Origin of the sequence: Streptomyces roseus, assembly GCF_001044425.1 — a bacterium.
Taxonomy (GTDB): Bacteria; Actinomycetota; Actinomycetes; order Streptomycetales; family Streptomycetaceae; genus Streptomyces; species Streptomyces roseus.
Map to the genome: position 1 here is coordinate 105015 of NZ_LFML01000006.1, position 113273 is coordinate 218287.

Below are 113273 nucleotides of genomic sequence, written 5' to 3' on the forward strand. Positions count from 1 at the left end.
GTCTCCGATGCCGGCCAGCCGGAGCTCAGGCTCCGGTGACGCCGCCGAGGAAAGCGGCCCAGGCCGTGGGCGCGACCGCCAGCTCCGGACCGGCCGTCACCTTCGAGTCCCGGATGTGGACGGCTTCGGGGCATGCGGCGACCTCGACGCAGTCGTCACCCTCGCTGCCGCTGTACGTCGACTTGTGCCAGGAGAGGGCGACCTCGACGCAGTTGTCGCCGTCGCCGCTGCTGTAACTGCTCTTGAACCAACGCAACTGGGATCTGTTCACAGGTCGCCTCGCATTCGCATCAACAAGCCCACGCTGTCTGCAGGGTTGAGGGCCTGAATGCGAAGTTTGGCATACCGCTGGTGGAGAACGCTGACGTCTTTCGGGTCATAGATGACCCGACCCGACTGCTGCCCTTCGCTGTACCCCACCCACTCGTGGTCGTTCGTTTCGAGAAGACAGAAGGGCCCACCGAGACCAACGTGTTGCTGGCTCACTCTTGGCATCATCTGTAGGTCGACATTGGGCAGCGCCGTGCACTCCAGCAGGTGGTCGATCAGCTGTCGGGTTACGACCGGTCCGCCGGTCTGCCTCTCAATGACACCCTCTTCGAGGATGAAGCTGAAGACTGTGTACGGGGTGCGGGACAGTAGCTTCTGCCGGTCCAGGCGGGCCACGATCCGAGCCTCCGCCTCTTCCGTCGTGGGTGGCGGCAGTACGGCCCTGACCAGTGCACGTGCATAGGGCTCGGTCTGTAACAGTCCGGGGACCGAACGGGACTCGTACGTATTGAGCGTGACCGCTTCCTCCTCGTGCTCCGCCCAGGCTCTGAACCAGGACGCCAGCCCCCGCCTTCGCGTCAGCTCCCTCGCGGCGATGCGGAGGACGCCGAAGGCGTCCAATGCCTCCTCCGCTCGGTCTACGAACGTCACCGACGGATGGCGCCGCCCCTGTTCCACCGAGCCGACGTACTGGACCGAGTACCTGACGCGTTCCGCCAGTTGCTCCTGAGTGAGCGCGGCGCGTTTACGGAAGGCCCTCACCGTCGCGCCGAAGTTCCGCAATCCCCCGTCCGGTCCTGTCCCGCCGTCACCACTCTCATCCTGGCTCGCCATCGCGGTCACCTCCCGCATTCAGCTTCACGGGCGGTAACCGCGCCTGTCCAGAACGTGAACTCGTACAGATGAAAAGTAGCGGTCGACTTTCTGGCAACCGCCCCGCTCGCACGAGACGTTGCTCCCATGACCGGAGCCCCTGTCCCCGCCCAGCCCCCCGTACTCACGTTCACGCAGCGTTTCAGCAGCACCCGGCGCGGGGCCCGCCTCGCACGGTGTCTCGCCATGGTCGAGCTGCACGACTGGGGGATCCCGCACCGCAGCCCGCTCTCCGAGGACGCGGAGCGGATCGTCGCCGAGTTCACCGCCAACGCCGTCACCCACGGGAATGCCGCCGGACGCGACTTCGAGCTCAGGCTGACGCTCCTCGGCAGCGTGCTCCGCATCGAGGTGTCCGACGCCCGCCGGGAGCGGCGGCCCGCCGTCCGGCCGCACGCCCACCAGGCCGAGGGCGGCTACGGCCTGCGGATCGTCGACGCCGTCGCCGCTGACTGGGGTGTCACGGACCGCCTGATCGGCAAAACGGTCTGGGCCGAGCTCGGCCGACGGTGATATCTTTTTTGAGAATCGTATATACGCCCAGCCTGGAGGCCGCGATGACCCGAACGGTGATCGACCTGGACGACGAGGCCTTGGCGGAAGCCGCCCGGCACCTCGGCACCACGACCAAGCGGGACACCGTGAACGCCGCCCTGCGGGAGATCGCCGACCGCCGACGCAGAGCGGCAGCGGTGGAGCGGATGCGGCAGATGGTCGTCGATGGCGAGATCGACTTCTCCGGCATCGAGGGCGGCGATGGCGCGGACGATGCGGACGGCGCGGACGAGCCGGGAAGGCGATCGGCTGCGTGAGCGAGAGCTTCCTCATCGACACCAGCGCGCTCATCCGCTTCTACCGTCGGCAGGCGGCTCCCGCATGGGACGAGGTGGTCACCTCGGGAGTCGTGGGGCTGTGCGAACCGGTCCGTCAGGAGTTCCTGCGTGCCGTCGGAGGTCGCCCGACCTACTACGAGGCCGATGGCCTGCTCCGGGAGACCTTCCCGTACTTCGTGGCCCGCGACTCCGTATGGGAGGAGACCGCGGCGCTCCAGCAGAAGATGGCCGACGCGGGCTGCCACCGGTGCGCGAGCCCCGTCGACCTGTTGGTCGCCGTCACCGCGCAGCACCACAAGCTGACCGTCCTCCACCAAGACGCGGACTTCGAGACCATCGCCCGCATCACGGGGCAGCCCGTACGGCGCATCGCGAACTGAGAGCGCGGCCGCTCGCGCGCGTGCCGCCGACCAGGTCCTGGGCCCCCTGAGGCCGAGGTTCGCGGACGCCGGCCGGGATGCTCTCCCACCGGAGACTCACGCGGAACCCTCCGGGACGAAGACGCTCACCCGGTAGCTCGTCGGGTGGGTGAGGCGGCCGCAGAACTGGTCGATCCGCACGCACTCCGGTGAGATTCCGCGCTCGGCGGCGAGGCGGCGGACGTACTCCTTCAGCTCCGTCTGCTCCTGCGTCGAGAACAGCGGTTCCCAGTGGCCCGGTACGGCCGCGGCCCGGCGGTGGGCACGTTCCCGGCTTCGTTTGCGCTTCTGTTGGCCCGGCATGTGATCAGCCCCCTTTCGGGGGCCATCGTCGGGCCGGCCGTGTGTCCGCGTCGAACGGATTACAGGTACTGCGCGAAGTCGTCCAGGATGCGCAGGATTTCGGGTTCCCGCTCCGGCGGGAGCTGGAGGACGACCTCCTCGATGCCGAGGTCCGCGTAGTGGGCGAGCTTGCCCGGGTTCGGGTGGACCGCGTACGGGACCACCTGGAGGTTCTTCGGGTCGCGACCCGCGGTCTCCCAGACCTGGCGCAGCGCCGGCAGGGATTCGGTGAGGCCGCCCCCGCCGATGGGGAGCCAGCCGTCGGCGTGGTCGGCGATGGCCGCGAAGAGCTTCGGGCCGGCCGCGCCGCCGATCAGGATGCGGGGGCCGTGGAGGGGGTGGCCGGGGCCGAGTTCGCGCGGGGCCTGGAGCGGCTTGGGGTGGGCCTGGCTGGCCTGTACGGAGCAGTACTCGCCGACGTACGCGGTGGGTTCCGGCGCCCACAGGGCGCGCATCAGCGCCATCCGGTCCCTGACCAGTTCGCGGCGGGTGGGCCACTCGACGCCGTGGTCGGCGGCTTCCTCGACGTTCCAGCCGTAGCCGATCCCGAGGGTGAAGCGGCCGCCGGAGAGGTGGTCGAGGGTGGCGATCTGCTTCGCGAGGGCGATCGGGTCGTGCTGGGTGACGAGGGTGATGCCGGTGCCGAGCCCGAGGCGTTCGGTGACGGCGGCGGCCTGGCCGAGGGCGACGAAGGGGTCGAGGGTGCGCCCGTACATCTCGGGCAGGTCCCCGCCCATGGGGGCGGCGGTGTCGCGGGCGACCGGGATGTGGGTGTGCTCGGGGAGGTAGAGCCCGGCGAACCCGCGCTCCTCCAGGGCTCGGGCGAGGCGGACGGGGGAGACGGTGTGGTCCGTCAGGAAGATGGTCGTGGCGATCCGCATGGCAGGGGCACCTCCGTGGCTCTTCGGTGGAGGGCCACGCTACGGCCTGTCCGCACGATTGTTGAGGGGGTGTCAGGCCTTGACCGCGTTGACCACGGGGTAGCGGACCTGCCAGCCGGTGGAGGAGACCTTCGGGCCGTGCAGGGAGGGGCCCTGGGTCATTTCGAGGGCGAAGTCGTCGGCGAGTTCCAGGAGGGTGGCTCGGCCTTCGAGGTCGGCGAGCCAGGCGCCCGGGAGGGCGGTCTCGCCGTGCAGGGCGCCGAGGAGGGCCCCGCAGAGGGAGCCGGCGGCGCCGGAGTCGCCGTCGTGGTTGACGGCGAGGCGCAGGCCGTGCGGGACGTCCTCGGCGACGAGCGCGCAGTAGACGGCGACGGCGAGGGCGTCCTCGGCGGCGCCGGGGCCCTGGCCGCTGTCGCCCAGGGCCGACACCGTGCCGGCGGAGGGCGTCCCCTGGGGGGCGGCCGCCAGTGCCCGCTGGAGGGCGTCGGTGACGGCCTGGTGGCCGGGGCGGGCGCCGAGCAGTCCGAGGGAGCGCTGGACGGCCGCGTCGAGGGAGTCGCCGCGGGTCAGGCCGTGCACGATGACGGCGAAGGCGCCGGCGGTGAGGTAGGCGGCGGGGTGGCCGTGGCTCTGCGCCGCGCACTCGGTGGAGAGTTGCAGGACGAGCCCGGGCTCCCAGCCGACGAGCAGGCCGAAGGGGGCGGAGCGGGCGGCCGCGGCGGCGTCGCGGGCGGTGGGGTTCTTCGGCTGGTCGAGGGTGCCGAGGACGGTGTCGGCGAAGCCGGTCAGGCAGGCGCGGTCGGGGCCGCGGCGGGCGTAGAGCCACTCCTGCCGGGCGAGCCAGCCGTTGTCCGGGCGGCGCTCGTCGGGGCCCCAGTCGTGCTGGGTGGCGGCCCAGCGGAGGTAGGCGCGGTGGATGTCGGTCGGCGGGTGCCAGGCGCCGGTGTCCCGGCGTACGTGGGCGCGGATCAGCCCGTCCACGGTGAACAGGGTGAGCTGGGTGGCGGCGGTGACCGTGCCGCGGGGGCCCTGCGGTCCCGGGGCGGGGTCGGTCAGCCCTTGCGGGCCGTGGGCTTCGCGGATGGCGTCGAGGGAGAGCGCGGCCACGGGGGCGCCGAGGGCGTCGCCGACGGCGGAGCCGAGGAGCGCCCCGCGGACGCGGCTGCGGAAGTCCTGCTGCTCGGCCCGGCCCCAGAGCCCGGCGACGACGCGGGTCCGCCCGCCGAGCGTCGCTCCGGGCTGCGCCGCGGGGCGGGCTCCGCCGACCCGGGCGGCGATCCCGGCCGCTGCCGCGGCGCCGCCCACCGGCCGGGTGCCGGTGACGGGGCCGGCACCCGAGACGGGGCCGGTGCCCGCGCCAGGGCTGCCCCCCGCGACGGGGCCGGTGCCGCTGTCGACACCGGTGTCGGGGTCGGGGCGGGGGCCGGTGCCGGGGCCGCTCACCGGCGGTATGGAGTGCTTCTCGGTCGTCGTGTCGTCCATTGCGATCCCCCTGCCCCGCCCGGCATGCTCTGGCGCGCACTGTAATGGACACGTCTGATCGAATCCGGAACGGGGGCGTCCAGCAGGCCTCATGCGCTGGCGGAACGGCTGGAATCCGTAGGCCGTTCCCTCGGCATGACGTGCCCGTCCGGTCCGAAGAGGCTGGTAGACGCCCTGGTGACAGCGCTTGATCAACAGGTGGCACGTTTTGCCACTCGCCTTGGAGCCGGTCGGTTTCGGCCATGTCTCGTTCATGCAGAGTTATCCGACGGCCAACAGCCTCAAGGGCATGAAGAAGGCACTCCTCGCCGCGACCGTCGTCGCCTCCGCGCTCACCGCTTCCCTGGTCGCAGCCCCCGTCGCCACCGCCGCCTCGGCCTCCACCGGCTGGGACCTCCCCTGGAGCAACCACCACAGCCGCACCACCTCCATCCCCTTCACCGAGGCCACCGTCACCGCCGACGCGGGTGGCACGTTCACGCTGAAGTGGAAGGCCCAGGGCGTCAGGCGGGTCGAGATCAAGGCCAACGGCAAGGTCGTCGCCAAGGGCGGCGTCCAGGGCACCGCCGTGGTCTCCGGCCTGCCCGCCGCCGACCGCCAGTGGTTCGACTTCAAGGGCGACCGCGGGGAGGGCCTGCGCCTCGCCGACCGCCACATCGCGCTCGACGGCGCGGTCAACTTCCGCGACGCCGGCGGCTACCGCACCACCACCGGCCGGTGGGTCAAGATGGGCGAGGTCTACCGCTCCGACGCCCTCGACAAGCTGACCGCCGCCGACCTGGCCAAGCTCCAGCGCCTGCGCGTCAAGAACGTCTTCGACCTCCGCATGACGAGCGAGCGCACCAGCGCCCCCGACAAGGTCCCGGCCGGCGCCACGTACACCGTCGCCGACGTCTTCGCGGGCTCCGGCTCCTTCCAGACCCTGCCCAAGTCCCCCGACGAGGCCGTCAAGGCCATGGTCGACGCCGAAAAGGCGATGGTCGGCGGCGAGGGCGGCAAGAAGGCGTACCGGCAGGTCTTCGAGGGCCTTGAGCGCGACCGCGACCGCGCCGTCCTCTTCCACTGCACCGCCGGCAAGGACCGCACGGGCTGGGCGAACGCCGCCCTGCTGACTGCCCTCGGCGTACCGGCTGACACGGTCATGGCCGACTACCTGGCCAGCAACGACTACCGCAAGGCCGCCAACGACGCGATCCTGTCCCACCTTCCGGCCCCGCAGGCCGCCGTCTACAAGCCGATGCTCGACGTCCGCGCCGAGTACCTGAACTCCGGCTACGACGAGGTGAAGGCGGAGTACGGCACCTTCGACCACTACCTCGAGGACGGGCTCGGCATCGACGCCCGCGAGCTGAAGCAGCTCAAGAAGGACCTCCTCGTCGGCTGATCCACCGGCCGCACCGGACGCCGGAAGGGCCCGGCCGGGGAAACGATCCCGGCCGGGCCCCTCGCGCGGGCCTCAGTCCAGCACCGGCAGCAGCTCCGGCAGGTGCCCGTCCGAGGCGCGCGCCGCCTGCTGCCGCTCCTGCGGCACCTCCCCGTACAGCGTCGTACGGGCCCTCGCCGGCCGGCCCGCGGCCTCCGCGACCGCGATGAGGTCCCGTACGGACTTGTACGAGCCGTAACTCGACCCCGCCATCCGGGAGATGGTCTCCTCCATCAGCGTCCCGCCGAGGTCGTTGGCCCCCGAGCGCAGCATCTCGGCCGCGCCCTGCGCACCCAGTTTCACCCAGCTCGTCTGGATGTTGGTGATGTGCGGATGCAGCAGGATCCTGGCCATCGCCGTCACCGCGCGGTTGTCGCGGACCGTCGGACCGGGCCGGGCGATGCCCGCCAGGTACACCGGCGCGTTGGTGTGGATGAACGGCAGCGTCACGAACTCCGTGAAGCCGCCGGTCCGCTGCTGGATCCGGGCGAGCGTGCGGAAGTGCCCCAGCCAGTGCCGCGGCTGGTCCACGTGCCCGTACATCATGGTCGACGAGGAGCGGATCCCCAGCTCGTGCGCCGTCGTGATGACGTCGATCCAGTCCGCCGTCGGCAGCTTCCCCTTGGTGAGCACCCAGCGGACCTCGTCGTCCAGGATCTCGGCCGCCGTGCCCGGGATGGAGTCCAGTCCGGCCTCCTTGGCGGCCGTCAGCCACTCCCGTACGGACATCCCCGTCCGCGTGGCGCCGTTGACGACCTCCATGGGCGAGAACGCGTGCACGTGCATCCCCGGCACCCGCTTCTTCACCGCGCGCGCGATGTCGAAGTACGCCGTCCCCGGCAGGTCCGGGTGGATGCCGCCCTGCATGCACACCTCGACCGCGCCCACGTCCCAGGCCTGGGCGGCCCGGTCGGCGACCTGGTCGAGGGACAGCGTGTACGCGTCGGCGTCCGTGCGGCGCTGTGCGAAGGCGCAGAAGCGGCAGCCGGTGTAGCAGACGTTCGTGAAGTTGATGTTCCGCGTGACGATGTACGTGACCTCGTCGCCCACCACCGACTTGCGCAGGTCGTCCGCGATCCGGCACAGCGCGTCCAGCGCCGGGCCGTCCGCGTGCAGCAGGGCGAGGGCCTGGTCGTCGGTCAGCTTCGTCGGGTCGTCGGCGGCCTGCGCGAGCGCCGCCCGTACGTCGGTGTCGATGCGCTCCGGGACCATGCCGGGGGCGGCCGCCTCGCGCAGCGCCTCCCAGTCCCCGTAGACGTCGTCGAAGTCCTCGCGCCGGTCGCCGGTGCGGCCCTCGGTGTCGATGGTGGCGTGCAGGTCGGTGCGCCCGTACGACCCGAACCCCTCGTCGGGCTCCTGCCAGGGGCGGCCGACGACCTCGGCCTCCGGGTTCGCGAGGCCGGTCTGCGGATCGGCCAGCGCCCGTACGTGCGGCAGCAGCCGCGGGTCCAGCCACGGCTCGCCGCGCTGCACGAACTCCGGGTACACGCACAGCCGCTCGCGCAGCTCGAAGCCGGCCGCGGCGGACTGCTCGGCCAGTACGTCGATCTGCGGCCAGGGCCGCTCGGGGTTCACGTGGTCGGGGGTCAGCGGCGAGACGCCGCCCCAGTCGTCGATGCCGGCCCGGATCAGCCGCGCGTACTCCCCGTCGACCAGGTTGGGCGGCGCCTGGAGGCAGCCGGAGGGACCCATGATGTGCCGGGCGACGGCGACCGTGGCGACGAGGTCGTCCAGCTCCGCGTCGGGCATGCCGCGCATCGCCGTGTCCGGCTTGGCGCGGAAGTTCTGGATGATCAGCTCCTGCACGCCGTGGTACGAGCGTGAGACGCGGCGCAGCGCGAACAGCGACTCGGCCCGCTCCTCGTAGGTCTCCCCGATCCCGATGAGCAGCCCGGAGGTGAAGGGAACGGAGGAGCGCCCGGCGTCCTCCAGGACGCGCAGGCGTACGGCCGGCTCCTTGTCGGGGGAGCCGTGGTGCGGGCCGCCGGGCTCGGACCACAGCCGGGTGGCCGTGGTCTCCAGCATCATGCCCATCGAGGGCGCGACGGGCTTGAGCCGCTGGAAGTCGGCCCAGGACATCACGCCGGGGTTCAGGTGCGGGAGGAGCCCGGTCTCCTCCAGGATCAGGATCGAGATGGCCCGCACGTAGGAGATGGTGTCGCTGTAGCCCGCCGCCTCCAGCCACTCGCGGGCCTCGGGCCAGCGGTCCTCGGGCTTGTCGCCGAGCGTGATGAGGGCTTCCTTGCAGCCCAGCGCGGCGCCCCGGCGGGCGATGTCGAGCACTTCGTCGGGGGACATGAACATCCCGTGGCCGGCCCGGCGGAGCTTGCCGGGGACGGTCGCGAAGGTGCAGTAGTGGCACTTGTCGCGGCACAGCCGGGTCAGCGGGATGAACACGCTCTTCGAGTACGTGATGACGCCCGGCCGCCCGGCGGCCGCGAGGCCGGCGTCGCGGACCCGGGCGGCGGAGGCGGCGAGGTCTTCGAGGTCTTCGCCGCGGGCCTGGAGGAGTACGGCCGCCTCGGTCGCGTCGAGCGCGACGCCGTCGCGGGCTCGCCTGAGCGCGCGGCGCATCGCGTTTTCGGTCGGAGTCGTCATGCGGTGAGCATACGATCCGACGTCCCCGCGGGGAGGGGGCGCCGGGGGCTCATCGCATCAGCTCACCGGCGTTGACCAGCAAGGACTGGCCGGTTATCGCCCGTGCCCGGTCGGAGGCGAGGAAGACGGCGGCGTCGGCGACGTCCCCGTCGGTGGCCAGATCGGGCAGCGCCATGCGCTCCGTGAGCCGCTTGTGCACCTCGGCTTCGGGGACACCCTCGGTATGCGCGGTGAAGGTGACGAAGGCCTGTACGGGCGGCCCCCACATCCAGCCGGGCAGCACGGTGTTGACCCGGATCCGGTGCGGGCCGAGCTCGCGGGCCATCGAGTACATGGCGGAGGTGAGCGCCCCCTTGGAGGCGGCGTACGCGGCCTGCCGCACCTCGTTGGGCGCGGCGACGGCGGACTGCGTCCCGATGATGACGACGGAGCCGCCGCGCTCTTTGAGCGCGGGCAGGCAGGCGCGGGTCATGCGCAGCGTGCCGAGGAGGTTGACGTCGAGGATCTGCTGCCAGGTCCCGAAGTCGGCGTCTTCGAGGCCGCCGAAGTAGGAGTCCCAGGCGGCGACGTGCACCACGGCGTCGATCCCGCCGAACCGCTCGCGCCCCAGCCCGGCCAGGGCGGCACACTGGGCCTCGTCGGAGATGTCGGTGGGCAGGTACGCCGTGTGCCGGCCGTCGGGGTCGATCTCGGCGGCGGACTTGGCCAGATTGGCCTCGGTCCGCGCCCCGAGCACGGCGTTCCCTCCGTCGCGCACGACGGCGGCGGCGACCTGGTGGCCGAGTCCGGCCCCGACCCCGGAGACGATGACGGTCTTCCCTTGCAGCAGCATGCGGGTGCCTCCCAGCGCCGGGCCTGTAGGTGACGGTGCGTCAGATTACGGGTGGGGCGCCGAGGAGGGAAGGGGTGGGACCGGGTTCGGGGAAGGCGTGTGGCGGTGGCGGGAGTGCCGGTTCCTCTCGTGGTCAAAGACCAAAGAACCGGGGAAAGAACCAGACCGAACCCCTCCAGCCTCCCGTTCGACCGCAATCGCTCGGTCGGGTGAATCTGTCCAACTGGACTGGATTTGCGTGGGGTTGGCTGGCACATGCTCGCCGCGACAACTCCAGACATGAGACGACCCCCGGCGGGACGGCAATCCCGGCCGAGGGTCTGATCCACGAGGAAGAAGAGACCTTCCCGATGGCCTTTCAGAAGCTTAGCCGGGCCATGCCCGCATCGCTCCGCGCCCCGCGCGGAACCGCCCGATCCGGTGGCGTTTCCGGCGTCAGGCACGTCAATGTCCCCCTCGCGGCCAATTTCACCGTCGTGAGCAACCTGCTCGCCCAGAGCCGGGAGCTGTCGCTGCTCGCGATGGGCGTCGGCCTGCACATCCAGTCGCTGCCCGAGGGCGCCCAGGTCAGCATCCGGGCCCTGGCCGAGCGCTTCCCCGAGACCGAGTACCGCATCGGCCGGGCCCTCGGTGAGCTGGAGGCCGCCGGATTCCTGCGCCGCACGCGGCTGAGGATGCCCAGCGGCAGCATCGTCACCCGCACCGTGTCCTACAACCTCCCGCTGTCCGAGACCCCGCCGGACCCGGGGCCGTCCCCGGAGCCGCCGAGGCCGGGGCTCGGCCCAGACCCGGACCCGGAGCCGGACCCGGACCCGGAGCCGGAGCCGGAGCCGGACCCGGAGCCGCCGAGCCCCGCCCCCGAACCGCCCGCGCCCGAACCGCCCGCGCCCCAGCCCGCGTCCGCGCCCGCGCCGGGGCCGGTGTCCGGCGCCGAGTCGGCGGGCGGCCCCGTACGGAACCCTCGGCCCGCCCGGGACGTGCTGCGGGTGGCCGGGGAGCTGCTGGCCGGGCTGCGGGTCCGCGAGCCGCGCCTGCTGCTCGCCGAGCGGGACGTCGAGCGCCTCGCGCCCGGGGTCGTGGAGTGGCTGGACCGCGGGGCCGCGCCCGAGGCCGTACGGCGCGCCCTCACCGCGGACGTACCGCCCGACCTGCGCAATCCGGCCGGGCTGGTCGCGTACCGGCTGCGCGCCGCCCTCCCGCCCCCGCTGCCCCGAAGCGACCGGGGGCCCGCCGGCACGCCGCCCCCCGACCGGGCCGTCCACCCCTTCCGGACCTGCGACGGCTGCGAACGCGCCTTCCGCTCCCCGACGCCCGCCACCCACTGCGGCGACTGCGCGGCCCACGCCCGAAAGGCTGCCCAGCATGAAGGTGATGACTCGGCCCCCTGGGCACAGACGAGGAGGTCCGGGACTACCCGCTCCTCGGCATCCCCGTCTACGCCGTCTTCGACCCCCGCACCGCCACGGGCGCCGTCATGTCCGACATCCACCCGACGCCCGAGGGCCCCCGCTACGCGACCCGCAAGGACTTCGTCTACGGCGAGGACGTCACCATCGCCGACTGGACCATCTCCACCGACGGCCTGCCCCGCTACGCGGAACCGGGGGAGTAGTCCGCGACCGCGCCCGCCAGGCGGCTCAGGCCCTCCGCGATCTCGGCCGGGGTGTGCGTCGTGAAGGACAGGCGCAGGGTGCGGGGGTCGGGGGTCCCCGTGTGGAAGGGGGCGCCCGGGACGAAGGCCACGGCGCGGGAGAGCGCCGCCGGCAGCAGCGCGCCCGCGTCGTGGCCCTCGGGCAGGCGGGCCCACACGAACATGCCGCCCTCGGGGCGGTTCCACCGCGAGCCCTCCGGCAGGGCCGCGCCCAGACCCGCCAGCAGCGCGTCGCGCCGCTCCCGGTAGGCCGCGCGGACCGTGGCGATGTGCGCGTCGAGGTCGGCGGTGCGCAGGTAGTGGGCCGCCGCGAGCTGGTCCACGGTCGAGGTGTGCAGGTCCGCCGCCTGCTTGGCCACCGCCGCCGCCCGCCGCAGCGCCTGCGGCGCGCGCAGCCAGCCCAGCCGCAGTCCCGGGGCCATGACCTTCGAGAAGCTCCCGAGCAGCGCCGTACGGTCCTCCGCCCCCGGGTGCGCCGCGAGCCACGGGACCTCCGCCCCCTCGAACCGGAGCTCCCCGTACGGGTCGTCCTCCACCAGCCACAGCCCCCGCCGCGCCGCGATCTCCGCCACCGCCGCCCGCCGCGCGCCCGGCAGGGTGCGCCCGGTCGGGTTCTGGAACGTGGGCACCGAGTACAGGAGCTTGGGCCGCTCCCGGGCCGCGATCTCCTCCAGCTCGTCCGGCCGCATGCCCTCCCCGTCGCAGGGCACGGGTATGACCCGCGCCCCGGCCAGCGCGAAGCACTGGAGGGCCGCCAGGTACGTGGGGTTCTCGACGAGGACGGTGTCGCCCGGCTCCACCAGCGTCGAGGTGATCAGGGTGAGGGCCTGCTGGGAGCCCGTGGTGACCACCAGGTCGTCCGCGCCGGTCCGCAGCCCCCGGGCCGTCACCCGCGCGGCCACCGCCTCGCGCAGCTCCGGCGCGCCCTCGGTGGTCGAGTACTGGAGCGCCCGGCCGGCGGACTGCGTGAAGGCGGCGTCGTACGCGGCCCGCAGGCCCTCCGTGTCGAAGAGTTCGGGCGCGGGCAGGCCGCCGGCGAAGGAGATCACCCCCGGGCGGGCGGTGAGGGCGAGGATCTCGCGGACGGGCGACCCGGCGACGGCCGTGGTGCGGGCGGCGAACGCGGGCGGGGGGACGGTGGCGGTCGCGTACATGGTGCTCCTTCGGGGAGGCGGGTGCGCGCATCCTAGACGCGGAAGCGTGTAGACAGCACCTATGTGTCAGGGAGTGGAACGCGGCACGGGGTCCCGTCGCCGGTCTCGTCATCTGACGCCACATCAGCTAGACCCTTGGGCATGACGACACACGAGCACCGCGAGGACACCCGGCCCGAGGACTACGCCGGTCTGGCGGCCGTCGGCCCGTACGGGGTCCGCCCCGGCCACGCGCTGATCACGATGGTGGAGCCGCACCCGGGCCACGAGTACGCGTACAACCGCTGGTACGAGGACGACCACTACTACGCCGGTGCCATGGCCATGCCCTGGATGTACGCGGGCCGCCGCTGGGTCGCCACCCGCGAACTCCAGGAGCTGCGCTACCCGGAGAAGTCGGCCGTCGCCCAGCCCGTCACCGCCGGGTGCTACCTCTCCACGTACTGGGTCACCGAGGGCCGCTACGACGAGCACATGAAGTGGACGGTCGGCATCAACAAGCGGCTGAACCGGGACGGCCGCGTCTACCAGGACCGCACCCACGTGTTCACGTCCTTCCAGGACCACGAGGCGACGGTCTACCGCGACGGGGCGGCGGGCCCCCGGGACTTCCACGCCCTCGACCACCCGTACGCCGGCCTGGTCCTCCAGGTCGTCGACGCCGACGGCCCCGAGCGGCGGGCGGAGCTGCTGGAGTGGCTGCGCTCGCGCGCCCTGCCGGAGCGGCTGCACGGATCGCCGGCCGCGATGGTGACGGTCTTCCGGCCGACTCCGCTGCCCGGAGACCGGATGACGTACGTCAAGCAGGTCGAGGGGGTCGACACCCGGCTGACGCTGCTGTGGTTCCTGGAGGCCGATCCGCGCACCTGCTGGGACCGGTTCCGGGGCCTGGACGCCGAGGTGGCGGAGGCCGGGGCGGGGCGGGTGGAGCTGGTGGCGCCGTTCATCCCGACGGTGCCGGGGACGGACCGGTACGTGGGGGAGCTCCGCTAGGAGGTGGAACTGGGGCCGGGACATGGCCGAGCCCCCTCGGCCGGGACGGCGGGCCAGTCGAGAGGGCTTCAGTCAGTGGTGCGGGTGATGCGGTTGTGGCGCGTGATGCAGAGGAAGGATCGGTGGGGCCGTACGCCGTGACGTTCAGGCGAGGCGCCCCAGCCGGCCCTCGGTGACGTCGGCGACGAAGGAGGTCCAGGAACCCGGCGCGAAGGTGAGGGACGGGCCGTCCTGCACCTTCGAGTCGCGCACCGCGATGGCCTCCACGACCGGGGACTTGACCTCGACGCAAGCGCCGTTTCCGCCGGAGTAGGAGGACTTGATCCAGTTGTCCGTGGCGCCCTGACGAATAGCCATGTTTCTCTCCGGTTCAGCGAGTTGTGCCAGTGAGGTGTCGGCCATTTCGCTTCCCTGACCGACGTGATCGACGCTACCGGCACCTCCGGACAGGTGAAGGGGTCATTCACCCGACCGAGTGGCATATTCCATTCAGGACTTCTGTGGCTGGGGAGTGACGGTGTACCGTACCGGCCCCCCTCGCCACCTGCCCGGTTTCCTCCCTTTTTACCTCGTTCTCGATTCCTCCGGCTCCTTGGCGGACACCCTCTAGCGTCCTTTGCTCGCGTACTCGTCGATGATCTCGGCGATGAACTGCCGCGTCTGTTCCACGTTGAGGGCCTGGGCGCGCAGGTGCTCGTACATCACGCTGTACTTCTGGACGTCGTTGGCCTTCTCCAGGTAAAGGTCGCTCGTCACGCCCTCGATGTAGACCACCGTCGAGTCCGAGGCGTCCGGGAACTCCAGGATCGCGTACTGGCCGTTCACGCCCGGGTGGGCGCCCATCGAGAACGGCATCACCTGCACGGTGATGTAGGGCTGCTCGGACTGCTCTATCAGGTACTCCAGCTGCTTGATCATCAGCTGGGGGTCGCCCACGTGACGGCGCAGCGCGGCTTCGTCGATGACCGCCCACAGACGCAACGGCCCGACTTCCGGATTGTTGTTGTCCGTCTCGGAGAGCCGTTTCTGCCGGTGCATGCGCACTTGTACGCGCTTCTCGACGTCGACGGGTGCGGTCTCGGGCAGCGCGCCGCGGATGAGGGCCTGGGCGTACTCCGGGGTCTGGAGCAGGCCGGGCACCATCTGGGGTTCGTAGGTGCGCAGGCTGGCGGCATCGGTCTCCAGACCGATGTACACGCTGTACGGGATGTCGCCGAAGGCGTGCCACCACCCCTGCTGGCGGGAGTCCTTGGCCATCTGCATGAGGGAGTCGACGAGCCGCCGGTCCTCGACCTCGTACACGTCGCGGACGTCGCGCTGGCTGATGGAACGGCGCCCGTTCTCCAGCCTGCTGATCTTCGACTGGGAGACGAGCAGGCGTTCGGCGACCTGCTCGGCCGTCATGCCCTTGTCTTCGCGGAGCTTGCGCAACTCCATGCCCAGTCGGCGGCGTCGGACGGTGGGATTGACATTGGACGCCACGTGAACGGCACCTCCGCCTTCTTCTGGTTCTGTCTCTCTGCGTGTCTGATGGTGAGCAGACTGCCACCGAAGGGCGGGGCGGCGCCGGAGAACGGCCCGGAAATGCAGACGCGCGGGACGGCGGGGCCGGCGGACCGGCCCCGCCGTCCCGCGCGCTGGCGGCTCCCGAACCGGGTCATCGGGGACGCCGGTTGCGGCGATGGCGGTTCGGTGGAGCGGTGAATCGTTACAGCGGCGGAGCCGAAGTTCATTCGGTCCGGTGGTGCCGGTGGTGCCCTGGTTCAGGTCGTTCAGGTCGTTCAGGTCGTTCAGGTGGATCAATGGATCAGTGCGCGGCCACACCGGCGCGTGCCATCGCGCCCGTCCGGCGCGCCTGCATCGGTACGCCGTTCGCCGTGGCCCGGGCGGCCGGCGGGGCCGCCGGTGCGCGGTCGCGGCGCGGCTGCGCCGCCACGCCGTTCTGGACGTCCATGACGGCGTGCGCCACGAGACCGCCCATCGGGTCGTGCCGGATCAGATCCCGCAGCCGGGATCTGGACGACCGCCCCTCGTTGCCGGGGTACAGGTGCTTGCCGAGTCCGACCGCGTGGGCCAGTGCGGCGAGCGCCGCGGTCCGCGGGTCCGGCGGTACGCCGGTGCGGATCGCACTGTCGAGCCGGGCACGGATCTCCCGGCTGATCGCCGTGTCGGTCGCCTGGTAGCGAGTCGTCGGCAGCACTCCGCACATCTGGCCCGCGACGGCATGCACCATGCCGCAGCGCTCCAGGTGAGCGAGGTAAATCTGGCGGAGCCCCAGCCGGGGTCCACCGATCCAGTGGACGGCCCGTACCGGGCTGCCGCGCCTGCGCAGCAGTTCCAGTGCGGAGTCCAGAGTCGGATCTCCTGTCGGCCGTGGCATCACCACGGCGATACGATCCCCGTCAGGGGCTATCCGTCCTGCCAGAGCCAGCTCTACTAGCTGTGCCCCGGCCAGGCCGAGGTCGAGCGACTGCGGCTGCGCCGTGGTACCCGTGGTCGGGTCCAAAGCGAGCAGCAGAAGCTCCTCCGGAATTGTTCTGCGGCTCCTGCCCATCCATGCCTCCCCGCGTGGATGAGTGACAGGGTGACGCCTCTCACATTCATCTGTCGAGAGCGCCTGGTCGTTTTGTGGGGTAACGGCAACTATGTCGTTCTCGTCTGGCGCGGGGGCGATGCTCCCTAGACGGGACACTGTTAGACATTCGGACAGCCGGACGTAGTGGCGATCGAGGAGGAACTGGTGGCGGGCGAGTCCCCCGACAAGTCGGTTGATGAAGGAGCGCCGGGGGCGGCGATGTCCTCCGCGGAGCGTGACCCGAGGCTGTCGGTCTTCCGGCCGCGGGAACCGGAGTCGGGTACCGCGGGCGAGAAGGGTGACCCGCTGCGCGACGCGGTGGCGGCGTGGGTGGCCACGACGGAGGACGAGACGGAGTCCTCCGGTCGGGTGGACTCCGAGGCCGATTCCGAGGCTGACGCGGATGCGGATGCGGATGCGGATGCGGACGCCGACGGCTACAGCGGTGCGGACGCCGACGCTGCCGCGGAAGCGGCCCCGGATCCGGTCGACAGCGATCGCACGACGGCCCTGCGCACCCCGTCGCCCGCACCGGCCGAGCCCGAGTCCGCTCCGGCCCCGACCTCCGACGAGACCGACGTGCCCGAGGCGGCGCCCGCCGCTGCCGAGCCGGGTGAGGCGGCCCGGGAGCAGCCGCACGACAGCGAGCGCACCGCGGTCTTCCGGGCCGTGCGGCCCGGCGGCGGTACGGACGCCCCGGCGCCCGCCGCCGGGAAGCCCGTCGACGGTGAGCGGAGCCCGGCGACTTCCGGTTCCGGGACCGCGCGTACGGATTCCGCTTCGGCCGATTCCGCATCCGGTACGGACAAGTCCTCCGTTGTCGACGCGGCGGCCGGGCCCTCTGCGGACGAGAGCGAGCGCACGGCCGTCTTCCGCGCCGTGAAGCCGGGTTCGGCCCCCGCGCAGGGCGGTTCGCCCGCTCCTTCGGCGGGTTCCGCTTCGGCCCCTGCCGACGGCGAAGCCAAGCCCTCGGCCGCCAAGTCGGGTTCCGCTTCGGCGGACGAGAGCGAGCGCACCGCCGTGTTCCGGGCCGTGAAGCCGGGGAGCGCCGGGCGCGGCCCCGTCGAGGGCGGCAAGGACTCCGGGGACAGCGAGCGCACTGCCGTGTTCCGGGCTCCGAAGGTGGATTCCGCATCCGGCCCCGCCGGCAAGGATTCCGACGGGGCGGCCGACAGCGAGCGCACCGCCGTGTTCCGCGCCGTCAAGCCGGACACCAAGGACTCCGCCTCCGCGCCGACCTCCGCGCCGACCTCCGCCCCCGATGCGCAGAAGCCCGCCGCCTCCCGGCCCGTGCCGCCGAAGGCGGTCGGCGGGGAGCGGGCCAGCACGTTCGTCCCGCTGCGCAAGGACGACGTCCCGGCTCCGCCCAAGCCCGCCCCCACGGCCTCCCCGGCAGCGGCTCCCGCTCCGGCCAAGGCCCCGGCCAAGGCCCCGGCCCCGGCTCCGGCCAAGGCCGCCCCGGCGGCCCGCGTACCCGTATCCGAGGGGTCCGAGCGGACCACGCAGCAGCCGCTGCCTCCCAAGCCGCCGCTCGACATGCTCGCGGACCTCACCAACAACCCGCCCCCGCCGCCGAGCCCGATGCGCACGGCGATCCGGCGGTTCAAGATCTACGCCCCGCTCGTCGTCCTCCTGGCGATCGTCCTGGCCGTCGTCCAGCTCGTGCGCCCCATGCCCGAGCCGAAGCTCACGATGACCGCGAAGTCCTCGTACACCTTCGACGGCGGCAATCCGGTCCTGCCCTGGCCGAAGGAGGGCCAGGGCTACATGGCCGCCGCCGGCCTCGGCACGGTCGGCAGCTTCGGCGAGCAGAAGCCGGTGGCCATCGGCAGCGTCGCGAAGACGATGACGGCGTACGTGATCCTGAAGGACCACCCCCTCAAGAAGGGGGAGAAGGGTCCCGCGATCGACGTCGACCAGACGGCGGTCGACGACGGCGCCAAGAGCTCCGAGGGCGAGTCCACGGTCGGCACGCTCAAGGCGGGCGACAAGATCACGGAGTACGACGCCCTCGCCGCGATCATGATTCCGTCGGCCAACAACGTCGCGCGGCTGCTCGCGCGCTGGGACTCCGGCGGCGACCAGGACGCGTTCGTCAAGAAGATGAACGAGGCCGCCAAGGAACTCGGCATGACCAACACCACGTACACGGACCCCTCGGGTCTGGACGCGACGACGGTCAGCACCGCGGAGGACCAGGTCAAGCTCGGTCTCAAGGTCGTGGAGATGCCGGAGCTGGTCGCGATCACCAAGCTGCCGGAATGGACCGACGCGTACGGCAAGAAGTGGCGCAACTACAACACCCTCATCCCGGGCAACGGCGCGCTCGGCATCAAGACCGGCTCCACCACCAAGGCCGGCGGCAACCTGCTCTTCGCCGCCGAGAAGCAGGTCGGCAAGACCAGGCAGCTGATCGTCGGCGCGGTGCTCGGCCAGTACGGCGTCCCGATCCTCGACACGGCGATCGCGGCGAGCAAGCAGGTCATGCTGGCCACGCAGAAGATGCTGGTGAACGCGCCCGTCGTGAAGAAGGGCGACGTCGTCGGGTACGTGGACGACGGCCTGGGCGGCCACACGCCGGTCGTCGCCACCGCCGACGTGGAGGCGGTCGGCTGGCCGTCGCTCACCGTCAACGTCAAGCTCTCCCCCGGGGACGGCAAGCTGCCCCAGACCGCCAAGGCGGGCACCGAGATCGGCGTCCTGACCGTCGGCGAAGGGGCCAGCCAGGTGAAGGTGCCGGTGGCGCTGCAGAGCGACCTCGCCGCGCCGGGCATCGGCAGCAAACTGACCCGTGTCGGCTGATCGCCCCCGCGGTACCGAGTGATTCCGGCGCCCCGGGCAACCCCGGGGCGCCGCCGCGCGTCTAGCGAGCCGGGAACGGCACGCAGAAGTTCGATCGATGCTCCGGTGAACCCGGGGAGTCCGGGAAGTCCGGGGAATCCGGGGAGTAGGGCAGTGACCACCGCTGAGCAGCAGGGCCAGGGTGACCGGGGTGCGTCCGGAGCCGCCGGTGGCGGCGATGTGCCCGGGGCCGCGCCCGGCGGCACAAGGGCCGTCCCGCCCGCGGCGGTCGCGACGCCCGCCGCACCCGGCCCGGCACCCGGCGCCTCCGCCTCCGCCTCCGCTTCCACCTCCGCCAACGGCGCCGTCTCCGCCTCCGCGGGTTCCCGCTTCCTCGGCCTGCTCCGCCGCCACCCCGTGCTCGTCGCCACCGCCGTGGCCGCCCTCCTGCACGTCATCTGGTTCTTCAGCTTCGCCAACAGCGGCGGCGACCTGGCCGCGCAGGACGCCTGGGCCGAGTTCGTCGGCCGCCACCCGGACTCGGCGTACAACCTGGCCTGGTACGGCGGCATGCACCCCGTCTCGTACAGCGTGGTCTCCCCGTACGTGATGCACATGATCGGCGTGCGGACCACGATGATGGCCGCCGGTACGGTCTCGGCCGGGCTGCTCGCGCTGATCCTGACCCGCAGCCGCGGCACCGTCCGCGAGCCGCTGTGGCCGGCCCTCGCCGGGGTGTACGGGCTGCTGTGCAACGCCCTGTCCGGCCGGGTCACCTTCGGGCTCGGCGCGATGTTCGCGCTCGCCGCGGTCGCCGCCGTCTTCTGCTGGCCCCGCAAATGGGCGGAGCGGCGCTGGGCCAAGGCGGCCGTCGCGGCCCCGCTGGCCGCTCTCGCGACGGCCTCCAGCCCGGTCGCCGGGCTCTTCCTCGGGGTGATCGCGGCCGCGCTGTTCCTGAGCCGGCGGCGCCCGGGGGCGTACGCGCTGGGTCTCGCCCCGGCGGCGGTCGTCGGGCTGTCGGCCTGGCTGTTCCCGTTCTCCGGGACGCAGCCGATGAAGCTGGGCTCGGCCGCGCCGCCGTTCGTGTTCGGGCTGGCGATCCTCTTCCTCGTACCGAAGCGGTGGAAGACGGTCCGGATCGCCTCCGCCGTGTACGCCTTCGGAGTGCTGCTGACCTGGGCGATCGACTCGCAGGTCGGCTCGAACGTCACCCGGCTGGTCATGCTGTTCGGCGGGGCCGTGCTGCTCGCGGCCCTCCCGTACGCGGTCCCGCGCAGCCGGCACTGGTACGCGGTGCTGTTCGCGTTCATCGGGCTCAACGTGTGGATCACCGCCAACAGCATCACGGACATCGTCCGCACCACCCCGGTGGCCGCCTGGAACCGGGAGCTGGCCCCGCTGGTCGACCAGCTGCAGAAGGCGGACGCGGCGCGCGGCCGGGTCGAGGTGGTACCCGCCAGCAGCCACCGCGAGTCCTCCGCCTTCCCCTCGCACGTGAACCTCGCGCGCGGCTGGAACCGGCAGGCCGATCTGGAGCGCAACCCGCTCTTCTACGACGACACCCTCACGGCCGCGAGCTACCGGGAGTGGCTGGACCGCTGGGCCGTGCACTACGTGGTGCTGCCGGCCGACAAACCCGATTCGGGCGGCGAGGACGAGGCGAAGCTGGTGCGCGAGGGGCTCCCGTACCTGGAGCAGGTGTGGGGCGACCGGAACTGGCGGCTGTTCAAGGTCGACGCACCGACGGACCTGGTGTCCGGGCCGGCCACGGTGGTGCGGGCGGGTGCGGACCAGCTGGTCGTGGACGTGAAGGCGGCCGGGCGGGTGTTCGTACGGATCCCGCACTCGCCGTGGCTGGGGCTGGTGGACGGGGAGGGCAAGCCGGTGCCGCCGCCGCAGGAGACCTTCGCGTCGAAGGCCCGGGGCGGGGGCGCGGGCTCGGGCGCGCTGGGCAGGGAGTACGCGAACACGGCGGGCTGCCTCTTCAAGGCCGCCCCCGACGCGGCGGGCGACGTCTGGACGGAGCTGCTGGCCCCGGGGCCGGGGGTGTACCGGGTGGCGGCGAAGTACCAGCTGCCGCGGGGGACGCCCTGCCCGGAGGAGCTGACCCGGTGGCTGGCGGGCCAGCCGCAGCGCCCGGCCGCGCCGCGGCCCTGACCGGCTTGATCGCGAGTTTTTACGCTCGGTCCGGGTGCGTTGCTCCGCATATCTGCATAAGATCCCAATAGTCCGATTGGGTGCTTCCCGAGGGAGTTGACGACGGGATGAGCAAAGCGCAGCAGAGGCAGGATTTCCGAGAGGCCTTCCAGGCCCAGGAGCCGGATCGGCCGCCACGCCCGGCAGGCCACGTCTTCGACGGGCTGGTGCGGAGCAAGGTCAAGGGCGGAGCGCACACCAAGGCGGCCCTGAAGCGGGCCGGTACTCCGCAGGGTGACCGCATCGGTGAACGCAGCAGAGGCCTGAGCTGATCCCGAGACCCAGAACGCGCGTCTGACGCCCCAGCCCTCCCGGCCCCGGCCGGGAGGGCTCTCGCACGGCTCCGGCCGGCGGCCACCCCACCGACGACGTCATCATGCGGAAGGGCACCCACCGACTCCGGCAGGTGCCCTTCTCCACTGTGCCCTCGGCAGGATTCGAACCTGCGACACCGGCTTTAGGAGAGCCGTGCTCTATCCCCTGAGCTACGAAGGCGGGGGCTTGACGAAAACGTTGCGGGAAACCCCAGAGGGATCGCCGGAGCCGCTTCGGCAAGCGTGCTGGCCAGATGACGTGCGCCCGCCCGGCTGGAACTGCCCTCGCGGACACTTTCCCCGGCACACGCCTGGTAGTCGCCTGACCGCTGACAGCCTAGCGGATCGTGCTGGGAGTGGTCGCATGGATTGCCGCAGGCACGGATCGGAGCCGAAGGCACGGTCGTGACCTGGGGGTTCTGAAGCCAGGGCACCCGAGCGTGGAGGCCGGGTACGCGGTGAAGGACGCGGGGGACGGCCGCGCGTCCGTGCTGTCTTCTCCAGAGGCCGGGGTCGAACTGGCCGTGCACGGACCTGGATGCTCTCGAGGACGCGGGCCTTGGCCGCACCGCAGCGCGTGGCGGAGGCGACGGACCCGTGCAGTTCGTTCCTCCTGAGACATGCGGAAGTGCCTTACCGCGATGGCGGCTTCGTCCGGCAGATCCGGTCGGCCCTGCGGGCCCGGCTTCCCGCGGTCTCCGACGAAGGGCGGCCTCTGGCCGCGACGCCTCCGCGCCGGGGAAATGCGGACGGGTCGGTTTGAGGTCGAACGTGACGGTCCATGGGACTCCCATGGAATTCCTTCGTCCCGCCGGCTGGGAGGAGGCGCTCGCCGCCAAGGCCGCGCACCCCACCGCCGTGCCCATCGCCGGCGGTACCGACGTCATGGTCGAGATCAACTTCGATCACCGCCGGCCCGAGTACCTCATGGACCTGAGCCGCATCGGGGCGCTGCGGGAATGGGAGGCCGGCGAGGACGTCGTACGGCTCGGGGCCTCCGTCCCGTACACGCAGATCATGGAGCACCTGCGGACGCCGCTCCCGGGCCTGGCCCTCGCCTCGCACACCGTCGCCTCGCCGCAGATCCGCAACCGCGGCAGCGTCGGCGGCAACCTCGGTACGGCCTCCCCGGCCGGTGACGCGCACCCTGCGCTGCTCGCCGCCGGTGCGCAGGTCGAGGTCGAGTCCGTACGGGGCTCCCGGCTGGTCCCCATCGACGAGTTCTACACCGGAGTCAAGCGCAACGCCCTCGCCCCCGACGAGCTTATCCGGGCCGTGCACGTCTCCGTGGCCGACGGGCCCCAGCAGTTCTCCAAGGTCGGCACCCGCAACGCCATGGTCATCGCCGTCTGCGCCTTCGGCCTGGCCCTGCACCCGCGGACCCGGAGCGTCCGCACGGGCATCGGCTCGGCGGCGCCCACGCCGGTCCGGGCGAGGACGGCCGAGGAGTTCCTGGCCGCGGCCCTGGACGAGGGCGGGTTCTGGGAGTCCCGTACGGCCATCAGCCCGGCGATCGTCAAGCAGTTCGGGGACCTCGCCGCCGCGGCCTGCAACCCGATCGACGACGTGCGCGGCACCGCCTCGTACCGCCGGCACGCCGTGGGCGTCCTGGCCCGCCGCCAGCTCCTGTGGACCTGGGAGGAGTACCGCGGCCGCGGAGCCGCCTGAGCCCGCGCACCAAGGCGCCCCGCCGCGCCCTGTCCCGCCCCAGCGCGCCCCCCGCCCCGCCCCGCAGGATCCTCACACGGCCATCGGGGTGTGCAGCTCCACGACGACCTCCACCTCCACCGGCGCGTCCAGCGGCAGCGCCGCCACCCCCACCGCGCTGCGCACGTGGATGCCCGCGTCGCCGAAGGCGGTGCCGAACAGCTCGCTGGCCCCGTTGACCACGCCCGGCTGGCCGGTGAACCGCGGATCGCTGGCCACGAACCCGACCACCTTGACCACCCGCTTGACGGCCGACAGGTCGCCGGCCACCGAGGCGATCGCGGAGAGCGCGTTCAGCGCGCACTGCCGGGCCAGCCACTTGGCCTGCTCCTCGGTCACCTCGGCGCCGACCTTCCCGGTCAGCGGCAGTGCGCCGTCCACCAGCGGGAGCTGGCCGGAGGTGTACACGTGATGTCCGTTGACCAGGGCGGGCACGTACGCGCCCAGCGGGGCGGGGGACTTCGGGAGGGTGAATCCGGCCGCGGCCAGCCGCTCCTCGGGGGTACCGGTCGTCATCCTGCTCTCTCCTCGGTTCGGTCGCGCGCTCTCAGGGGCGGGTGATGCGGACCTGGAAGCTGCCGTTGCGCAGCTCGCCGACCACCGAGACGCTGATGCCGTTCTGCTCGTCGGTGAAGGTCTCACCCGGCCGGAACGGCGCGTCCGACAGCTCGCCGTGCACGTTGGGCCGCCGGGTGCAGCCGCCGCTGCCGACCGCGCTGTCCGAGACGGCGACGGGCCCGCGCCCGGTGTCCACCTGCGAGTCCACCTTGTAGATCAGGACGCCGGGCTTGCAGACCGCCTCGTCGTTCCCGGCCTGGGTGCGCACCTCGACCGCGTACCCGGCGGTATCCGACAGCGGTACGAAGGCCAGCTTGGTGCCGCCCTCCACCGCCAGCGGGGTCAGGGTGTGGTCGCTGACGCCGGATTTCGAGGCGCAGCTGATCTGGGAGCTGTCCAGCCAGCCCAGCTTCCACTTGTGCCAGCCCAGCAGGTCGTTGTTGGCTCCCCAGTCCTCGCTCATGATGTCCCAGTGCCCGACCGAGCCCCCGCCGTCGGAGGTGTAGAGGTCGGGCAGCCCGAAGACGTGCCCGTTCTCGTGCGGGAGCACGCGGAAGCCGGTCTCCCGGTACGTGCCGGAGCCGTCGTCCTGGCGGCTGTAGACGAAGGACGTGTTGGCGAGCGGTACGCCGTCGGCCATCGGGGCCTCGGCGTTCCCGGAGAAGGTCACGGAGAGCACGGTGTCCAGGGCGGACGGTCCGGCGTTGGGCGTGACCAGGACGTTGATCAGGTCGTAGCGGCTGAAGTCCACCTCCGCGTCGGCGGCCTTCACGATGTGCTCGACGAGCTGGCGGTAGCCGGGCTCGTACGCGGACCCGCGCCCGATCCCGTACGCGGCGAACGGCATCGGCATCCGCAGCCAGGTCCTTATGGGGGCCTCGGCCCGGTACGTGAGCCGCCCGTACGAGCTGGTGCGGAACCAGTCGGAGGTCTGGGGGAAGAACTCCGCCATCCGGTCGAGCGCGGTGCCCTCGCCCTTGGCGTCCGGGAAGTCGATCATCAGGTTCAGTGCGCGGACCTCCCCGGTCGAGCGGGAGTACCCGGGCGGGGTCGGCAGTCCCTCGGACATCTGGACGCCCATCGCGCCGGTGATCCGGCAGGGCGCCAGCGCCGACTCGGCGCTCGTGGCCACCGGTCCGGCGGCGGAGTGGCTCCGGCTGGATATCCCGGTGCTCGCGGTCGCGGTGATCCCGAGGGCCAGCACGGTGAGGCCGATGTACGCGCCGGCGCGGCGTGGTGTGCGTATCCGGTGGCGGGTCTGCGGCATGGAGATCGCCTTCGGGTCCGCGGCAGCCGGCCGGGCCCGGACTGCGCTCTGTGCGATCACCCTCCGTCGGCTGCGGCGCGCCCGCGCGTCGGGTGCGTCCGAACGGGAGGTGGCATGTGACCCAGGTCACACAAGAGAGTGAAATAACCGGGGACGCAATCCCCGTTTGTACGGGAGTCCCGCAAAGCGGGGACCGACTCCCCGTTTGGGGGGCGGGTACGAGACCCAAGGTCCAGGGAGGCCTCGCATGAAGCGCCCCACCACCTCGGCGGCGGCCCTGTCCGCCCCGGAGGCGGCCGTGGACCTGTCGGCGGCGGAGCTGTGCCCCCACCCGGCGGACGCGGCCGGCGCCCCGGCGTGCTCCCCGGCCGCGGAGGCCGGCCCGGTCCCACGTCCGCGCGCGGACGCCGTGCGCAACCGCGAGCGGATCCTGGTGGCGGCGCGCGAGGTACTGGTGGAGCAGGGCTCGGCGGCGCCCTTCGACGAGATCGCCCGCCGGGCGGGCGTCGGCAACGCGACCCTCTACCGGCACTTCCCCGACCGTGCGGCCCTGGTCCACCACGTCGTGCTCTTCGTCATGGAGCGCGTCACGGTCCAGGGCGAGGACGCCCTCGCGCAGGAGGCCGACGCCTTCGCCGCGCTGTGCCGCTTCACGCACGCCGCGGCGGACGAGCGGATCGGCGCCCTGTGCCCCATGCTCGCCGGGGACTTCGACGGCGAGCACCCCGAACTCATCGCGGCCCGCGAGGCCTTGACGGAAACCGTCGAGACCCTCGTGACCGCCGGTCAGCAGGCCGGGCTGGTCCGGACGGACATCGGTGTCGGCGACCTGATGGTCGCCCTCTCCCAGCTCAGCCGGCCCCTGCCGGGCATCTCGTGCATGGCGGTCGAGGGGTTCGTGCACCGTCATCTCCAGCTGTTCCTGGACGGGTTGCGCGCACCGGCCCGCTCCGAACTGCCGGGCGAGGCGGCCACCCTCGAAGACCTGAGGCAGAAAACCATGTGACGCGCGGGGTCGCGCCCGCTAGCGTCGTAAACCCGTCTAAAACAGCGTCAAGCAGTCCAAAAGACTTCGTTTCAGTCATTCCGCACAGTAAGTGGGTATCCCCATGTCAAAAACAGCCGCGCCCGCGCCGCTGGCTGCCGAGCCCAGTCGCTGGAAGGCACTCGTCTTCATAGCCCTGGCCCAGCTGATGGTCGTCCTCGACGCGACGATCGTGAACATCGCCCTCCCGTCCCCCCAGACCGCCCTCGGCATCTCCGACGGCAACCGCCAGTGGGTCATCACCGCGTACGCGCTGGCCTTCGGAGGACTCCTGCTCTTCGGCGGCCGCATCGCCGACAAGTGGGGCCGCAAGAACGCCTTCATCGTCGGCCTCATCGGCTTCGCCCTCGCCTCCGCGCTCGGCGGCGCCGCCAACGGCGAGGCGATGATGCTGGGCGCCCGCGCCCTCCAGGGCGCCTTCGGCGCACTGCTGGCCCCGGCCGCGCTCTCGCTGCTGGCCGTCATGTTCACCGACGCCAAGGAGCGGGCCAAGGCCTTCGGCATCTACGGTGCGATCGCCGGTGGCGGTGGCGCCGTCGGCCTGATCCTCGGCGGCTTCCTCACCGAGTACCTGAACTGGCGCTGGACCTTCTTCGTCAACATCCCGTTCGCGATCATCGCGGCCGTGGGCGCGTGGATGATCATCCGGGAGCCCGCGGGCGGACGCAACCGCGCACCGCTCGACATCCCCGGCGTGATCCTGTCGACCACGGGTCTGGTCGCCCTGGTCTACGGCTTCACCCGCGCCGAGTCGGCCGGCTGGTCGGACGCGCTGACCGTGACCATGTTCGTCGCCTCGGCCCTGCTGCTCGCGGCCTTCGTGCTCGTCGAGTCCCGCGTGAAGTCCCCGCTGCTCCCGCTGCGCGTCCTGCTGGAGCGCAACCGCGGCGGCGTCTACCTCTCGCTCGGCCTGGCCGTCATCGCGATGTTCGGCCTGTTCCTCTTCCTCACGTACTACCTCCAGGTCGTGAAGGGCTTCTCGCCGGTCAAGACCGGCTTCGCCTTCCTGCCGATGATCGCCGGCATGATCACGGGTTCCACCCAGATCGGTGCCCGTCTGATGACCCGGGTCCCGCCGCGGCTGCTGATGGGCCCGGGCTTCCTGCTCGCCGCCACCGGCATGCTGCTGCTGACCCAGCTGGAGGTCGGCTCCTCCTACCCGGCGCTGATCCTGCCCGCGCAGCTGCTGCTGGGCCTCGGCATGGGTACGGCGTTCATGCCGGCCATGTCGCTGGCCACCCACGGGGTGAACCCGGCCGACGCCGGTGTCGCCTCCGCCATGGTCAACACCTCGCAGCAGGTGGGTGGCGCCATCGGCACCGCGCTGCTGAACACGATCGCCGCCTCGGCGACGACCGCGTACCTGACCGACCACGCGGCCGAGGCTGCGGCGGGCGGCCCTGCGGCGAAGCTGATCCAGGCCCAGGCGATGGTGGAGGGCTACTCCTCCGCCATCTGGTGGGCGGTAGGCATCCTCGTCGCCAGCGCGACCATCGCCCTGACGCTCATCACCACGGGCCGGCCGGGCGCCGGCGGTCCGGTGGCCTCCGGTGACGGCGCAGGCGCGGACGCCGAGGTGAAGATCCCGGTGATCGCCCACTGACGCCGCCGCGCGGCTCGGGGAGCCCCCGGGAATGACTGACGACCCCCTGTCGTCCACCTCGTGTGGACGACAGGGGGTCGGTCCGTTCCAGGCCCCGCGCGGACGGCCGGGGAGCACCCCGCGACGGGCTTTCGGAGCGTTCGGTGCAGTTCGGAGGGGAATGGGTTGGTTGTACAGGCAACCAGAAGGGGCCCGGTGGTCGTCTTCGGGGGTGGAGTGAGCGGCCACGGCAGGCACCGCACGGTGTGACGGCGGTCACCTGGGCGCGGCGGCGGGGCAGGATACTGCAAGATCTCCAAAAAGAGGGACCGGCGTGGGAATTCTGTCCCGATTCCAGTCGTTGTTTCCTTCGGAAGCGGGCACTCGGGAGAGTGTCCAGGGAACGCACCGCGAAGACACCCCGCGTTCCGGCAGCCGCACCGCGACCTAACTCATTGCAAGGGAGCACGCATGGCAACCCGCGCCGTCGCCCGTAGTCAGTCCAGGGGCAGCGCCCGCGCTGTGGGCGGGGAGATCGCCGACCGCGACCTGGTGGGCATGTACCTCGACGAGATCGCGCGCACCCCGCTGCTCGACGCGGCCAAGGAAGTGGAGCTCTCCCAGATCATCGAGGCGGGCGTGTACGCCCGGCAGATCCTCGACGGGGAGATAGACCGTGAGGGCGAGAGCCCGGCCCGCGAGGAGCTGGAGGCCATCGCCGCGGAGGGGGAGCGGGCCAAGGAGATCTTCATCCGCTCCAACCTGCGCCTCGTCGTGGCCGTCGCCCGCCGCTATCCGCGCAGCGGCCTGCCCCTGCTCGACCTGATCCAGGAGGGCAACGCCGGCCTGGTGCGCGCCGTCGAGAAGTTCGACTACGCCAAGGGCTTCAAGTTCTCCACGTACGCGACGTGGTGGATCCGCCAGGCCATCACCCGCTCCATCGCCGACCAGTCCCGCACCATCCGCCTCCCCGTCCACCTGGTCGAGGAGCTCGGCCGGATCCGCCGCGTGCAGCGCGAGTTCAACCGCGAGAACGGCCGGGACCCGGAGCACGCCGAGATCGCCGCCGAGCTGGACACGACGGAGAAGCGCGTCGGCGACGTCCTGGACTGGGCGCGCGACCCGGTCAGCCTGAACATGGCGGTGGACGACGAGGGCGAGACGCAGTTCGGCGACCTCCTGGAGGACACCTCCGCGATCTCCCCCGAGCAGTCCGTCCTGTCCCTCCTGCGCAGCGAGGAGCTGGAGGACCTGCTGGGCAAGCTGGACCAGCGCACCGCGTCGATCATCAAGATGCGGTACGGCATCGAGGACGGCCGCGAGCGAACCTTGACGGAGGTCGGCAAGCAGCACGGGCTGACCCGCGAGCGGATCCGGCAGATCGAGAAGCACGCCCTGCTGGAGCTGAAGCGGATGGCCCACGACACGGGCTTCGACGCGGTCGCCTGACCCGGGCCGACCGCCCCCCGAACGAGCCCCCGGCGCCCACCCCCCCGGCGCCGGGGGCTCCCCCCTGCCCCTGCTCGCCCCCCTACCCACCGCCCGTACTCACCCCTCCGGCGCCGGGGCCGGGCCCACCGCCGCCATGAGCCGGGACGCCAGCGCGCGCGCCGCCGCGGCCAGGATCTCGGGGGTGTGCACCGTGAAGGGGACCGCGGTCAGCGCCAGCCGGGCCGCCACCCACTCCGGGGAGTCCCCGCTGGAGAACCGCACCCGGCAGCCCCCGCCCACCGGCTCCGCGTGCTGGCGCAGCCACCCCGGCAGCACCTCCGCCGGGGCCCCGAACGAGACGTCCACCGCGTAGGTCTCCCCGCTCCGCAACCCGCGCCGTACGAACTCCGCCGCGTCCACCGGAAGCTCCCGCGGCGCGAACCGGGCGCCCGTCGCGAACGGCTCCGCCACCCGGTCCACCCGGAACGTCCGCCAGTCCCCCCGGTCCAGGTCGTACGCCACCAGGTACCACCGGCTCCCGGTGCTGACCAGCCGGTACGGCTCCACCAGCCGCTTCGAGTCCGCCCCGTCCCGCGCCCGGTACGCGAACCGCAACCGCTCGGGCCCCGCCACCGCCGCCGCGATCGTGGTGAGCGTCCGCGGGTCGATGCTCGGCCCGTCCCCCCGGGTCACCGCGATCGTCGCCGACTGCAGCGCCCCCACCCGGCGCCGCAGCCGCCCCGGCAGGACCTGCTCCAGCTTCGCGAGGGCCCGTACGGACGCCTCCTCCACCCCTTCGATCGCGTGCCCGGCCCCCGCCCGCAGCCCGACCGCGATCGCCACGGCCTCCTCGTCGTCCAGCAGCAGCGGCGGCATCGCGGCCCCGGCCACGAGCCGGTACCCGCCCTCCGCGCCCAGCGTGGCCTCCACCGGATAGCCCAGCTCCCGCAGCCGCTCGATGTCGCGGCGGATCGTGCGCGGGCTCACCCGCAACCGCTCCGCCAGCTCGCTCCCGGGCCATTCGCGCGGGGTCTGGAGGAGGGAGAGCAGGGTCAGCAGCCGTGCCGGGGTGTCGGTCATACGATCCACATTGCCATGGGAAATAGGACACCATCTGGCCTAGATGGCGTCTAGGTTTCCTTCCATGACCTCCGAGACCACCTCGCCCGCCGATCGCCGCCGCTGGCTGGCGCTAGCCATCGTGATGACCGCGTCCTTCATGGACCTGGTCGACGTCACGATCGTCAACATCGCGATACCCAGCATGCGCCAGGACTTCGGCGCCTCCACCAGTGCGATCCAGTGGATCACCGCCGGCTACGCGCTCGCCTTCGCCGCAGGCCTGATCACGGGCGGCCGTCTCGGGGACATCTACGGGCGCAGGCGCCTCTTCCTCGTCGGCGTCGCCGGCTTCACGGCCGCCTCGCTCCTGTGCGGCATCGCGGCCGACCCCGCCATGCTCGTCGCCTCCCGCCTCCTCCAGGGCGGCATGGCGGCCATGATGGTGCCGCAGGTCCTCGCGATCATCCACGTCACCTTCCCGCCGCACGAGCGCGGCAAGGTGTTCGGCATGTTCGGCGCGATCGTCGGCCTCGGCGCGGTCTCGGGGCCGATGCTCGGCGCCCTGCTCACCGAGTGGAACCTCTTCGGCCTCGAATGGCGCACGATCTTCCTGATCAACCTTCCCGTCGGCATCGCGGCCGTGATCCTGGGCCGCAAGTTCATCTCGGAGTCCAAGGCCCCCAAGGCCCTGCGCCTGGACCTGGTCGGCATGGTCCTCGCGACCCTCGCCCTGGTCATGCTGATCTTCCCGCTCACCCAGGGCCGCGAGAACGACTGGCCGCTGTGGGGCTTCGTCTGCATGATCGCCTCGCCGCTGGTCTTCGCCGCCTTCATCGCATACGAGAAGTACAAGATCAAGAAGGACGGTTCCCCGCTCGTCGAGCTCTCCCTCTTCCGGATCAAGAGCTTCGCCGGCGGCATCACGGTCCAGCTGGCCTTCGGCCTGGCGACCGGCATCTTCTTCCTCGTGTGGACGCTCTACATGCAGATGGGCCTCGGCTGGAGCCCGCTGCGCGCCGGCACCACCGGCATCCCCTTCTCCATCGCCGTCTCCGTCGCCGCCGGCCTCTCGGTCGAGAAGCTCGTCCCGCGGTTCGGCCGCAAGGTGCTCCAGGCCGGCGCGCTGACCATGGCCGCCGGCCTGCTCCTTTACATCTGGGAGTCGCAGCACTACGGCATGGGGATCGCCTCCTGGCAGATGGCCGCGCCGCTGGTCGTCATGGGCGCCGGCATGGGCCTGATCGTCGCACCGCTGAACGACACCATCCTGTCCCAGGTGCCGCGCGAGCACGCCGGCTCGGCCTCGGGCCTGATCAACACCACCGGCCAGATGGGCAACGCGCTCGGCCTCGCGCTGACCTCCGTCGTCTTCTTCGGCTCGATCGCGGACGACCGGGTCCTCGGCGCACCGTACGTCGAGGCCTTCCGCGGCGCGCTGTGGTGGGTCGTGGCGGTGCTCGTCGTGATCTTCGCGGTGATGTTCGTACTGCCGCGCAGGCAGATCCCGATGGAGGAGCGTGAGGGCGGTACGCAGGCCCCCGCCACCGAGGCCGTCCCGGCCTAGAGCCTCCCGAACCCCTCCGGGCATGTCCGCTTCTGTTGGCGGGCATGCCCGTTTGGCTTTGTATGTTCCGATATCGGCGTAGGGTGGGGTGTAACCCGCCGAAACGGACGTGAACCCACATGTACGCACCGGAGCGCCGGCAGGAGATCCTCCGGCTCGCCCACGCGGCGGGCCGGATCGACGTCCTCTCCCTCGCCGACCGCTTCCAGGTCACCGCCGAGACCGTACGCCGCGACCTCAAGGCCCTGGACCGGGCCGGCCTGGTCCGCCGCGTGCACGGCGGGGCCATCCCGGCCGGCCGCCTCGACTTCGAACCGGACCTCACCGAACGCGAGGCCACCCGCGCCGGCGAGAAGGACCGCATCGCGACCGCCGCCCTCGCCGAGATCCCCGAGGGCGGGAGCATCGTCCTCGACGCGGGCAGCACCGTCGCCCGACTCGCCGCCGCTCTCCCCGTCGACACCGCGCTCACCGTGGTCACCCACGCGCTGCCCGCCGCCGCCCGTCTCGCCTTTCATGCCGGCGTCGACCTCCACCTCGTCGGCGGCCGCGTCCGCCACCGCACCCGGGCCGCCGTCGACGCCTGGGCGCTGCGCGCCTACGCCGAGATCCGCGCCGACGTCGCCTTCCTCGCCGCGGGCGGCTTCTCGGTGCACGGCCTGTTCACCCCCGACCTCGCGGAAGCCGCCGTCAAGCGGGCCGCGATGGCAGCCGCCCGCCGGGTGGTGCTGCTCGCCGACTCCTCGAAGGCGGGCCGGGAGCACTTCGCGTGCTTCGGCTCCTTCGCGGACGTGGACCTCCTGATCACCGACCAGGGGCTCGCCCCTGCCCAGCAGGCGGCCATCGAGGCCGCCGGTACGGACATCGTGCTCGTATGATCCTGACCGTCACCCCGAACCCCTCCCTCGATCGGACCTACGAGGTCCCCTCGCTCCACCGGGGCTCGGTGCTGCGCGCCACCGGCGACCGCGTCGACCCCGGGGGCAAGGGGGTCAACGTCTCCCGCGCGGTGGCCGCAGCCGGAGTCCTCACGACGGCGGTCCTCCCGCTGGGCGGCGTCGCCGGCGCGCTGATCGCCGAACTGCTGGGCGTACAGGGCGTGGACGTCACGGCGGTGACGGTCGCCGGGCAGACCCGCTCCCACATCGCGCTGGTCGAACCGGACGGCACCCTCACCAAGATCAACGCCCCGGGCCCCGCGCTCACCGCGGAGGAATCCGCCCTCCTGCTGGAGACCGTCCGCACCGCCGCCGGCCGGCCCGACTGGATCGCGGCCTGCGGCAGCCTCCCGCGCGGCCTGCCCTGCGACTGGTACGCCGCCCTGGTCACCCGCGGCCACGAGGCAGGCGCCCGGGTCGCCCTCGACACCTCGGGCCCAGCGCTGACTGCCGCCCTCCCGGCCCGCCCGGACCTGGTCAAGCCGAACGCCCCGGAGCTCGCCCAGGCGGTCGGCCGCCCGCTGACCACCCTCGGCGAGGCCATCCGGGCGGCCCAGGAGCTCCGGTCCCGGGGTGCGGGCGCCGTGCTGGCCTCGCTCGGCGCGGACGGGCAGCTCCTGGTGAGCGCCGAGGGCACCTTCCACGGCACCGCCCCCGTCACCGCCGTCCGCAGCGACGTCGGGGCGGGCGACGCCTCCCTGGCCGGGTTCCTGACCGCCGGCGGGACCGGCCCCAAGGCCCTCGCCTCGGCCCTGGCCCACGGGGCGGCGGCGGTCCGGCTCCCGGGCAGCGCCATGCCGACCCCGCAGGACCTGTGCCCGCAGGAGGTCCGCGTCACGGAGAACCCGCACCCGGAGCTCCGCCTCTCCGCCCCAGCACGTCCCTGAGGGGCGGTCACCGCACCCGTGCGCATGCGCTCACCGCCCCGTGCGTCCGCGGTCACCGCACCCGTGCGCGCAGCTCCATCGCGCCGCGCGCGGCCGCCTCGCTCTCGTACACCTCGCACATGTGCCGCCCGTCCGGCGTCGCCGTGTGCTCGACCTCCCACAGGCTGAGCTCGCTGCCGTCCAGCAGCACGAACGAGTGCTCGTACAGGTTGAATCCCGTGCCCCGGCCGTCCGTCGTGAAGGGCCGGGTCCCGAACGCCTGGGTGATCTGGTGCGCGTACGCCGAGCGCAGCAGCAGCGCCGTCTCCTCGCCGGGCCGGTCCGCGTTCTCCGCGCGCCGCAGCACCCGGCGGGCGTGGTCGGCGGACTCCTCCACCGCGTACTTCCGGTGGCGCCGCGCCGGAGCCGTCGCCGCGAACAGGGCGCTCAGCCCCGCCACATCGGCGTCCGACTCCTCTTCGGCCGCCGACGCCGGATCCAGATCCGGGTCGAACGCCGCCTCCGCCGGGGCCTCGCCGAACAGCCGGGCCACCGCCAGGCAGGCCTGCGCCTTGCCGACGAAGACCTCGTGCCGGATCGTCCGGTCGCCCGCCAGCCGGTACACCAGCTCCCACAGGGAGGCCGAACCGCCGTCGGACAGCAGGTACGTGTGCCGGTGGGTCTCCCGCCACAGGCCCGCCGCCGGACTGTGGTGGGTGGCGTACAGCGAGGAGCTGTGGGCGAGCGCCGTACCGAGGCGCTCGACCAACCGGTCCGGCAGGTCGAAGGAGTTGAGGGCGCGGCCCAGGAGTCGCTCGAGGTGCGCCTCGGTTGTCTCGTACGGATCGCTCAAGGTGGGTCTCCAGGCCGTCGCAGCTTGTGACTTAGCGGAAGCTCAACGTAGCCCCTGGGTCTGACATCACGTCCGGGGTTCGTTAAAACGTCCGGGAAGCATCAGGGGTTCCCACCACCCCTTCAGGTCAACTTGACCCGGGATGTGCATGGTTCGCCCGGGTCTGTGCCGGAGCGCGGGAACATGGGCCGTATGGCAACGAAAACAGTGGGCCTTCCCCGCCAACAGGGAGCGCCCTCCCGTCGGGACGAGGACGAACCGGAGTCCGGCCGGCGGCCGCCCGCCTGGCTGCTGGTGCTCACCGGGGCCGCCGGGGTGCTGGCGTCCTGGGTGATCACCCTCGACAAGTTCCTCCTGCTGGAGGACCCGGACTTCAAACCCGCCTGCAGTCTGAACCCGGTGGTCTCCTGCGGCAGCGTCATGAAGAGCGACCAGGCGGCGGCCTTCGGGTTCCCCAACCCCCTGCTGGGGCTCGTGGCGTTCGGGGCCGTCGTGTGCGTCGGCGCGGGACTCCTGGCCGGCGCCCGCTACCGCGGCTGGTTCTGGCTGGGACTGCACGCCGGGATGCTCTTCGGGGTCGGCTTCTGCACCTGGCTGATGGTCCAGTCCCTGTACGAGATCAACGCGCTCTGCCTGTGGTGCTGCCTGACCTGGACGGCCACCCTGCTGATGTTCTGGGCCGTCACCGCGCACAACGTCCGCACGGGCGCACTGCCCGCCCCCGGCCCCGTACGGACCTTCTTCGCCGAGTTCGGCTGGGCCCCGCCCGCCCTGCACATCGGCGTGATCGGCATGTTGATCCTCACCCGGTGGTGGGAGTTCTGGACCGGCTGACGGCCCTGCACGCCCGAGGGCCCCGGCAGCTGGACGCTGCCGGGGCCCTCGTCACATCGCTCCACGCAGCGGAGGTCAGCTGCCGCTGGAGAGGTTGCCCGACAGCACCGGGATGTTGTCCAGGATGTGGGAGAGCGGCTCGTCGCCCTTGGCCTGGGTGGAGTTCTCGGTGCACTGCTGGTTCATCGGGTTGGACAGGACGTTGATGTCCTGGACGCCGACGTTGACCAGGGCGAGGATCGACTGCGCGTTGACCTTGACCGGCAGACCGATGCAGGGCTTGTTGAGGGTGCCCTGGACCAGGCCGAGCTGCGGGCTCATCGCGCCTTCGGTCTTCTGGTTGCCGTAGATCTGCTGAGCACCGTTTCCGTTGACGGTGTTGATCCCGTTGTCGTTGCCGATGGCCATGGCCGGGGCCGCAACAGCAGCGCCCGCGCCGACGGCGGCGGCGGTGACCGCGGCAGCAGTCATGATCTTCTTGAGCATCATTGGTCCTTTTGTCGCACGAGTGCCCGCTAGTGGAGCGCCCTGGTCAACTGCCCTCCCCGGGGGTTGGTTCCGCTGCTTCACTCAAACGGCCCGTCGCGGCCGAAGATTTCCCCGTCCCGGGTGAGCCTTCTGCGGACGCGTGCGCGAAGCCCGTACGCAGCGCCCAGAGGCGGGCGGGCGGCCCGCGGTCCGGTTGCGCTCCGTTGAAGGTGTTCGCACGGTGGGTGAGGAAGCGGATCGCTCGGGTCCGCCTCTGTGCGACCACCAAAGGAACAGCCATGCACCGCACGAAGCCGTCCCGCGTCCGCGTCCTCGTCCCGTCGGCCCTCGCCGCCGTCATACTCTCCGGCGCGGCCGCCCCCGCGGGCGCCGCGGACGGTGACACGGCCGCCGCCGTCCGGCACAGGATCGCGGCCGTCCAGCAGCAGGTCGACCGCCGCGCGGCGGCCGCCGGGCCGCTCGACGACCTCCTCGCGCAGATCACGGCCATCCTCGACGGGCTCACGAAGTCCCTGGAGGGGCTCCTGCCCGGGGTGAAGATCCCGCCGATCTCGCTGCCGACCCTGCCGAGCCTTCCGGCGATCCCGGCCATCCCGGCGCTGCCGATCCCGTCCCTGCCGGAGGTCCCGGCGATTCCCGAGATCCCGGCGATCCCGGAGGTCCCCGTCTCCCCGCCGGCGGCTCCGGTCTCCAATCCGGCCGCGCCCGCCGCCAAGCCGGCGACTCCGGCGTTGCCCGCCGTCCCGGCGAAGCCCGTCAGTCCGGTCAAGCCGGTCAGTCCGGTCAAGCCCGTCAGTCCGGCGAAGCCGGCCAAGCCCGACCTCACGCCGGTGGAGATCACGCCGGAGCTCCCCGCCCTCCCGTAGCGGGGAGGCATGATCGCAGATGAACGGCCGAAAACCGCGCGCGATTACGACTATTGAGCTGAACAGGTTCGATCGCGCGCGGGGCCGTGTCGTTCGGGACGCTGGACCGTTTCGCTCGGTGTGAGCCCCACGTCGGGGCAGAACATCGAACAGAAGGTGCACTTCCCATGAACTCTGCCAAGAAGGCCGCCCTGGTCCTGGCCACCGCCGGTCTCGCTGCGGCCGGTGCCGCCGGCTCCGCCATGGCCGACTCGTCGGCCGAGGGCGCGGCCGTGGGTTCGCCCGGTGTGGCTTCGGGCAACCTGGTCCAGGTCCCGGTCCACGTCCCGATCAACGTCTGCGGCAACTCCGTCAGCGTGATCGGCCTGCTGAACCCCGCGTTCGGCAACGTCTGCGTCAACGACTGACGTCAGTCGGCACACCTGACTGTGGGCGCCACCGGCCTCGCCGGTGGCGCCCACAGTTCTTTCTCTCCCGCGGATCCCGCCGGGGGCGGGGGACCGGACCGGCTCAGTGGGCCCCGCCGTTGAGGTGGACTCCGCCGAGCAGCGGGGAGGCCTCCGTGGCCCCGTTCGCCACCTTGAGCACCTCGCCCGGAGCATCGTTGCGGACCTTGTTGACGCGCTGGGCGGTGTCCACGACCTTGGTGACGGTCTCGCCCTGCTCGGCCAGCCCGTTGCCCAGCGTCTGTGGGAGCGACTCGGTGACCGGGGCCAGCGAGTTGACGGCCTCGGTGGCACCGCTCGTCAGACTCATGGGGGGCATCGCGACCGGCGCCGCTGCCGCGAAGGCGGGAGCGGAGGCGCCGAGGGCGGCAACGGAGCCGGCGATGACCGCGGCGACCTTCGTGAGCTTCATTATCGAAATCCTCTTCTTTCGTGGACAGAGGTGTCAGCGGAGACCGTCGCGCCGCTTTCGCCCTGGGTAACGATTACCCGCCGCTGCGGAAACGCGTACGGCAACGGCCGGAGATCCCGACGAGGGATTCTCCGGCCGATATTTCTTCCGATTACCGGTATTGCCGGTCAGGCGTTTCGGGACCTCCGGTACAGAATGGCGCCGCCCAGGATGAGAGCCGAGGCGAGGGCGGCCGCGGCGCCGGGCTGACCCGCACCCGTCGCGGCGAGCTCCGGCGCGGACGCCTGCGCCGGAGCGGGCGCCGGAGCCGGTACGGGCGCGGGGGCGGCCGGGGTCACCGGGGCGGGAGCCGGCGCGGGCGCCAGGTGGATCGGGGTGTCACCGGCGGGGGCGGCCGGCGGCTGGTCGGCGGGACGGACGACCTCGGGCGCCGGGGCGGGCGCCGGGTGCTCCTCGAAGTGGCTGCCGTGCGGCGGCGCCGGTACGGGGCCCTCCTCGCCGACCGGCGCGGGGGCCGGGAGCGGGCGGGGCGCCTCCGCGACCGGAGCGGGGAGCGGTACGGGTGCCTCGTGGACCGGGGCCGGCAGCGGCATCGGAGCCGGGACCGGGGCCGGCGCGGGCACCTCGTGCACCGGGGGCTTCGGCTCCGGGTGGGGGAGGGGCTTCGGCGCGGGGTGGGGCTTCGGCGCCGGGTGCTCCGCCTCCGGCCTGGGCTGCGGCTTCGGGTGGGGACGCGTCTGCGGCCGCTCGGGAGCCGGGGGAGCGTGGTGGGCGGCCGGCGCCGGGGCGGGGAGGGCGTGCGGTTGGTCGTCGCACTCCTCCTCGTCCGAGCTCCCGTAGCCGTCCTCGTGGCGCGGCTCCTCGTACCGGGGGGCGGCGTGCCGCGGCGCGTGGTGGCGGGCCTCCTCGGGGCGCGGCTCCTTGTGGCGCGGCTCCTCGTGGCGCTGCTCGGGCAGCGCGTGCCGGCCGCCCTGGTGCTCTTCGAGGTAGCGCTCGAACGCCTCGGCGTGTTCCGGGCTGAGGTAGCGCTCGTATGCGTGGTCGTAGTCGCGGTCGGCGGCCGAGCCGGTCGTGGTGGCGCACGTGTTCCCCATCGCGGGGTTGAGCGCCGCCCCGCCGTCCACGCTGTTGCCGCACACGTTCGGCGCGAGGGTGATCGGTACCGAGACGCTGTTGCCGGACACCACGCCCGGCGACTGCGAGGCCTCGGCCATCGCCCCCGGGTGCGCGTAGGCCGCGCCGGTCGCGATCGACAGCAGGCTCGAGGCCGCCGCCGCCGTGAGCACCCCCTTGCCCAGTACCTGTCGGCTCAGTACCTGTCGCATGGGTCCTTCCCTGTCTACCGGCACTCCCGCCGGTGCTTAATCGAAGGTGGCCTCGGAGTGCACCGCCGTGCACTCCGAGGCCACCCCGAGGAGGTTTGCCCTTGCGGGCAGGCGCTTCGTCAGGCGTTGACGCAGGTGTTGCCGAACGCGGGGTTCAGCAGGGCGATCACGTTGACGGTGTTGCCGCAGACGTTGACCGGGACGTGCACCGGAACCTGGACGAGGTTCCCGGAGAGCACGCCGGGGGAGCCGATGGCCTGGCCGTCGGCAGCCGCGTCGGCCATGGCGGGCGAGGCGGCACCGGCGGCCATGAGAACGCCGGCGGCCAGCACCACTGCCTTCTTGTACGTCATGAGATTTCGATCCTTCCCGCAGGGGCGTGTCCACTGCAGAAACAACAACGAGTGGGTCCGGAAAAAGAAACAGGCGACTTTCGCGAGTGGCTCCGCGAATTCACCCAGGGCGTACGCCGGCCGGAATTCCCGACGGATTGACGCGCTATTCGCGGCGGGGGCGGGAGGGGCGGGTGCGCGGCCCGGACAAGCGGCGAGGCCGCCGCGACCCGGAGGGTGCGGCGGCCTCGCGTGCGCGGGCTGCGGTCAGCTGCCGGCGGAGGCGTTGCCCGACAGGACCGGGATGTTGTCCAGGATGTGCGAGAGCGGCTCGTCGCCCTTGGCCTGGGTGGAGTTCTCGGTGCACTGCTGGTTCATCGGGTTGGACAGGATCGGGATGTCCTGGACGCCGACGTTGACGAGGGCGAGGATCGACTGCGCGTTGACCTTGGCCGGCAGCGCGATGCAGGGCTTGTTGAACGAGCCCTGGATGAGCGCCATCTGGGGGCTCATGTTGCCGTAGGTGGCCTGGTTGCCGTAGATCTGCGAGGCGCCGTTGCCGTTGACGGTGTTGATGCCGTTGTCGTTGCCGATGGCCATCGCCTGAGGGGCCATCGCGGCACCGATGCCCACGACCGAGGCTGCGGCAGCCGCGGTGGCCATCATCTTCTTGATCATTGTCGTCCCTTTTTTGCTGGATTGCCCGGTGGTGCAGCACCCGGGTCAACGCCCCGGTCCCGGCTCGGGTTGCGTGGCTTCACCCGGATGCCTGGGTTTCGAGCGGCCTGATTGACGGTTCGGCTGACAGTCGGACCGCCGGACCCCCGGTCAGGCGTTGACGCAGGTGTTGCCGAACGCCGGGTTCAGCACGCCCACGAGGTTCGCCGTGAGGCCGCAGACGTTCACGGGGACGTGGACCGGGACCTGGACCAGGTTGCCGCTCAGTACGCCGGGGGACCCTGCCGCGAGGCCCTCGGCCCCGGCGTCCGCGGAGGCGAGGCCCGCGCCGCCCATCAGCACCGCAGTGCCGGCGACCGCCAGGGTGGTGCCGCGCATCAGCCTCTTCTTCATCTCCGTTTTTCCTTTCGGTTCGAACAATGGTGCTCCGCATAACGACCCGCCGCCTGCGAGGGTGCGTGTTATCGCCCAAAAGGCCGTACGAGCGAGTCCGGCGTGATTTCCCGCCTGCTTTCTGACAAAGTTCACTTCTGTTTTGTCCCCTTGATCGAAAATGGAGACAGGGTCATGGGTTCGTCCCGCGGAATCCTCGGCATGCTCGGCCTGCTGTCCTGCCTCGCACTTTCGGTGAACGTCCCGGTCGCGGCCGCCTCCGCCGCCTCCGCCGCGGCCCCGCCGGGCCCCGCCGCCCCGGCCGCGCGGGAAATGGCCAAGGTCCCCTTCGCCCAGCGTTACCAGGCCGTCCAGCGCGGCGGACTGGTCCGCGCCTCCAACTCCTCCATCGCCTGCCGCAGTGCGCAGGCCCCGGACGCCGAGCCGTGTGCCGAGGTCAGCCGGGGTGCGGCGGGGGTCAACGGCGATTTCGACATGTTCTACAGCGAGGTCGACAAGGACCCCGACACCTACAACTCCACCCGGGCCGAGCTCAAGGTCCCGCAGGGCGCGAAGGTCTCGTACGCCCGCCTGTACTGGGGCGGGAACCTGCGGGTTGGCGAGCAGAAGCCGCCGGAGGACAACGGCCGGGTGCTGGTCGCCGAGCCGGGCGGGGCCTACAAGGAGGTCCTCGCCGACACGGTGATCGGCCACCGTTCGGACGCGGGCAGCGATGCCTACCAGGCTTCGGCGGACGTGACCCCGATGGTCCGCAAGGGCGGCGCCGGAATGTGGACGGTGGCCCAGCTGAACATCGCGATGGGCCACTCCGAGGTGGGTGCCTGGGGCGGCTGGACGCTGGTCGTGGCGTACGAGCACCCCCAGGAGCCGGTGCGCCGGATCTCGGTGTGGGACGGCTTCGAGCAGATCGCCGCGGGCGCCGGCCCGGCGGCGGCCGACACGGTAGAGATCGCGGGCCTGGACGCGGCCGCCGGTTCCGCGGGGAAGGTCGGGGTGGTCGCGTACGACGGGGACCGCGGGACGCTCGGGGACTCACTCACGGTGACCTCCGACAGTGGCCGCCGGGTGGCCATCAGCGATGCCGAAAATCCTTTTAATGATGTTATGAATTCCACGATCACGGAATTCGGCGATGCCTCGTTCGTGCGACAGCCCGAACATGTGAACAATCTCGGATATGACGCGGACGTGTTCGACCTGAGTCCCGCCCTGTCCGGTGGCGCCCGCAACCTGAGCTTCAGGTTCACGGGCGAAAGCCAGGGTCAATTCCTCGGCGTGCTCTTCGTTCAGACAGACGCGCGCCGCTGAACGTAGGAGACCACTCCGCGTGCCGACACAGCCTCCCCCAGCGCAGCCCTCCCGTGCGCAGGTTCCGATTCCCCGCCCCCTGTCCGTCCTGCACCTCGTCCAGCCCGTCGACGGCGGCGTCGCCCGCGTCGTGGCCGACCTCGTCCGCGCCCAGACGGCCGCCGGCCTGCGGACCGCCGTCGGCTGCCCGCGCGGCGGACAGCTCGCCGACGCCGCTCGTGACGCCGGGGCCGAGGTGCTCACCTGGCGCGCCGGCCGGGCCCCCGGCCCCGACCTGCCCGCCGAAGTGCTCGGCGCCCGCAGGGTCATCGGCCTGGCCGGGCCGGACGTCCTGCACGCCCACAGCGCCAAGGCGGGACTGGCCGGGCGGCTCGCCGTGCGCGGGGCCGTGCCCACCGTCTTCCAGCCGCACGCGTGGTCCTTCGACGCCGTCGGCGGGGCCACCGCCGCGCTCGCCCTGCGCTGGGAGCGGTTCGGGGCCCGTTGGGCCGACCGGGTGCTCTGCGTCAGCGAGGCCGAGCGCCGGGCCGGGGAGGCCGAGGGGATCTCCGCCCACTGGTCGGTGATCCGCAACGGAGTGGACCTCGACCACTTCCGCCCCGGCGGCCCCGACCGGGAGGCCGACCGGGCTCGCGCGCGTACCGAACTCCCTTTGCCCGCAGCCTTCGTGGGCGACGGTCCGCTCGCCGTATGCGTGGGCCGGCTCTGCCAGCAGAAGGGCCAGGACATCCTGCTCCGGGCCTGGCGGGAGGTGCTCGGCAACGTCCCGGAGGCCCGTCTCGCGCTCGTCGGCGACGGCCCCGACACCGAGAAGCTGCGCCGCAGCGCCCCGCCCGGAGTGCTCTTCGCCGGCGCCGCTCCCGACATCCGACCGTGGCTTCGGGCCGCCGATCTCGTTGTACTGCCGTCGCGGTGGGAGGGCATGGCGCTCGCCCCGCTCGAAGCCATGGCCTGCGGCCGACCGGTCCTGGTCTCCGACGTCAGCGGTGCCCGGGAGAGCCTGCCGCCCGGTCAGGGACGGCTCTGCCTGGTACCGCCGGAGGACCCGACGGCCCTGGCCAAGGCCCTGGGGCGGCTGCTCGCCGAACCGCGGCTGCTCGCCGAACTCGGGGAGCAGGCCCAGCAGCACGCCCGGACCGACTTCGACGTGCGGCGGACCACGGACGCGGTCACCGGTCTGTACCACGAACTGCTGGGCAGGCCCCGGCCCTTGAACCAGGAGCGCATCAGCCGATGACGATGGACAGCGCACCCGCCCGGCACACCGGGCAGGGCGGCACGGGGCCCGGCGGCGCCGCCGCCGGCACCGCAGCCGTCCGACGGTCCGTGACCGCCATCCACCCCCCACGCCGGCCGAGGGCCGACCAGGCCCGGCCCCTGGCGCGGCCGCAGCGGGTCCGGCGCCGCGACGGGGTCCTCCCGCTGCTGACCGCCGACGCGCTGGCCGCCGTACTCACCACGACGCTCACCACGGCGGTCCTGTCGGCGCCCGGGACGGCGGTGCCCGCCGAGGCGGCCGCCCCGATGGCCGTCCTGCTCGCCGTCCTGCACGCCCAGGCCGGGCTGTACCGGCCGCGGCTCGCGCCCTCCGCGCTGCTGGAACTGCCCGCGCTGGCCGGGCGGGCCGCCATCCTGTGGTGCGCCTTCGCCGCGGTCGTGGCCGCCACGGCACCGGGCGGGGCCATGGCCTGGCCGGCCCTGCTGGGCGCCGTCTGCGCGCAGACCGTGCTGACGTGCGCCGGGCGCGGGCTGGCCAACGGGCTGCGCCGCCGCGCGGCCCGCCGCCGGCCCGCCTCCGCCCTCGTCGTCGGCCCCGGCGCGGGGGCGAGCGCGGTCGCCGCCGCCCTGCACGGGCGCCCCGAGTACGGGCTGCGGCCCGTCGGGCTCGCCGCCACCGGCGACCCGGAAGGCGAGGGCGGCGCCGTGCCGGTGCTCGCCACGCACGAGGACATCCGGCGCGCGGTCATCCAGAACTCGGTCCGGCACGCGGTGTTCACCCGCCCGCCGGAGGCCGACGAGCGCACCGCCTCCCTGGTCCGGCTCTTCCACGACCACGGCTGCCGGCTCTGGCTCGCCGACCCGGCCGGCACCGCCAAGGTGACCGGCATGCGGGTGGCCCAGCCCGCCGACCAGCTGTGGGGGTACGCCGTACAGCCGCTGCTGCCGCGTCCGTCGCGGCCGGTGGAGCGCTGGGTGAAGCGGGCCATCGACGGCCTGCTCGCCGCGCTCGCGCTGCTCGCCGCCGCGCCCGTGATGGGCGTGTGCGCACTGGCCGTGCGGATCGCCGACGGGCCCGGGGTGATCTTCCGGCAGGAGCGGGTCGGCCTGTACGGGCGCCCCTTCACGCTGCTGAAGTTCCGCACCCTGCGCGCCGACGAGCACGAGTCGGCCACCCGGTGGACGGTCGCGGGGGACCACCGGATGAGCCCGGTCGGCTCCTTCCTGCGCAAGTCCTCGCTGGACGAGCTGCCGCAGCTGTGGAACGTCGTACGGGGTGACATGAGCCTGGTCGGACCGCGGCCCGAGCGCCCGTTCTTCGTGGCGAAGTTCGCCGCCGTCCACCCCGGCTACGAGGCCCGGCACCGGATGCCCGTGGGCATCACCGGGCTCGCCCAGATCAACGGCCTGCGCGGGGACACCTCCATCGAGGACCGGGCCCGCTTCGACAACCACTACATCGACACCTGGTCGCTCTGGCAGGACCTGTGGATCCTCGCCCGCACCGCGGCCTCCTTCTTCCGCTTCCGGCTGGGGGGCAGCTGATGAGCCTCGCCGTATCCCCGTTCGGCGCCGGGGCCGCCGGCCGGTCCGGCCCGGCCGGGCTGCTGCGGCGGCACTGGCCGCTGGTGCCGCTGGCCGCGACCGTCCTGCTGCTCCTCGCCCCGATCGCCGCGGGCGACGCGAGCACCTCCGGCAAGGTCGGCCCGGCCGACGCCGCCTCGCTGCTGCTGGTGGTGGTCTGCGCGGTGCAGGCGCTGCGCGGCCGGGTGCGGGAGCTGAGCCCGCTCGGGGTGCTGGTGCTCGGCGTGCCCGCCGTGGGGCTGGCGGTGGCGACCGCGACCGCCGGCGACCCGTACGCGGCGCTGCCCGGGTTCGTGCGCTACCTCCAGGTGTTCGTGCTGGTCCCGGCGGCGATCGTGCTGCTGGTGCGCGACGCCGGGGAGTTCCGGCTGGCCGCCGGGTGCTTCGTGGTGCTGGCCCTGGTGCAGGGCGCGGTGGGGGTCGTGCAGTTCGCGACCCACACCGGGGCCTCGTACCAGGGCGAGGACATCCGCGCCGTCGGCACCTTCGGGCCCGGCGACGTGATGGGCATGGCCACGGTGGTGGCGTACGGGCTGGTCGCTGCGACCGCGGCGGCCCTGGCCCCGGGACTGCCGGGCCGGGTGCGGCGGATCGCGGGCGGGGCGGCCCTGGTGCTGGTGGTGCCGCTGGTGCTGTCGTTCAGCCGGGGCGCGTGGATCGCCACGGTCGGCGCGGCGGTGCTGGTGATGGTGCTCGCCGGGATCCGGCGGGCGCTGAAGGTGCTGCTCGCGCTGGTCGCGGCCGGGGTGGTCCTGGTGGGCGGGTTCGGGGTCGGCTCCGAGATGGTCGCGGAGCGGCTGACCTCGATCACGCAGGTCTCCAGCGCCCCCGACCAGTCGGTGACCGACCGGTACACGATGTGGGCCGCCGCCGGGTCGATGTGGCGCGAGCGGCCGGCGGTCGGGGTGGGCCTCAAGGGCTTCCCGGCCAACCGGGACGGGCACTCCTCGCTGGGGCTGTCCTCCGGCAGCGACACCGCGGGCGCGGGGCAGGCGTACATCCGCCAGCCGCTGCTCTCCCCGCACAACATGTACCTGCTGGTCCTGAGCGAGCAGGGGCTGATCGGGCTGACCGCGCTGGCGGGCGGCTGGGCGGCGCTGCTCGTCGCGGGGCTGCGGCGCTGCGCGCGCGGCGGCGCCGGGATCCGGGACTGCGGACTGATCGCCGTCGGGCTGTTCGTGTGGCAGCTGATCGACTTCCTGTACGCGGACATCGGAGGCCCCTCCACCGTCCTGACCGGAGTGATCATCGGTCTGGCGGCCTGGTGGGCCCTGCCCTCGCCCTCCGGAGGGGACACGGCCGCCGCCGCGGCGGGCGGGCGCACCGGCCTCGTGGCCGCACCGCGCGCCGCCTCGGGTGCGGACGGCCGGTGACCGATACGACGCCCTGGCGGCCCGCCCCCGGCCCACCGGCCGGGGCGGGCCCCGCCCGCGTCCCGGGCTCGCCGGCCCGGGCCGCACGACGGAAACCGCCCGAGGGCGAGGGGCCCGTACGGGACGAGCCGCCCGCCGGGACGGCGGGCGGGAGCACGGCTGCGGCTCCGCTCGGACGGTTCCTGGCCAAGGCCGCCGCCGTCACCGCCGGACTGACCGCCGCCGGGGCGGTCTTCGGGCTGTTCCGGGACCAGACCATCGCGCACCTCTTCGGGGCCGGGCACGACAGCGACGCCTTCCTGATCGCCTGGACCGTGCCCGAGATGGCCTCGACGCTGCTCATCGAGGACGCCATGGCCCTGCTGATGGTGCCCGCGTTCAGCCAGGCCCTCGCCCGCCGGGCTGCCGCCCGCGCCGGGCTGACCCGCAAGGCCGCCCGCGACCAGGACCCCGTACGGCTGCTCGTGGGGGCCACCCTGCCGCGGCTGGCGGTGTTCCTGGCCGCCGTCGCCTCCCTCCTCGTCGTCGCCGCGCCGCTGGTCGTCGCCGTGCTCGCACCCGGGCTGCCCGACCCGGCCCTGGCCGTGGAGTGCACCCGGATGACCGCGCTGACCGTGCTGTCCTTCGGGATCGCCGGGTACTTCAGCGCCGCGCTGCGGGCCCACCGCTCGTTCGTGCCGCCCGCCGCGATCTACGTCTCGTACAACATCGGCATCATCGGGACGATGATCGCCCTGCACGCCGTGTGGGGGGTGCGGGCGGCCGCCGCCGGGGTCGCCGCCGGCGGACTGCTGATGGTGCTCGTCCAACTGCCCTCGTTCGTCAGGAACGTGGGCTTCGGACCGTCCCGCGCCCAGGGCGCACCGCGCAGCCAGCGCGACCGGGACCGGCCCACCCTCATCGCGTTCGGCCTGATCGCCCCGGTGATCTTCTTCGCGGTGTTCCGGCAGTCGCAGGTGCTGGTCGAGCGCTTCCTGGCCGCCTCGCTGCCCTCGGGGGCGATCTCGCACCTGAACTACGCGCAGAAGGTCGCGCAGATGCCGATGGTGCTGTCGCTGATGATCTGCACCGTCACCTTCCCCGTCGTCGCCCAGGCCATGGCCGGAGGAGAGCGCGAGAAGGCCCGGCGGCGCGTCGAGCAGGACCTGGCGCTGGCCTCCCTCGCCGTCCTCGTGGGCAGCGCCCTCGTCATCGGATACGCGCCCCAGATCATCCAGGTCCTCTTCGAACGCGGCGCGTTCACCCACCGCGACACCCTCGCCACCGCCTCCGTCATGCGGGTCTACGCCCTCGGACTGCTCGGCCACTGCCTCGTCGGGGCGCTGTCCCGGCCCTTCTTCTCGACCGCCCGGCCCACCTGGTTCCCGGCGCTCGCGATGGGCGCCGGACTCCTCGTCAACATCGTGGCCGGAGCCTTCGCCGTCCGCTGGTGGGGCACGTACGGCATCGCCGCCGCCAACGCGGCCGGCATCTCCACCACCGCCGCACTGCTGCTCACCGGGCTCGGCTCGCGGATCGTCGCCATCCAGGTCCGCCGGGTCGCGCTCAGCATCGGCCGCCTGTCCGTCGCCGCCGTCGGGGCCTGCGCCACCGGCTGGATCGCCGGGCCGATGATCCCCGACCCGCTGCTCAGCGCCGCCCTCGGCTGCCTGCTCGTGCCCGCCATGTTCGGCGCCTGCGGCGTGGCCATACGGGTGCTCGAAATCACCGCCCTGCCCGCCCAGATCGCCCAGATGACCCAGAGGTTCCGCAATGCCCGCTGACACCCGCACGGAGCCGGCCGCCCAGGTGGTCCCCGCCCGCCGGACCGCCTCGCCGTGGGTCCTGATGTACCACTCGGTCGCCGAGTTCACCGATCCCGCCGAGGACCCGTACGGCATCACCGTCACCCCGGCCGCGCTGGAGGCGCAACTCCTGTGGCTGCGCTCGCGGGGCCTGCGCGGGGTGTCCGTCGGCGAACTGCTGCGGGCCTGCGCCGCCGGGCGCGGCGCCGGGCTCGTCGGGCTGACCTTCGACGACGGCTACACCGACTACCTGACCCGGGCGCTGCCGCTGCTGCGCCGCCACGACTGCACCTCCACCCTGTTCGTGCTGCCCGGGCGGCTCGGGGTGGACAACGTGTGGGACCCGCTGGGCCCGCGCAAGTCCCTGCTGACCGCCGAGGGCATCCGCGAAGTCGCGGCCGCGGGGCAGGAGATCGGCTCGCACGGACTGCTCCACCAGGACCTCACCGCCGCCCCCGACGACATCCTCCAGCAAGAGCTGCGGGGCAGCAGGGAGCTGATCCGGGAGCTGACCGGAACCCTGCCGCAGGGGTTCTGCTACCCGTACGGGCACCTCGACGCGCGGGTCGTCGCGGCGACGCGGGCCGCCGGGTACGGGTACGCCTGCGCCATCGACCCCGGCCGGCTGGCCGGCCCGCACGCCCTGCCGCGCACCCACGTCAGCCAGGCGGACGGGCCCGGCCGGCTGCGGATCAAGCAGCTGCGCCACCGGGTCGGGGAACTGCGCCGGGCGGTGGCCCGGTGAGGACGCCGCGGGCGCTGCACATCATCACGGGGCTCGGCGTCGGCGGCGCCGAGCAGCAGCTGCGGCTGCTGCTGCGCCACCTGCCGATGCGCTGCGACGTGCTGACGCTGACCAACCCGGGGCCGGTGGCCGAGGGCCTGCGCGCCGACGGGGTCCGCGTGGTGCACCTGGGCATGAAGGGCAACCGGGACCTGGGGGCGCTGCCGCGGCTGGTGCGCTTCATCCGGCGCGAGCAGTACGACCTCGTGCACACGCACCTGTACCGGGCCTGCGTGTACGGGCGGCTCGCGGCCCGGCTCGCGGGGGTCGGGGCGACCGTGGCCACCGAGCACTCGCTCGGCGAGGACGAGATCGAGGGCCGGAAGCTGACGGGCGGGGTGCGCGCGCTGTACCTGGCCAGCGAGCGGCTGGGCGCGGCGACCGTCGCGGTGTCGGACACCGTGGCGGCGCGCCTGGAGAAGTGGGGGGTGCCGGCCGCGCGGGTGCACGTCGTACCCAACGGGATCGAGGCGACCCGCTTCCGCTTCGACGAGGGGGTGCGCCGGGCCACGCGGGCCCGGATCGGGCTGCCGGAGCGGGCGTTCGTGGTCGGTGGGGTCGGCCGGCTGGTGCCGGGCAAGCGGTTCGACTCGCTCGTACGGGCGGTGGCGGCGCTGCCGGGGGCCCACCTGCTGCTGGTCGGGGACGGGCCGGAGCGGGCGGCGCTGCGGCGGCTGGCCGCGGAACTGGGCGCGCAGGGCCGGATCCACCTGCTGGGGGAGCGGGATCCGCTGGGCGACGGCGCCGACGGGCGCACGCCCGGGATCCCGGCGCTGCTCGCCGCGATGGACGTGTTCGTGTCGCCGTCGCGGGAGGAGGCGTTCGGGCTGGCCGTGGTGGAGGCGCTGGCGGCGGGCCTGCCGGTGCTGCACGTCACCTGTCCCGCGATCGACGACCTGCCGGCCGCGCAGGCGCCGGGGGCCCGCCGGATCGGGACCGGGACGCAGGAGCTGGTCGCCGCCCTGCGCGGGCACATGGAGGCGGGCGCGCGGCGTCTGCCCCAGCCCCCGGTGGTGCGCCGCTACGACATCGCCCGCAGCGCGGAGCGCCTCCTCGCGGTCTACGCCCTGGCGCTGCCGGGGCCCCGTCCCGCCCCGACGCCGCCACCGGGCGCCTCGAACGACGACGTACCCCCGACGGGGTTCCCCGCGCGGGGGCCCGAAACCACTCCCATCCCTCCAGGAAGGCACGTACATGGCTGACACCGCCGATCCGCAGAAGACCGACCAGAAGAAAGCCGACCAGAGGAAGGCCGAGCAGAGGAAGGCCGACCCGGCGAGGGCCGGGCAGAAGAGGGCCGGCCAGAAGAGGGGCGAGCGCCGCCGCCGGGCGCGGCTGCTGCCGGCGCCCGCGTGGTGGCCGCTGCCCGCCGCCGCCGTGCTGGGACTGGCCGCGGGAGGGGTGTACGGGGTGCTGAAGGCCCCCGAGTACGCCGCCACCAGCTATGTCGTCGCCGTACCGGACGACACCACCGAGCCGGCCACCGCCCTCGGCTTCGCCCAGGCGTACGCCCGCATCGCCACCAGCAGTTCCACCCTCGCCTACGCCCAGCCGCGTGCGGGCATCAGCGCCCGCGAGCTCCGTACGCACGTCCGCGCCGAGACCTCCCCCGAGTCCCCGATGATCGCCATCACCGGTACCTCGAAGAGCGCGGGCGAGGCCGCCGACATCGCCAACGCCGTCGCCGACGCGCTCTCGCTGAGCAGCAATCAGGCCGCCAAGAACACCGGCGTCCAGCTGCTCCTGTTCAGCCAGGCCGTCGCGCCGAGCGAGCCCGCCTCGCCGTCCGCCGCCATCAGCGGGGCCGTCGGACTGTGCGCCGGCGGGCTGCTGGGCGGCCTGTGGCTGCTGGCCCGGCCCGCCGGCCGCGCCCGGCGGCCCGAGGAGCAGCCCGTCGCGGCGCCCGTCGTCGAGGAGTACCCCTCCCTGCCCGCCCAGGGTGAGCACACCGAGACCAAGGAGAAGGAGTCCGTGCGATGACGACGGGCTCCACCGGGGCCCTGACGGTGACGCTGTGCCGCGACCCCCGGCAGTTCGCCTCGCTGGACGAGCCGTGGAACCGGCTCATGCGGGCCTGTCCCACCGCCACCCCCTTCCAGAGCCACGCCTGGCTGCACTCCTGGTGGCTGTCGTACGGCAAGGACGGACGCCTGCGGATCGTGCTCGTCCGGCGCGGCGAGGAACTCGTCGGCGCCTGCGCGCTGATGCTCGTCCACCGGCCGCTGCCGCTCCTGGTGCCGCTCGGCGGCGGCATCACCGACTACTTCGACGTGCTCGTGGACGCGGAGTACGCCGACCAGGTCGTCCCGGCGCTGGTGCGCGGCCTGCACCGGGCCGCCCGCGGCGCGGTCGTCGACCTGCGCGAGGTACGGCCGGGGGCCGCCGCCGAGGCGCTCTTCGAGCAGTGGCAGGGGGCCCGGAGCAAGCTCACCGACTCCACCTGCATGGAGCTGCCCGCGCTGCCGTTCGACGAGCTGGTCAAGCGGATGCCGGCCTCCGGGGCCCAGCGGGTCCGGGCCAAGCTGCGCAAGACCGACGCGGCCGGGATCGAGGAGCGGGAGGTCACCGAGCAGGAAGTGCCGCGCGCCGTACGGACGCTGCTGCGGCTCCACGAGAAGCAGTGGCGCGGTCGCGGGGTGACCCCGGAGCACCTGCGGCCCCGCTTCGCCGAGCACCTGACCCGGGCCACCCGGCGGATGGTGCGGGCCGGCGAGGGCCGGCTGACCGAGTTCCGGCTGGACGGGAAGGTGGTCGCCGCCAACGTCACGCTGCTGTCGGGGGCGCTCAGCGGCGGCTACCTGTACGGGGCGGACCCGGACCTGCGGACCCGCAAGGTGGACGTGGCCACGCTGCTGCTGCGCTACGAGGCGGGCCGCGCCCTGGCGGAGGGCCGCCCGGTGGTGAGCTTCCTGCGCGGCAACGAGCCGTACAAGAACCACTGGCGGCCCGAGACCGTCGTCAACCAGCGGCTCCTGCTGGCCAGGACGGCGCTCGCGCCCCTGCTCCGCCTGCACGAATCGCAGGTGGCGGGGCGCGAGCGGGCGGTGGACGCGCTGCGCGAGGCGCTGCCGGCCGCCAGGGACTGGCGGGCGCGGCTCAACGAACTGCGGGTCCGATGACGGCTCTACCAGGGCCAGAAGCCGGAGTCCTTGCCCCAGTCGATCTTGATGCAGACCGACTGCTTGCCGACCAGCTTGGAGAGCCACTCGCCGAAGTTGACCGGCACGCACCACTGCGTGCTGTTCGCGGGCGGCTCGGGCTCCGGCACGACCGGGACCGGGGTCGGTGCGGGGGGCAGCACCGGCGAGGGCTCCGGGAGCGGCACCGGCACGGGGTCCGGGCTGGGACCGGTACCCGGGCCCACCGGGGTCTGCGGCGAGGGGACCGCCGGCGAGGGCACGGGCTCGGGCGAGGGGCTCTCGGGTGCCGGGACCTGCGGGCTCGGCTCGACCGGTTCCGGGGAGACCGGAACGGGCTCGGGGGCGGGGACCGGGACCTCGGGCGAGGGCACGGCGGGCGAGGGCACGGCCGGGGAGGGCACGGCCGGGGAGGGCACGGGCTCCGGCACCGGCTCGGGCGCGGGTTCGGGACTCGGGCTGGTGCCCGGGGTCTCGGGCGACGGGACCGGAGCCGGGATCTGCGGGCTCGGGACCACCGGCGAGGGCACGGGGATCCCGGGGGTCGGGATCTGCGGCGTCGGGACGGACGGGGTGGGGACCGACGGGGTCGGGACCGAGGGGGTCGGCAGGACCGGGGTCGGGACCACCGGCGTCGGGATGACCGGTGTCGGAACCACCGGGGTCGGGATCACCGGACCCGGCCGCTCGGGTGCGAGCGCGGCCCGGAAGGCCTTCGCGGAGCGGGGGTTCTGCTTGCACTGCCACACGCCGTGCGGGCAGTAGTCGGTGATGGTGTGGTAGAGCGGCTTGTGCTGCTCGATCCACTTCAGCATGCGCTGGACGTACGTCGGGTTGTCGCCGTGCCGGAACAGCCCCCACTCCGGGTACGAGATGGCTTTGCCATGCGCTTTCGCGAAGTCGACGTGCTGCTGGAGCCCGTACGGCTGCTTGACCATCTCGTCGAAGGTCTTGCCGGGAGCCTGGTCGTACGAATCCATGCCGACGATGTCGACGACGTCGTCGCCGGGGTAGCAGGCGGTCCAGCCGATCGCGTCCGAACCGCGGTTCGGGGCGTAATCGAACTTGAACTGCTGACCGGGGACGGAGCGCATCGTGTTGACGATGCGGTTCCAGTACTCCTTCCACCCCTGCGGGTCCGGCGCGCAGCGGTGCGTGTACGTGGCCCCGTTCATCTCCCAGCCCAGCACGATCACCGTGTCCGGGACGCCCAGCTCCACCAGCCGGTGGGCGAGCTTCTCGAAGTGGTGGTCGAACTCACCCTCCGCGCCGGCCCGGATCAGCCGGGCCACCTCGCGGTCGGGGACGTGGTCCTCGTTGTGCTCCTGCATGGGCACGTTGAGGACGAAGAGCCGGTCCGGCCTGGCCCGGCGCCACTGGGCCCAGGCCTCCAGGAAGTCGGGGTTCTCGATGCGGGCCCACCGGTCCCCGGGCAGATAGGTGTGCCCGACCCGGATCTCCTTGCCGCCCAGCCAGCGCGACAGCTGCGGGATCCGGGCGACCCCGCTCTGGCCGGAGTCGAGAAACGCGCCCATCGCGATGTCGGAACCCTTGGGCTGCTCCTTCTCGGGGGCCGCGAGCGAGGCTCCGGTGGCGAGCAGCCCGGCCGTCACCGTACCGATGCAGGTGCTCGCCAGTCGGCGGTGTGGTCTGGGCATGGCGTCTCCCGAACTTTCCTGAATCGGTGTGCTTGTCAAAGACGTTAGGCATCACATCTGACGAATGGCCTGTCCGGTGACCGCCGCATAGGCCATTCGCAGCTGCGTATCCTCCCCGTTTGGTCCGACTAGGTGAAAGACACCGTTCCCATGCACGCGTTCGACGGCCATGTGCCCGCAGTAGTGCTCAGACTCGATCGGAATCCGTTCCACCACGGAACCCTCGGCGCCGTCAGATCGCTCGGGCGCAGGGGCGTGGAGGTCCATGCCGTCGTCGAGGCCGGGGGAGGTCCCATGGGGCGTTCGCGCTACCTGCGCGCCGTCCATCCCGGACCGGACGGGGGGTTGGCCCCCGAGACCCCGGAGACGCTGCTGGAGTGCCTCGTCGGGGTGTCGGAGCGGATCGGCCGGCCCGCGGTGCTGATCGCGATGGACGACCTGAGCGCCATCGCCGTGGCGCGGATCGCGCCGATGCTCGACGGGCGGTTCCGGATCCCCCACCAGCCCGACGGCCTGCCGGCCCGGGTGGCGGACAAGGCGGAGCTGTCGCGCCTGTGCGCGCGCTGGGACGTCCCGCACCCGGAGACGGTGATCCCGGCGAGCGGCGCCGAGGCGGCGGAGGCCGCGTGGCGGCTCGGCCTGCCGGTGGTGGCCAAGTGGAGCCGGCCCTGGCTGCTGCCCGCGGGCGCGGGGCTGCGCAGCACCACGCTCGTGCACTGCGCCGCCGAGGCGCGCCGGCTGTACGAGCGCACGCAGGAGGCGGGGAGCCGGCTGCTGCTCCAGCGGTTCCTGCCGGCCGGGGCGGACACCGACTGGTTCTTCCACGGCGCGTTCGGCCGGGGCGGGCATCCGCTGCTCGCGGGATCGGGCCGCAAGGAGCTGTCCTGGCCGGTGCGGACGGGGCTGACGGCGGTGGGCCGCTGGCTGGCGGACCCGGCGGTGGAGGAGGCGGGGCTGCGGCTCGCCCGGCGCCTGGGCTACCAGGGCATCCTGGACCTGGACTTCCGCCGGGACGAGGACGGCTGCTTCCGGCTGGTGGACTTCAACCCCCGGCCGGGGGCCCAGTTCCGGCTGTTCACGGACGCGGGCGGGCTGGACGTGGTCCAGGCGATGTACCTGGATCTGACGGGGCAACGGGTACCGGAGCCCTCGGGCGGCCCGGGCCGGGTCTTCGTCGCGGAGAACTACGCCCTGCTGGCGGCGGTCCGCGGCCGACAGCTCCCGTGGCGGTCCGGCGCGGTCGCCCGGGGCGCCGTGCCCGCACCGGCGCGCTCCGAGGAGACCGTGTCCGGGCAGGACCAGTCGGCCGGGGGCGCGCAGTCCGGGGCCGAGCGGCCCGTGGCCGAGTTGACGGGCGCCGAGTCGACGGGCGCCGAGCAGACGGCCGCCGAGCGAGCGGGTGGCGTGCCGGTGGGGGGTGAGCGGTCCGGGGCCGAGCGGTCCGGCCGGGCGCGGCCCGGACCCGTACGGGTGGCGCCGCGGGCCGAGCGGGGGCGGGTGGAGGCGGCCTGGTTCGCCGCCGACGACCCGATGCCCTTCCTGGCGATGCTCGCCGCCTTCCTCGGCCGGGGCGCGGGGAAGGGCGTGCGCGCCCTTCGCGGCGTACCGGCGCACGGCCGGCGCACGGCGCGCGCCGTGGTGCGCGCCCCGCGCCAGCGCGGCCGCGACCTGGCCCCGTCGGCCACCCCGGCCAACCCCGCGGCCCCCGCCGAACCGGACGAGCTGGTGACCCGGTGACGCGCCGTCACCCGCCCCCGCCCCCGCCTGCCGCCGCGGGCGGGGGAACGGGAACGGGCAGTAACGCGTGGTCCATGAGACTGGAGGGATAGCAGTGACGCGGATCAACGATCTCGTCGTGGTCGGCGCAGGGCCGTACGGGCTGTCGATCGCCGCGCACGCTGCCGCGGCCGGGCTCGGCGTACGGGTGCTCGGGCGCCCCATGGCCTCGTGGCGGGACCACATGCCCGAGGGCATGTACCTGAAGTCGGAGCCCTGGTCGTCCAACCTGTCCGCTCCCGGCGGCCGGCACACCCTCGCCGCGTACTGCGCCGGGCGGGGGCGGGCGGCCGAGCACGGCAACCCGCTCCCGATCGACGTGTTCAGCTCGTACGGCATGTGGTTCGCCCGGCACGCCGTCCCCGAGGTGGAGGAGGTGACGGTCACCGAGGTCTGCCCCCAGGGCGACGGCTTCCTGGTCCGCACCGCCGAGGGGCCGCCGCTGCCCGCCCGTACGGTCGCGCTCGCCGTCGGGGTGATGCCCTTCGTCCACCTCCCCGAGCCGCTGCGGGAGCTGCCGCCCGGCCACTGCTCGCACAGCAGCGGCCACCGCGACCTGTCCCGGTTCGCCGGACGGGAGGTCGCGGTGATCGGGGCCGGGCAGGCGGCCCTGGAGACCGCCGCACTGCTGGCGGAGAACGGGGCCCGGCCCTGCCTGGTGGCCCGCCGGTCCCGGCTGAACTGGAACACCGTCCCCCAGCCGCTGGAGCGCCCGCTGCTGCGCGCGCTGCGCGAACCGCACAGCGGCCTCGGCACCGGCTGGCGCAGCTGGGCCTGGTCGGAGCTGCCGTGGGCGGTGCGCCGGCTGCCCGCGCCGACCCGGGAGCGCATCGCGGCGACCGCGCTCGGGCCCGCCGGGGCCTGGTGGCTGCGGGACCGCTTCGAGCGCAGCGTGCCGGTGCTGCTGGGGCACCGCCTGCACCGGGCGGCGGCGGTGGGCGAGCGGACCCGGCTCGGGCTGACCACCGCGTCCGGGGAGTCGGTCGTCCTGGACGTCGCGCACGTGGTCGCGGCCACCGGGTTCACCCCGCACCTGGGGCGCCTGGAGCTGCTGGACGCCCGGCTGCGGGCCGTCCTCGACACCGTCGGGGACGGCGGTACGCCGGAGCTCAGCGCCGGCTTCGAGTCCTCGTGGCCGGGTCTGTTCTTCGCCGGCCTGTTGACGGCTCCCTCATTCGGCCCTTCCATGCGATTCGTGCACGGTGCGGGGTTCACGGCGGGGAGACTGGTTGCAGGAGTGCGAAAGCGCCTCGGTGGCCGGGGCGGGCCGACGGGCTCCACCGGGACCGTACGGCCCGACCGGGCCGGTGCCGGGCATCCGAAGACGTCTCTGCGGTGAGGTCGAGAGGGGTCCGCGATGAGTGCGGAGCAGCGAGCACAGGGCGGCCGTGGCTGGGTGCGCATTCCCGCGAGCCGGGCGGAGCAGCCCGGCTCGGCCGGGCCCGCCGCGAGGCCGGCGCCCAGGCCCGCGAGCAGGACCGCCTCCTCGCCGTACGCCCCCGGCGCGTACGCCCCCGGCGCGTACGCCCCTCCCGGGCACGCCGCTCCGGACCAGCCGACGATCTACCTCTCCCTCGTCAGGCGCTGGCAGGAGGCCGGGCGCACCCTTCCGGGGCATCCTGACGAGGAGTGGGAGCGGCTGATCTCCCAGCCGTGCTGGCCCGGCCGTTAGGTGGTGTGTCTCTCGTGGCAGCGGCGGAGCGCGACAGATCCGGGCAGGGCAGCCGGGACCCCGTGACGGGGCCCGGCGAGCGGCTCGCGCTGAACGGCATGGGCAGCTTCGAATGGGACCTGGAGGCGGGGACGCTGACCCTGGACGAGTCCGGGCTGGTGGTCTTCGACCTGGAGCGGGAGGAGTTCGACGACACCCCGGAGGGGCTGGGGCTGCGGATCCCGGCCGACGACGGCGCCCGGCTGGCGGAGTCCACGCAGACGGCCCTGGACGGCGGCATGGAGACGTACGGCTCGTACTTCACCGTGCAGCGGCGCGACGGCGTCGACCAGTGGACGCACACGCAGGGCCGGATCCAGCGGGACGCCGACGGCCGGCCCCTGCGGATCGTCGGCATCGTCCGCGACGCCACGGCCGAGCTCGCGCACGCCACCGTGCTGCGCAAGCTGGAGTCGGCGCGGGCCCAGCAGGCCGCCATCGTGCAGCGGACGACGGAGGCCCTGTCGCGGGCGGTGACGGTCGACGACGTCACGGCCACGCTGACCGGCGCGGGGGCGCTGGAGCGCCTCGGCGCCGACGGGCTGGCCCTGGGGCTCGTCGAGAACGGTGCCATCAAGATCATCGCGCTGAGCGGGGAGTCGCTGGAGATCCTCAGCGAGCGGCGGTTCACCCGGCTGGACGGCTCGCTGCCGCTGTCGCAGGCGGTGCTCACCCGCAAGGCGCGGTTCGTCACCTCACTGGCCGAGCTGGCGGGGGAGTTCCCCATGCTCGCCGACTACCTGCGCCGGATCCGCTTCGACGCCGCCGCCTACCTGCCGCTGATCGCGCAGGCCAAGGCCATCGGCGGGCTGGTGCTGTTCTACCGGCGGCGCACCGAGTTCAGCCCGGAGGAGCGCAACCTCTGCCTGGGCCTGGCCGGCATCGTGGCGCAGTCCCTCCAGCGGGCGCTCCTGTTCGACCAGGAGCGGGAGTTCGCCACGGGGCTCCAGGCCTCGATGCTCCCGCGCCGGATCCCCGAGATCAGCGGCGGGGAGATCGCGGTGCGCTACCACTCCGCCTGGAGCGGGCGGGAGGTCGGCGGGGACTGGTACGACGTGATCGCACTGCCCCGGGACCGGGTGGGCATCGTCGTGGGGGACGTACAGGGCCACGACACGCACGCGGCCGCGATCATGGGCCAGCTGCGGATCGCGCTGCGGGCGTACGCGGGTGAGGGCCATCCGCCCTCCACCGTCCTGGCCAGGGCCTCCCGCTTCCTCGCGGAACTGGACACCGAGCGGTTCGCGACCTGCATGTACGCGCAGGTGGACCTGGAGACCGGCGGCGTACGGGCGGTCCGCGCGGGCCACCTGGGGCCGCTGATCCGGCACACGGACGGGCGTACGGGCTGGCCCAACGTACGGGGCGGGCTGCCGCTCGGGCTGGCCTCGGTGTTCGAGCAGGAGGACTTCCCCGAGACCCGGCTCGACCTGGTCCCCGGGGAGACGCTGGTGCTGTGCACCGACGGCCTGGTGGAGGAGCCCGGCACCGCCATCACCCAGGGCATGGAGGCGCTGGCCCACGCCGTGCGCAGCGGTCCGCAGGAGGCGGGGGCACTCGCCGACCACCTTTCGGACCGCCTCTGGGAGCGCTGGGGCTCAGGGGACGACGTGGCCCTGCTGGTCCTGCGCCGGGCCCCCGACCCGGGCACCCACCGGGCTCCGCGGATCCACCAGTACATCCACCAGGCGGACCCTGAGGGGCTCTCGGAGGCCCGCTACGCCCTGCGCCAGGCCCTGCGCGACTGGGGCATGCCGGACCTCGCCGACGATGTGGAACTGGCCGCCGGGGAACTGCTGGTCAACGCCCTGCTGCACACGGACGGCGGGGCGGTGCTCACCATGGAGGTGCTGCCGGAGCCGGTCCGACGGATCCGGCTGTGGGTCAAGGACCGCTCCAGCGTCTGGCCGCGCCGGCGCACCCCGGGCGAGGCCGCGACCACGGGGCGCGGGCTGCTGCTGGTGGACGCGCTGGCCACGCACTGGGGCGTGGAGTCCCGGGGTGACGGCAAGGCGGTCTGGTGCGAGTTCGACGTCGCGGGCACCACCCGCGGCGTGGGGTGACCGTACGGTCACCCCGAGTTGTGGGATGCCGGAGCCGGGGTGATGATGCCGTCCATGGAACGGACGACCACACGCAACGGGACCCCGCCGTGCACCGGCTGAACAAGCGGCCGGGCAGGGGGGCCGCGACCGCTCTCCTCGCGCTGCTCCTGCTGTCCGCCGGCGTGCCGGCGGCCGTGCACCGTGCGGCCGGGCACCCGCAGGCGGATCCCGGCTGCCGGACCGTCGCGTTCATGTCGATGACCGGCGCGGCCCCCGCCTGCAGGTAGGGGCGGCCGCGGGCCGCGGGCGGGCCCGGTCGGCGCCGGCTCAGCGGTGCCGCTGCTCCAGACGGACGTCCTGCTCGGCCCGCGCCAGGTAGGACACGCTCACCTTGAACCCGGAGTGCAGGCTCGCCGACTGGAGCGCGGCCTGGGCGCCGGCCGCGCCCGGGTGCAGGTCGACCAGGGCCGGGTTCACGTCGGCGGACGCGGACCAGTCGTGCTCCCGCCCGTCGCAGTCGGCCTCCTGGCCGCCGAAGCCCAGGCGGGTGGAGTCCTGGGTGAGCGTGACCTGGATTTGCACTCCACGGGGGGACGAGGGCGTGCACACGTAGGTCCCGTAAAGGGTGACGCGGCCGCCTCCGGAAAGGTGACCGACCTCCTGTACGGAAATCGAATTCTCGTGGGAACGGGCGTCGGCGGGGGCGGTGAACGCGGTGCCGGCGGCCAGTGCGGAAAGCGCCGTCACGGCCAGGCGGCGGGTGGGAACTCGCATCAATCCTCCAGGGGGGTGGGTCGGAACAAAAGCGCCGAAACGCATTGTGCTGGCAGATGGCGGGCAACTCCTCGCGCACACCCGTGTCGGTGTGTGCAATTGCCCGCTCGGGCGCGTGAGACTGGCCGGAATACCTCCCGAAGGTCCCCGAAGGGATCACTCATGCGCCAGTCCGCTTCCGTCCTCGCCGCCGCTCTCCTGCCCTTCCTGCTGCTCGGTGCCACGGCCTGCTCCGGCGCCCCCGAGGGGCCCGCGCTCGCCCCCGCCGCGGCGCCCGCCGTCCCGGTGGACGACGGCGCGCCGGGGGCCGGGGAGGATCCGGCGGCCCCGGGGACGGCCCGGTCCGCCTCGAAGGACGCCCATGTGGGTGATGCCGTACGGGTGAGCGGCCGCCAGGTGGGCCGGCACCTGCAAGCCGTGCTCAACGCGTACGTCGACCCCGCGGTCAGCGTCGAGAAGGACTACGCCCCGCCCGCGGGCAAGCGCTGGGTGGCCGCCTCGATGTCGTTCGTCAACGTCGGCGGGGACGCGTACGGGGAACTGGGGCAGATGTGGGCGTACGACAGCGCGGGAGGGCGCCACCGGGTGGTGCCGACCGGTGAACTCACCACCGGAAAACCGCTCGTCTTCGATTCCCTCGCCGTCGGCCAGCGGGCCGAGGGGTGGGTGGTGTTCGAAATTCCGGAAAAGGCGCGCATCGTGCGGCTCCAGTACCAGGACGCGAACATGCAGGCGAATACCGGAGAGGGATTCTGGGCCGTCTAGCCCGCCCGGGTGAAAGGCCGGAAAGGGTCGGCGGAGAGAGCACTAGGGTGCGGCGCATGACTTCTACTCAAGCCGAAACCGACCGGTCCCATCTCGGCACCCTTTCGGTGCTCGCCTGGATCGGCGACCCCGCCGAGGGCCACGACATCCCGTACCTGCTCGCCTACACCCTCGGCGACGGGCCGCAGGGGCGGGAGGCCGGCGAGACCGCCGCCCGGGGGCTGCTGGAGGAGATCGGCCTGCCCATCGGTGACGTGGTCATGGACGGCACCCGCAACCCGGCCGGCTTCCCCGTGCAGATCGTGCTCGCGGACAACCAGGTCGCGCTGACCCTGCCGGGACTGAACGCGACCTGCACGGCCCCGGACGAGTGGGTCGCCGCGGCCAACGAGAGCGGCCAGGCCTACTTCCTCTTCGCCACGCGCGCCTGGCCCGAGGCCGTCCCGGGCCGGCCGGTCGACCCGAAGACCCTTCAGGAGTTCGCGGGCGACGAGTCCGTGCTCACGGGCAGCGCCCACTGCGTGCTCGCGGTGCGCCGCCTGCAGTAGGGCGCTCCCTGCCCGCACGCGAGCGCGCTCCCTGCCCGCCACGCGAGCGCTCCCGCGGGTCCCTCGCCGGCTCCGGCCGCCGGGCTGCCAGCCCGCCCGGCGGCCGGCCGCGCCCCTCAGGGGCGTTCGAAGGCGAACTTGAGTGAGCGCACCCGGTTGTCGAAGTTCGAGCCCGCCAGGTCCGGGAGCCCTACCGCCCGCAGTGCGACCGGCCGGGTCAGCAGCTCGCGGAACAGGGCCTTCATCTCCACCCGGGCCAGGTGCGCGCCCAGGCAGAAGTGCGGGCCGCCGCCACCGAAGCCCAGGTGCGGATTGGGCGAGCGGGTGATGTCGAAGGCGTCGGGGTCGGGGAAGACCGCCTCGTCGCGGTTGGCGGAGGCGTAGTACAGCACCACCTTGTCGCCGGGACGGAACAGGTGTCCGCCCAGGGTGTGTTCGGCGGCCACGGTCCGCCGGAACTGGATGATCGGCGTGGAGTGGCGGATCATCTCGTCCACCGCACCGTCCGCGTACGTCTCGAAGTCCGCGAGCAGCAGGTCCCGCTGGGCGGGGTGGTCGGTCAGCAGGCTCAGCCCGTGGGTGATCGCGTTGCGGGTGGTCTCCACCCCGGCCACCATCAGCAGCGAGAAGAACGCGCCGAGCTGGCGGGCGTTGAGGGCCTGTCCGTCCACATCGGCGCGGACCAGGGCCGAGATGAGGTCGTCCGTCGGGTTCTTGCGCCGCTCCCTGCCGATGCCCGCGACCATCCGCTGCATCCTGGCCAGCGCCCGCAGCCCGCGCCCGGGCATCCGCAGCCGGGCGCCCAGGCCCCGCTCGACGCCGATGTTCTCCGAGGCGTGGTTGACGCGGTCGGCGATCTCGGCGCGGTGGTGCTCCGGGATCCCCATCATGTTGCAGATGACCTCCAGCGGCAGCCGGGAGGACACGGCCGAGACGAACTCGTCCGGCTCCTGCGCCAGTACGTCGTCCACGATCCGGGCGGCCACCGCGTGGATGTCCGCCTCGGCCGCCGCCAGCAGCCGCGGGGTGAACGCCCGCTGCACGATCTTGCGCAGCTGCGCGTGGTCCGCGCCGTCCAGGTTGACCATCGAGTCCCCGAACAGCGCCCGCACCCAACGGGCCGGCTCGGGCGTGGTCACCCCGGGCGCGCTGGCGAACACCTTGGGGAGCCGGCTCGCCTCCTGCACGTCCGCGTGCCGTACGAGGGCCCAGTGGCCGCGGCCCTTGCCCTCGGGCACGTAGACCGGCGAGTCCAGGGCCCGCAGCCGGGCGAACGCCGCCAGGCGCGCCGCCGGGGGCTGCTGCCAGAACGCCGGGTCGGCGAGCTCCCCGTACTCCGCCACCGCCGCGCCCGTGTCCGCGTACCGCTGTACCGGGACCTTCATCGTCTCTTCTCCCTGTCGCCGGCGCGCTCGCCGCGGCCGTCGCGGCCGCGGCGCCCGCCGTCCTCACGCACCAGAACGCGTCCGGTCGGCCAAGGTCACGCCCACGGCGACCGAGGCGGAGGCGACCAGCCCGGCCCACAGCACCGCCAGCGGCCCGGCCCACGCGCAGGCGAGGATCGCCACCGCCGTCAGCGGCAGCACGAGCTGCTGGGCCGTGCCCCGCTTGAAGTGGCGGGAGTGCAGGAGCCAGACGAAGGCGAGGAAGAGCGCCGCGGGAACGCACACCGCGAGATGGGCGGCCAGGGCCGAGACGTGGGCCTTGCCGACGGCGTGCTCGATCGCCACTTCGAGGCCGGCCCCGATGGCCGCGGCCGAAGCGAAGATCACGTAGTGCCCGTACCCCCACGGGATGGCCTCGCGATTGCTGCGCAGCCGGTCGTGCGCGGGGACGGCGAAGTAGATCCACCAGGCCGCGAAGACCAGCAGCAGCCCGCCGGCCGCGATCGGCAGCAGCTCGCCCAGCGCCTCGTGCTCGTCGATCGCCGACTGGACCGCGACCGTGCTGGCGGCGATGGTCTCGCCGAGCACGATGATGGTGAACAGGCCGTACCGCTCGGCGATGTGGTGCGGGTGCCACTGGGTCTGGTAGCTGCGCTCGGCTACGGCCGGGATCAGCAGCTCGATCACGACCAGGGCCAGGAACAGCCATCTGCGGGAGTGCTCGGGGGCTGCGAGCAGCGCCACCCAGCCGGCCTGGCAGACCAGCAGGCCGATCGCGTACATGAGCGCCGTGCGCCGGGCCGGACCCCGCTCCCCGGCGGCGGCGCGCAGCCACTGCACGGTGAGCGCGAGCCGCATCACCACGTAGCCGAGGACGCAGATCGTCCAGTCGTTGTCGTTGAAGGCGCGCGGGATCCCGGCCGCGTAGATGAGCACGCCGGCGATCTGCACGAGGGTGGCGATCCGGTACGGCACGTCGTCGACGTCGTAGGCGGAGGCGAACCAGGTGAAGTTCATCCAGGCCCACCACACCCCGAAGAACACGAAGAGGTAGCCGGTGATGCCGGCGCCGACATGGTCCTCGGCGAGCGCGTGGACCAGCTGCCGGCCGGCCTGCGCGACGGCGACGACGAAGCAGAGGTCGAAGAACAGCTCCAGCGGTGTCGAGGCCCGGTGGCTCTCGTGCCGGCTGCGGGAGGTCATCGGTACGTACGTCATACCGCACAGGACAGCAGCCCCGCGCCGCTCGGCAGGCGAGGCGCGCGGCCGGGGTCCCGGACGGGGTCCCGGACGGGGTCCCGGACCTGGGCACTGTGGACGAGGGGACCTTGTCCTTCCCGGCCGCACGACGTTCTCCTCTGACGCCGGGGGGTGTGCGGGACGGAACCTGGAGGGGTCAGGACCCTCAGGAGTCTTCTCAAACCCCCAGGACATGCCATGAGTTCCGCCACGCAGGAGCTGCGCACGGAGACGGGCCGCCGCGCGCAGGCGCCCGATCCGGCGCAGTACCGCCCCGGCCGCACCATCACGGACTGGACGCCGGAGGATCCGTCGTTCTGGCGGACCACGGGCAGGCGGGTCGCCACCCGCAACCTGTGGATCGCGGTGCCGGCCCTGCTCGTGGCCTTCGTGGTCTGGCAGGTCTGGAGCATCACGGCGACGAACCTGAAGGACGTCGGCTTCGGCTTCAGCCGGTCGCAGCTGTTCTGGCTGACGGCCGTCCCGGGCGTCACCGGCGGTACGGCGCGGATCCTCTACACCTTCCTCGGACCGATGATCGGCCAGCGCAGGTTCACGGCGATCTCGACGGTGGTCCTGATCGGCCCGCTGCTGTGGCTGGGCTTCGCCGTGCAGAACCCGGACACCCCGTACGCCACGATGATCGCGATCGCCGCGCTGTGCGGCATCGGCGGAGCGAACTTCTCCTCCTCGCTGGCCAACATCGGCTTCTTCTACCCGAAGCGGGAGAAGGGCAACGCGACCGGCATCAACGGCGGCCTGGGCAACCTCGGGGTCTCGGTGGTCCAGTTGCTCACCCCGATCCTGATCACCTCGTCTGTGCCGGCGATCGGAGCGGGGCAGCGGAAGGCGGACGGCTCGCAGATCTACCTCCAGAACGCGGCGTTCGTCTGGATACCGGTCCTGGTCGTGCTCGCGGCTGTGGCCTGGTTCGGGCAGAACGACCTGAAGGTGGCCTCCACCCCCTTCAGCCGGCAGAAGGTCATCTTCAAGCGCAAGCACAACTGGCTGATGACCTGGCTCTACGTCGGCACGTTCGGCTCGTTCATCGGCTTCGCCGCGGCCCTGCCGCTGCTGATCAAGACGACCTTCCCGGCGTACCCGGTGGCGACGTACGCCTGGATGGGCCCGGCGCTCGGCGCACTGGCGCGCTGGGCGGGCGGCTGGATCGCCGACAAGCTGGGCGGCGCCCGGGTGACGATCCTGTCCTTCGCGGGCATGGCCGGCTCGATCATCGGCGTGATCTCCTTCCTTCCGGCCGGCTCGGACCAGGGCTCCTTCCCCGGCTTCTTCCTCTGCTTCCTGTTGGCGTTCTTCTTCTCCGGCATCGGCAACGGCTCGACGTTCCGCCAGATCCCGGTCATCTTCCGGGGGCAGCACCTGAAGGGGCTGACGGAGGGCACGCCGCAGTACGCGGCCGCGCTGAAGCAGGCGGAGATCGAGTCGGGTGCGGTCACCGGTTTCACGGCGGCGATCGCGGCGTACGGCTTCTTCTTCATCCCGGCGATGTTCGCCAACTTCTCGGTGACCGGCGCCATGTGGGGATTCGTGGGCTTCTACGTCAGCTGCGTGGCGGTGGCCTGGTGGTTCTACGCCCGCAAGGGGGCCGAGGCCCCGAGCTAGGTGCATGTGACTCCAGGGGGCGGGTTGACAGGAACGCGGCCCTGCACCACCCTTTCACGACTTGGCTAGTGAAAGGGTGGTTTCGGCGTGCTGGAGTACCGCATCGACCGGCGCAGCGGCGTCGCCACATACCTCCAGATCGTCCAGCAGACCCGTCAGGCGCTGCGCCTGGGCCTGCTGGTGCCCGGCGACAAACTGCCGACCGCGCGCGAGGTCGTGGAGGCCACCGCCATCAACCCGAACACCGTGCTCAAGGCGTACCGCGAGCTGGAACGCGAGGGGCTCGTCGAGGCGAAGCGGGGACTGGGCACCTTCATCCGGAGATCCCTGGGCAGCGCCCCGGCCGACTCCCCGCTGGTCGAGGAACTCGCGGACTGGGCGCGACGGGCCCGGGCGGCCGGGATGGAACGGGACGACGTCGCGGCGCTCTTCGCATCCGTACTCGAACGACAATTCAAGGAGGACGGCGACTCATGACGGAAACCGTGATCGAGGCGGAGGGCCTCGGCCTGCGCCACGGACGCCGGGGAGGGTGGGCGCTGCGCGACTGCTCCTTCCGGTTGCGCGAAGGACGGGTGTGCGCACTCGTCGGCCCCAACGGGGCGGGGAAGTCCACGCTGCTGACCCTCGTGGCCCGGCTCGCACTCCCCACGGAGGGCACGGTGCGGACGGCGCCGCCCGAGGCACTGGCCTACGTGGGCCAGGACAAGCCCCTCTACCCGCAGTTGACCATCGCCGAGACCCTACGCATGGGCCGTGAGCTCAACCCCGGCCGGTGGGACGCGGGGGCGGCCGAGCGGATCGTGGAGGGGCTGGAGCTCGACCCGCGCACCAGGGTCCGCGCCCTCTCCGGCGGTCAGCGCACCCGCGTCGCCCTGGCGCTGGCCCTCGGCAAGCGCCCCGCCCTGCTGCTCCTGGACGAGCCGATGGCCGACCTGGACCCGCTCGCCCGGCACCGGCTGATGGGCGCCCTGATGGCCGACGCCGCCGAGCACGGCACCACCGTGGTGATGTCCTCGCACATCCTCACCGAGCTGGAGGGCGTCTGCGACCACCTCCTCCTCGTCGACGGCGGCCGCATCCGCCTCAGCGGCCCCATGGACCAGGTCCAGGCCGCCCACCGGCTGCTCACCGGTCCCGTTGCCGCCCGCGCCGAACTCGCCGCGCACACCGTCGTGGAGACCCGCACCACGGGCCGCCGGATCACGGCGCTCGTGCGGCCGAGGGGGCCCGTCGACGGCCGGACCTGGGAGACGGTCCACCCCTCGCTGGAGGAACTCCTGCTCGCCCATCTGCGCTCGCCCGACGCCCCGCCGTTCGCCGTCGACGACCTGCTCGCGGGTACGGAGGTGCCGGCATGAGCGCGCTGACGCCGAAGGGCCCGTACTGGGTCACCGTCCGCCAGCACCGGCGCGTGCTGTGGGCGGTACCGGCCTTCGTGGCCGCGGCCCTCGCCGTGACGGTCGCCTTACGCGTGGGCGCGGGGGACCCGTACTCCGGCCCGTCGCCCGTCCCGCTCCCGGACCGCGGGTACGACCTGCTGCGGCTCTTCCTGCAGTCGGCGGGCGGGGTGCTGGTGTTCCTGCCGTCGCTGGTGGGGGCCTTCGTGGCCGGTCCGATGACCGCGCGCGAGCTGGAGAGCGGCACCTGGCGGCTCGCCCTCTCCCAGTCGACGACGGCGAGGGCGTGGCTCGGCGCGAAGGTGGCGGTGGCGGCGGGGGTCTCGGTGCTCGGCTCGGCCGCACTGGTCGGCGTCTACCGCCTGGGCTGGGGCCGCGTGTTCGGCACCTACCAGCTCCACTGGGCAGACCGCGGGCCCTACCAGGCGGGGGGTCCGGTGCTCGTCGCCTACTGCCTGCTCGGGGTCCTCGTGGGCCAACTGGTGCGGCGCACCCTCGCCGCCATGGCCGTCACCGGCCTCCTCGTCGGTCTGGTGATGCTGGCCCTCGGCGCCCTGCGGTGGTCGCTCCTCCCGGTGCAGACGGTGATCACGTCCCTGCCCAGCGGGCGCAGCGCCGAGGGCCTGCCGGGTTCGGCCCTGCTGATGGACTTCGGACTCGTCACCGCCGCGGGCGGGCGCCTGCCGGCGGACGCCTGCGTCGAGCGGACCGGGCGCCTGTACGACTGCCCCGCCGACATGGACGTCACCGGCCGGTACGTCGAATTCCATCCGGCCTCGCACTACTGGCCGACGCAGCTCCTCGAAACCTCCCTGATCCTGGCCCTGTCCGCAGGGCTCCTCTACGCCGCCTTCCGGCTCGTGCGTACCCGGCGGCAGGGCTGAGAGGTCCCTTGTGAAGATCTTCACAAGGAAGGTCAGGGTCGTTCGGCCTGACTGAAACCGCAGGTCGAATGCGGTATCGGCGCGGGTGGTCGGTGGAGATGCGGGACCTTCGGACGTCGGATCGGGACCAACGCGGCCCCAAATGATCGATCAAAAGGCGTGCAATGGAGTCAAGCGATGACGCGACGGAAGAAGGTGCCGGCCATGACTGCCCCTGCTGCGCAGACCACGAAGAACGGCGAGGCCTGGGAAGGCTTCAAGGGCGGTTTGTGGCGCGACGCCATCGACGTCCGCGACTTCATCCAGCAGAACTACACGCCGTACGAGGGCGGCGACGAGTTCCTGGCCGGGCCCACCCCCCGTACCACCGCCGTGTGGAAGGCCGTCACCGACACGTTCCCCGAGGAGCGCGCCAAGGGCGTCCTCGACGTCGCGTACGACATCCCCTCGACCATCACCGCGCACGCGCCCGGCTACATCGACCGCGACAAGGACCTGATCGTCGGCCTCCAGACCGACGCCCCGCTCAAGCGGGCCATCATGCCCAACGGAGGCTGGCGCATGGTCGCCGGCGCCCTGGAGACCTACGGCTACCCGGTCTCCGAGGAGCTGGAGAAGGTCTTCACGCAGTACCGCAAGACGCACAACGCCGGTGTCTTCGACGCCTACACCCCCGAGATCCGCGCCGCCCGCAAGGCCGGCGTGGTCACCGGGCTGCCGGACGCGTACGGCCGCGGCCGCATCATCGGCGACTACCGCCGCGTGGCCCTGTACGGCGTCGACCGCCTCATCGCGGTCAAGAAGGAGGAGAAGGAGGAGCTGAACTCCCTCTCCGCGAGCCCCCGCCCGCTGGAGGAGACGATCCGCCTGCGCGAGGAGCTCGCCGAGCAGATCCGCGCGCTCGCCGAGCTCAAGGCGATGGCCGCCTCCTACGGCCACGACATCTCGGGCCCCGCCCGCACCGGCCGCGAAGCCATCCAGTGGCTGTACTTCGCGTACCTGGCCGCCGTGAAGGAGCAGAACGGCGCGGCCATGTCGCTCGGCCGGACCTCCACGTTCGTCGACGTCTACCTCCAGCGCGACATCGAGGCCGGCCTCCTGACGGAGGAGCGGGCCCAGGAGCTCGTCGACGACTTCATCATCAAGCTGCGGATCGTGCGCTTCCTGCGCACGCCCGAGTACGACGAGCTGTTCTCCGGCGACCCGACCTGGGTGACCGAATCCATCGCCGGCATGGGCGAGGACGGCCGCCCGCTGGTCACCCGTACCTCCTTCCGCTACCTCCAGACCCTCTACAACCTGGGCCCGGCCCCCGAGCCGAACATGACCGTCTTCTGGTCACCGCGGCTGCCGCAGGGCTTCAAGGAGTTCTGCGCCCGCGTCTCCATCGACACCTCCTCGGTGCAGTACGAGTCCGACGAGCTGATGCGCCCGCGCTTCGGCGACGACACCGCGATCGCCTGCTGCGTGTCCGCGATGCCGGTCGGCAAGCAGATGCAGTACTTCGGCGCCCGCGTGAACCTCGCCAAGACCCTGCTCTACGCGATCAACGGCGGCCGGGACGAGAAGTCCGGCGCCCAGGTCGGCCCGGCGAGCGGCGCCATCACCTCGGAGGTCCTCGACTACGACGAGGTCATGGCCAAGTTCGACACGCAGCTGGAGTGGCTCGCCGACACCTACGTCCACGCGCTGAACGTCATCCACTACATGCACGACAAGTACGCGTACGAGCGCATCGAGATGGCGCTCCACGACCGCGACGTGCGCCGCACGATGGCCTGCGGCATCGCCGGCCTGTCGGTCGCCGCCGACTCGCTGGCCGCCATCAAGTACGCCAGGGTCACCGCACACCGCGACGGGACGGGCCTGGTCACCGACTACACGGTCGAGGGCGAATACCCGGCCTACGGCAACAACGACGACCGGGTCGACTCCATCGCCGTCCGGCTGGTCGAGGAGTTCATGCGCAAGGTGCGCCGCCACCCGACGTACCGCGGCGCCGAGCACACCCAGTCGGTGCTGACGATCACCTCGAACGTCGTCTACGGCAAGAAGACCGGCAACACCCCGGACGGCCGCCGCGCGGGCGAGCCGTTCTCCCCGGGCGCCAACCCGATGAACGGCCGCGACACGCACGGCTACGTCACCTCGGCGCTGTCGGTCGCGAAGCTGCCGTACGAGGAGGCCGAGGACGGCATCTCGCTGACCAACACCGTCACCCCCGACGGCCTGGGCCGCACCCCCGAGGAGCGGATCAAGAACCTGGCGGGCGTCCTCGACGGCTACATGGCGAGCGACGGCTTCCACATGAACGTCAACGTCCTCGACCGCGAGGTGCTGCGGGACGCCATGGAACACCCGGAGAACCACCCGCAGCTGACCATCCGGGTCAGCGGCTACGCGGTGAACTTCGTCCGCCTCACGCGGGACCAGCAGCTCGACGTGCTGAACCGCACCTTCCACGGCTCGCTGTAACCCCGCGGACGTGCGGTCCGGGGCCGGCCCTCACCCGGCTCCGGACCGCCCGCCAAGGATCTCCCACCGCGATCGAGAAACGACGGACCACAGCTCAAGGGGTGCCCCCGCCATGACCGTCCTGCTTCCCCTCCCCACGACCCCGGCCGCTGCGGCGACCCACCGGCCCAGCGAGGGCTCGGTGCACTCCTGGGACCTGTCCACCGGCGTCGACGGACCCGGCACCCGCTTCGTCACCTTCCTCTCCGGCTGCCCCCTGACCTGCCTGTACTGCCACAACCCCGACACCTGGCGGATGCGGGCCGGCAAGCGCACCTCGGCGGACGAGGTCATCGCCGAGGCCCGCAAGTACACGCGGTTCATCGCGGCCTCGGGCGGCGGCGCCACCGTCTCCGGCGGCGAACCGCTGCTCCAGCCCGTCTTCGCGGGCGAACTGCTGCACCGGCTGAAGCACGAGCTCGCCCTGCACACCGCCCTGGACACCTCCGGCTTCCTCGGCGCGCGGGCCACCGACGCGCTGCTGCGCGATGTGGACCTCGTCCTCCTGGACATCAAGTCCTGGGACCGGGAGACGTACCGGAAGGTGACCGGGCGGCCCCTCCAGCCGACGCTCGACTTCGCCCGCCGCCTCGCCGACCTCGGCAAGGAGGTGCACCTGCGCTTCGTGCTGGTGCCGGGGCTGACCGATGCCCGGGAGAACGTCGAGGGCGTCGCCGCCTTCGCCGCCGGTCTCGGCAACGTCGCGCGGGTCGACGTACTGCCCTTCCACAAGCTGGGGGAGGGGAAGTGGGAGGTGCTCGGCAAGGAGTTCGCACTGCACGACACCCCGTCGCCCACGGCGGAGCAGCTCGCACGGGCCAGGGCGGTCTTCGAGGCCCGGGGGCTGATCGCCGTCTGAGGCGCGTGAGCTGTGCGGGTCCGTGGCGGGATCACTCGTCCGGCCGACCCGCGCCTAGGTCATAACGGGCCTGATCGGTACAGAACGCCTAGCGTGGTGCTGTGTCCGAGCCCTCAGAAGCCCTCGCCGCGGAGCCGCCGCCGTCGCCGTCCGCGCCCTCCTCCGCGCCTCCGCGCCCGTCCGCGCCGCCGCTGACGGGGAGCCTCCCGCCGGCCGGACCGTCCGTCACCGCACGGGCGACGCTGGCCGGCACGGTCGTCTCGCTGCTGCTGATCGCCGCGATCGTGCTCGGCAGCCGGCTCCTGCGCGACTTCGACTCCGCGCTGCTGCCGTACGCCGTCGCCACCGTCTTCCTCGCCTTCGGCGTGGCCTACCGGTACACGGTCTGGGTCTCCGCGCCCGGCGCCCGGCGCCTGTTCAAGAAGGGCTTCGGCAGCTTCTTCTCCGCCGCCAACTTCCGCAAGGCACCCACCGCCGTGCCCCGGATGATCGCCACCTACCTCGGCTTCCAGAAGTTCCTGGGCGCCCGCTCGCGCTCGCGCTGGGCCGCCCATCAGCTGATCTTCTGGGGCTGCCTGCTGGCCGCGGCCATCACCTTCCCGCTCACCTGGGGCTGGTTCACCTTCACCTCCTCCACCGGCTCGGGACCCGGCTACGAGATGCGGATCTGGGGTTTCAAGATCCTCGGCGTCAACGCGCTGAACGTCGTCGGCTGGCTGATGTTCCACGGCCTGGACCTCGCCGCCGTGCTGGTCATCCCCGGGGCCTCGTACTTCCTGTGGCGGCGCATGAAGGACCGCGGTGCCATCACCGGACAGCGCTTCGCCTACGACCTGCTGCCGCTGATCTGCCTGATCGTGATCTCGGTGACCGGGCTGCTGCTGACCTTCTCGTCGATCTTCCTGCACGGCGGCGGCTACGAGTTCCTGGCCCTGCTGCACATGGTGTCGGTGGTGTTCACCCTCATCTACATCCCGTTCGGGAAGTTCTTCCACATCGTGCAGCGGCCCGCCGCCGTCGGCATGCAGCTGTTCAAGTACACGGCCCGCCAGGACGAGCAGGTCTTCGCCTGCAAGCGCTGCGGAGAGCCCGTGGACACCGCCCCGTACGTGGAGAACCTGCGCGCCACGATGCGGGACCTGAAGCTCGACTTCAACGCCTTCGTCGAATACTGCCCGCGCTGCAAGCGGGTCCTGCGCGGCAACGCCTACCTCGCGCACGTCAAGAAGGGCTTCAAGTGACCGCGACGGACCCTCCCAAGCCGGCCCCCCTGCCCCTCGACCCGTCGATCGCCCCGCCCGGCACGCGCAACTTCCGCGACGCGGGCGCGATCCCGGCCGACCAGTGGCACGCCGACCAGAACGGCGAGACCCTCGTCCCCACCCACTGCTGCTTCTGCGGTGTGCAGTGCGGGATGTACCTGCGCGTGGACCGCGGCGGCAAGGTGTTCGGCGTGGAGCCCCGCAACCACGACATCAACCGGATGCGGTTGTGCCCCAAGGGCATCAACGCCTACCAGCAGGTCAACCACCCCGACCGGCTCACCGCCCCGCTGATGCGCCGCTCCCGGGACGAGGAGTTCCGCGAGTGCTCCTGGGACGAGGCCCTGGACTTCACCGTCTCCGAGATCCGCCGCATCCAGGAGGCGTACGGGAACGACGCGTTCGGGCTGCTCGGCGGCGCCAGCCTGTTCTCCGAGAAGACCTACCTGGTCGGCAAGTTCGCCCGGGTCGCCCTGAAGACCAAGCACGTCGACTACAACGGCCGCCTGTGCATGGTCAGCGCCGCGGGCGCCAACAAGCTCGCCTTCGGCATCGACCGGGCCGGCAACCCCTTCTCCGACATCCTCCTCACGGACTGCCTGCTCATCGCCGGGTCCAACGTGGGGGAGTGCTTCCCCGTGATGACCCAGTACCTGTGGGGGGCGCGGGACCGGGGCGCCACGCTGATCGTGGTGGACCCGCGCGAGACGGCCATCGCCCGCACCGCCGACATCCACGTCGCGCTGCGGCCCGGCACCGACTCCGCCTTCTTCAACGCCGTCCTGCACGTGATCGTCGCCGAGGGCCTGACCGACGAGGCCTACCTCGCCGCCCACACCACCGGCTGGGACGAGGTCAAGGCGACCGTCGCGCAGTACCCGCCCACCCGCTCCGCCGAGATCTGCGGGGTGCCCGCGGAGCAGATCGTCCAGGTCGCACGCGTTTTCGCCGGTGCGGGCAAGGCCATGGCCTGGCACGCCCGCGGCATCGAGCACCACTCCCAGGGCGTCGAGAACTGCCTCTCCGTCATCAACCTGTGCGTCGCCACCGGCAACATCGGCAAGCCCGGCGCCGGTTACGGGACCATCACCGGCCAGGGCAACGGCCAGGGCGGACGCGAACACGGCCAGAAGTCCGACCTCCTCCCCGGCGGCCGTTCCATCACCAACCCGGAGCACCGGGCGCAGATCTGCCGGATCTGGGGCATCGAGGAATCCGAACTCCCCGGCGCCGGCACCTCCATGATGGAGATGGTCTGGCAGATGCAGCGCCGGGAGATCCGCGGCCTCATCGGCATCTGCAACAACCCCTTCGTCTCCCTTCCCCACTACGCGGTGGTCAAGGACGGCTACGACACCGCCGAGTTCCACGCCCAGTTCGACTTCTTCCTCTCCGAGACCGCGGCCAACGCCCACGTCGTCTTCCCCGTCACCACCTGGGCCGAGGACGAGGGCGTGATGGCCAACGCCGAGGCCCGCGTGGTCAAGCACAACAAGGCCCAGGAGCCCCCGGCCGGGGTGCGCACCGACACCTGGGTCATCTGCGAGCTCGCCCGGAGGCTCGGAGCCGGAGCGCACTTCGACTTCCCCGGCTCCCGCGAGGTGTTCGAGGAACTGCGGATCGCCTCCGCCGGCACGGTCAACGACTACTACGGCATCACCTACGACCGGCTGGAGGAGACGGGCGGGATCGCCTGGCCCTGCCCCTCCACCGAGCACCCGGGCACACCCCGGCTGTTCGAGGACGGCCGTACCTACCACCCCGACGGAAAGATCCACCTCCAGGTCGTGGAATGGCATCCGCCCATGGACCCCTACACCGAGGAGTTCCCCCTCTCCCTCACCACCGGCCGAACCGTCGCGCACTTCCTCTCCGGCAACCAGACCCGCCGCCTGGGCGCCCTCGTCGAGCAGACTCCCCGCCCCTGGGTGGAGGTCCACCCCTCGCACGGCTTCGGGAACGGCGACCCGGTCCGGGTGGTCACCCGCCGCGGCAGCGAGGTCTTCCCGGCCCTGGTCACCGAGGCCATCCGCCCGGACACCGTCTTCATCCCGTACCACTGGCCCGTCCCGACGGCCGCGAACGCCCTGACCATCGACGCCCTCGACCCCCGCTCGAAGATCCCCGAGTACAAGGTCTGCGCCGCCCGGATCGAGGCCGCCGAGCACGTCGACGAGGTGCCCGCACCGCCCATGGCCTCGGGCCACGAGGCCTACCCGGAGGTCCAGGCCTCCCGCACCGACCGCCTGCCCCCCACGTCCCCGCAGGGCCGTGGCACGGCGGAGAGGAGCTGACCCCGCCATGATGGGCCGCACGATCTTCATCGACCCGGGTCGCTGCATCGGCTGCCAGGCCTGTGTCTCCGCCTGTCGCGAATGCGACTCCCACCGCGGCAAATCGATGATCCACCTGGACTACACCGACCCCGGCATGTCCGTCGCCTCCCTTCCGACCGTGTGCATGCACTGCGAGGACCCGGTCGCCCCCTGCGCCGAGGTCTGCCCCGCCGACGCGATCCTGGTGACCGCCGACGGTGTGGTCCAGCAGGCCGACACCACCCGCTGCATCGGCTGCGCCAACTGCGTCAACGCCTGCCCCTTCGGCGTCCCGAAGATCGACCTCCAGGCGAAGCTGCAGATGAAGTGCAACCTCTGCTACGACCGCACGGCCTACGGCCTGGCCCCGATGTGCGCCACCGTCTGCCCGACCGGTGCCCTCTTCTACGGAACCCTCGAAGAGCTCCAGGCCGAACGCCCCGGTGTCCAGGTCGCCGACTCCTTCGCCTTCGGCGACGTGATGGTCAGCACGGGCGTCGCGATGGTCGTCCCCGCCGACAAGGTCCAGTGGCCCGTCCCCGGCGGCCTGCCCGTCGTCGAGATCAACGGAGTGGATGTCCGATGAGCCTGACCGAACCGCCCCCGCCCGCCACGGGACCGGAACTCGCGGGAGAGGACGCCGCCGAGCGGCTGCGCGACCGGATCAGCGCCGACTCCCTCACCACCCGCCGCGACTACCTGCGGATCGTGGCCACCGTCTCGGGCGGCCTCGCCATCGGCGGCGTGGGCGTCGCCTCCGGCATCCTGCACCGGCACGGCGACAGCGAGAGCCTGCCCCGGACCAAGAAGGTCGCCGACCGGCTGGCGCCGGGAGAGTCCGTCGCCTTCCGCTTCCCCGGAGACGAGGACCGGGCCCTGGCCGTACGGCTGTCGGACGGCGCCCTCGTCGGCTACTCCGCCGTCTGCACCCACCTGGCCTGCGCCGTGCTGTGGCGCGAGGACCGGGGCGCCGACGGGGAGCTGTACTGCCCCTGCCACGAGGGCGTCTTCGACGCCCGCACCGGCGGGGGGACCGCGGGCCCGCCGCCGCGCCCGCTCCCCAGGATCTTCCTGACCGAGGAGACCGACGGCAGCGTCTGGGCCGTCGCCACCGCCCGGTCGGGAGAGTCGGCGCGGGAAGCCCTGTGCCGGCAGTTCGGCGAGGACCGGCCCGACATGGCCCGCCGGCTCGGCTGCCCCGGCGCGGACCGGGCCACCGAGAGCAGGCGCACATGAGCGACGGCGCCCTGCCTCCGCGCCCGGACTACCAGCCGGGCAGCGCCCAGCCCCGCCTGAACCGGCCGGTGCGCGAGCGGTATCCGCAGATCCGCCCCACCAGCGGCTACGGAGACCCGCGGATCCGGCACACGGGCCCCGGTCCGGGCGCCGGCTCCGAACAGGAGCCGGAGCGCTCCGCGAAGCTCAACGCCCGCCTGGCCCTGGCCCTCACGGTCGTGATCGGCCAGCTCTGGGCGCTGACGGTGACCGTCAACGAGTGGATGGAAGGCAACACCGGCACGGCCTGGTGGGCTGCGGGATTCCTGATCCTGTCCTTCCTCGTCGTGCTGGGACTGTGGCTCCTCGACCCGAAGGACCGATGACCATGTCCATACCAACCCCCACGCCCACCCCCTCCCCGGTGCGCTCGCACCGCCGCGAGACCTACAAGCCGGGCGCCACCATCGGCGACTGGCGGCCCGAGGACGAGGGGTTCTGGCAGTCCACGGGCCGTACCGTCGCCCAGCGCAACCTCTGGGTCTCGATCCCGGCGCTGATGCTCGGCTTCGTGGTCTGGCAGGTCTGGTCGGTCACCGTGGTCAAGCTGAACGACGTCGGCTTCGGCTTCTCGAAATCCCAGCTGTTCTGGCTGACGGCCATCCCCGGCATCACCGGTGGCACCTTCCGGATCCTGTACACCTTCATCGGGCCGATCTTCGGCGAGCGGAAGTTCACCGCGTTCAGCACGATCATCCTGATCGGGCCGATGCTGTGGCTGGGCTTCGCGCTCCAGGACACCGGCACCCCGTACTGGGAGCTGGCGCTGATCGCGGCCGTCTGCGGGATCGGCGGCGCGAACTTCGCCTCCTCGATGGCCAACATCGGCTTCTTCTTCCCCAAGCGGGAGAAGGGCAGCGCCAACGGCCTCAACGGAGGTCTGGGCAACCTCGGCGTGAGCGTGGTCCAGCTGGTCGCCCCGCTGGTGGTCACCGCGGCGGTACTGGGCGCCCCCGCGGGCGGTCCGCAGCACGACGCGAAGAAGAACACCGACATCTGGCTCCAGAACGGCGCGTTCCTCTGGGTGCCGCTGCTGGTGATCGTGGCGCTGCTCGCCTGGTTCCTGATGAACGACCTCCGGGTGGCCGCGGCCCCCTTCAGCCAGCAGAAGATCATTTTCAAGCGCAAGCACAACTGGTTGATGACCTGGCTCTACGTGGGCACCTTCGGGTCCTTCATCGGCTTCGCCGCGGGCCTGCCCCTGCTGATCAAGAACAACTTCGAGGCGCAGGGCTACCAGGCGACCACCTATGCCTGGATCGGCCCGTTCATCGGCGCGCTCATGCGCTGGGCCGGCGGCTGGCTCTCCGACAAGATCGGCGGCGCCAGGGTCACCATGCTGTCGTTCGTGGGCATGGCCGCGTCTCTGGTCGTGGTGATCTTCGCGCTGCCCTCGGGTGGCGACCGGGGCAGCTTCTGGGCCTTCTTCATCGGCTTCCTCGCCGCCTTCGCCTTCTCCGGGCTGGGCAACGGATCGACCTTCCGGCAGATCCCGGTGATCTTCCGGGACCAGCACATGCGGGAGGCCCAGGGCCAGGGGCCGGAGGCTCAGGCCGCGGCGCTGAAGCAGTCGGAGATGGAGGCGGGCGCCGTCACCGGCTTCTCCTCCGCCATCGCCGCCTACGGGTTCTTCTTCATCCCCGCGATGTTCGCCGCCATGTCCGTCACGAGCGCGCTGTGGCTCTTCATCGGCTTCTACGCCACCTGCCTGGCCGTGTGCTGGTGGTTCTACGCCCGCCCGGGCGCCGAGGCCCCGAGCTGACCCCGGGCCGCCGGCAGGGCGGGAGCGGGGTCGCGGGCCCAGGCGGGGGCGGCCGTACTCTGGAGGCATGAGCAGCGCCCCCGCTTCCGACCCGCAGTCCCAGCAGCCCGAGCCCCGCCCCGAGCCCGGCCCGCGGCCCAAGCCCCGGCTCGTCTTCGACGACCCGCTGGACCAGCAGTCCTCGGACGACCCCGACCGCGGGTGGGGCGAGCGGCCGGCCTCCGCCGGGAGCGCGGCCGACCTGGCCCGCTTCCTCGACGAGAAGCCGCCGCACCACGTCTGACCCGTCAGTAGCCCTGACCGGGGTGACCGTACTGGCCGCCCTGACCGCCGTACCCGCCCTGGCCACCGGGGGCGGCCTGGCCGCCGTGGCCCACCTGGCCCACCTGGCCGTTCTGGCTGTTCCGGCCGCGCTGGGCGACGAGCTCGTCCCGGATCTCCTTGAGGACCACCAGCTCGGTGATCTCCATGGTCTCCTGGACGCCCTCCCTGGCCTTGCGGCGCTGCTCCATCCTGGCCAGGTACTTCGACATCGGCAGCACCATCAGGAAGTAGACGACCGCGGCGGTGATCAGGAAGGTCAGTGCGGCGTTCAGCACCGAACCCCAGAGGATGTTCACACCGGTGGGCTCCCCCTTCGCGTCGATGCCGCAGGGGGCCTTGAGGCAGGACGTGTAGCCGTCCAGGCTCTTCGTCCCCACGGCGCCGACCACCGGGCTGATGATCCCCTTCACGACCGAGTTCACGATGTTCGTGAACGCGGCGCCGATGACGACCGCCACCGCCAGGTCGACTACGTTGCCGCGCATCAGGAAGGCCTTGAAGCCTGCCAGGACGCCTTCCTTCTTGTTCTCGCTCACGACTGAGCCTCTCTTCGAATCCGCCGAACATGGAGCCAACGGTTCCGAAAGCTACGGCAGTCCGGGCCCGGCGTGTCCAATCGGTGCCCGTCTTGCGGTGACTTGGCTGCACGCACGTCCGATTCAGCACAGTGTCACCGCCAACCGTGCCACCGCGCCCGCCCCCACGAGAGCCCGCGCGGTCTCCCGGGGGACCGACAGGACGACCAGCGCCCCGGCGTCCCCGACACCCTTCTCCGGAGCGGGCACCTCGGCCACGCGCGCACCGGCGGCCACCACCCTCGGCGGCCCCGCGCGCTCCGCCGCGACCACATCCACCCGGTCCCCGGGCCGCAACAGCCGCACCGTCGCCGCGTCCGCGATGCGCACCGGCGCCGACACCCACCGCACCGCCGCCGGCGGCGGTTTCACCGCAGGCGGCGCAGCCGCGCCCCGCGAGGCCTGGGCCGCCTCCGTCCCGCCCACCACCGCCAGCGCGGCCGCCAGTACGGCCAGGCCGGCCGAAGCGGCCCGCCGCCGGCGCCGCACGGCCCGGCGCAGCCGGTCCCCGCCCCGACCGACGCGAAGCGGGGGAAAGGCGGGCACGGGCCGGGCGGGAGGACACGGGGAAGAGGCGGAAGGGGCGGAAGGGTCGTAAGGGGCGGAAGGGAAGGAGAAGCACGAGGACTTGGACATGACGGCCACCACCGGCGAATCGATTTCCGACGCCCGGACCCAGCGCCCGGACACCCCTCACGATCCGCCGCCCCGCCGAATCCCGCTCACCCCTGTGGACAATCCCCAGCCTGTGGACAACGCCATCACCCACACGAGTGGCCGCCCCGCCGACGTCGGCCCGACGACCGCCCGTCCTCGTTTCCCCGTACCCGCTACGGCAGCTCGATGCCGAGGTCCCAGCCGTCGTGGGCGTGGGTGCACAGGCAGGCGCGGGACTCCGTCGCGGGAAGGGCGGAGACCGCGTCGAAGAGCACCTCGCGCAGGCGGTCGACGTTCTCGCCGAACACCTTCAGGACCTCCGTGTGGGACACGCCCTCACCCGTTTCCGCGCCCGCGTCCAGGTCCGTGACCAGCGCCATCGACGTGTAGCAGAGACCCAGCTCGCGGGCGAGGACCGCCTCCGGGTGGCCTGTCATGCCGACGACCGACCAGCCCATCGCCGCGTGCCACTTCGACTCGGCGCGCGTCGAGAAGCGGGGCCCCTCGACGACGACCATCGTGCCGCCGTCCACCGGCTCCCACGCGCGGCCGCGCGCCGCCGCCAGCGCCACCGAGCGGCCCACCGGGCAGTACGGGTCGGCGAAGGTGGTGTGCACGACGTTCGGGACGGATCCGTCGGGCAGCGGCTCGCCGTCGAAGAAGGTCTGGGCGCGGGACTTCGTACGGTCGACCAGCTGGTCGGGAACGAGCAGCGTGCCCGGGCCGTACTCGGTGCGCAGGCCGCCGACCGCGCACGGGCCGAGCACCTGGCGGACGCCCACCGAGCGCAGCGCCCACAGGTTGGCCCGGTAGTTGATCTTGTTGGGCGGGAGCTTGTGGCCGCGGCCGTGGCGGGGGAGGAACGCGACCTGGCGTCCGGCCAGCTCACCGAGGAAGAGGGAGTCGCTCGGGGGCCCGTACGGGGTGTCCACCCGGACCTCGCTGACGTCCTCCAGGAAGGAGTAGAAGCCCGAGCCGCCGATGACACCGATCTCTGCGTTAGCCATGCCGCCACCCTAGCCGGGCATGCGCAAGGCCCCGCCGCCCGGAAGGGGCTGCGGGGCCTTGCGAAGAACGGACGGGATCAGGCGGCGATCAGGCGGCCGACGTCGAGCTGCTGCTCGCGCTGGAGGACGACGAGGACGACGAGGACGTCGACGAAGCGGCCGGGGCGGCGGCAGGCGTCGACGGCTTCGACGAGGCAGGCGTGCTGCTCGACGAGGCGCCGCGGCTGTCGTTCCGGTAGAAACCGGATCCCTTGAAGACGATGCCGACCGCGGAGAACACCTTCTTCAGGCGTCCCTGGCAGTTCGGGCACTCGGTCAGTGCGTCATCGGTGAACTTCTGCACGGCCTCAAGGCCCTCGCCGCACTCGGTGCACTGGTACTGGTAGGTCGGCACGAATTTCCTCCTGGCACTCTGACTCGATGAGTGCTAACGACGTTCCATGGTGACGTATTCCGGCCGATCAGTCCACCGTCACCGGCACGCGGTGACCGACACCACGCTCGTTCACCCGCGCGGCAGGGACCTCCGGGGCGCCGGCGGCGGGCGTTCCCGCCGACGAGCTGATGATCCGGCTCGGCGCTTTCGGGGCCAGGCTCGACCGCAGCGCGAGCAGGGTCGCCAGCGCCAGCACGGTGCCCGCCATGGGCACCAGGAAGCCGTACGAGGACCCGTGCGCGTCCGTCAGGCGCCCGGCCACGGTCACGGCGGTGGCCTGACCGAAGGCGACGGCGCCGGTGAGCCAGGTGAAGGCCTCGGTGCGGGCGTTCGCCGGGATCAGGGACTCGATCATGGTGTAGCCGGTGATCAGGGCCGGGGCGATGCACAGGCCGACGACCAGGCCGAGCGCGCCCAGCAGGATCATGGAGTGCGCGGTCCACAGGACCGAGGCGGCCACGGTGAGGCCGGCGTAGCCGAGCAGCAGCCGGCGGCGCGGGCCGATCTTCCAGGCGATGGCGCCGCAGGCGATGCCCGCGGTCATGTTGCCGGCCGCGAAGACGCCGTACAGCAGACCGTTGGCGCCCGGGTTGCCGATCTCGTTGGAGAAGGCGGCGAGCGAGACCTGCATGCCGCCGAAGACGGCGCCGATGCCGAGGAAGGCCACGATCAGGACGCGCAGGCCCGGGAAGGACAGCGCGGAGGCGTGCTTCTCGCCCCCGGCCGCCACGGTGTGGAGCTTCGGCTGTGTGGCGCGCTGCGCGGCGAAGACCAGACCGCCGGCCAGCGTCAGCGCCGCCTCGGTGATCAGGCCGGCGGCCGGGTGGACGCCGGTGCACAGGGCGGTGGCCAGCACCGGGCCGACGACGAAGGTGAACTCGTCGGTGACGGACTCGAACGCGGCGGCCGTCGGCAGCAGCGGGGAGCCCTCCAGCCGGGCGGCCCAGCGGGCCCGGACCATCGGCCCGACCTGCGGGACGGAGGCGCCGGCGGGGACGGCCGCCAGGGCCAGCGCCCACACGGGAGCGCCCAGCAGCGCGAGCACCACGAGGGTGGAGACGGCGGCGGAGTGCATGAGGACGACGGGGACCAGCACGGCGCTCTGGCCGCGGCGGTCGGTGAGCTTGCCCATCACCGGGGCGGACAGCGCCATCGAGACGCCGGTGACGGCGGCGACGATGCCGGCGCTGCCATAGGAACCAGTGGTGTGCTGGACCAGCAGCAGGATGCTGATGGTCAGCATGCCGAAGGGGAGCCGGGCGGCGAATCCCGGGAGAACGAAGCCGATGGCGCCGGGCGTGCGAAGGAGCTGCCCGTAGCCGGGGCGGGCGGACGTGTCGGTCGTGACCGCGGATGTCACGGCCTGGCCTTTCCGCTGCCTGGTAGAGCGTCCCCGTCTGCGGACGGTGTGCCGCCTCGTGAGCGACCGCACCCGTACATGTGGGAGCCCCGAGAGCTGTCCTCTTGCGCAGAACCGAGTGATACCTGGGCGCCCACTGCGGGAGGGAGCCACGGCCGCTTTGCGGTCGCGCCAGCTCTGCGTCAGGCAGAGTTGGTTCGATGTGGTGTGCCTTTATCGTACAGGCAGACCCGGTGTGTGTCCTGTGATTCCGGCGACATGTGGTGTCTTCACCTGCGATTAACTGGAAGTTCGCATTCCGGGGCCCATGAAAGCGGGGTGAAACCGCCCGCAAACCCCGAAAACACAGAATTAGAACGACACTCTAACGCTCTGTTGACGTCAGGTCCGGGGCCCGCGCCCCGTCTCAGTGCCCGTTCGTGCCCGTTCCCAGCCAGCCGGCCAGCTTGCCGCCCCGCGCCACCGCCCGCAGCCGGGCCTCCGCCGCGTCCCGTACCGGATCCGTGGCCACCACCAGCAGCTCGTCCCCGCGCCGCAGCACGGTCGAGGGCAACGGTACGAAGCTCTTCGCGTCCCGGACCACCAACGTCACCGACGCCCCCGGCGGCAGCCGCAGCTCGCTCACCTCGACGCCGTGCATCCGCGAGGCCTCGGGAATGGCGAAGGACAGCAGGTGTCCGCGCAGCTTCTCCAGCGGCGCCGACTCGATCCCCAGGTCTGCCGCTCCCTCGTCGCCGGCCCCGAGCTCCAGCTTGCGGGCGAGCCAGGGCAGGGTCGGCCCCTGGACCAGGGTGTAGACGACGACCAGCACGAAGACGATGTTGAAGACGCGTTCGCTCCCCTCGATCCCGGTCACCATCGGGATGGTGGCCAAGATGATGGGTACGGCGCCGCGCAGCCCCGCCCACGACATCAGGGCCTGCTCCTGCCAGGGGATCCGGAAGGGCAGCAGGCTGAGGAAGACCTCCAGCGGGCGCGCCACCATCGTCAGCACCAGCCCGATCACCACGGCGGGCCAGAAGTCGTTCACCAGCTCGTGCGGGGTGACCAGGAGCCCGAGCAGGACGAACATGCCGATCTGGGCGATCCAGCCGAGCCCGTCCGCGAACCCCCGCGTCGCGGGCCAGTGCGGCAGCTTCGCGTTGCCGAGCACCATCGCGGCCAGGTAGACGGCGAGGAAGCCGGAGCCGTGCGCCATCGCGCCGGCCGCGTACGCCGACACCGCGATCGCCATGACGGCGATCGGGTAGAGGCCGGAGGCGGGCAGGGCCACGTGCCGCAGGCCGTACGCCCCCAGGAAGCCCACCGACAGCCCGATCGCGACGCCGATCAGCAGCTCCAGGGCGATCTTGCCGACCAGGACGTACCACTGGTCCACCGGGCCCACCGTCGCGAAGGCGACGACCAGGATGACGACGGGAGCGTCGTTGAAGCCCGACTCCGCCTCCAGCACACCCGTGATCCGGGAGGGCAGCGGGACCTTGCGCAGTACGGAGAAGACGGCCGCGGCGTCGGTCGAGGAGACGACCGCGCCGATCAGCAGGGACTGCCGCCAGTCCAGCCCGACCAGGTAGTGCGCGCCCGCGGCCGTGACGCCGACGCTGATGGCGACGCCGACGAGCGACAGCATGATCGCCGCCGGCAGCGCCGGTCTGATCTGTTTCCACTTGGTGCCCAGACCACCCTCGGCGAGGATCACGACGAGCGCGGCATAGCCGATGACCTGGGTGAGCTCGGCATTGTCGAAAACGACGTTGCCTATGCCGTCCTGGCCTATCGCTATGCCTATGCCGAGGTAGATGAGCAGGCTGGGGAGGCCGCTGCGTGAGGAGATGCGTACCGCCGCGACGGCGACGAGCAGCACGAGCGAGCAGACCAGCAGGAGCTCATTGAGCGTGTGGACGGTCAGCGGGCGGCCCTTTCCTCAAGCGCCCGGCGGAACGTTCCTCCAGGCGACAAGTCCGGCAAGATCGGCAGGTACTTCGTTACCTTACCTAATATTTGACGCGCTCTTTACGCGATACCCACATTGTGAAACGCCTGTTCGGCCCTGTCCTCGTCACCTCGACCCCTGGCGGATCAACGGACCCGGTGCTGCGCCTATGGTTGCTCCCAGCACTCCCAGGACCACCCTGCCCCTCTAAGGACAGCGATGCCCGCCAACGAAACCGCTCCTCCCGTCAAGAAGAGGGGACGACGCGCCCGTCTGATCGTGCTCGTGCTGGTCCTGGCGCTCCTGTCGGGCTTCGGGTACGGGACGTACTGGAGCATGGACAACGTCCGCGCCTCGTTCCCCCAGGCCACCGGCAGCCTCAAGGTTCCCGGGCTGGCCGGGACCGTCGAGGTCAAGCGCGACTCCCACGGCATTCCCCAGCTCTACGCGGACAACGACGACGACCTCTTCCGCGCGCAGGGCTTCGTCCACGCCCAGGACCGCTTCTGGGAGATGGACGTCCGGCGCCACATGACCTCCGGCCGGCTCTCCGAGATGTTCGGCGACGGCCAGGTCGAGACGGACGCCTTCCTGCGCACGCTCGGCTGGCGCCAGGTCGCGCAGGCCGAGTACGACACGAAGCTGTCGCCCGAGACGAAGAAGTACCTCCAGGCCTACGCCGACGGGGTCAACGCGTATCTGAAGGGGAAGTCCGGCAAGGACCTCTCCGTCGAGCACGCCACCCTCAAGCTCAGCGACGACTACCAGCCCGAGCAGTGGACGCCGGTGGACTCGGTGGCCTGGCTCAAGGCCATGGCCTGGGACCTGCGCGGCAACATGCAGGACGAGATCGACCGCGCGCTGATGGCCAACAAGCTCACGCAGGCGCAGATCGACGAGCTCTACCCGCCGTACCCCTTCGACCGCAACAAGCCGATCGTCGACGCCGGCAAGATCGAGGGCGGCAAGTACGCGCCCCAGGGCTCGGCCGCCGGCTCCAACGGCTCCGGCAAGGGCTCCGGCGGCAGCACCGCCACCGGCTCGCAGGCCTCGACCGGCGCGCAGGGCCCGGCCGCCCCCACGGCCCCCACGGCACCCACCGCCCCCACCGGCCTCGCGGACGACACCACCGCCCAGGGCGCCACCGTGGGCCTGCGCAAGTCGCTGACCTCCCTCGCCGCGACCCTGGACAAGGTCCCGGCGATCCTCGGCCCCAACGGCAGCGGCATCGGCTCGAACTCCTGGGTCGTCTCCGGCCAGTACACGACCACGGGCAAGCCGCTGCTCGCCAACGACCCGCACCTGTCCCCGCAGCTGCCCTCGGTCTGGTACCAGATGGGCCTGCACTGCCGCACGGTCTCCAACCAGTGCAAGTACGACGTCGCCGGCTACACCTTCTCGGGCATGCCCGGCGTGATCATCGGCCACAACGCCGACATCGCCTGGGGCATGACCAACCTCGGCGCCGACGTCACCGACCTGTACCTGGAGCAGGTCAAGCCCGAGGGCTACGTCTACGACAACAAGGTGGTCCCCTTCACGACCCGTGAAGAGGTCATCAAGATCGCGGGCGGCAAGAGCAAGAAGATCACCGTCCGCACCACCAACAACGGTCCGCTGATCTCCGACCGCAGCGACGAGCTCGGCACGGTCGGCAGCCGCGCCCCCGTCTCCAGCTCGGCCCCCGACCGCGGCAACGGCTACGCCGTCGCCCTGCGCTGGACCGCCCTCGATCCGGGCAAGTCCATGGACGCCGTCTTCAGCCTGGACCGGGCCAAGGACTTCGCGAGCTTCCGCGCCGCCGCCCGCGACTTCGAGGTGCCCTCGCAGAACCTGATCTACGCCGACAACAAGGGCGCCTCCGGCAACATCGGCTACCAGGCCCCCGGTCGCATCCCGGTGCGCGGCGCCGGCGACGGCCGCATGCCGGCCCCGGGCTGGGACTCCAAGTACGCCTGGAAGGGCGGCAAGGACGGCAACGCGGGCTACATCCCGCAGGACGAGATGCCCTACGACTACAACCCGGCGCGCGGCTACATCGTCACCGCGAACCAGGCGGTCGTCGAGAGCGGGACCGGGGCGGGCAAGTACCCGTACGTCCTGACCACCGACTGGGGCTACGGCGCACGCAGCCAGCGGATCAACGACCTCATCGAGGCGAAGACCAAGGACAACGGCAAGATCTCCACCGACGACATGCGCACCATGCAGATGGACAACGGCAGCGAGATCGCCGCGCTGCTGACCCCGATGCTGGCCAAGATCGAGGTCTCGGACCCGGACGTGCGCTCCGCGCAGAAGCTGCTGGAGGGCTGGAACTACACCCAGGAGCCCGACTCGGCGGCGGCCGCGTACTTCAACGCGGTGTGGCGCAACATCCTCAAGCTGTCCTTCGGCGACAAGATGCCGAAGGAGCTGCGGATCGAGGGCAGCTGCATGAACGTCCAGGAAGAGAGCAGCGGCCCGGTCGACGACCTGGCCAAGACGGTCCGCGAGTGCGGTGCGCGCGACGCCGACTCGGCACAGCCGGACGGCGGCGACCGCTGGTTCGAGGTGGTCCGCCGCCTGGTCAAGGACGAGAAGTCGGCCTGGTGGCAGACGCCGGCCGCCCGCAACCAGCCGGCGACCGCCACCCGCGACCAGCTGTTCGCGCGGGCCATGAAGGACGCCCGCTGGGAGCTGACCGCCAAGCTGGGCAAGGACCAGTCCACCTGGAGCTGGGGCCGCCTGCACCAGCTGACGCTGAAGAACCAGACCATCGGCACCGGGGGCCCCGGCTTCATGCAGTGGCTCCTCAACCGCGGCCCGTGGAACCTGGGCGGCGGCGAGGCCACCGTGAACGCGACCGGCTGGAACGCCTCCAGCGGGTACGGGGTCACGTGGGTCCCGTCGATGCGCATGGTCGTGAACCTCAACGACCTGGACAAGTCGCGCTGGATCAACCTGACCGGCGCCTCGGGCCACGCGTACCACGACAACTACACGGACCAGACGACGATGTGGGCCAAGGGCGAGCTGCTGGACTGGCCCTTCGGCAAGGAGGCCGTGGACAAGGCGACCACGGAGACCCTGACGCTCAAGCCGTGACGGTTCCCAAGACGTGGGTGACGGCCCTCAAGCCGTGAACCTGACCACCCCCGACGGGGTGGCCACCGCCTGAACGGGGTGGTCGTGCGGTTCCTCCGGGACCCTCGCGACCACCTCTTCGTCATAGAGGAGCACGACCAGCGCGGGATGCGCCCCGGCGCGCGCCAGGCGCGCGAGCACCCGGTCGTACGAGCCCCCGCCGCGCCCCAGGCGCATCCCGCGCCCGTCCACGGCCAGCCCGGGCAGCAGCACGGCGTCGGCCCCGGTGACCGCGTCCGGCCCGAGCCGGGGCCCGGCCGGCTCCAGCAGCCGCATCTTCCCGGGGTGCGCGGCCTCGGCCAGGCTGCCCGGGCCCTCGTACGCCGCCCAGTCGAGGTCGTTGTCGGGCAGCAGCACGGGCAGCAGCACCCGCTTCCCGGCGGCGAGCAGGGCGTCCAGGAGATCGCGGGTGCCCGGTTCGGAGCCGACGGAGACGTACGCCGCCACCGTCCGCGCCCCGGCCAGCTCGGGCAGTTCACAGGCGGAGCGGGAGAGCGCGCGGGCCGACGTACGCAGGGCATCGGCGGACAGGGCCCGGCGGGCGGTGAGGAGTTCCCGGCGCAGCCGGGCCTTTTCGGACGGGTTCGGCGGTTTCTCTACCACAGCTGACTCTGAATTCCCTTCAAATCGGGGCAATGTCGGATCTATTCACCGGAATCAAGCCCGGAGCGGTCCGCGTGACCCACTATCGTTCTGCCCATGACTCAGTTGCACCCTGTGATCAAGAAGGCCGTGATCCCGGCCGCAGGTCTCGGTACCCGCTTCCTTCCGGCGACGAAGGCGACGCCCAAGGAAATGCTCCCCGTCGTGGACAAGCCGGCCATCCAGTACGTGGTCGAGGAGGCCGTGTCGGCCGGCCTGGACGACGTCCTCATGATCACAGGACGTAACAAGCGCGCCCTCGAAGACCACTTCGACCGCAACTACGAGCTGGAGTCGGCCCTCATCGCCAAGGGCGACGACGACCGCCTGAAGAAGGTCCAGGAGTCCAGCGACCTGGCCACCATGCACTACGTCCGCCAGGGCGACCCGCGCGGCCTCGGCCACGCCGTCCTGTGCGCCGAGCCGCACGTCGGCGACGAGCCCTTCGCCGTCCTCCTCGGCGACGACCTGATCGACCCCCGCGACCCGCTGCTGCGCCAGATGACCGACGTCCACGCCCGCACCGGCGGCACCGTGATCGCCCTCATGGAGGTCGACCCCGCCAGCGTCCACCTGTACGGCTGCGCCGCCGTCGAGGCCACGGACGAGGCCGACGTCGTCCGGATCACCGGCCTCGTCGAGAAGCCCGACCCGGCGGACGCGCCCAGCAATTACGCGGTCATCGGACGGTACGTCCTCCACCCCGCGATCTTCGACATACTGCGGGAGACCGAGCCGGGCCGCGGCGGGGAGATCCAGCTCACCGACGGCCTGCAGAAGCTGGCCGCCGACGAGACCGTGGGCGGCCCGGTGCACGGCGTGGTCTTCCGGGGCCGCCGCTACGACACCGGGGACCGCGGGGACTACCTGCGGGCCATCGTCCGACTCGCCTGCGAGCGGGAGGACCTCGGCCCGGAGTTCCGCACCTGGCTTCACCGTTACGTCACGGAGGAGATGTAGGAACGTGAGCAGCCGCGCACCGCAGGACACCGGCCGGGACGCCCAGCGCCTGTGGTCGGTCGACGAGCACCTCGCTGACGTCCTCGCCGCGATCCGGCCGCTGGAGCCCATCGAGCTCCAGCTGCTCGACGCCCAGGGCTGCGTCCTGGTCGAGGACGTCACCGTGCCCGTCGCGCTCCCGCCCTTCGACAACAGCTCCATGGACGGCTACGCCGTCCGCACGGCCGATGTCCAGGGCGCGAGCGAGGAGTTCCCCGCGGTGCTGACGGTGATCGGGGACGTGGCGGCGGGCAGCGCCGAGCTGCCCACCGTCGGCCCCGGCCAGGCCGCCCGCATCATGACCGGCGCCCCGCTGCCCCCCGGCGCGGAGGCCGTCGTACCGGTCGAGTGGACCGACGGCGGTACGGGCGGCGGCGCGGCCGTCGGCATGACCCCGGCCAGCGCGGCCCCCGAGCGCTCGGGCGGCGAGGTGCGGGTGCACCGGGCCGCCGAGGCGCGGGCCCACGTCCGCGCGCGCGGCAGCGACGTCCAGGCCGGTGACCTCGCGCTCGCCGCGGGCACCGTCCTCGGCCCGCCGCAGATCGCGCTGCTCGCCGCCATCGGGCGGGGCACCGTACGGGTGCGCCCGCGCCCCCGCGTCGTCGTACTCTCCACCGGCAGCGAGCTGGTCCAGCCGGGCGAGTCGCTGGCCGCGGGGACGATCTACGATTCGAACAGCTTCGCGCTGGCCGCGGCCGCGCGCGACGCGGGGGCGATCGCCTACCGGGTCGGGGCCGTGGCCGACGACGCCGAGACCCTGCGCTCCACCATCGAGGACCAGCTGATCCGAGCGGACCTGCTGGTGACCACCGGCGGCGTCAGCGTCGGCGCGTACGACGTGGTCAAGGAGGCGCTGACCTCGGTCGCCGCCGCGGACGACGGGGCCGACGGCGGCCTGATGGACTTCCGCAAGCTGGCGATGCAGCCCGGCAAGCCACAGGGCTTCGGCACCATCGGCCCGGACCACACCCCCCTGCTGGCCCTGCCCGGCAACCCGGTGTCCTCGTACGTCTCCTTCGAACTGTTCGTGCGGCCCGCGATCCGCGCGCTCATGGGCCTGGCCGACGTCAGCCGGCCCAGCGTGCGGGCCGTGCTGGAGGCCGACAAGGCGCTGGGCTCCCCGGCCGGCCGCCGGCAGTTCCTGCGCGGCACGTACGACGCGCAGAAGGGCACGGTCAGCCCCGTCGGAGGATCGGGCTCCCACCTGATCGCGGCCCTGGCCCACGCCGACTCCCTGATGGTCGTACCGGAGGACGTCACCTCGCTGGAGCCGGGGGCCGAGCTCGAAGTGGTCCTGCTCGGCTGAAGTACGGCCGGTGCGGGTAGCGTGTTGCACCACACAGGCCCTTGCGGGGCCCGGAGCGGGAGCGGCACGAACCTATGACCACGCACAGCAGGCTGACGCACATCGACGAGGCCGGCGCGGCCCGGATGGTGGACGTCTCGGAGAAGGACGTCACGACGCGGACGGCACGGGCCAGCGGCCGCGTGCTCGTCTCCGCGCGGGTGATCGAGCTGCTGCGCGGCGAGGGCGTGCCCAAGGGCGACGCCCTCGCCACCGCGCGGATCGCCGGGATCATGGGCGCGAAGAAGACGCCCGACCTGATCCCGCTCTGCCACCCGCTGGCCGTCTCCGGCGTGAAGGTGGACCTCTCGGTCGCCGACGACGCCGTCGAGATCCTCGCCACCGTCAAGACGACCGACCGTACGGGCGTCGAGATGGAGGCGCTCACGGCCGTCGCCGTCGCCGGGCTCACCGTGATCGACATGGTGAAGGCCGTCGACAAGGGCGCCGTCATCACGGACGTCCGGGTGGAGGAGAAGACCGGCGGCAAGTCCGGCGACTGGACGCGCGCGTGAACGCCCCGCGCGGCGGCGACGCCTTCAGCCACGTGCCCGTACCGGCCGGCGGCAGCGGGCCGGCGGCCCGGTCCGCCGAACCGGATGCGGCGGGCGCGGGGCGCGAGCCCGGGCCCGAGCGCGCCCCGCGCGCCCTCGTGGTCACCGCCTCGAACCGCGCCTCGGCGGGCGTGTACGCCGACCGGGGCGGGCCGTTGCTGGCCGAGGGGCTGGAGAAGATCGGCTTCGCGGTGGACGGCCCGCGGGTCGTCCCCGACGGGGACCCGGTCGAGCAGGCGCTGCGCGAGGGCGTGGCCGCCGGGTACGACGTCATCCTCACCACCGGCGGCACCGGCATCTCGCCCACCGACCGCACCCCGGACGCCACGGCCCGGGTGCTGGACTACGAGGTCCCGGGCATCCCGCAGGCCATCCGTGCCGAAGGCCTGGCCAAGGTGGCGACCGCGGCCCTGTCCCGGGGGCTGGCGGGCGTGGCCGGGCACACGCTGATCGTGAACCTGCCGGGCTCGCCGGGCGGGGTGCGCGACGGCCTGGCCGTCCTGGCCCGCATCCTGCCGCACGCGGTGGACCAGATCCGGGGCGGCGACCACCCCAGACCGGCGGAGCCCTACGGGAGCACGAGCTGAACGGACCCACCTGGCCGGTGGTGCTCACCGACGGCGACGTCACGCTCCGGCCGATAAAACTGCGGGACCAGAGTGCCTGGCGCGAGGTCAACCGGCGCAACCGCGACTGGCTCCGGCCGTGGGAGGCGACGATTCCGCCGCCCGCGCCCTGGGGGCCGGTGATCCACCGGCCGACCTATCGCCAGATGGTCCGGCATCTGCGGGCCGAGGCGAACGCGGGACGGATGCTGCCCTTCGTCATCGAGTACCAGGGGCGCCTCGTCGGCCAGCTGACGGTCGCCGGGATCACCTGGGGCTCGATGTGCGCGGGCCACGTGGGCTACTGGGTGGACCGCGAGGTGGCGGGCCGGGGCGTGATGCCGACGGCGGTCGCGATGGCGGTGGACCACTGCTTCACCCGGGTCGGGCTGCACCGGGTCGAGGTCTGCATCCGCCCGGAGAACGGTCCGAGCCGGCGCGTCGTGGAGAAGCTGGGCTTCCGCGAGGAGGGGCTGCGGCCGCGCTACCTCCACATCGACGGCGCGTGGCGCGACCACCTCGTGTACGCGCTGACGGCGGAGGAGGTCCCGGAGGGGCTGCTGCGCCGCTGGCACCGGGCGCGCGCATAAACGAATACCTGTTCGAATTATCGGGGGCGGAACCGATTCGCCCATAACCTGATCCGAAGAATCACAAAAAAAGTCCGTGATATCAGCCGGTTCGCGCGACACACCGGCCCAATTGGCGGATCCGCCCGGCCGCGCCCCTCTACGGTGTGAGGTGTGAGCAGCAGCGGCCTCATCTACGCAGTCATTGTCGGGGCCTGGGCCGCCTACTTGGTGCCCATGTGGCTCCGGAGGCAGGACGAGCTGAACGAAGCCCGTCCGACGGAACGCTTCTCCACTGCCATTCGGCTGCTTTCGGGCCGGGCGGGAATGGAGCGCCGTTACGCCAAGGGGCTGCGTGAACGCGGCGACCAAGAGGCCGGTCCCGAGTACCGTGCGGACCCGGACGCCGCGACGGAAACGGTGAATTCCGTTGACGCCGACGCCCGGGCCCTTGCCGTGCCCCCGACCAGGGCGGAGCCGAGGTCGGCCATGGCGGAGCGGCACCGGCGCGAGCAGCGCCTCCAGGTGCTCGCGCGCCGCCGGCGCACCACCGCGCTCCTCTTCCTGATCTTCACGCTCGGCGCGATCGTCGCCGCGGTCGGCGGTCTGGGCTACCTCTGGGCGCCCGCCGTGCCGGCCCTGCTGCTGAGCGCGTACATCGTGCACCTGCGCGTCCAGGAGCGGCGCCGCTACGAGTTCACGATGGACCGGCGGCGCGCCGAGGCCGCCGCCCGGCAGCTGCGCGAGAACCGCCCGCGCCGCCGCGAGCCGGAGGCGCCCGCGGGATCCGAACCGGACCCGGCTCCACCGGTCTCCCCGCAGGAGGCCGGACGGCGCGCGCTCGTCGAGCAGACCGACCACGCCGAGTGGGTGGACCAGCAGCGCGAGCGCGAGCGCGGCCCCGTCCGCGGTGACAGCTGGGAGCCGGTCCCGGTCCCGCTGCCGACGTACGTGACGGCCCCGGTCGCCCCGCGCGCCACGGGACCCGCGAACCCGGACGCCTGGAGCGCGACCCGCTCCAGCGCGGCCGAGCCCACGGACCCGCGACTGCGCGCGCAGCCCTCGCCGGCCGCGAAGCCGGAGCCGAAGCCGGCCGCGAAGGCGGACCAGAAGCCGGTCCCGAACGCCCGCGGACGCGGCCAGGGCCGCGGCCGCACGCCGCTGTTCGACCAGTACGAGAGCGACGACCGCCCCCGCGCCGCGAACGAGTGAGCGGACCTGCGCGGACGCTCCCGGTATCGGTTTTGGAGCACCGGCGCGGGGATGCTAATGTTTCACACGTCGCAAGGGCCTGTGGCGCAGTCTGGTAGCGCACCTCGTTCGCATCGAGGGGGTCTGGGGTTCAAATCCCCACAGGTCCACAAACGACAGTTTCCGAGTAGCTCTCGGAAACGTCCCGAGATCCCGCCCGGTCGAAAGACCGGGCGGGATCTCGGCGTTTCCACGGTCATCCGACATGCGGCGCCCAGAAGCGCCCCGAGAACCCGGCCGGTCGGAAGGCCGGGCGGGATCAAGGGGTTTGAGGGCCGGTCACCGGGGGCGGGGGGCGGATCGGGCCTGTTCTGGGGTGGGTTGATCAGCCTGACGCCCGCTCCAGCAGACCGGCCGCCCAGGCGGGCAGCGCGGATGCCGGCGGGCGGGCCGGGCGGGGGTCCGCCGTGATGCCGATGCCGCCCGCCGGATCGCCGTAGGCGAAGCTCGCCGACCACCACAGCCAGGACCGGATGAACAGGTTCGCGCTCCACGCCAGGGCGAGGGCGCCGCGCTGCTCCGGGGTCTCGTACCAGTAGCTGGTGAGCACCACCGCGCGGGAGACCGCCTCGTCCGTGTCGGCCGGGCGGGAATCCGCGGAGAGGCCGGCGGCCAGTACGGACGCGGTGAACCGGTTGTCCGCGAGCAGCCCGCCGGCCTCGCGGACGACCGCGTCCACCAGGTCCGGCGGCAGGGCCAGGGCGTACCGCTCCAGCCGTCCCGGCACCTCGGACAGCGCCGGGTCGGCGGCCGTCTCCGGCCCCGGGACCACGCGCAGGTCGTCCAGCAGCCGGGCGTCCGCGGTCCCGGCGGCCAGCGCGTGTACGCAGGCCAGCGCGCGCAGGGTCTGCCAGCGGCACAGCGTGTCCAGCAGGGCCAACCGGGAGGGGCGGAAGGCCAGCCGCACCGGCCAGTCGGCCGCCCGGACCTCCCGCCCGAGAGCCCGCAGGTCCGCGGGGACCGGGCCGGGGAAGACCAGACTCTGGCCGGGGTCGTGGGACGGCTTCGAGCGGTAGCCCGGCCACTGCCGCGCCCCGGTGGGGTTCTCGCTACTCATTGACCTCGTCCGGGTTCGGGGTTCGCCACTTCGCCGCATCCTTGCCGTCTCGCGGGGTGATGTAGTTCGAGATGTCCTTCTCCTCGACGTGGTAGGCGTGGATCATATGGTCCTGGCGGATGATCACCACGGGGTTGCCGCTCCCGTCCCGCAGGCTGCGGTCGATGATGATCCGGGCCCCCGACACATCGTCCACGTAGTTGGCCGGTGCGCGCAGCTGGCCCTGGAGGTACTTCTCCAGCTTCGCCTCGTCGCCTCCGATGCCCGACAGGTAGTGGTTCGCCTTTCCGCTCTCCGCCTCGTTGAGCTGGTGGTCGACGCCCTGCGCCGTCCGGGTGCTGTCCGAGTACGGGGCGAGCCCGAACGGGTCGCACCACCGGTGCGGGTTCGAGACGTACGCCGTCGGGTTCTGCGCCGCCGCCAGGCCCAGCGGGTCGGGGCTCAGGTAGCGGGCGGTTTCGGGGTCGTACGTGCGGAAGTAGTTGTGGTGCAGACCCGATTCGGGGTCGAAGTACTGCCCGGGGGAGCGCAGCGGGGTGTAGGCGGTGGTCTCCCGGCTCCAGGCCGTGGACCCCCACAGCGTCGACCGGCTGCGCCAGGCCAGGCCGCCCTGTTCGTCGACCAGCTCGGTGGGCGCGCCCACCAGGTCGGTCACGATGGCGTAGAACCGTTCGTCGACCACCTCCTGGCTCGCCGTCAGGATCCGCTCCGTCTGCGCCAGCGGGTGCAGGCCCCGGTGGTCCCAGGTCACGGCGACCTCGTGGGAACCCCCCGCCTGGGTGGTGACCTGCTCGCACAGCACGTTCCCGTCCCAGGTGAAGACCGTGCGCTCGGCCACCTCCAGGCCGTCGGCCGTCATCCGCTCCTTGGCCGTGCGCCGGCCCAGCGCGTCATAGGAGTACCTCCAGCGCGTGCCGTCGGGGGTGGTCACGGCCGTGATGCGGTCCTCGGCGTCCCACTCGTACCGCCAGGTGTCGGGCTTGCGGGAGAGGCGTGCCTTGCGCCGCATCACGACGCGTCCCAGGGCGTCGTACTCGTGGCGGACCCGGCCCGCGGTGATCAGCCGGGTGCCCTCGTAGGTGCGGGGGCCGGCGGCGTCCTGGCCGCTGGGGTGGGAGTCGGGCCAGGACGCGGAGGACTGGTTGCCCGCCTCGTCGTAGGCGTAGCGCTCGGTCCAGTTCTCGGCCCGCACGCCCGTCACCCGGCCGCGCGGGTCGAGCTCGAAGCTGCGCGGGCCGGCCAGCAGGTCGTCGATCGCGGTCAGGGCCCCGTCGGCCCGGTAGGTGTACCCGCGGCGCTGCAGGACGCTGCGGCCGGGGCCCGTCAGCAGCTGGTCCGTCAGCCGGCCCGCCCCGTCCCAGCCGCTGGTCAGGGTGACCACGTCGGCGTAGGTGCGGGTGAGTTCCCGGCCCGCCGCGTCGTGGGTGAAGCCGATCCGCCGCCCCGCGGTCGTCAGCGCGTCCCGGCGGCCCGAATCGTCGTAGGACCAGGCGGCGGTGGCCCCCGTCGGCGTGGTCCGGCCGGTGCGGCGGCCCGCGGCGTCGTAGGTGTGGACGAGCCTGCGGCCGTCGACCGTCTCCTCCAGCAGGCGGCCCGTCCGGTCGCGCAGCCGGGTCAGTACGCAGTCCCCGCGCACCGCGACCGCGAGCTGGTCGAAGACGTCGTACTCGAACGTCGTCACCTCGCCGGCGGCGTCCTTGCGGACGGTCTGGCCCAGCGCGTTGCGTTCGTAGGCGATCGTCCGCCCGAGCCCGTCGGTCCGGCCGACGAGCCGGTCCGCGGCGTCGTAGGCGTAGTCGAGCGAGCGGCCGTCGAAGTCCGTCTCCGTGACCAGCCGTCCCGCCGCGTCGTACACGTACGTCCAGGTCAGGCCCTGGGGGTTGCGTACCCCGGTGAGCCGCAGCCCGGCGTCGTAGGTGTACGTGTGGCGCGAGCCGTCGGCGTCGGTGCGGGCCACGACGACGTCGAAGTGGCCGTACTCGAAGCGCACCGCCGCGCCGCCGGCGTCCGTCCGGGCCAGGCAGTTGCCCTCGCCGTCGTAGGTCCAGGAGCGGTGACCGTGCGGGCCGCTGCGGTGCAGCGGATTGCCCTCCACCGACCACTCGGTGCGCGTGACCGCACCGAGCGGGTCGGTGACCGCCGTCGTACGCCCGAAGGCGTCGCGTTCGTACGTGGTCGTGGCACCGCGGTGGTCGGTGACCGCGACCGGCAGCCCGGCCCGGTCGGTGCGGACCCGGGTCACCGCACCCAGCGGGTCCGTGACCGCGCACAGGTGGCCGCGCCCGTCGTAGGCGAAGCGGGTGAGGGACCCGTCGGGCCGGGTGACGGACGTGCGGTTGCCGCGCTCGTCGAAGGTCTGGCGGGTCACGGAGCCGTCGGCGGCGATCACCTTCACCGGCCGGCCGAGGCCGTCGTACTCCGCCCGCGCCTCCCGGCCGTCCGGGCGGACCACCGAGACGAGCAGGCCCCGGTCGTCGTAGCGGTTGTGCGTGGTGTGGCCGAGCGGGTCGGTGGTCGACGTCTGCCGGCCCCGGGCGTCGTACCCGTGGCGGGTGACCGCGCCGAGCGGGTCGGTCTCGGCGACGAGGCGGCAGCGCTCGTCGAAGAGGTAGCGGCGGGTGTGGCCGTCGGCGGTGGTCATGCGCGTGGCCCGCAGGCCGGTCGCCGCGTCGGCCTCGTCGTAGCCGAAGGTGAGGGCGTAGTGGCCCGCCTCCCCGGCCTCGGCGACACAGCGGTCCCGGTCGTCGTAGGCGTACTCGTACCGGCTGCCGTTGGTGTCGGTCCAGGAGCTGATGCGCGCGCGGTCGTCGTAGGTGAGGCGAAGCGGCAGGCCCGAGGAGTTGGTGATCTCGGTCAGGTGCCCGCCGGTGTAGCCGTACGAGAGGATCCGCGGGCCGCCGTCCAGGTGCAGGGCGGTGATCCGTCCGCCGGCGGTCTCGAAGCGCAGGCGGTAGCCGCCGGAATGGTCGATGCCCAGGGGGGTGCCGTGGGCGTCGTACTCGAAGGTGATCAGGTTGCCGTTGCGGTCCTCCAGCTGCGCGACCGGTGCGATGCCGTTCTCGGAGCCGTCCGCCGGCGGAGTGAAGCGGCGGGTGTGGCCCGTCTCCGGGTCGGTCAGCGTCCAGTCGCCGTCCGGGGTGCGCTCCAGCGGGTGCTGGGGGGCGGACGCGGACAGCGGCGGCACCGGGAGGCCGGGCGCCGGGTGCGGGTAGGCGACGACCAGGCCGTCCTCCGTCAGGAGGACGACGCCCTCGGCGTCGATCTCCAGGTGCTGGTCGACCGTGGACGACCAGGCCGGTCCGAACCAGCGGCCCGCGGTGTAGCCCGATTCCGCGCGGCGCGTGAAGACGAGCGGCAGGGCCCCGGGCAGGACCACGTCCGTCTGCGGCAGGTACATCCGGCCGGTGGCGAGGTCGACGGGGTCGGTGTACTTGCTGGGCTTCTCCAGGTCGGGCCGCTCGCCCGGGTGGGGTCCGTGCTCGCCCAGGCCGGTGCGGCCCGGGCCCTTCTTGACGTCGTCGAGGTGTTCGAGGTCCCTGACGCCCTTGGCGCCCGCGCCGAGTTCGCCCAGGCCCTTGTCGGCCAAGAGCTGGGGGATCAGCTTGCCGACGCCCTCGGAGGGGTCCTTCATGAACTCGTCGAGCATCTGCTTGCCCGCACCCCACGGATCGTTGACGGCGGTGACCAGGCCCGCGGCCGTGGAGTTCAGGCTCGTCAGGTACTCGGCGGGGTGGGTGATGTTGTAGATGTCGTACGGGTTCAGCGCCCGGGCGAAGTCGACCATGTCGGCCGTGCCCTTGATGACGCCGCCCGCGAGGTGCGTCCGGGCGAGGTCCAGGTAGTCCAGGCCGTCGCCGAGCTGCTTGGCGTACGAGGGCTTCGGCGGAGCGGCGTCGCGGGCCGCGCGGACCGCCGCGCCGGCCGTCTGCGCGACGTCGTTGCGCTGCTTGCGCGCGTTGTCGAGTTTGTCCTGGGCGGCCGTGGCCAGGGCCTTGCCGGGGTCCTGGAACTCCCCGGTCGGCTTGGCCGGCAGCGGGTCCTTCTTCGCCTTGACCGCGTCCTCGTAGGCGTCGATCGCCTTGTTGTGCGCGGTGCGGGCGTCGTTGGAGGCCTTCTTGGCCTTCTCGTACTCCTCCAGTGCCTCCTTGGCCTGGCCCTGCGCCCATTCCACGGTGTCCGCGAACCGGTTCATCGCGTCCGCGGCCTTCCCGAAGGACTCCGCCGCCTTGAACCAGCGCGGCGGCTCCTTGGCCACCTTCTCCCGGAAGGTCTCCGCCGTCCTGCCCTTGAGGCCGTCGGGCTCCGCGATGCCCTTGAGGCCCTTGCCGACCAGCGTGAACGAGCGCTCGAAGTCGCTCAGGTGCGAGACCTGCGCCCGGATCTTGGTGACGCTGCCGTAGACCAGCTTCTTCGGGTCGTCGGTCTGCCCGAGCTCCAGCTCGCAGACGTCCGCGCCCAGTTGGTTGGCGGCCGAGCGGCTCTTGTCGCGGATCCAGTCGCCCGCCTCGTCCAGGCCCACCTTGTCGGCGACCCCGGCCAGTTTGTCGCCGGTCCACTCGATCGCGTCGCCGAGGTCCTCTGCGCGGTCCTCGACCCAGTCCTCGACCGGATCCGGTATGAAGTCGCCGAGCCCCATCAGCCGTTGCCCCCCTTGCCGTCGGCCCGGTCCAGCAGGTCCTTGAGCGAGCCGATCTTCCCGGTCGAGGTCACCTTGTCCTTCGTGTCCGACCAGGTCTTCGTGATGTCCTCGGCGCCCTTCTCGAAGGACTCGGCGCTGTAGTCCGGCTTGTAGACGTCGGCCGAGAAGATGTCGCCCCAGCCCTTCTTCGCGATCTCCTCGTCGGTGGCGTGCGGATTGCCGTACGCGGCGTTCACGGCGACCTTGAAGGCGCCCTGGACGTAATGGTCCTCCTCCCAGACGGTGCCGGCCGCGATGCCGAGGGAGTGCGCGAGGGTGCTGGCGTTCTGCACGAGGCTGCGCACGCCCCACTCCCAGCGTTCGCAGAAGTCCTCGAAGTCCTTGGACAGGCCCATGTGGCCCGCCTCCATGCCCGTCATGGCCAGGTCGCCGAAACCCGCCCCCTGGGAGGCTCCGGCGGCGTCCGACGACTCGCGCAGTTCCGCGATCGCCGAGCGCAGGCCGTCCTGCACCGCCTTGACCGCGGCCGGGGAGACTTCGAGGTCCCCGTCGCCCGCCATCAGGCCGCGCCCGCGGGGTCGACGTCCACGGCGTACGCGTCGGGGACGATGCCCGAGACGGGCGGGAAGAACATCGAGCCGTCCTCGTCGGCCACGTTGACGGCCACTCCGGCCGGTCCGTCGACCAGCGGGATCACCGCGTCGGTGAGACGGGCGCCGAGGATCGACAGGTACTCCCACGAACGGTCGGCGTCCGCGCGCGCCACCGCGAACCGGGCCAGGGCCTGCTCGTCGGTGAAGGCGTAGAACCAGCGGATCCCGCCCGTCACGGCCGACATCAGGCCCTCGTGGGATCCGTCGTCGCCGACGGCGAACGGGACGAACAGGGCGGTACGGCGGAACTCGCCCACCAGGCGCGCCGGGTCACCCCCTCCTGCGCGGATCGCAGCGATTTCTGCGGTCAGTTCCACGACCTGAACCCCCTTCGTGAGATCCGATCTCTGAGGAGGACACGTTCCCGGCCCCACGGCCGGTTCCTCGCACTGGCCGGATCTCCCCGCCCGTGTGGGCGGTGAGCGTACTCCGGGGAACGGGTCCCGTCTTCGACGGGCTCGCCGCGTCACGGCCGGAGCCGGACCCGCCGGGGTGCGGCGGGCGGCGCGTCACGGCCGGAGCGGTTTGGCCATGCAGCGGCTGGAGTCGTACGTGCGGTAGTGGCCGAACTTCGCCGTGAGGGTGTAGCCCGAGGAGAAGTAGAGGGCTATCGCCTCCGGCTGCCGGTCCCCCGTCTCCAGGACCATGCGGGTGCGCCCCGCCGCGCGGGCGTCGGCTTCCAGCGCCGCCAGGATGCGGCGGGCCAGGCCCTGGCCGCGGGCCCCGGCGACCACGTACATGCGCTTGAGCTCGGCGTCGCCGTCCGAGTAGCCCTCGTCGTTCCGGTCCTGGCTGCGCCAGCCGCCGCTGGCCACGGGTGCGCCGCAGGCGTCGTACGCGAGCAGGTACAGGCCCTTCGGCGGGGCGAACATCGCCGGGTCGAGCGGTGTGACGTCGCCCTCACCGCCGTAGCGCTCCTGGTACTCCAGCTGGACCTGGTCGTTGAGTTTGAGGGCGTCCGGGTGGTCGTAAGGCACCACGCGGAGCTCTATCCCGTGAGACATCGGAACATCGTACGGAACGCTCCGGTTAGGGTGCGGGGATGCTCACTGTGACCAGCGTGAATGTGAACGGGATCCGCGCCGCGGCCAAGAAGGGGTTCTCCCCGTGGCTGGCCGGGTCGGACGCCGACGTCGTCTGCCTGCAGGAGGTGCGGGCCGAGGAGGGGCAGATTCCGGACGAGGTCCGCAGGCCCGACGGCTGGCACACCGTGTTCGCGCCGGCCGCCGCCAAGGGGCGGGCCGGGGTCGCCCTCTACACGCGGCGCGAGCCCGACGCCGTGCGGGTGGGGTTCGGGAGCGACGAGTTCGACGCGAGCGGGCGCTACATCGAGGCGGACCTCCCGGGCGTCACCGTCGCCAGCCTCTACCTGCCCTCCGGCGAGGCCGGGACCGAGAAGCAGGACGAGAAGTACCGGTTCATGGCGGAGTTCCTGCCCTACCTCGCCGAGCTGAAGGTGCGCGCCGCCGCCGGGGGCCGCGAGGTCGTGGTGTGCGGTGACTGGAACATCTGCCACCACGAGGCCGACCTCAAGAACTGGAAGACCAACCGGAAGAACGCCGGCTTCCTGCCCGAGGAGCGGGAGTGGCTCGGGCAGGTGTACGACACCGCCGGGTACGTGGACGTCGTACGGAGCCTGCACCCGGACACCGAGGGGCCGTACTCCTGGTGGTCCTACCGCGGGCGGGCCTTCGACAACGACGCCGGCTGGCGCATCGACCTCCAGGTCGCGACCCCGGGTCTGGCCGCGAGGGCCGTCAAGGCGTTCGTCGAGCGGGCCGAGACGCACCCGGAGCGCTGGTCCGACCACGCGCCGGTGACCGCGGTCTACGCACTGGGGTCCTGAGCCGAGGCCAGGAGGCGGTCCATCGCCATCGAGAGCTCCGCCTCCACCACGCTCTTCGCCAGGGGGCGCAGGCGCGGCAGGGCGTCCTCGGGCAGGTGCGCGGAGATGAGCTCCGTGAACAGGGCGGCCATGGCGTCCGCGTGCGCGCGGACCCGGCGCCCGGTCTCCAGCACCGCCGCGAGCGGGACGCCCTCGCGGACGAGCGCGGAGGAGACGTCGAGCAGGCGGCGGCTGACGTGCACGATCTCGTCCCCGTCGGTGGCGAGGTAGCCGAGGTCGAGGGAGGCCGCCAGGTTCTCCGGGGTGACCTCGCCCTCGAAGTAGTCGGCGAGGGCCTCGGGGGTCAGCCGTACGGGGGTCTCCTCGGACCAGCCGATGCCGAGCAGTTCGCCGAGCTGGCTGACGTCGCGCCCGCTCTCGAATGCGGCGGTCAGCTCGGCGATGCCGCCCAGGGTGTGGCCGCGCTCCAGCAGGGCGGCGATGGTGCGCAGCCGGGCCAGGTGGTGCTCGTCGTACCAGGCGATCCGGCCCTCGCGGCGCGGTGGCGGGAGCAGCTTGCGCTCGCGGTAGAAGCGCAGGGTGCGGACGGGGATGCCGGCCGCCTCGGCCAGTTCCTCCGTACGGTATTCACGCACTGTCGTTCCCGCTTCCGTGTCTTCCACAGGCGCAGCCTATGGCGTACCGCCGGTAACTTTCCGGGTGCGACCTCTACCCATGAGTACGGAGCTGCTCTAGTCTCCCGATTGTGCCAGTGATTGCTGGCAGTGTTGCGCTGTGGGGCTGCGGAAGGCGGCGGGCATGAGCGGTGGCATGGGTGAGCGCGAGCACGTACGAGTGGCGGTGATCGGTTCCGGGTTCGGGGGACTGGGCGCAGCCGTGCGGCTGCGGCGCGAGGGGATCACGGACTTCGTGGTCCTGGAACGGGCCGGTTCGGTGGGCGGGACCTGGCGGGACAACAGCTATCCCGGGTGCGCCTGCGACGTCCCCTCCCATCTCTATTCGTTCTCCTTCGCGCCCAATCCCGACTGGCCGCGGACCTTCTCGGGGCAGCCGGCCATCCGCGCCTACCTGGAGCACGTCGCCGACACCTTCGGGCTCCGTCCGCACCTGCGGCTGAACTCCGAGGTGCGCATGATGCGCTGGGACGCCGACCGGCTCAGGTGGGAGATCGAGACCTCGGCCGGCGAACTCACCGCCGACGTCGTGGTCTCCGCCACCGGGCCGCTGTCCGACCCGAAGATGCCGGAGATCCCCGGGCTCGCCGACTTCCCCGGCAAGGTCTTCCACTCCGCGCGCTGGGACCACGACTACGACCTGCGCGGCAAGCGGGTCGCCATGATCGGCACCGGCGCCTCGGCCATCCAGATCGTGCCGGCCATCGCCCCCGACGTGGAGCGCCTCACACTGTTCCAGCGGACCCCGCCGTGGGTGATGCCGCGCACCGACCGGGCGATCAGCGGCGCGGAGCGCTGGCTGCACCGGCAGCTGCCGTTCACCCGCGCGGCCCGCCGGGGGCTGCTGTGGGGGATCCGCGAGCTCCAGGTCAGCGCCTTCACCAAGCGGCCCCACCAGCTCGGGCTCGTCGAGGCGCTGGCCAAGGCCAACATGGCGCGCTCGATCAAGGACCCGGAGCTGCTGGCCAAGCTGACGCCCTCGTACCGGATCGGCTGCAAGCGGATCCTGCTCTCCAGCGAGTACTACCCGGCGCTGGCCCGGCCCCACGTGGACCTGGTCGCCTCCGGGCTCCAGGAGATCCGGGGCAACACGCTGGTCGCCGCCGACGGCACGCGGACCGAGGCCGACGCGATCATCTTCGGCACCGGGTTCCACGTCACGGACATGCCGATCGCCGACCGGGTGGTGGGCGCCGAGGGCAGGACCCTCGCCGACCACTGGAAGGACGGGATGCAGTCGCTGCGCGGGGCGACGGCCGCCGGCTTCCCGAACTGGATGACGATCATCGGGCCGAACACCGGACTCGGCAACAGCTCGATGATCCTGATGATCGAGTCGCAGCTGAACTACATGGCGGACTACCTGCGCCAGCTGGACGTGCTCGGCGGACAGGTCGCCCTCGCGGCCCGGCCCTCGGCCGTGAACCGGTGGAACCGCCAGGTCCAGACCCGCATGGAGCGCACCGTGTGGAACACCGGCGGCTGCACCAGCTGGTACCTGGACGCGCAAGGGCGCAACACGACGGTCTGGCCGGGCACGACCGGCGAGTTCCGCAAGGAGACGCGGAGCGTGGACCTGTCCGAGTACGAGGTCATCCGGCTCCGGGAGGACCACCCCGAGCGCATCCCCGCCGGCGCCGGGAACGCGGAGGGAGCCGCGTGAGCCGGACCGGGTACGTCACCTCCGGGAGGTACGCCCCGCCCGCCGCCCGGCGGGAACTCGTCGCGGTCTCCGCCGACGGGGCCCGCCTGCACGTGGAGGAGCACGGGGACGAGGGCGCGCCGGCCGTGGTGCTGGCCCACGGCTGGACCTGCTCCACCGCCTTCTGGGCCGCGCAGATCCGCGAGCTCGCCCGGGACCACCGGGTCATCGCGTACGACCAGCGCGGACACGGGCGCAGCCCCGCCGCCTCCCGGTACGCGGCCGAGGCCCTCGCCGACGACCTCGTGGCCGTCTTCGGGGCCACCCTGGCCCCCGGGGAGAAGGCGGTCGTCGCCGGGCACTCCATGGGCGGCATGACGATCATGGCCGCCGCCGGGCGCCCGGAGTTCGCCGAGCACGCCGCCGCCGCGCTGCTGTGCAGCACCGGCAGCGGCCGGCTGGTCGCGGAGTCGCTGGTGCTGCCCCTGCGCCCCGGGCGCGTACGGACGCGCATCACCGGCGCGGTCCTCGGCGCGCGCGCCCCGCTCGGGCCCGTCACGCCGGTCGCCAAACGGGTGCTGAAGTACGCCACCATGGGCCCCGGGTCCGCGCCCGACAAGGTCGAGGCCTGCGCCCGCATCGTCCACGCCTGCCCCGCCGGCGTCCGGTACGCCTGGTCCGGGGTGCTCGCCGGGCTGGACCTGGACGCGAACCTCGCGACGCTCACCGTGCCCACCGCCGTCATCGGCGGCAAGAACGACCGCCTCACCCCGATCGTGCACGCCCGGGGGCTCGCCGCGGCGCTGCCCCGCTGCGTGGGGCTGACCGAACTGACCGGCATGGGGCACATGACCCCGATCGAGGCCCCCGAGGCGGTCACCGCCGCCATCCGCGAGCTGACCGTCCACCTGGCGAACGTGACCGACGAACTGAAGGAGACGCTGTGAGCGCGAGCAGGAGTCTGGAAGGCCAGGTCGCCGTCGTCACCGGCGCGGCCCGCGGGGTGGGCGAGCTCCTGGCCCGCAAGCTGTCCGCGCGCGGCGCGAAGGTGGCCCTGGTCGGCCTGGAGCCGGAGGTCCTCAAGGAGGTCTCCGAACGGCTGCACGCCGACAGCGACCACTGGCACGCCGACGTCACCGACCACGAGGCGATGGCCCGCGTCGCGCAGGAGGTCAAGCAGCGCTTCGGCAAGGTCGACCTCGTCGTCGCCAACGCGGGGGTCGCCGCCGGCGGTCCGTTCGCCGATTCCGACCCCGAGGCCTGGCGCCGGGTGATCGAGGTCAACCTGATCGGCGGGGCGGTCACCGCCCGCGCCTTCCTCCCCGTACTCACCGAGAGCCGCGGCTACTTCCTCCAGATCGCCTCGCTCGCCGCGATCACGCCGGCGCCGATGATGAGCGCGTACTGCGCCTCCAAGTCCGGCGTCGAGGCCTTCGCGCACTGCCTGCGCGCCGAAGTCGGCCACAAGGGCGTCAAGGTGGGCGTCGGCTACCTCTCCTGGACCGACACCGACATGGTGCGCGGGGCCGACCAGGACGAGGTCATGCGGGAACTGCGCGGAAGGCTGCCGTGGCCGGCGAACCGCACGTACCCGCTGGGTCCGGCGGTGGACCGGATCGTGGCCGGCATCGAGCGGCGCTCACCGCACGTGTACGCGCAGTGGTGGCTGCGCGGGATGCAGGGCGTGCGCGGCTACCTGCCCGGGATCATCGCGACCGTCGGGCAGCGGGAGATGAGGCGCTTCGAGCCCCGGCTGACGAGCGTCTCCCGGGGGCTGGTGGGGGCCGGAGGCGCGGCCGACGAGAAGGAACGGACCCTGGGCACGGAGCGTCATTGATCGAAATGCGAGTTTTGTCCGCTCGTGCAAATCTGGTCGCAGCCCGGTCCCCTACACACCCCACCAGGAGTGAACAGCATGGGCATCAAGGACCAGTTCCAGGACAAGGCGCAAGAGCTCGAGGACAAGGCCAAGGCGAGCCGCCAGGGCGCGAAGGACGAGGCGGCGCCCGCGCACGCTGCGCACGGCGCGGACCAGGCCAAGAAGAAGAAGGCGAAGGTCCACGACGAGCTCGACGACAACTGGGACTTCTGACGCCCGCAGTTCGTCACGGAAGGGGCGCGGCCCGTGCACTGCACAGGCCGCGCCCCTTCCCCGTGACCGCGCGACCCGGGCGGTCAGGGGGCGGGCTCCCCGCGGGCTACGGCCTCGGCGGCAGCTTCGGACGCCTCAGGTCGGGGACGTCCTCGTACCCGGGCGGCACCGCGGCAGGCTCCTGCTCCAGCAGCTCCAGCGCCAGGAACACCGCGTCGTCCAGCTGCGCGTGCCGCCCCTCCGCCCAGTCGAGCGGGGTCCGCAGGATCGCCAGGTCCGGTTCCACGCCGTGGTTCTCCACCGACCAGCCGTACTCCGGGAACCAGGCGGCGTTCATCGGCACCGTGATCACCGTGCCGTCGCCCAGGGTGTGCCGGCCGGTCATGCCGACCACCCCGCCCCAGGTGCGCTGGCCGACCACCGGCCCGAGCCCGAGCAGCTTGAAGGCGGCCGTGATCATGTCACCGTCCGAGGAGGTCGCCTCGTCGGCCAGCGCGACGATCGGGCCGCGGGGCGCGTTGGAGGCGTAACTGACCGGCTGGGCGTTGCGCGTGAGGTCCCAGCCGAGGATCGAGCGGGTCAGCTTCTCCACCACCAGCTCGCTGATGTGCCCGCCCGCGTTGCCGCGCACGTCCACGAGCAGCGCGGGCCGGGACATCTCCATCCGCAGGTCCCGGTTGAACTGCGCCCAGCCCGAGCCGCCCATGTCGGGGATGTGCAGGTAGCCGCACTTGCCGCCGCTGAGCTCGCGGACCACCGCGCGCCGCTTGGACACCCAGTCCTGGTAGCGCAGCGGCCGCTCGTCGATCAGCGGCACGATCGCGACCCGCCGGGCCCGGCCCTCGCCCTCCGCGGGTACGAAGGTCAGCTCGACCGTGGTGCCTCCGGCCGCCGCGAGCAGGGGATAGGGCCCGGCCACCCGGTCCACGGGCCGCCCGTCGACGTGGGTGAGCACGGCGCCCTCCCGGATCCCGGTGCCGGCGAGCGGGGAGCGGGCCTTGGAGTCGGAGGACTCGCCGGGCAGGATCCGGGCCAGCGTCCAGCCCTCCTCGCGGGGCACGAAGTTGGCGCCGAGCAACCCGATCGGCCGGTGGTAGTGCGGCGGCCCCTCGTTGCGGCGCGCGGGGGCGACGTACGCGTGCGAGGTGCCGAGCTCGCCGAGCACCTCGCGCAGCAGGTCCGCGAACTCGTCGGGCGAGGCGACCCGTTCTACCAGGGGGCGGTACTGGCGCAGCACCCCGTCCCAGTCGATGTTGCACATGCCCGGCTCCCAGAAGTACGCGCGGGTCAGCCGCCCGGCTTCCTCGAAGGCCTGGCGCCACTCGGCGGCCGGGTCCACCTCGTGCAGGATGCGCCGCAGGTCCAGGTAGACGGTGGAGTCGCCGTCGCCGGACTCGTTCGAGGGGACCGCGCGCAGGTCGCCGTCGTCGTTGACGACGAGCCGGGTGCCGTCGCCGCTGACCGCGAACCAGTCCAGCCCGGAGGCCAGTTCGCTCTTGCGTGCCTTGGTGATCTCGAAGTGCTCCAGGGTGGGTTTGCCGCTGGTGTCGGTCGGGTTGGCGAAGGTCTCGCCGAGCGCGCCCGAGATCGGCCAGCGCAGCCACACCAGCCCGCCGCCGCTGACCGGGTACAGGGCCGAGTACTTCGACGCCGTCACCGGGAACGGGGTGACGCGGCTCTCCAGCCCCTCCACCTCCACCATGACCGCGCCCTCGCCCTCGGCGGACTCGCCCTCGCCCGGGTCGAGCCCGCCCGCCGCCGGGCGCCCGTCGGGGGTGAACGCGAACGGCGAGGGGGTCGCCGAGGACAGCGGCACCAGGTACGGACGGCAGCCCAGCGGGAAGGACAGGTCGCCGGTGTGCACGTCGTAGACCGGGTCGAAGCCGCGCCACGAGAGGAAGGCCAGGTAGCGGCCGTCGCGGGTGAAGACCGGGTTCTCGTCCTCGAAGCGGCCGTTGGTGACGTCGACGATGGAGCGCGGGCCGGGGCCGGAGATCCGGGCCATCTTGATCTGGCGCAGGGAGCGCCCGATGCCCGGGTGCGACCAGGCCAGCCAGGCCCCGTCGGGCGAGAACGCCAGGTCGGTCACGGGCCCGTTGATGGACCGGATCAGCTCGGTGACCTCCCCGCCGGACTCCTCGGCGCCCGGCCCGGACGGGGAGCCGGCCTCCTCGTCGGACACGTCGATCAGGAGCAGCCGCCCGTCGTTGGAGGCGATCGCGAGCCGCTCCCCGTCCGGATCGGACAGCAGCTCCAGTACGCGGCCCAGCTTCCCCGAGGCCAGCCGGCGCGGCTCGCGGTCCCCGGAGGCCCGGGGCAGGTAGGCGATCTCGATCGCGTCCTCGCCCTCGGCGTCCGTCACGTACGCGACCTGCCCGCTGCTGCCGAGCATCTCGGGCAGCCGCACCCGCACGCCCGGGGTGTCGGCGATCGTCCGGGCGGGCCCGTCGCGGTGGGTGAGCCAGTACAGGCTGCCGCGGATGACGACGGCGCTGGCCCGGCCGGTGGTGTCGACGGAGAGCGAGTCGACGTGGCTGGCGGCCGGGATCTGGTACGGACGGCGGCCCGCGCGGGGACCGCCGAGGCGGACGTCGAGCCGGCGCGGGGAGGCATCGGGGGCGAGCGAGTCCACGAGCCAGAGGTCACCGGCGCACTGGTAGACGACGCGGGAGCCGTCGCTGGAGGCGTGGCGGGCGTAGAACTCCTCGTGGTCGGTGTGGCGGCGCAGGTCGGTGCCGTCGGGCAGGCAGGAGTAGAGGTTGCCGATGCCCTCGTGGTCGGAGAGGAAGGCGATCCGGCCGCCGACGAACATCGGGGCGTCGAGGTGGCCCTCGACGTGCTCCAGCAGCTGCGTGCCGTGCAGCCACAGCCGGCCGGTGGCGCCGCCGCGGTAGCGCTTCCAGGCGGCCGGCTCGTGCGGGGGCTTGCCCGTCAGGAGCAGGGTGCGCCGCTCCCCTCCCGGTTCCTCGTGGACGGCGATGTCCGAGACGGGCCCCCACGGCAGCTTGCCGCCGGGTGAGCCGTCGGTCGGCACGCTGTAGGCCCAGGCGTAATAGGAGAAGGGCTGCCCGTGCGAGGACACGGCGAGGATGTCGCTGCGGCCGTCCTTGTCCGGCGGGGTCCAGCCGCAGACGCGCGTGTCCGTCGCCCCCCAGTAGCTGAGCTGGCGGGCCGGGCCGCCGGCCACCGGGGCGAGGTGGATCTCGGGGTCGAGGCTGCGCCAGGTCGTGAAGGCGATGTGCCGGCCGTCGGGGGAGAAGCGGGGGTGGCCGACCCTGGTCCGGTCGACCGTGATCCGCCAGGCCCGGCCGGGGCTCTCGCCCTCGGGGACCAGCGGAGCGATCCAGAGGTCGTCCTCGGTCGCGAAGCACAGCAGATCGTCGTGGAGGTGCGGGAAGCGGAGGTACGCGCCGTCGTGACTCACCCCACAATGCTTTCCGCGCCGAGGGGGGCTGGCAACTCGTACAGGTGATCCATCCCCGCCGCAGGTGACGCACGCCACTCCCCAAGCGAAACGGAACGGTTTCGTTTCGTTCGGTGCGGGGGTATCGTCATCGGTGTACGAAACAGTTTCGTTCGGATGGGAGGTGCCGGAGATGCCCGAGGAAATCGCGTCGCGGCGCAGCCGGATCACCCCCGAGCGGGAAGCCGAACTCCACGAGGCGGTCCTCGACCTCCTGCGCGAGGTCGGCTACGAGGCGCTGACCATGGACGCGGTCGCCGCCCGCACCAAGTCCAGCAAGGCCACCCTCTACCGCCAGTGGGGGAGCAAGCCGGAGCTGGTCGCCAGAGCCCTGCGCTGCACCAAGCCGGCCTCCCTCCGGGAGATCGACACCGGCACGCTGCGCGGCGACTTCCACCGCATGGTGGAACTCTCCGACAACGCGCAGATGGCGAAGGACACCGCACTGCTGCGGGGTCTCGCGCATGCCGTCCACGCGAGCCCCGAACTGCACCAGGCGCTGCGCAGGCTGCTCATGGAGCCGGAGATCTCCGGACTCGACGAGATCCTGCGGCGCGCCGTGGAACGGGGTGAGATCGCCCCGGACTGTCCCGCGATCCGTTTCGTACCGCACATGCTGATCGGCGCCTTCATCGCCTTGCCGTTGATGGAGGACCGGTCCGTCGACCAGGCGTTCCTCGCCGCCTTCATGGACTCCGTGGTGTTCCCCGCCCTCGGCGTCTGATCGTCCGACACCTCCCGCTGCTCCTGACACGCCGCTCTCGTCGTCGGGCCGGCTCTCCACGCCCTGATCCGTCCCGGATCCACCACGACCTGAACGGGAGAACCGCCTCCGTGGCTACCTTCCTCTACCGACTCGGCAGGGGCGCCTTCCGGCGCCGAGGCCTCGTCGCGCTCCTGTGGGTGGCGCTGCTGTTCGCCGCCGGCTTCGGCGCGGCGACGGCGTCCGCACCCACCTCCGGATCGTTCTCGATACCCGGCACGGAGGCCCAGAAGGCCTTCGACGTGCTGGACAAGAAGTTCCCGGGCATGGCCGCCGACGGCGCCACCGCCCGGATCGTCGTCAAGGCGCCCGCGGGCTCCTCGGTCAACGACGGGAAGAACAAGACCCAGGTCGAGAAGATCGTCTCCGACCTGAAGGAGGGCCCGGGCAAGGCCCAGGTCGCCTCGGTCGCCGACCCGTACCAGGCGCGGGCGGTGAGCCAGGACGGCTCCACCGCGTACGTGAGCGTCAAGTACACCGTCAGCGGCATGGAGCTGAAGGACGAGACGCGCGACGCGCTCAAGGACTCCGGCACCGCGGCCAAGGCCGCCGGGCTCACCGTCGAGATCGGCGGCGACGCCCTGATGACGGCCCCCGAGACGGGCTCCGGCGAGATCGTCGGCATCCTGATCGCGGCGATCGTCCTCGTCATCACCTTCGGTTCGCTGGTCGCGGCCGGGCTGCCGCTGCTGACGGCGATCATCGGCGTGGGCATCGGCGTCTCCTCCATCACCGCGCTCGCCAACGTGCTGGACCTTGGCTCCACCACCTCCACCCTCGCGATGATGATCGGCCTCGCGGTCGGCATCGACTACGCCCTCTTCATCGTCTCCCGCTACCGCGTGGAGCTCGCCGAGGGCCGCGAGCGCGACGAGGCCGCGGGCCGGGCCGCCGGAACCGCCGGCTCCGCCGTCGTCTTCGCCGGTCTCACCGTGGTCATCGCCCTCGTGGGCCTGGCCGTCGTCAACATCCCGATGCTGACGAAGATGGGCTTCGCCGCCGCGGGCACCGTGGTCATCGCCGTCCTCGTCGCCCTGACGCTGGTCCCGGCCATCCTCGGCTTCGCGGGCAAGAAGGTCCTGCCGGCGGGCAAGAAGAGCAGGCTGTTCGGCAAGGGCAAGCCGGCCGGCGCCGAGCCCAAGGCCAACGGCGGCACCCGCTGGGCCCGCTTCGTCCTGCGCCGCCCGATCATGGTCCTGCTCGTCGGCGTGATCGGCCTCGGCGCGATCGCGATCCCGGCGGGCAAGCTGGAGATGGGCCTGCCGGACGACGGCGCCCAGCCGGTCTCCACCACCCAGCGCAAGGCGTACGACCTGCTGTCGGAGGGCTTCGGCCCGGGCTTCAACGGCCCGCTGATGGTGGTCGTCGACGGAGACAAGAAGCTCGCCGACGCGACCGAGGCCCGGATCAAGGGCCTGGAGGGCGTGGCCGCGGTCATGCCGCCGGCCCCGAACGAGGCCGGCGACGCCTCGGTGATCACCGTGATCCCGAAGGACCGGCCGTCCTCGGGGAAGACCGAGGACCTGGTCCACACCATCCGCGACGGCAGCGGCGACGACGTCCTCGTCACCGGCGCCACCGCGATGAACATCGACTTCTCGCAGAAGATGAACGACGCGCTGCTGCCCTACCTGGCACTCGTGGTCGGTCTCGCCTTCCTGCTGCTGATGGTGGTCTTCCGCTCGATCCTGGTCCCGCTCAAGGCGGCCCTCGGCTTCCTGCTCTCGGTGGTGGCCGCCCTCGGCGCCGTCGTCGCGGTCTTCCAGTGGGGCTGGCTCGGCTCGGTCTTCGGGGTGGAGCAGACCGGCCCGATCATGTCGATGATGCCGATCTTCATGGTGGGTGTCGTCTTCGGTCTGGCCATGGACTACGAGGTCTTCCTCGTGACCCGCATGCGCGAGGCGTACGTCCACGGGGAGCGCCCGGGCCAGGCCGTCGTGACCGGCTTCCAGTACAGCGCGCGGGTGGTCGTGGCGGCCGCCGTCATCATGATCGCGGTGTTCTCGGGCTTCATCGGGGCCAGCGAGCAGATGATCAAGATGATCGGCTTCGGTCTCGCCATCGCCGTCCTCTTCGACGCCTTCGTCGTCCGCATGGCGATCGTCCCGGCGGTGCTCGCGCTGCTCGGCCACAAGGCCTGGTGGCTGCCGCGCTGGCTGGACCGGCTGCTGCCGAACGTGGACGTGGAGGGCGAGAGCCTGCGCAAGCACCTCGAAGGCTCCGCCGGTTCCCCGGAGGGCCCGGACAAGGACCGCGAGCTGGTCAACGCCTGACCCGTCAGCCGACCCCCGCAGGACCGGCCCCGCACCTGATGCCAGGTGCGGGGCCGGTGCCGTTCCGGGTGCGGGTCCGTTTCCGTCCGGGGCCGTTAGGCCTGCCGGGTGACGGCGGTGTTCGTACGGCGCAGGAAGCGGCGCAGCGCGGCGATGTCGAACTGGATCACCGCGACGCCCTCGGGGGAGTGGAACTCGACCACCGCCTGGACGCGGCCGCAGGGCCAGATGCGCACGTCGCCGGTGCCGGTCGGCGCCTGGAGGCCCGCTTCGAGGAGGGCCCGCGGAAAGACCCACTCGTTCTCGGTGCCCTCGGGGGAGAGCCCGGAGGGGAAGACGATCCGTACGGCCAGCGGCTCCGCGGGCGCGAAGCGCAGGGCGACGGGGATCTTCCGGCAGAGCGGGTCGTCGCTGATCACGCGGGCGGTGACGCGGTCCTCGACGGCGGTGGCGACGGCGGCCACGGCGACGGCGGTGGCGACGGCGGTGGCTGCGTCCACGGGGGGATTCTCGGCGGTGGCTGACACGACAAGACTCCTCAAATCGGAACATATGAGTCCGTAGTGCCCCCAGCCTCGCACATTCCCACGAATCCGCGCGGAGGTATGTGTGGTGCGGACGCTCTTGCCAATGGTTTGCAATTGGGCACTATTCTTGAACGGTTAAAGATTTGTCAGCTCAAAGACCGCAGGAAGCGGAGCAGCCCCATGCATGTGCCCGACGGCTTCATCGACGCCCCCGTCTCCATCGCCGCAGGTGTCGCCGCCGCGGGCGCGGTGGCCGTGAGCCTGCGCGGCGCCCGCCGAGAGCTCGAGGAGAAGGCGGCTCCGCTCGCCGGGCTCGTCGCCGCGTTCATCTTCGCCGTCCAGATGCTGAACTTCCCCGTGGCCGCCGGCACCAGCGGCCACCTGTTGGGCGGGGCGCTCGCCGCGATCCTCGTCGGCCCCTATACGGGTGTGCTCTGCGTGTCCGTGGTGCTGCTCATGCAAGGCGTCCTGTTCGCCGACGGCGGCCTGACCGCCCTCGGCGTCAACGTCATGAACATGGCCGTCGTGACCGTGGTCGTCGCCTACGCCGTCTTCCGCGGGCTGCTGAAGCTCCTGCCCGGCACCCGCCGCTCGGTCACCGTCGCCGCCTTCGCCGGAGCGCTGCTCTCGGTGCCCGGCGCGGCCGTCATGTTCACCCTCCTGTACGCCCTCGGCGGGACCACCGACGTCCCCCTCGGCAAGGTGTTCACCGCCATGGTCGGCGTGCACGTCCTGATCGGCATCGGCGAGGCCGTGATCACCGCCGCGACCGTGGGCGCCGTACTGGCCGTGCGCCCGGACCTGGTCCACGGGGCACGAGGGTTGGCCGCGCCGCTGAAGCTGCGCGTCGGCGGCGAGCTGGTCGACGCCGCCCCGGCGGCGGCCCCGGCCGCCGTCCCCGCCGCCGCGCGCTCCACGAAGCCGGTGTGGATCACGGGTCTGGTCACCGCCCTCGTCCTCGCCGGTGTCGTCTCCTTCTACGCCTCCGCCAGCCCCGACGGCCTGGAGAAGGT

Annotated in this window: 102 protein-coding genes, 2 tRNA genes and 1 pseudogene (1 of these 105 only partly in view); 64 read left to right on the forward strand and 41 right to left on the reverse strand. The window is 72.5% G+C overall.

Going from position 1 to position 113273, the window contains the following annotated elements; genetic code table 11:
* Nucleotides 1-25: 25 nt before the first annotated feature.
* Both ACS04_RS01165 and ACS04_RS01170 read right to left on the reverse strand, forming a co-directional pair.
* A complete protein-coding gene (locus ACS04_RS01165) occupies nucleotides 26-271 on the reverse strand; it encodes a DUF397 domain-containing protein (RefSeq protein ID WP_048474540.1) in 246 nt (81 codons plus the stop codon).
* Nucleotides 268-1104, reverse strand: coding sequence for a helix-turn-helix domain-containing protein (locus tag ACS04_RS01170; protein ID WP_048474633.1), 837 nt, complete (start codon nucleotides 1102-1104; stop codon nucleotides 268-270). Before ACS04_RS01170 ends, ACS04_RS01165 begins: the two co-directional genes overlap by 4 nt.
* Nucleotides 1105-1230: 126 nt before the next feature.
* Between ACS04_RS01170 and ACS04_RS01175 the strand changes: the two genes are divergently transcribed.
* From ACS04_RS01175 to ACS04_RS01185, 3 genes are read left to right on the forward strand one after another with little or no spacing between them, the layout of a single operon-like run.
* Nucleotides 1231-1656, forward strand: a complete 426-nt coding sequence (locus ACS04_RS01175) for an ATP-binding protein (protein WP_048474541.1) — start codon at nucleotides 1231-1233, stop codon at nucleotides 1654-1656.
* Nucleotides 1657-1700: 44 nt separating this feature from the next.
* A complete protein-coding gene (locus ACS04_RS01180) occupies nucleotides 1701-1955 on the forward strand; it encodes a type II toxin-antitoxin system VapB family antitoxin (RefSeq protein WP_048474542.1) in 255 nt (84 codons plus the stop codon).
* Nucleotides 1952-2356 (forward strand): PIN domain nuclease, encoded by a 405-nt coding sequence (locus ACS04_RS01185; protein ID WP_048474543.1) that lies wholly within the window; start codon nucleotides 1952-1954, stop codon nucleotides 2354-2356. The genes ACS04_RS01180 and ACS04_RS01185 overlap by 4 nt, the downstream gene beginning before the upstream one ends.
* Before the next feature lie 96 nt (nucleotides 2357-2452).
* Here the strand turns inward: ACS04_RS01185 and ACS04_RS01190 are convergent, their stop codons facing one another.
* The 3 genes from ACS04_RS01190 to ACS04_RS01200 form a co-directional block, all read right to left on the reverse strand.
* Nucleotides 2453-2698 carry a hypothetical protein gene (locus ACS04_RS01190; protein WP_048474544.1) on the reverse strand — a complete coding sequence of 82 codons (246 nt, stop codon included), beginning with the start codon at nucleotides 2696-2698 and terminating at the stop codon, nucleotides 2453-2455.
* A gap of 59 nt (nucleotides 2699-2757) precedes the next feature.
* Nucleotides 2758-3618 (reverse strand): LLM class F420-dependent oxidoreductase, encoded by an 861-nt coding sequence (locus ACS04_RS01195; protein ID WP_048474545.1) that lies wholly within the window; start codon nucleotides 3616-3618, stop codon nucleotides 2758-2760.
* A gap of 72 nt (nucleotides 3619-3690) precedes the next feature.
* The gene (locus tag ACS04_RS01200; RefSeq protein ID WP_078864330.1) at nucleotides 3691-5100 is read right to left on the reverse strand and encodes an ADP-ribosylglycohydrolase family protein; all 1410 of its coding nucleotides are present in this window, start codon (nucleotides 5098-5100) and stop codon (nucleotides 3691-3693) included.
* A 289-nt stretch (nucleotides 5101-5389) separates the two neighbouring features.
* Here ACS04_RS01200 and ACS04_RS01205 point away from each other — a divergent pair, with 289 nt between their 5' ends.
* Nucleotides 5390-6484, forward strand: coding sequence for a tyrosine-protein phosphatase (locus ACS04_RS01205; RefSeq protein WP_048474635.1), 1095 nt, complete (start codon nucleotides 5390-5392; stop codon nucleotides 6482-6484).
* A gap of 72 nt (nucleotides 6485-6556) precedes the next feature.
* On the opposite strand, the gene ACS04_RS01210 is transcribed toward ACS04_RS01205, so the two are convergent.
* Both ACS04_RS01210 and ACS04_RS01215 read right to left on the reverse strand, forming a co-directional pair.
* A complete protein-coding gene (locus tag ACS04_RS01210; RefSeq protein WP_048474546.1) occupies nucleotides 6557-9121 on the reverse strand; it encodes a bifunctional FO biosynthesis protein CofGH in 2565 nt (854 codons plus the stop codon).
* A 49-nt stretch (nucleotides 9122-9170) separates the two neighbouring features.
* Entirely contained in the window at nucleotides 9171-9953 is a 783-nt protein-coding gene (locus ACS04_RS01215) for an SDR family oxidoreductase (RefSeq protein WP_048474547.1), read from the reverse strand.
* A 1399-nt stretch (nucleotides 9954-11352) separates the two neighbouring features.
* On the opposite strand from ACS04_RS01215, the pseudogene ACS04_RS01225 reads away from it, so the two are divergent.
* Nucleotides 11353-11565: pseudogene (locus ACS04_RS01225) on the forward strand (Uma2 family endonuclease); the annotation flags it as partial.
* On the opposite strand, the gene ACS04_RS01230 reads toward ACS04_RS01225, so the two are convergent.
* Nucleotides 11544-12758, reverse strand: coding sequence for an aminotransferase-like domain-containing protein (locus ACS04_RS01230; protein ID WP_048474549.1), 1215 nt, complete (start codon nucleotides 12756-12758; stop codon nucleotides 11544-11546). The pseudogene ACS04_RS01225 and the gene ACS04_RS01230 sit on opposite strands and share 22 nt — an antisense overlap.
* Before the next feature lie 141 nt (nucleotides 12759-12899).
* On the opposite strand from ACS04_RS01230, the gene ACS04_RS01235 reads away from it, so the two are divergent.
* Entirely contained in the window at nucleotides 12900-13751 is an 852-nt protein-coding gene (locus ACS04_RS01235) for a hypothetical protein (RefSeq protein ID WP_048474550.1), read from the forward strand.
* Nucleotides 13752-13895: 144 nt separating this feature from the next.
* Here ACS04_RS01235 and ACS04_RS01240 read toward each other — a convergent pair whose 3' ends face one another.
* The 3 genes from ACS04_RS01240 to ACS04_RS01250 all read right to left on the reverse strand — a co-directional run bounded on the left by ACS04_RS01240 (nucleotide 13896) and on the right by ACS04_RS01250 (nucleotide 16305).
* On the reverse strand, nucleotides 13896-14108 hold the full coding sequence (locus ACS04_RS01240) for a DUF397 domain-containing protein (RefSeq protein WP_048474551.1): 213 nt from the start codon (nucleotides 14106-14108) through the stop codon (nucleotides 13896-13898).
* A gap of 249 nt (nucleotides 14109-14357) precedes the next feature.
* Nucleotides 14358-15233, reverse strand: coding sequence for a helix-turn-helix domain-containing protein (locus tag ACS04_RS01245; protein WP_048474552.1), 876 nt, complete (start codon nucleotides 15231-15233; stop codon nucleotides 14358-14360).
* A gap of 325 nt (nucleotides 15234-15558) precedes the next feature.
* Nucleotides 15559-16305 carry a GOLPH3/VPS74 family protein gene (locus ACS04_RS01250; RefSeq protein WP_030156705.1) on the reverse strand — a complete coding sequence of 249 codons (747 nt, stop codon included), beginning with the start codon at nucleotides 16303-16305 and terminating at the stop codon, nucleotides 15559-15561.
* Between the two features lie 165 nt (nucleotides 16306-16470).
* Between ACS04_RS01250 and ACS04_RS39135 the strand changes: the two genes are divergently transcribed.
* The 3 genes from ACS04_RS39135 to ACS04_RS01265 all read left to right on the forward strand — a co-directional run bounded on the left by ACS04_RS39135 (nucleotide 16471) and on the right by ACS04_RS01265 (nucleotide 21575).
* Nucleotides 16471-19128 carry a hypothetical protein gene (locus tag ACS04_RS39135; protein WP_245236234.1) on the forward strand — a complete coding sequence of 886 codons (2658 nt, stop codon included), beginning with the start codon at nucleotides 16471-16473 and terminating at the stop codon, nucleotides 19126-19128.
* A gap of 153 nt (nucleotides 19129-19281) precedes the next feature.
* A complete protein-coding gene (locus ACS04_RS01260) occupies nucleotides 19282-21264 on the forward strand; it encodes a membrane protein (RefSeq protein ID WP_048474553.1) in 1983 nt (660 codons plus the stop codon).
* A gap of 107 nt (nucleotides 21265-21371) precedes the next feature.
* A complete protein-coding gene (locus ACS04_RS01265) occupies nucleotides 21372-21575 on the forward strand; it encodes a hypothetical protein (RefSeq protein WP_245236235.1) in 204 nt (67 codons plus the stop codon).
* 150 nt (nucleotides 21576-21725) lie between these two features.
* On the opposite strand, the gene ACS04_RS01270 is transcribed toward ACS04_RS01265, so the two are convergent.
* Nucleotides 21726-21798 (reverse strand) — tRNA-Arg (locus ACS04_RS01270).
* A gap of 611 nt (nucleotides 21799-22409) precedes the next feature.
* Between ACS04_RS01270 and ACS04_RS01275 the strand changes: the two genes are divergently transcribed.
* Nucleotides 22410-23285: an FAD binding domain-containing protein gene (locus ACS04_RS01275; protein ID WP_048474555.1), complete on the forward strand. Its 876-nt coding sequence runs from the start codon at nucleotides 22410-22412 to the stop codon at nucleotides 23283-23285.
* Nucleotides 23286-23357: 72 nt separating this feature from the next.
* Here ACS04_RS01275 and ACS04_RS01280 read toward each other — a convergent pair whose 3' ends face one another.
* Nucleotides 23358-23840 (reverse strand): RidA family protein, encoded by a 483-nt coding sequence (locus tag ACS04_RS01280; RefSeq protein WP_048474556.1) that lies wholly within the window; start codon nucleotides 23838-23840, stop codon nucleotides 23358-23360.
* A gap of 31 nt (nucleotides 23841-23871) precedes the next feature.
* On the reverse strand, nucleotides 23872-25149 hold the full coding sequence (locus ACS04_RS01285) for a M6 family metalloprotease domain-containing protein (RefSeq protein WP_048474638.1): 1278 nt from the start codon (nucleotides 25147-25149) through the stop codon (nucleotides 23872-23874).
* 247 nt (nucleotides 25150-25396) lie between these two features.
* Here ACS04_RS01285 and ACS04_RS01290 point away from each other — a divergent pair, with 247 nt between their 5' ends.
* The 3 genes from ACS04_RS01290 to ACS04_RS01300 all read left to right on the forward strand — a co-directional run bounded on the left by ACS04_RS01290 (nucleotide 25397) and on the right by ACS04_RS01300 (nucleotide 29225).
* Nucleotides 25397-26155, forward strand: coding sequence for a TetR/AcrR family transcriptional regulator (locus ACS04_RS01290; RefSeq protein ID WP_078864331.1), 759 nt, complete (start codon nucleotides 25397-25399; stop codon nucleotides 26153-26155).
* 103 nt (nucleotides 26156-26258) lie between these two features.
* Nucleotides 26259-27797 carry an MFS transporter gene (locus ACS04_RS01295; protein WP_048474557.1) on the forward strand — a complete coding sequence of 513 codons (1539 nt, stop codon included), beginning with the start codon at nucleotides 26259-26261 and terminating at the stop codon, nucleotides 27795-27797.
* A 450-nt stretch (nucleotides 27798-28247) separates the two neighbouring features.
* A complete protein-coding gene (locus ACS04_RS01300; protein ID WP_048474558.1) occupies nucleotides 28248-29225 on the forward strand; it encodes a sigma-70 family RNA polymerase sigma factor in 978 nt (325 codons plus the stop codon).
* Between the two features lie 99 nt (nucleotides 29226-29324).
* Here ACS04_RS01300 and ACS04_RS01305 read toward each other — a convergent pair whose 3' ends face one another.
* Nucleotides 29325-30287, reverse strand: coding sequence for a helix-turn-helix transcriptional regulator (locus ACS04_RS01305; RefSeq protein ID WP_048474559.1), 963 nt, complete (start codon nucleotides 30285-30287; stop codon nucleotides 29325-29327).
* Between the two features lie 64 nt (nucleotides 30288-30351).
* On the opposite strand from ACS04_RS01305, the gene ACS04_RS01310 reads away from it, so the two are divergent.
* The 3 genes from ACS04_RS01310 to pfkB all read left to right on the forward strand — a co-directional run bounded on the left by ACS04_RS01310 (nucleotide 30352) and on the right by pfkB (nucleotide 33658).
* Entirely contained in the window at nucleotides 30352-31833 is a 1482-nt protein-coding gene (locus ACS04_RS01310; RefSeq protein WP_107438499.1) for an MFS transporter, read from the forward strand.
* Nucleotides 31834-31952: 119 nt separating this feature from the next.
* Nucleotides 31953-32711 (forward strand): DeoR/GlpR family DNA-binding transcription regulator, encoded by a 759-nt coding sequence (locus ACS04_RS01315; RefSeq protein ID WP_048474561.1) that lies wholly within the window; start codon nucleotides 31953-31955, stop codon nucleotides 32709-32711.
* The gene (gene pfkB / locus ACS04_RS01320) at nucleotides 32708-33658 is read left to right on the forward strand and encodes a 1-phosphofructokinase (RefSeq protein ID WP_048474562.1); all 951 of its coding nucleotides are present in this window, start codon (nucleotides 32708-32710) and stop codon (nucleotides 33656-33658) included. Before ACS04_RS01315 ends, pfkB begins: the two co-directional genes overlap by 4 nt.
* A 52-nt stretch (nucleotides 33659-33710) precedes the next feature.
* Here the strand turns inward: pfkB and ACS04_RS01325 are convergent, their stop codons facing one another.
* Nucleotides 33711-34490 (reverse strand): DUF6227 family protein, encoded by a 780-nt coding sequence (locus ACS04_RS01325; protein WP_048474563.1) that lies wholly within the window; start codon nucleotides 34488-34490, stop codon nucleotides 33711-33713.
* Between the two features lie 192 nt (nucleotides 34491-34682).
* Here ACS04_RS01325 and ACS04_RS01330 point away from each other — a divergent pair, with 192 nt between their 5' ends.
* Nucleotides 34683-35324, forward strand: coding sequence for a vitamin K epoxide reductase family protein (locus ACS04_RS01330; RefSeq protein ID WP_048474564.1), 642 nt, complete (start codon nucleotides 34683-34685; stop codon nucleotides 35322-35324).
* A gap of 75 nt (nucleotides 35325-35399) precedes the next feature.
* On the opposite strand, the gene ACS04_RS01335 is transcribed toward ACS04_RS01330, so the two are convergent.
* Nucleotides 35400-35810 carry a rodlin gene (locus ACS04_RS01335; RefSeq protein WP_048474565.1) on the reverse strand — a complete coding sequence of 137 codons (411 nt, stop codon included), beginning with the start codon at nucleotides 35808-35810 and terminating at the stop codon, nucleotides 35400-35402.
* Between the two features lie 281 nt (nucleotides 35811-36091).
* Between ACS04_RS01335 and ACS04_RS38030 the strand changes: the two genes are divergently transcribed.
* A complete protein-coding gene (locus ACS04_RS38030) occupies nucleotides 36092-36679 on the forward strand; it encodes a hypothetical protein (RefSeq protein WP_053080660.1) in 588 nt (195 codons plus the stop codon).
* 167 nt (nucleotides 36680-36846) lie between these two features.
* Complete coding sequence (locus tag ACS04_RS01345; protein ID WP_048474566.1) at nucleotides 36847-37086, forward strand: chaplin; 240 nt, start codon at nucleotides 36847-36849, stop codon at nucleotides 37084-37086.
* Between the two features lie 103 nt (nucleotides 37087-37189).
* On the opposite strand, the gene ACS04_RS01350 is transcribed toward ACS04_RS01345, so the two are convergent.
* The 5 genes from ACS04_RS01350 to ACS04_RS01370 all read right to left on the reverse strand — a co-directional run bounded on the left by ACS04_RS01350 (nucleotide 37190) and on the right by ACS04_RS01370 (nucleotide 40265).
* Complete coding sequence (locus tag ACS04_RS01350) at nucleotides 37190-37537, reverse strand: hypothetical protein (RefSeq protein WP_048474567.1); 348 nt, start codon at nucleotides 37535-37537, stop codon at nucleotides 37190-37192.
* Nucleotides 37538-37704: 167 nt separating this feature from the next.
* Nucleotides 37705-38862: a chaplin gene (locus ACS04_RS35170; RefSeq protein ID WP_053080662.1), complete on the reverse strand. Its 1158-nt coding sequence runs from the start codon at nucleotides 38860-38862 to the stop codon at nucleotides 37705-37707.
* A gap of 119 nt (nucleotides 38863-38981) precedes the next feature.
* Nucleotides 38982-39215 (reverse strand): chaplin, encoded by a 234-nt coding sequence (locus ACS04_RS01360; RefSeq protein WP_078864332.1) that lies wholly within the window; start codon nucleotides 39213-39215, stop codon nucleotides 38982-38984.
* Nucleotides 39216-39461: 246 nt separating this feature from the next.
* Complete coding sequence (locus ACS04_RS01365) at nucleotides 39462-39872, reverse strand: rodlin (RefSeq protein WP_048474569.1); 411 nt, start codon at nucleotides 39870-39872, stop codon at nucleotides 39462-39464.
* Nucleotides 39873-40022: 150 nt separating this feature from the next.
* Nucleotides 40023-40265, reverse strand: a complete 243-nt coding sequence (locus ACS04_RS01370; protein ID WP_245236236.1) for a chaplin — start codon at nucleotides 40263-40265, stop codon at nucleotides 40023-40025.
* Between the two features lie 174 nt (nucleotides 40266-40439).
* Between ACS04_RS01370 and ACS04_RS01375 the strand changes: the two genes are divergently transcribed.
* From ACS04_RS01375 to ACS04_RS01415, 9 genes are all read left to right on the forward strand, one after another.
* Entirely contained in the window at nucleotides 40440-41573 is a 1134-nt protein-coding gene (locus ACS04_RS01375; RefSeq protein WP_048474570.1) for a DUF3344 domain-containing protein, read from the forward strand.
* Between the two features lie 67 nt (nucleotides 41574-41640).
* A complete protein-coding gene (locus ACS04_RS01380; RefSeq protein ID WP_048474643.1) occupies nucleotides 41641-42810 on the forward strand; it encodes a glycosyltransferase in 1170 nt (389 codons plus the stop codon).
* On the forward strand, nucleotides 42807-44336 hold the full coding sequence (locus ACS04_RS01385) for an exopolysaccharide biosynthesis polyprenyl glycosylphosphotransferase (RefSeq protein ID WP_398022430.1): 1530 nt from the start codon (nucleotides 42807-42809) through the stop codon (nucleotides 44334-44336). The genes ACS04_RS01380 and ACS04_RS01385 overlap by 4 nt, the downstream gene beginning before the upstream one ends.
* Nucleotides 44336-45748 (forward strand): O-antigen ligase family protein, encoded by a 1413-nt coding sequence (locus ACS04_RS01390; protein WP_078864333.1) that lies wholly within the window; start codon nucleotides 44336-44338, stop codon nucleotides 45746-45748. Before ACS04_RS01385 ends, ACS04_RS01390 begins: the two co-directional genes overlap by 1 nt.
* Complete coding sequence (gene murJ, locus ACS04_RS01395; protein ID WP_245236237.1) at nucleotides 45745-47511, forward strand: murein biosynthesis integral membrane protein MurJ; 1767 nt, start codon at nucleotides 45745-45747, stop codon at nucleotides 47509-47511. The genes ACS04_RS01390 and murJ overlap by 4 nt, the downstream gene beginning before the upstream one ends.
* Nucleotides 47501-48277, forward strand: coding sequence for a polysaccharide deacetylase family protein (locus ACS04_RS01400; protein WP_048474571.1), 777 nt, complete (start codon nucleotides 47501-47503; stop codon nucleotides 48275-48277). The genes murJ and ACS04_RS01400 overlap by 11 nt, the downstream gene beginning before the upstream one ends.
* On the forward strand, nucleotides 48274-49518 hold the full coding sequence (locus tag ACS04_RS01405) for a glycosyltransferase (RefSeq protein ID WP_048474572.1): 1245 nt from the start codon (nucleotides 48274-48276) through the stop codon (nucleotides 49516-49518). Before ACS04_RS01400 ends, ACS04_RS01405 begins: the two co-directional genes overlap by 4 nt.
* Nucleotides 49511-50296, forward strand: a complete 786-nt coding sequence (locus tag ACS04_RS01410; RefSeq protein WP_245236238.1) for a YveK family protein — start codon at nucleotides 49511-49513, stop codon at nucleotides 50294-50296. The genes ACS04_RS01405 and ACS04_RS01410 overlap by 8 nt, the downstream gene beginning before the upstream one ends.
* Complete coding sequence (locus ACS04_RS01415; protein ID WP_048474573.1) at nucleotides 50293-51435, forward strand: GNAT family N-acetyltransferase; 1143 nt, start codon at nucleotides 50293-50295, stop codon at nucleotides 51433-51435. The genes ACS04_RS01410 and ACS04_RS01415 overlap by 4 nt, the downstream gene beginning before the upstream one ends.
* Before the next feature lie 5 nt (nucleotides 51436-51440).
* On the opposite strand, the gene ACS04_RS40240 is transcribed toward ACS04_RS01415, so the two are convergent.
* Complete coding sequence (locus ACS04_RS40240; RefSeq protein ID WP_048474574.1) at nucleotides 51441-53111, reverse strand: glycoside hydrolase family 26 protein; 1671 nt, start codon at nucleotides 53109-53111, stop codon at nucleotides 51441-51443.
* Nucleotides 53112-53405: 294 nt separating this feature from the next.
* Here ACS04_RS40240 and ACS04_RS01425 point away from each other — a divergent pair, with 294 nt between their 5' ends.
* The 5 genes from ACS04_RS01425 to ACS04_RS01445 all read left to right on the forward strand — a co-directional run bounded on the left by ACS04_RS01425 (nucleotide 53406) and on the right by ACS04_RS01445 (nucleotide 58930).
* Nucleotides 53406-54848: a carboxylate--amine ligase gene (locus ACS04_RS01425; protein WP_398022435.1), complete on the forward strand. Its 1443-nt coding sequence runs from the start codon at nucleotides 53406-53408 to the stop codon at nucleotides 54846-54848.
* Between the two features lie 103 nt (nucleotides 54849-54951).
* Entirely contained in the window at nucleotides 54952-56226 is a 1275-nt protein-coding gene (locus tag ACS04_RS01430) for an NAD(P)-binding domain-containing protein (RefSeq protein ID WP_048474648.1), read from the forward strand.
* Between the two features lie 18 nt (nucleotides 56227-56244).
* Nucleotides 56245-56559: a hypothetical protein gene (locus ACS04_RS01435; protein ID WP_048474576.1), complete on the forward strand. Its 315-nt coding sequence runs from the start codon at nucleotides 56245-56247 to the stop codon at nucleotides 56557-56559.
* A 14-nt stretch (nucleotides 56560-56573) separates the two neighbouring features.
* Nucleotides 56574-58661 carry a SpoIIE family protein phosphatase gene (locus ACS04_RS01440; RefSeq protein ID WP_048474577.1) on the forward strand — a complete coding sequence of 696 codons (2088 nt, stop codon included), beginning with the start codon at nucleotides 56574-56576 and terminating at the stop codon, nucleotides 58659-58661.
* A gap of 89 nt (nucleotides 58662-58750) precedes the next feature.
* Nucleotides 58751-58930, forward strand: a complete 180-nt coding sequence (locus ACS04_RS01445) for a hypothetical protein (RefSeq protein WP_048474578.1) — start codon at nucleotides 58751-58753, stop codon at nucleotides 58928-58930.
* A gap of 40 nt (nucleotides 58931-58970) precedes the next feature.
* On the opposite strand, the gene ACS04_RS38035 is transcribed toward ACS04_RS01445, so the two are convergent.
* Nucleotides 58971-59417, reverse strand: coding sequence for a DUF6299 family protein (locus ACS04_RS38035; RefSeq protein ID WP_053080664.1), 447 nt, complete (start codon nucleotides 59415-59417; stop codon nucleotides 58971-58973).
* Between the two features lie 162 nt (nucleotides 59418-59579).
* Between ACS04_RS38035 and ACS04_RS01455 the strand changes: the two genes are divergently transcribed.
* Both ACS04_RS01455 and ACS04_RS01460 read left to right on the forward strand, forming a co-directional pair.
* Nucleotides 59580-60182, forward strand: coding sequence for a DUF4352 domain-containing protein (locus ACS04_RS01455; protein ID WP_048474579.1), 603 nt, complete (start codon nucleotides 59580-59582; stop codon nucleotides 60180-60182).
* A gap of 56 nt (nucleotides 60183-60238) precedes the next feature.
* Nucleotides 60239-60730, forward strand: coding sequence for a DUF5949 family protein (locus tag ACS04_RS01460; RefSeq protein ID WP_048474580.1), 492 nt, complete (start codon nucleotides 60239-60241; stop codon nucleotides 60728-60730).
* A gap of 116 nt (nucleotides 60731-60846) precedes the next feature.
* Here ACS04_RS01460 and ACS04_RS01465 read toward each other — a convergent pair whose 3' ends face one another.
* Together ACS04_RS01465 and ACS04_RS01470 are read right to left on the reverse strand one after the other, a co-directional pair.
* The gene (locus tag ACS04_RS01465) at nucleotides 60847-62115 is read right to left on the reverse strand and encodes a cytochrome P450 (protein ID WP_048474581.1); all 1269 of its coding nucleotides are present in this window, start codon (nucleotides 62113-62115) and stop codon (nucleotides 60847-60849) included.
* 63 nt (nucleotides 62116-62178) lie between these two features.
* Nucleotides 62179-63333: a low temperature requirement protein A gene (locus ACS04_RS01470; RefSeq protein WP_048474582.1), complete on the reverse strand. Its 1155-nt coding sequence runs from the start codon at nucleotides 63331-63333 to the stop codon at nucleotides 62179-62181.
* 219 nt (nucleotides 63334-63552) lie between these two features.
* Here ACS04_RS01470 and ACS04_RS01475 point away from each other — a divergent pair, with 219 nt between their 5' ends.
* The 13 genes from ACS04_RS01475 (at nucleotide 63553) to ACS04_RS01535 (ending at nucleotide 77531) form a co-directional block, all read left to right on the forward strand.
* Nucleotides 63553-64977 (forward strand): NarK family nitrate/nitrite MFS transporter, encoded by a 1425-nt coding sequence (locus ACS04_RS01475; protein WP_078864335.1) that lies wholly within the window; start codon nucleotides 63553-63555, stop codon nucleotides 64975-64977.
* An 87-nt stretch (nucleotides 64978-65064) separates the two neighbouring features.
* The gene (locus ACS04_RS01480; protein ID WP_048474583.1) at nucleotides 65065-65454 is read left to right on the forward strand and encodes a GntR family transcriptional regulator; all 390 of its coding nucleotides are present in this window, start codon (nucleotides 65065-65067) and stop codon (nucleotides 65452-65454) included.
* Nucleotides 65451-66338: an ABC transporter ATP-binding protein gene (locus ACS04_RS01485; protein WP_048474584.1), complete on the forward strand. Its 888-nt coding sequence runs from the start codon at nucleotides 65451-65453 to the stop codon at nucleotides 66336-66338. Before ACS04_RS01480 ends, ACS04_RS01485 begins: the two co-directional genes overlap by 4 nt.
* Nucleotides 66335-67261, forward strand: coding sequence for an ABC transporter permease (locus ACS04_RS01490; protein WP_048474585.1), 927 nt, complete (start codon nucleotides 66335-66337; stop codon nucleotides 67259-67261). Before ACS04_RS01485 ends, ACS04_RS01490 begins: the two co-directional genes overlap by 4 nt.
* Nucleotides 67262-67465: 204 nt before the next feature.
* Nucleotides 67466-69736: a formate C-acetyltransferase gene (gene pflB, locus ACS04_RS01495; protein ID WP_048474651.1), complete on the forward strand. Its 2271-nt coding sequence runs from the start codon at nucleotides 67466-67468 to the stop codon at nucleotides 69734-69736.
* Nucleotides 69737-69848: 112 nt separating this feature from the next.
* Nucleotides 69849-70634: a pyruvate formate-lyase-activating protein gene (gene pflA / locus ACS04_RS01500; RefSeq protein ID WP_048474586.1), complete on the forward strand. Its 786-nt coding sequence runs from the start codon at nucleotides 69849-69851 to the stop codon at nucleotides 70632-70634.
* 101 nt (nucleotides 70635-70735) lie between these two features.
* Nucleotides 70736-71875: a hypothetical protein gene (locus tag ACS04_RS01505; protein WP_048474587.1), complete on the forward strand. Its 1140-nt coding sequence runs from the start codon at nucleotides 70736-70738 to the stop codon at nucleotides 71873-71875.
* Nucleotides 71872-74190 (forward strand): molybdopterin oxidoreductase family protein, encoded by a 2319-nt coding sequence (locus ACS04_RS01510; protein ID WP_048474588.1) that lies wholly within the window; start codon nucleotides 71872-71874, stop codon nucleotides 74188-74190. The genes ACS04_RS01505 and ACS04_RS01510 overlap by 4 nt, the downstream gene beginning before the upstream one ends.
* A 7-nt stretch (nucleotides 74191-74197) precedes the next feature.
* Nucleotides 74198-74797 carry a 4Fe-4S dicluster domain-containing protein gene (locus ACS04_RS01515; protein ID WP_048474589.1) on the forward strand — a complete coding sequence of 200 codons (600 nt, stop codon included), beginning with the start codon at nucleotides 74198-74200 and terminating at the stop codon, nucleotides 74795-74797.
* Nucleotides 74794-75447 (forward strand): QcrA and Rieske domain-containing protein, encoded by a 654-nt coding sequence (locus ACS04_RS01520; RefSeq protein ID WP_048474590.1) that lies wholly within the window; start codon nucleotides 74794-74796, stop codon nucleotides 75445-75447. The genes ACS04_RS01515 and ACS04_RS01520 overlap by 4 nt, the downstream gene beginning before the upstream one ends.
* Nucleotides 75444-75812: a DUF6755 family protein gene (locus ACS04_RS01525; RefSeq protein WP_048474591.1), complete on the forward strand. Its 369-nt coding sequence runs from the start codon at nucleotides 75444-75446 to the stop codon at nucleotides 75810-75812. The genes ACS04_RS01520 and ACS04_RS01525 overlap by 4 nt, the downstream gene beginning before the upstream one ends.
* A gap of 2 nt (nucleotides 75813-75814) precedes the next feature.
* Nucleotides 75815-77248, forward strand: a complete 1434-nt coding sequence (locus tag ACS04_RS01530; protein WP_245236239.1) for a NarK family nitrate/nitrite MFS transporter — start codon at nucleotides 75815-75817, stop codon at nucleotides 77246-77248.
* A gap of 67 nt (nucleotides 77249-77315) precedes the next feature.
* Nucleotides 77316-77531, forward strand: coding sequence for a hypothetical protein (locus ACS04_RS01535; protein WP_048474592.1), 216 nt, complete (start codon nucleotides 77316-77318; stop codon nucleotides 77529-77531).
* 4 nt (nucleotides 77532-77535) lie between these two features.
* Here ACS04_RS01535 and ACS04_RS01540 read toward each other — a convergent pair whose 3' ends face one another.
* The 6 genes from ACS04_RS01540 to ACS04_RS01565 all read right to left on the reverse strand — a co-directional run bounded on the left by ACS04_RS01540 (nucleotide 77536) and on the right by ACS04_RS01565 (nucleotide 83471).
* A complete protein-coding gene (locus ACS04_RS01540; RefSeq protein ID WP_048474653.1) occupies nucleotides 77536-78057 on the reverse strand; it encodes a large conductance mechanosensitive channel protein MscL in 522 nt (173 codons plus the stop codon).
* A gap of 174 nt (nucleotides 78058-78231) precedes the next feature.
* Complete coding sequence (locus tag ACS04_RS01545) at nucleotides 78232-78783, reverse strand: hypothetical protein (RefSeq protein ID WP_078864346.1); 552 nt, start codon at nucleotides 78781-78783, stop codon at nucleotides 78232-78234.
* A 194-nt stretch (nucleotides 78784-78977) separates the two neighbouring features.
* The gene (locus ACS04_RS01550; RefSeq protein WP_048474593.1) at nucleotides 78978-79811 is read right to left on the reverse strand and encodes an S-methyl-5'-thioadenosine phosphorylase; all 834 of its coding nucleotides are present in this window, start codon (nucleotides 79809-79811) and stop codon (nucleotides 78978-78980) included.
* 88 nt (nucleotides 79812-79899) lie between these two features.
* Entirely contained in the window at nucleotides 79900-80205 is a 306-nt protein-coding gene (locus tag ACS04_RS01555; protein ID WP_048474594.1) for an FmdB family zinc ribbon protein, read from the reverse strand.
* Between the two features lie 67 nt (nucleotides 80206-80272).
* Nucleotides 80273-81607 (reverse strand): MFS transporter, encoded by a 1335-nt coding sequence (locus ACS04_RS01560; RefSeq protein ID WP_048474595.1) that lies wholly within the window; start codon nucleotides 81605-81607, stop codon nucleotides 80273-80275.
* Nucleotides 81608-82013: 406 nt separating this feature from the next.
* Nucleotides 82014-83471, reverse strand: coding sequence for a potassium/proton antiporter (locus ACS04_RS01565; protein WP_398022449.1), 1458 nt, complete (start codon nucleotides 83469-83471; stop codon nucleotides 82014-82016).
* Between the two features lie 288 nt (nucleotides 83472-83759).
* On the opposite strand from ACS04_RS01565, the gene ACS04_RS01570 reads away from it, so the two are divergent.
* Complete coding sequence (locus tag ACS04_RS01570; RefSeq protein WP_048474597.1) at nucleotides 83760-86627, forward strand: penicillin acylase family protein; 2868 nt, start codon at nucleotides 83760-83762, stop codon at nucleotides 86625-86627.
* 27 nt (nucleotides 86628-86654) lie between these two features.
* Here ACS04_RS01570 and ACS04_RS01575 read toward each other — a convergent pair whose 3' ends face one another.
* A complete protein-coding gene (locus ACS04_RS01575; RefSeq protein WP_048474598.1) occupies nucleotides 86655-87269 on the reverse strand; it encodes a 5-formyltetrahydrofolate cyclo-ligase in 615 nt (204 codons plus the stop codon).
* Nucleotides 87270-87365: 96 nt separating this feature from the next.
* Here ACS04_RS01575 and galU point away from each other — a divergent pair, with 96 nt between their 5' ends.
* The 7 genes from galU (at nucleotide 87366) to ACS04_RS01610 (ending at nucleotide 92741) form a co-directional block, all read left to right on the forward strand.
* A complete protein-coding gene (galU, locus tag ACS04_RS01580; protein WP_048474599.1) occupies nucleotides 87366-88268 on the forward strand; it encodes a UTP--glucose-1-phosphate uridylyltransferase GalU in 903 nt (300 codons plus the stop codon).
* A gap of 4 nt (nucleotides 88269-88272) precedes the next feature.
* Complete coding sequence (gene glp / locus ACS04_RS01585) at nucleotides 88273-89613, forward strand: molybdotransferase-like divisome protein Glp (RefSeq protein WP_048474600.1); 1341 nt, start codon at nucleotides 88273-88275, stop codon at nucleotides 89611-89613.
* Nucleotides 89614-89687: 74 nt separating this feature from the next.
* Nucleotides 89688-90167, forward strand: a complete 480-nt coding sequence (gene moaC, locus ACS04_RS01590; RefSeq protein WP_030156603.1) for a cyclic pyranopterin monophosphate synthase MoaC — start codon at nucleotides 89688-89690, stop codon at nucleotides 90165-90167.
* A 137-nt stretch (nucleotides 90168-90304) separates the two neighbouring features.
* Nucleotides 90305-90793, forward strand: coding sequence for a MogA/MoaB family molybdenum cofactor biosynthesis protein (locus tag ACS04_RS01595; RefSeq protein ID WP_048474655.1), 489 nt, complete (start codon nucleotides 90305-90307; stop codon nucleotides 90791-90793).
* 17 nt (nucleotides 90794-90810) lie between these two features.
* Nucleotides 90811-91401 (forward strand): GNAT family N-acetyltransferase, encoded by a 591-nt coding sequence (locus ACS04_RS01600; protein WP_048474601.1) that lies wholly within the window; start codon nucleotides 90811-90813, stop codon nucleotides 91399-91401.
* 153 nt (nucleotides 91402-91554) lie between these two features.
* The gene (sepX, locus tag ACS04_RS01605; protein WP_048474602.1) at nucleotides 91555-92592 is read left to right on the forward strand and encodes a divisome protein SepX/GlpR; all 1038 of its coding nucleotides are present in this window, start codon (nucleotides 91555-91557) and stop codon (nucleotides 92590-92592) included.
* 75 nt (nucleotides 92593-92667) lie between these two features.
* A tRNA-Ala gene (locus ACS04_RS01610) sits at nucleotides 92668-92741 on the forward strand.
* 215 nt (nucleotides 92742-92956) lie between these two features.
* Here ACS04_RS01610 and ACS04_RS01615 read toward each other — a convergent pair.
* From ACS04_RS01615 to ACS04_RS01635, 5 genes are all read right to left on the reverse strand, one after another.
* A complete protein-coding gene (locus ACS04_RS01615; RefSeq protein ID WP_048474603.1) occupies nucleotides 92957-93688 on the reverse strand; it encodes a hypothetical protein in 732 nt (243 codons plus the stop codon).
* Entirely contained in the window at nucleotides 93681-98324 is a 4644-nt protein-coding gene (locus tag ACS04_RS01620; protein WP_053080665.1) for a putative T7SS-secreted protein, read from the reverse strand. The genes ACS04_RS01615 and ACS04_RS01620 overlap by 8 nt, the downstream gene beginning before the upstream one ends.
* The gene (locus ACS04_RS01625) at nucleotides 98324-98887 is read right to left on the reverse strand and encodes a hypothetical protein (RefSeq protein WP_048474604.1); all 564 of its coding nucleotides are present in this window, start codon (nucleotides 98885-98887) and stop codon (nucleotides 98324-98326) included. Before ACS04_RS01625 ends, ACS04_RS01620 begins: the two co-directional genes overlap by 1 nt.
* Nucleotides 98887-99297 (reverse strand): SseB family protein, encoded by a 411-nt coding sequence (locus tag ACS04_RS01630; protein ID WP_048474605.1) that lies wholly within the window; start codon nucleotides 99295-99297, stop codon nucleotides 98887-98889. The genes ACS04_RS01625 and ACS04_RS01630 overlap by 1 nt, the downstream gene beginning before the upstream one ends.
* 192 nt (nucleotides 99298-99489) lie before the next feature.
* Entirely contained in the window at nucleotides 99490-99984 is a 495-nt protein-coding gene (locus ACS04_RS01635; RefSeq protein ID WP_209441587.1) for a GNAT family N-acetyltransferase, read from the reverse strand.
* A gap of 38 nt (nucleotides 99985-100022) precedes the next feature.
* Here ACS04_RS01635 and ACS04_RS01640 point away from each other — a divergent pair, with 38 nt between their 5' ends.
* Nucleotides 100023-100826, forward strand: a complete 804-nt coding sequence (locus tag ACS04_RS01640) for an exodeoxyribonuclease III (protein WP_048474606.1) — start codon at nucleotides 100023-100025, stop codon at nucleotides 100824-100826.
* Here ACS04_RS01640 and ACS04_RS01645 read toward each other — a convergent pair.
* Entirely contained in the window at nucleotides 100808-101488 is a 681-nt protein-coding gene (locus ACS04_RS01645) for a MerR family transcriptional regulator (protein ID WP_078864338.1), read from the reverse strand. The two genes, ACS04_RS01640 and ACS04_RS01645, sit on opposite strands and share 19 nt — an antisense overlap.
* 148 nt (nucleotides 101489-101636) lie before the next feature.
* Here ACS04_RS01645 and ACS04_RS01650 point away from each other — a divergent pair, with 148 nt between their 5' ends.
* The 4 genes from ACS04_RS01650 (at nucleotide 101637) to ACS04_RS38550 (ending at nucleotide 105234) form a co-directional block, all read left to right on the forward strand.
* Nucleotides 101637-103163, forward strand: coding sequence for a flavin-containing monooxygenase (locus tag ACS04_RS01650; RefSeq protein ID WP_048474608.1), 1527 nt, complete (start codon nucleotides 101637-101639; stop codon nucleotides 103161-103163).
* Nucleotides 103160-104089, forward strand: a complete 930-nt coding sequence (locus ACS04_RS01655; protein ID WP_048474609.1) for an alpha/beta fold hydrolase — start codon at nucleotides 103160-103162, stop codon at nucleotides 104087-104089. The genes ACS04_RS01650 and ACS04_RS01655 overlap by 4 nt, the downstream gene beginning before the upstream one ends.
* Entirely contained in the window at nucleotides 104086-104979 is an 894-nt protein-coding gene (locus tag ACS04_RS01660; protein WP_048474610.1) for an SDR family oxidoreductase, read from the forward strand. Before ACS04_RS01655 ends, ACS04_RS01660 begins: the two co-directional genes overlap by 4 nt.
* A gap of 78 nt (nucleotides 104980-105057) precedes the next feature.
* Nucleotides 105058-105234, forward strand: a complete 177-nt coding sequence (locus tag ACS04_RS38550; RefSeq protein WP_167352562.1) for a hypothetical protein — start codon at nucleotides 105058-105060, stop codon at nucleotides 105232-105234.
* Nucleotides 105235-105340: 106 nt separating this feature from the next.
* On the opposite strand, the gene ACS04_RS01665 is transcribed toward ACS04_RS38550, so the two are convergent.
* Nucleotides 105341-108658 (reverse strand): S41 family peptidase, encoded by a 3318-nt coding sequence (locus ACS04_RS01665; protein ID WP_048474611.1) that lies wholly within the window; start codon nucleotides 108656-108658, stop codon nucleotides 105341-105343.
* Nucleotides 108659-108830: 172 nt separating this feature from the next.
* Between ACS04_RS01665 and ACS04_RS01670 the strand changes: the two genes are divergently transcribed.
* Together ACS04_RS01670 and ACS04_RS01675 are read left to right on the forward strand one after the other, a co-directional pair.
* Entirely contained in the window at nucleotides 108831-109421 is a 591-nt protein-coding gene (locus ACS04_RS01670; RefSeq protein ID WP_048474658.1) for a TetR/AcrR family transcriptional regulator, read from the forward strand.
* 110 nt (nucleotides 109422-109531) lie between these two features.
* Nucleotides 109532-111733, forward strand: a complete 2202-nt coding sequence (locus ACS04_RS01675) for an MMPL family transporter (RefSeq protein WP_048474612.1) — start codon at nucleotides 109532-109534, stop codon at nucleotides 111731-111733.
* A gap of 95 nt (nucleotides 111734-111828) precedes the next feature.
* On the opposite strand, the gene ACS04_RS01680 is transcribed toward ACS04_RS01675, so the two are convergent.
* Nucleotides 111829-112233 carry an SsgA family sporulation/cell division regulator gene (locus ACS04_RS01680; RefSeq protein WP_063839222.1) on the reverse strand — a complete coding sequence of 135 codons (405 nt, stop codon included), beginning with the start codon at nucleotides 112231-112233 and terminating at the stop codon, nucleotides 111829-111831.
* A gap of 207 nt (nucleotides 112234-112440) precedes the next feature.
* Here ACS04_RS01680 and ACS04_RS01685 point away from each other — a divergent pair, with 207 nt between their 5' ends.
* A protein-coding gene (locus ACS04_RS01685; RefSeq protein ID WP_048474613.1) for an energy-coupling factor ABC transporter permease crosses the window boundary here: on the forward strand, nucleotides 112441-113273 show its 5' portion. It continues 235 nt past the right edge of the window; only the first 833 of its 1068 coding nucleotides appear in the window; its start codon is at nucleotides 112441-112443; the stop codon falls past the right edge of the window.

Bases quoted from the DNA above. Each gene is read 5' to 3' on its own strand.
- ACS04_RS01415 (WP_048474573.1), top strand. From the start codon at position 50,293: ATGACGACGGGCTCCACCGGGGCCCTGACGGTGACGCTGTGCCGCGAC.
- ACS04_RS01425 (WP_398022435.1), top strand. From the start codon at position 53,406: ATGGGGCGTTCGCGCTACCTGCGCGCCGTCCATCCCGGACCGGACGGG.
- ACS04_RS01535 (WP_048474592.1), top strand. From the start codon at position 77,316: ATGAGCAGCGCCCCCGCTTCCGACCCGCAGTCCCAGCAGCCCGAGCCC.
- ACS04_RS01365 (WP_048474569.1), bottom strand. From the start codon at position 39,872: ATGATCAAGAAGATGATGGCCACCGCGGCTGCCGCAGCCTCGGTCGTG.
- ACS04_RS01475 (WP_078864335.1), top strand. From the start codon at position 63,553: ATGAGTTCCGCCACGCAGGAGCTGCGCACGGAGACGGGCCGCCGCGCG.
- ACS04_RS01285 (WP_048474638.1), bottom strand. From the start codon at position 25,149: ATGCCGCAGACCCGCCACCGGATACGCACACCACGCCGCGCCGGCGCG.
- ACS04_RS01390 (WP_078864333.1), top strand. From the start codon at position 44,336: ATGAGCCTCGCCGTATCCCCGTTCGGCGCCGGGGCCGCCGGCCGGTCC.
- ACS04_RS01530 (WP_245236239.1), top strand. From the start codon at position 75,815: ATGTCCATACCAACCCCCACGCCCACCCCCTCCCCGGTGCGCTCGCAC.
- ACS04_RS01290 (WP_078864331.1), top strand. From the start codon at position 25,397: ATGAAGCGCCCCACCACCTCGGCGGCGGCCCTGTCCGCCCCGGAGGCG.
- ACS04_RS01400 (WP_048474571.1), top strand. From the start codon at position 47,501: ATGCCCGCTGACACCCGCACGGAGCCGGCCGCCCAGGTGGTCCCCGCC.
- ACS04_RS38030 (WP_053080660.1), top strand. From the start codon at position 36,092: ATGCACCGCACGAAGCCGTCCCGCGTCCGCGTCCTCGTCCCGTCGGCC.
- pflB (WP_048474651.1), top strand. From the start codon at position 67,466: ATGACTGCCCCTGCTGCGCAGACCACGAAGAACGGCGAGGCCTGGGAA.
- ACS04_RS01490 (WP_048474585.1), top strand. From the start codon at position 66,335: ATGAGCGCGCTGACGCCGAAGGGCCCGTACTGGGTCACCGTCCGCCAG.
- ACS04_RS01410 (WP_245236238.1), top strand. From the start codon at position 49,511: ATGGCTGACACCGCCGATCCGCAGAAGACCGACCAGAAGAAAGCCGAC.
- ACS04_RS01170 (WP_048474633.1), bottom strand. From the start codon at position 1,104: ATGGCGAGCCAGGATGAGAGTGGTGACGGCGGGACAGGACCGGACGGG.
- ACS04_RS01295 (WP_048474557.1), top strand. From the start codon at position 26,259: ATGTCAAAAACAGCCGCGCCCGCGCCGCTGGCTGCCGAGCCCAGTCGC.
- ACS04_RS01210 (WP_048474546.1), bottom strand. From the start codon at position 9,121: ATGACGACTCCGACCGAAAACGCGATGCGCCGCGCGCTCAGGCGAGCC.
- ACS04_RS01545 (WP_078864346.1), bottom strand. From the start codon at position 78,783: ATGTCCAAGTCCTCGTGCTTCTCCTTCCCTTCCGCCCCTTACGACCCT.
- ACS04_RS01215 (WP_048474547.1), bottom strand. From the start codon at position 9,953: ATGCTGCTGCAAGGGAAGACCGTCATCGTCTCCGGGGTCGGGGCCGGA.
- galU (WP_048474599.1), top strand. From the start codon at position 87,366: ATGACTCAGTTGCACCCTGTGATCAAGAAGGCCGTGATCCCGGCCGCA.
- ACS04_RS35170 (WP_053080662.1), bottom strand. From the start codon at position 38,862: ATGCGACAGGTACTGAGCCGACAGGTACTGGGCAAGGGGGTGCTCACG.
- pfkB (WP_048474562.1), top strand. From the start codon at position 32,708: ATGATCCTGACCGTCACCCCGAACCCCTCCCTCGATCGGACCTACGAG.
- ACS04_RS01280 (WP_048474556.1), bottom strand. From the start codon at position 23,840: ATGACGACCGGTACCCCCGAGGAGCGGCTGGCCGCGGCCGGATTCACC.
- ACS04_RS01570 (WP_048474597.1), top strand. From the start codon at position 83,760: ATGCCCGCCAACGAAACCGCTCCTCCCGTCAAGAAGAGGGGACGACGC.
- ACS04_RS01620 (WP_053080665.1), bottom strand. From the start codon at position 98,324: ATGGGGCTCGGCGACTTCATACCGGATCCGGTCGAGGACTGGGTCGAG.
- ACS04_RS01550 (WP_048474593.1), bottom strand. From the start codon at position 79,811: ATGGCTAACGCAGAGATCGGTGTCATCGGCGGCTCGGGCTTCTACTCC.
- ACS04_RS01305 (WP_048474559.1), bottom strand. From the start codon at position 30,287: ATGACCGACACCCCGGCACGGCTGCTGACCCTGCTCTCCCTCCTCCAG.
- ACS04_RS01385 (WP_398022430.1), top strand. From the start codon at position 42,807: ATGACGATGGACAGCGCACCCGCCCGGCACACCGGGCAGGGCGGCACG.
- ACS04_RS01315 (WP_048474561.1), top strand. From the start codon at position 31,953: ATGTACGCACCGGAGCGCCGGCAGGAGATCCTCCGGCTCGCCCACGCG.
- ACS04_RS01360 (WP_078864332.1), bottom strand. From the start codon at position 39,215: ATGACGTACAAGAAGGCAGTGGTGCTGGCCGCCGGCGTTCTCATGGCC.
- ACS04_RS01240 (WP_048474551.1), bottom strand. From the start codon at position 14,108: ATGGCTATTCGTCAGGGCGCCACGGACAACTGGATCAAGTCCTCCTAC.
- ACS04_RS01485 (WP_048474584.1), top strand. From the start codon at position 65,451: ATGACGGAAACCGTGATCGAGGCGGAGGGCCTCGGCCTGCGCCACGGA.
- moaC (WP_030156603.1), top strand. From the start codon at position 89,688: ATGACCACGCACAGCAGGCTGACGCACATCGACGAGGCCGGCGCGGCC.
- ACS04_RS01455 (WP_048474579.1), top strand. From the start codon at position 59,580: ATGCGCCAGTCCGCTTCCGTCCTCGCCGCCGCTCTCCTGCCCTTCCTG.
- pflA (WP_048474586.1), top strand. From the start codon at position 69,849: ATGACCGTCCTGCTTCCCCTCCCCACGACCCCGGCCGCTGCGGCGACC.
- ACS04_RS01200 (WP_078864330.1), bottom strand. From the start codon at position 5,100: ATGGACGACACGACGACCGAGAAGCACTCCATACCGCCGGTGAGCGGC.
- ACS04_RS01465 (WP_048474581.1), bottom strand. From the start codon at position 62,115: ATGAAGGTCCCGGTACAGCGGTACGCGGACACGGGCGCGGCGGTGGCG.
- ACS04_RS01525 (WP_048474591.1), top strand. From the start codon at position 75,444: ATGAGCGACGGCGCCCTGCCTCCGCGCCCGGACTACCAGCCGGGCAGC.
- ACS04_RS01625 (WP_048474604.1), bottom strand. From the start codon at position 98,887: ATGGCGGGCGACGGGGACCTCGAAGTCTCCCCGGCCGCGGTCAAGGCG.
- ACS04_RS01300 (WP_048474558.1), top strand. From the start codon at position 28,248: ATGGCAACCCGCGCCGTCGCCCGTAGTCAGTCCAGGGGCAGCGCCCGC.
- ACS04_RS38035 (WP_053080664.1), bottom strand. From the start codon at position 59,417: ATGCGAGTTCCCACCCGCCGCCTGGCCGTGACGGCGCTTTCCGCACTG.
- ACS04_RS01335 (WP_048474565.1), bottom strand. From the start codon at position 35,810: ATGCTCAAGAAGATCATGACTGCTGCCGCGGTCACCGCCGCCGCCGTC.
- ACS04_RS01330 (WP_048474564.1), top strand. From the start codon at position 34,683: ATGGCAACGAAAACAGTGGGCCTTCCCCGCCAACAGGGAGCGCCCTCC.
- ACS04_RS01615 (WP_048474603.1), bottom strand. From the start codon at position 93,688: ATGAGTAGCGAGAACCCCACCGGGGCGCGGCAGTGGCCGGGCTACCGC.
- ACS04_RS01175 (WP_048474541.1), top strand. From the start codon at position 1,231: ATGACCGGAGCCCCTGTCCCCGCCCAGCCCCCCGTACTCACGTTCACG.
- ACS04_RS01435 (WP_048474576.1), top strand. From the start codon at position 56,245: ATGAGTGCGGAGCAGCGAGCACAGGGCGGCCGTGGCTGGGTGCGCATT.
- ACS04_RS01180 (WP_048474542.1), top strand. From the start codon at position 1,701: ATGACCCGAACGGTGATCGACCTGGACGACGAGGCCTTGGCGGAAGCC.
- ACS04_RS01235 (WP_048474550.1), top strand. From the start codon at position 12,900: ATGACGACACACGAGCACCGCGAGGACACCCGGCCCGAGGACTACGCC.
- ACS04_RS01635 (WP_209441587.1), bottom strand. From the start codon at position 99,984: ATGTCTCACGGGATAGAGCTCCGCGTGGTGCCTTACGACCACCCGGAC.
- ACS04_RS38550 (WP_167352562.1), top strand. From the start codon at position 105,058: ATGGGCATCAAGGACCAGTTCCAGGACAAGGCGCAAGAGCTCGAGGAC.
- ACS04_RS01345 (WP_048474566.1), top strand. From the start codon at position 36,847: ATGAACTCTGCCAAGAAGGCCGCCCTGGTCCTGGCCACCGCCGGTCTC.
- ACS04_RS01460 (WP_048474580.1), top strand. From the start codon at position 60,239: ATGACTTCTACTCAAGCCGAAACCGACCGGTCCCATCTCGGCACCCTT.
- ACS04_RS40240 (WP_048474574.1), bottom strand. From the start codon at position 53,111: ATGCCCAGACCACACCGCCGACTGGCGAGCACCTGCATCGGTACGGTG.
- ACS04_RS01275 (WP_048474555.1), top strand. From the start codon at position 22,410: ATGGAATTCCTTCGTCCCGCCGGCTGGGAGGAGGCGCTCGCCGCCAAG.
- ACS04_RS01350 (WP_048474567.1), bottom strand. From the start codon at position 37,537: ATGAAGCTCACGAAGGTCGCCGCGGTCATCGCCGGCTCCGTTGCCGCC.
- ACS04_RS01470 (WP_048474582.1), bottom strand. From the start codon at position 63,333: ATGACGTACGTACCGATGACCTCCCGCAGCCGGCACGAGAGCCACCGG.
- ACS04_RS01540 (WP_048474653.1), bottom strand. From the start codon at position 78,057: ATGCGCGGCAACGTAGTCGACCTGGCGGTGGCGGTCGTCATCGGCGCC.
- ACS04_RS01650 (WP_048474608.1), top strand. From the start codon at position 101,637: ATGGGTGAGCGCGAGCACGTACGAGTGGCGGTGATCGGTTCCGGGTTC.
- ACS04_RS01370 (WP_245236236.1), bottom strand. From the start codon at position 40,265: ATGAAGAAGAGGCTGATGCGCGGCACCACCCTGGCGGTCGCCGGCACT.
- ACS04_RS01670 (WP_048474658.1), top strand. From the start codon at position 108,831: ATGCCCGAGGAAATCGCGTCGCGGCGCAGCCGGATCACCCCCGAGCGG.
- ACS04_RS01265 (WP_245236235.1), top strand. From the start codon at position 21,372: ATGAGCAAAGCGCAGCAGAGGCAGGATTTCCGAGAGGCCTTCCAGGCC.
- ACS04_RS01375 (WP_048474570.1), top strand. From the start codon at position 40,440: ATGGGTTCGTCCCGCGGAATCCTCGGCATGCTCGGCCTGCTGTCCTGC.
- ACS04_RS01520 (WP_048474590.1), top strand. From the start codon at position 74,794: ATGAGCCTGACCGAACCGCCCCCGCCCGCCACGGGACCGGAACTCGCG.
- ACS04_RS01195 (WP_048474545.1), bottom strand. From the start codon at position 3,618: ATGCGGATCGCCACGACCATCTTCCTGACGGACCACACCGTCTCCCCC.
- ACS04_RS01190 (WP_048474544.1), bottom strand. From the start codon at position 2,698: ATGCCGGGCCAACAGAAGCGCAAACGAAGCCGGGAACGTGCCCACCGC.
- ACS04_RS01250 (WP_030156705.1), bottom strand. From the start codon at position 16,305: ATGGGCAGGAGCCGCAGAACAATTCCGGAGGAGCTTCTGCTGCTCGCT.
- ACS04_RS01640 (WP_048474606.1), top strand. From the start codon at position 100,023: ATGCTCACTGTGACCAGCGTGAATGTGAACGGGATCCGCGCCGCGGCC.
- ACS04_RS01230 (WP_048474549.1), bottom strand. From the start codon at position 12,758: ATGTACGCGACCGCCACCGTCCCCCCGCCCGCGTTCGCCGCCCGCACC.
- ACS04_RS01515 (WP_048474589.1), top strand. From the start codon at position 74,198: ATGATGGGCCGCACGATCTTCATCGACCCGGGTCGCTGCATCGGCTGC.
- ACS04_RS01205 (WP_048474635.1), top strand. From the start codon at position 5,390: ATGAAGAAGGCACTCCTCGCCGCGACCGTCGTCGCCTCCGCGCTCACC.
- ACS04_RS01310 (WP_107438499.1), top strand. From the start codon at position 30,352: ATGACCTCCGAGACCACCTCGCCCGCCGATCGCCGCCGCTGGCTGGCG.